This is a genomic window from Cupriavidus necator (genome assembly GCF_016127575.1).
Taxonomy (GTDB): domain Bacteria; phylum Pseudomonadota; class Gammaproteobacteria; order Burkholderiales; family Burkholderiaceae; genus Cupriavidus; species Cupriavidus necator_D.
In genome coordinates this window covers 1,411,131-1,526,473 of record NZ_CP066019.1, presented here as the reverse complement: position 1 = coordinate 1,526,473, position 115,343 = coordinate 1,411,131, and the positions used below count along the sequence as shown (strand labels likewise).

The 115,343-nt window shown below is 64.6% G+C and carries 87 protein-coding genes, 1 tRNA gene and 1 pseudogene (2 of these 89 cut by a window edge); 63 read left to right on the top strand and 26 right to left on the bottom strand.

Annotated features, from left to right (window positions below; all coding sequences use genetic code 11):
• Positions 1–1,278 carry the 5' portion of a catalase gene (locus tag I6H87_RS25980; RefSeq protein ID WP_011617236.1) on the bottom strand. It extends 153 nt beyond the left edge of the window, so 1,278 of the gene's 1,431 nt are visible here — the first part of the coding sequence; the start codon lies at positions 1,276–1,278; its stop codon lies beyond the left edge, outside the window.
• Positions 1,279–1,413: 135 nt separating this feature from the next.
• Positions 1,414–2,244, bottom strand: coding sequence for an alpha/beta fold hydrolase (locus tag I6H87_RS25975; RefSeq protein WP_011617235.1), 831 nt, complete (start codon positions 2,242–2,244; stop codon positions 1,414–1,416).
• A 530-nt stretch (positions 2,245–2,774) separates the two neighbouring features.
• On the opposite strand from I6H87_RS25975, the gene I6H87_RS25970 reads away from it, so the two are divergent.
• Positions 2,775–3,638, top strand: a complete 864-nt coding sequence (locus tag I6H87_RS25970) for a cysteine hydrolase family protein (protein WP_011617234.1) — start codon at positions 2,775–2,777, stop codon at positions 3,636–3,638.
• Positions 3,639–3,762: 124 nt separating this feature from the next.
• On the opposite strand, the gene I6H87_RS34830 is transcribed toward I6H87_RS25970, so the two are convergent.
• Positions 3,763–5,577 carry a LysR substrate-binding domain-containing protein gene (locus tag I6H87_RS34830; protein ID WP_011617233.1) on the bottom strand — a complete coding sequence of 605 codons (1,815 nt, stop codon included), beginning with the start codon at positions 5,575–5,577 and terminating at the stop codon, positions 3,763–3,765.
• Between the two features lie 235 nt (positions 5,578–5,812).
• Here I6H87_RS34830 and I6H87_RS25955 point away from each other — a divergent pair, with 235 nt between their 5' ends.
• From I6H87_RS25955 to wrbA, 6 genes are all read left to right on the top strand, one after another.
• Complete coding sequence (locus tag I6H87_RS25955; protein WP_011617232.1) at positions 5,813–7,360, top strand: winged helix-turn-helix domain-containing tetratricopeptide repeat protein; 1,548 nt, start codon at positions 5,813–5,815, stop codon at positions 7,358–7,360.
• A gap of 866 nt (positions 7,361–8,226) precedes the next feature.
• Positions 8,227–8,388, top strand: a complete 162-nt coding sequence (locus tag I6H87_RS34525) for a hypothetical protein (protein WP_231881439.1) — start codon at positions 8,227–8,229, stop codon at positions 8,386–8,388.
• A gap of 172 nt (positions 8,389–8,560) precedes the next feature.
• Entirely contained in the window at positions 8,561–10,258 is a 1,698-nt protein-coding gene (locus I6H87_RS25945; protein ID WP_011617230.1) for an FAD-dependent oxidoreductase, read from the top strand.
• 470 nt (positions 10,259–10,728) lie between these two features.
• The gene (locus tag I6H87_RS25940) at positions 10,729–10,980 is read left to right on the top strand and encodes a hypothetical protein (protein ID WP_011617229.1); all 252 of its coding nucleotides are present in this window, start codon (positions 10,729–10,731) and stop codon (positions 10,978–10,980) included.
• Positions 10,981–11,554: 574 nt separating this feature from the next.
• Complete coding sequence (locus I6H87_RS25935; RefSeq protein WP_011617228.1) at positions 11,555–12,505, top strand: ring-cleaving dioxygenase; 951 nt, start codon at positions 11,555–11,557, stop codon at positions 12,503–12,505.
• Positions 12,506–12,522: 17 nt separating this feature from the next.
• Entirely contained in the window at positions 12,523–13,149 is a 627-nt protein-coding gene (gene wrbA / locus I6H87_RS25930) for an NAD(P)H:quinone oxidoreductase (protein ID WP_041688100.1), read from the top strand.
• Between the two features lie 188 nt (positions 13,150–13,337).
• Here the strand turns inward: wrbA and I6H87_RS25925 are convergent, their stop codons facing one another.
• Both I6H87_RS25925 and I6H87_RS25920 read right to left on the bottom strand, forming a co-directional pair.
• The gene (locus I6H87_RS25925) at positions 13,338–14,234 is read right to left on the bottom strand and encodes a tryptophan 2,3-dioxygenase (RefSeq protein ID WP_011617226.1); all 897 of its coding nucleotides are present in this window, start codon (positions 14,232–14,234) and stop codon (positions 13,338–13,340) included.
• A gap of 80 nt (positions 14,235–14,314) precedes the next feature.
• Positions 14,315–15,433 carry an iron-containing alcohol dehydrogenase gene (locus I6H87_RS25920; protein WP_011617225.1) on the bottom strand — a complete coding sequence of 373 codons (1,119 nt, stop codon included), beginning with the start codon at positions 15,431–15,433 and terminating at the stop codon, positions 14,315–14,317.
• Between the two features lie 259 nt (positions 15,434–15,692).
• Between I6H87_RS25920 and I6H87_RS25915 the strand changes: the two genes are divergently transcribed.
• The 15 genes from I6H87_RS25915 (at position 15,693) to I6H87_RS25845 (ending at position 29,105) form a co-directional block, all read left to right on the top strand.
• A complete protein-coding gene (locus tag I6H87_RS25915) occupies positions 15,693–16,376 on the top strand; it encodes a nitroreductase (RefSeq protein ID WP_011617224.1) in 684 nt (227 codons plus the stop codon).
• Positions 16,377–16,555: 179 nt separating this feature from the next.
• Entirely contained in the window at positions 16,556–17,464 is a 909-nt protein-coding gene (locus tag I6H87_RS25910; protein WP_011617223.1) for a SphA family protein, read from the top strand.
• 182 nt (positions 17,465–17,646) lie between these two features.
• The gene (locus I6H87_RS25905) at positions 17,647–18,558 is read left to right on the top strand and encodes a LysR substrate-binding domain-containing protein (RefSeq protein WP_011617222.1); all 912 of its coding nucleotides are present in this window, start codon (positions 17,647–17,649) and stop codon (positions 18,556–18,558) included.
• A 302-nt stretch (positions 18,559–18,860) separates the two neighbouring features.
• Positions 18,861–20,237, top strand: a complete 1,377-nt coding sequence (locus tag I6H87_RS25900) for an amidase (protein WP_011617221.1) — start codon at positions 18,861–18,863, stop codon at positions 20,235–20,237.
• 36 nt (positions 20,238–20,273) lie between these two features.
• Positions 20,274–21,317: a glutathione S-transferase family protein gene (locus I6H87_RS25895; RefSeq protein ID WP_011617220.1), complete on the top strand. Its 1,044-nt coding sequence runs from the start codon at positions 20,274–20,276 to the stop codon at positions 21,315–21,317.
• Positions 21,318–21,560: 243 nt separating this feature from the next.
• The gene (gene pdxR, locus I6H87_RS25890) at positions 21,561–22,994 is read left to right on the top strand and encodes a MocR-like pyridoxine biosynthesis transcription factor PdxR (protein WP_011617219.1); all 1,434 of its coding nucleotides are present in this window, start codon (positions 21,561–21,563) and stop codon (positions 22,992–22,994) included.
• Positions 22,995–23,308: 314 nt separating this feature from the next.
• The gene (locus I6H87_RS25885; protein WP_011617218.1) at positions 23,309–24,298 is read left to right on the top strand and encodes an alpha/beta fold hydrolase; all 990 of its coding nucleotides are present in this window, start codon (positions 23,309–23,311) and stop codon (positions 24,296–24,298) included.
• A 69-nt stretch (positions 24,299–24,367) separates the two neighbouring features.
• Positions 24,368–25,093, top strand: coding sequence for a cysteine hydrolase family protein (locus I6H87_RS25880; RefSeq protein ID WP_011617217.1), 726 nt, complete (start codon positions 24,368–24,370; stop codon positions 25,091–25,093).
• Positions 25,094–25,184: 91 nt separating this feature from the next.
• Positions 25,185–25,415: a DUF2798 domain-containing protein gene (locus I6H87_RS25875; RefSeq protein WP_011617216.1), complete on the top strand. Its 231-nt coding sequence runs from the start codon at positions 25,185–25,187 to the stop codon at positions 25,413–25,415.
• Positions 25,416–25,524: 109 nt separating this feature from the next.
• Complete coding sequence (locus I6H87_RS25870; protein ID WP_011617215.1) at positions 25,525–25,962, top strand: GNAT family N-acetyltransferase; 438 nt, start codon at positions 25,525–25,527, stop codon at positions 25,960–25,962.
• Positions 25,959–26,108, top strand: coding sequence for a hypothetical protein (locus I6H87_RS25865; protein WP_155737069.1), 150 nt, complete (start codon positions 25,959–25,961; stop codon positions 26,106–26,108). Before I6H87_RS25870 ends, I6H87_RS25865 begins: the two co-directional genes overlap by 4 nt.
• Positions 26,105–26,857, top strand: coding sequence for an SDR family oxidoreductase (locus I6H87_RS25860; RefSeq protein ID WP_011617214.1), 753 nt, complete (start codon positions 26,105–26,107; stop codon positions 26,855–26,857). The genes I6H87_RS25865 and I6H87_RS25860 overlap by 4 nt, the downstream gene beginning before the upstream one ends.
• A gap of 74 nt (positions 26,858–26,931) precedes the next feature.
• Positions 26,932–27,411 carry a carboxymuconolactone decarboxylase family protein gene (locus I6H87_RS25855; RefSeq protein WP_011617213.1) on the top strand — a complete coding sequence of 160 codons (480 nt, stop codon included), beginning with the start codon at positions 26,932–26,934 and terminating at the stop codon, positions 27,409–27,411.
• Between the two features lie 4 nt (positions 27,412–27,415).
• Positions 27,416–27,820, top strand: coding sequence for a cupin domain-containing protein (locus I6H87_RS25850; protein ID WP_011617212.1), 405 nt, complete (start codon positions 27,416–27,418; stop codon positions 27,818–27,820).
• Positions 27,821–28,097: 277 nt separating this feature from the next.
• Positions 28,098–29,105 (top strand): bestrophin family protein, encoded by a 1,008-nt coding sequence (locus tag I6H87_RS25845; RefSeq protein ID WP_011617211.1) that lies wholly within the window; start codon positions 28,098–28,100, stop codon positions 29,103–29,105.
• A 57-nt stretch (positions 29,106–29,162) separates the two neighbouring features.
• Here I6H87_RS25845 and I6H87_RS25840 read toward each other — a convergent pair.
• Positions 29,163–29,710: pseudogene (locus I6H87_RS25840) on the bottom strand (MFS transporter); the annotation flags it as partial.
• A 185-nt stretch (positions 29,711–29,895) separates the two neighbouring features.
• Between I6H87_RS25840 and I6H87_RS25835 the strand changes: the two are divergent.
• Entirely contained in the window at positions 29,896–31,287 is a 1,392-nt protein-coding gene (locus I6H87_RS25835) for an MFS transporter (protein ID WP_011617209.1), read from the top strand.
• Here the strand turns inward: I6H87_RS25835 and I6H87_RS25830 are convergent.
• Complete coding sequence (locus I6H87_RS25830) at positions 31,268–31,954, bottom strand: Crp/Fnr family transcriptional regulator (protein WP_011617208.1); 687 nt, start codon at positions 31,952–31,954, stop codon at positions 31,268–31,270. The two genes, I6H87_RS25835 and I6H87_RS25830, sit on opposite strands and share 20 nt — an antisense overlap.
• 187 nt (positions 31,955–32,141) lie before the next feature.
• Here I6H87_RS25830 and I6H87_RS25825 point away from each other — a divergent pair, with 187 nt between their 5' ends.
• The 3 genes from I6H87_RS25825 to I6H87_RS25815 are packed head-to-tail and all read left to right on the top strand — an operon-like array spanning position 32,142 to position 36,554.
• The gene (locus tag I6H87_RS25825; protein WP_011617207.1) at positions 32,142–33,893 is read left to right on the top strand and encodes an alpha-keto acid decarboxylase family protein; all 1,752 of its coding nucleotides are present in this window, start codon (positions 32,142–32,144) and stop codon (positions 33,891–33,893) included.
• Between the two features lie 28 nt (positions 33,894–33,921).
• Entirely contained in the window at positions 33,922–35,880 is a 1,959-nt protein-coding gene (locus I6H87_RS25820) for an acyl-CoA synthetase (protein ID WP_011617206.1), read from the top strand.
• The gene (locus I6H87_RS25815; protein ID WP_011617205.1) at positions 35,880–36,554 is read left to right on the top strand and encodes a ferric reductase-like transmembrane domain-containing protein; all 675 of its coding nucleotides are present in this window, start codon (positions 35,880–35,882) and stop codon (positions 36,552–36,554) included. The genes I6H87_RS25820 and I6H87_RS25815 overlap by 1 nt, the downstream gene beginning before the upstream one ends.
• 439 nt (positions 36,555–36,993) lie before the next feature.
• On the opposite strand, the gene I6H87_RS25810 is transcribed toward I6H87_RS25815, so the two are convergent.
• On the bottom strand, positions 36,994–37,947 hold the full coding sequence (locus tag I6H87_RS25810) for a LysR family transcriptional regulator (protein WP_010809288.1): 954 nt from the start codon (positions 37,945–37,947) through the stop codon (positions 36,994–36,996).
• Positions 37,948–38,114: 167 nt separating this feature from the next.
• Here I6H87_RS25810 and I6H87_RS25805 point away from each other — a divergent pair, with 167 nt between their 5' ends.
• The 15 genes from I6H87_RS25805 (at position 38,115) to I6H87_RS25735 (ending at position 56,413) form a co-directional block, all read left to right on the top strand.
• Positions 38,115–39,575 (top strand): form I ribulose bisphosphate carboxylase large subunit, encoded by a 1,461-nt coding sequence (locus I6H87_RS25805; protein WP_010809289.1) that lies wholly within the window; start codon positions 38,115–38,117, stop codon positions 39,573–39,575.
• A gap of 57 nt (positions 39,576–39,632) precedes the next feature.
• Positions 39,633–40,052: a ribulose bisphosphate carboxylase small subunit gene (locus I6H87_RS25800; RefSeq protein WP_010809290.1), complete on the top strand. Its 420-nt coding sequence runs from the start codon at positions 39,633–39,635 to the stop codon at positions 40,050–40,052.
• Between the two features lie 162 nt (positions 40,053–40,214).
• Positions 40,215–41,168, top strand: a complete 954-nt coding sequence (cbbX, locus tag I6H87_RS25795) for a CbbX protein (RefSeq protein WP_011617204.1) — start codon at positions 40,215–40,217, stop codon at positions 41,166–41,168.
• Between the two features lie 3 nt (positions 41,169–41,171).
• On the top strand, positions 41,172–41,936 hold the full coding sequence (locus tag I6H87_RS25790; protein ID WP_010809292.1) for an HAD family hydrolase: 765 nt from the start codon (positions 41,172–41,174) through the stop codon (positions 41,934–41,936).
• A 1-nt stretch (position 41,937) separates the two neighbouring features.
• The gene (rpe, locus tag I6H87_RS25785) at positions 41,938–42,663 is read left to right on the top strand and encodes a ribulose-phosphate 3-epimerase (RefSeq protein ID WP_011617203.1); all 726 of its coding nucleotides are present in this window, start codon (positions 41,938–41,940) and stop codon (positions 42,661–42,663) included.
• 56 nt (positions 42,664–42,719) lie between these two features.
• On the top strand, positions 42,720–43,814 hold the full coding sequence (locus I6H87_RS25780; RefSeq protein WP_011617202.1) for a class 1 fructose-bisphosphatase: 1,095 nt from the start codon (positions 42,720–42,722) through the stop codon (positions 43,812–43,814).
• 11 nt (positions 43,815–43,825) lie between these two features.
• Positions 43,826–44,704 (top strand): phosphoribulokinase, encoded by an 879-nt coding sequence (locus tag I6H87_RS25775; RefSeq protein ID WP_010809295.1) that lies wholly within the window; start codon positions 43,826–43,828, stop codon positions 44,702–44,704.
• Positions 44,705–44,744: 40 nt separating this feature from the next.
• Positions 44,745–46,757 (top strand): transketolase, encoded by a 2,013-nt coding sequence (gene tkt, locus I6H87_RS25770; protein ID WP_010809296.1) that lies wholly within the window; start codon positions 44,745–44,747, stop codon positions 46,755–46,757.
• Positions 46,757–47,452, top strand: coding sequence for a phosphoglycolate phosphatase (gph, locus tag I6H87_RS25765; RefSeq protein ID WP_010809297.1), 696 nt, complete (start codon positions 46,757–46,759; stop codon positions 47,450–47,452). The genes tkt and gph overlap by 1 nt, the downstream gene beginning before the upstream one ends.
• A gap of 59 nt (positions 47,453–47,511) precedes the next feature.
• Entirely contained in the window at positions 47,512–48,522 is a 1,011-nt protein-coding gene (gene gap / locus I6H87_RS25760; protein ID WP_010809298.1) for a type I glyceraldehyde-3-phosphate dehydrogenase, read from the top strand.
• A gap of 9 nt (positions 48,523–48,531) precedes the next feature.
• Entirely contained in the window at positions 48,532–49,773 is a 1,242-nt protein-coding gene (locus I6H87_RS25755) for a phosphoglycerate kinase (protein WP_011617201.1), read from the top strand.
• A gap of 42 nt (positions 49,774–49,815) precedes the next feature.
• The gene (gene fba / locus I6H87_RS25750; protein ID WP_010809300.1) at positions 49,816–50,853 is read left to right on the top strand and encodes a class II fructose-bisphosphate aldolase; all 1,038 of its coding nucleotides are present in this window, start codon (positions 49,816–49,818) and stop codon (positions 50,851–50,853) included.
• A gap of 140 nt (positions 50,854–50,993) precedes the next feature.
• The gene (locus I6H87_RS25745; protein ID WP_010809301.1) at positions 50,994–53,267 is read left to right on the top strand and encodes an FdhF/YdeP family oxidoreductase; all 2,274 of its coding nucleotides are present in this window, start codon (positions 50,994–50,996) and stop codon (positions 53,265–53,267) included.
• Between the two features lie 129 nt (positions 53,268–53,396).
• On the top strand, positions 53,397–56,171 hold the full coding sequence (locus tag I6H87_RS25740) for an ATP-dependent Clp protease ATP-binding subunit (protein ID WP_011617200.1): 2,775 nt from the start codon (positions 53,397–53,399) through the stop codon (positions 56,169–56,171).
• A gap of 44 nt (positions 56,172–56,215) precedes the next feature.
• Positions 56,216–56,413: a hypothetical protein gene (locus I6H87_RS25735; protein ID WP_011617199.1), complete on the top strand. Its 198-nt coding sequence runs from the start codon at positions 56,216–56,218 to the stop codon at positions 56,411–56,413.
• A gap of 66 nt (positions 56,414–56,479) precedes the next feature.
• Here I6H87_RS25735 and I6H87_RS25730 read toward each other — a convergent pair whose 3' ends face one another.
• Positions 56,480–57,385, bottom strand: coding sequence for an adenylate/guanylate cyclase domain-containing protein (locus I6H87_RS25730; protein WP_011617198.1), 906 nt, complete (start codon positions 57,383–57,385; stop codon positions 56,480–56,482).
• A 237-nt stretch (positions 57,386–57,622) separates the two neighbouring features.
• Between I6H87_RS25730 and I6H87_RS25725 the strand changes: the two genes are divergently transcribed.
• The 5 genes from I6H87_RS25725 (at position 57,623) to I6H87_RS25705 (ending at position 63,317) form a co-directional block, all read left to right on the top strand.
• Positions 57,623–58,393: a hypothetical protein gene (locus I6H87_RS25725; RefSeq protein ID WP_011617197.1), complete on the top strand. Its 771-nt coding sequence runs from the start codon at positions 57,623–57,625 to the stop codon at positions 58,391–58,393.
• A complete protein-coding gene (locus I6H87_RS25720) occupies positions 58,390–58,848 on the top strand; it encodes a (2Fe-2S)-binding protein (RefSeq protein WP_011617196.1) in 459 nt (152 codons plus the stop codon). Before I6H87_RS25725 ends, I6H87_RS25720 begins: the two co-directional genes overlap by 4 nt.
• 9 nt (positions 58,849–58,857) lie before the next feature.
• The gene (locus I6H87_RS25715) at positions 58,858–61,032 is read left to right on the top strand and encodes a xanthine dehydrogenase family protein molybdopterin-binding subunit (protein WP_011617195.1); all 2,175 of its coding nucleotides are present in this window, start codon (positions 58,858–58,860) and stop codon (positions 61,030–61,032) included.
• Positions 61,033–61,668: 636 nt separating this feature from the next.
• Positions 61,669–62,265, top strand: a complete 597-nt coding sequence (locus I6H87_RS25710; RefSeq protein WP_011617193.1) for a helix-turn-helix transcriptional regulator — start codon at positions 61,669–61,671, stop codon at positions 62,263–62,265.
• 149 nt (positions 62,266–62,414) lie between these two features.
• Complete coding sequence (locus tag I6H87_RS25705) at positions 62,415–63,317, top strand: LysR family transcriptional regulator (RefSeq protein WP_011617192.1); 903 nt, start codon at positions 62,415–62,417, stop codon at positions 63,315–63,317.
• Positions 63,318–63,331: 14 nt separating this feature from the next.
• On the opposite strand, the gene I6H87_RS25700 is transcribed toward I6H87_RS25705, so the two are convergent.
• From I6H87_RS25700 to I6H87_RS25675, 6 genes are all read right to left on the bottom strand, one after another.
• Positions 63,332–64,864 (bottom strand): class I adenylate-forming enzyme family protein, encoded by a 1,533-nt coding sequence (locus tag I6H87_RS25700; RefSeq protein WP_011617191.1) that lies wholly within the window; start codon positions 64,862–64,864, stop codon positions 63,332–63,334.
• A gap of 142 nt (positions 64,865–65,006) precedes the next feature.
• Positions 65,007–66,305: a CaiB/BaiF CoA transferase family protein gene (locus I6H87_RS25695; RefSeq protein WP_011617190.1), complete on the bottom strand. Its 1,299-nt coding sequence runs from the start codon at positions 66,303–66,305 to the stop codon at positions 65,007–65,009.
• Between the two features lie 96 nt (positions 66,306–66,401).
• Positions 66,402–67,559, bottom strand: a complete 1,158-nt coding sequence (locus tag I6H87_RS25690) for an acyl-CoA dehydrogenase family protein (protein ID WP_011617189.1) — start codon at positions 67,557–67,559, stop codon at positions 66,402–66,404.
• A 51-nt stretch (positions 67,560–67,610) separates the two neighbouring features.
• On the bottom strand, positions 67,611–68,597 hold the full coding sequence (locus tag I6H87_RS25685) for a Bug family tripartite tricarboxylate transporter substrate binding protein (RefSeq protein ID WP_011617188.1): 987 nt from the start codon (positions 68,595–68,597) through the stop codon (positions 67,611–67,613).
• Positions 68,598–68,716: 119 nt separating this feature from the next.
• On the bottom strand, positions 68,717–69,925 hold the full coding sequence (locus I6H87_RS25680; RefSeq protein ID WP_011617187.1) for an acetyl-CoA C-acetyltransferase: 1,209 nt from the start codon (positions 69,923–69,925) through the stop codon (positions 68,717–68,719).
• Between the two features lie 41 nt (positions 69,926–69,966).
• Positions 69,967–71,271, bottom strand: a complete 1,305-nt coding sequence (locus I6H87_RS25675) for an acetyl-CoA hydrolase/transferase family protein (protein ID WP_041688095.1) — start codon at positions 71,269–71,271, stop codon at positions 69,967–69,969.
• A 255-nt stretch (positions 71,272–71,526) separates the two neighbouring features.
• On the opposite strand from I6H87_RS25675, the gene I6H87_RS25670 reads away from it, so the two are divergent.
• A complete protein-coding gene (locus I6H87_RS25670) occupies positions 71,527–72,693 on the top strand; it encodes an acyl-CoA dehydrogenase family protein (RefSeq protein WP_011617185.1) in 1,167 nt (388 codons plus the stop codon).
• A gap of 149 nt (positions 72,694–72,842) precedes the next feature.
• Here I6H87_RS25670 and I6H87_RS25665 read toward each other — a convergent pair whose 3' ends face one another.
• A complete protein-coding gene (locus tag I6H87_RS25665; RefSeq protein ID WP_081050152.1) occupies positions 72,843–73,358 on the bottom strand; it encodes an Lrp/AsnC family transcriptional regulator in 516 nt (171 codons plus the stop codon).
• Positions 73,359–73,550: 192 nt separating this feature from the next.
• Here I6H87_RS25665 and I6H87_RS25660 point away from each other — a divergent pair, with 192 nt between their 5' ends.
• Positions 73,551–74,567: a 1-aminocyclopropane-1-carboxylate deaminase gene (locus I6H87_RS25660; RefSeq protein ID WP_010809318.1), complete on the top strand. Its 1,017-nt coding sequence runs from the start codon at positions 73,551–73,553 to the stop codon at positions 74,565–74,567.
• Between the two features lie 42 nt (positions 74,568–74,609).
• On the opposite strand, the gene paaX is transcribed toward I6H87_RS25660, so the two are convergent.
• A complete protein-coding gene (gene paaX / locus I6H87_RS25655; protein WP_011617184.1) occupies positions 74,610–75,548 on the bottom strand; it encodes a phenylacetic acid degradation operon negative regulatory protein PaaX in 939 nt (312 codons plus the stop codon).
• A gap of 132 nt (positions 75,549–75,680) precedes the next feature.
• On the opposite strand from paaX, the gene paaA reads away from it, so the two are divergent.
• The 9 genes from paaA (at position 75,681) to I6H87_RS25610 (ending at position 84,670) form a co-directional block, all read left to right on the top strand.
• Positions 75,681–76,667, top strand: coding sequence for a 1,2-phenylacetyl-CoA epoxidase subunit PaaA (gene paaA, locus I6H87_RS25650; protein ID WP_010809320.1), 987 nt, complete (start codon positions 75,681–75,683; stop codon positions 76,665–76,667).
• Between the two features lie 54 nt (positions 76,668–76,721).
• Positions 76,722–77,003, top strand: a complete 282-nt coding sequence (gene paaB / locus I6H87_RS25645; protein WP_010809321.1) for a 1,2-phenylacetyl-CoA epoxidase subunit PaaB — start codon at positions 76,722–76,724, stop codon at positions 77,001–77,003.
• Positions 77,004–77,013: 10 nt separating this feature from the next.
• Entirely contained in the window at positions 77,014–77,769 is a 756-nt protein-coding gene (paaC, locus tag I6H87_RS25640; protein WP_011617183.1) for a 1,2-phenylacetyl-CoA epoxidase subunit PaaC, read from the top strand.
• A gap of 5 nt (positions 77,770–77,774) precedes the next feature.
• Positions 77,775–78,290 carry a 1,2-phenylacetyl-CoA epoxidase subunit PaaD gene (gene paaD, locus I6H87_RS25635; RefSeq protein ID WP_010809323.1) on the top strand — a complete coding sequence of 172 codons (516 nt, stop codon included), beginning with the start codon at positions 77,775–77,777 and terminating at the stop codon, positions 78,288–78,290.
• 19 nt (positions 78,291–78,309) lie between these two features.
• A complete protein-coding gene (paaE, locus tag I6H87_RS25630) occupies positions 78,310–79,386 on the top strand; it encodes a 1,2-phenylacetyl-CoA epoxidase subunit PaaE (protein ID WP_010809324.1) in 1,077 nt (358 codons plus the stop codon).
• A 71-nt stretch (positions 79,387–79,457) separates the two neighbouring features.
• Positions 79,458–81,122, top strand: coding sequence for a phenylacetic acid degradation protein PaaN (gene paaN, locus I6H87_RS25625; RefSeq protein WP_011617182.1), 1,665 nt, complete (start codon positions 79,458–79,460; stop codon positions 81,120–81,122).
• A gap of 70 nt (positions 81,123–81,192) precedes the next feature.
• Positions 81,193–82,542, top strand: coding sequence for a phenylacetate--CoA ligase PaaK (gene paaK, locus I6H87_RS25620; protein WP_010809326.1), 1,350 nt, complete (start codon positions 81,193–81,195; stop codon positions 82,540–82,542).
• Positions 82,543–82,700: 158 nt separating this feature from the next.
• Positions 82,701–83,009, top strand: a complete 309-nt coding sequence (locus I6H87_RS25615) for a DUF485 domain-containing protein (RefSeq protein WP_010809327.1) — start codon at positions 82,701–82,703, stop codon at positions 83,007–83,009.
• Positions 83,006–84,670 carry a cation acetate symporter gene (locus I6H87_RS25610; protein WP_011617181.1) on the top strand — a complete coding sequence of 555 codons (1,665 nt, stop codon included), beginning with the start codon at positions 83,006–83,008 and terminating at the stop codon, positions 84,668–84,670. The genes I6H87_RS25615 and I6H87_RS25610 overlap by 4 nt, the downstream gene beginning before the upstream one ends.
• A 30-nt stretch (positions 84,671–84,700) precedes the next feature.
• Here the strand turns inward: I6H87_RS25610 and I6H87_RS25605 are convergent, their stop codons facing one another.
• The 4 genes from I6H87_RS25605 to I6H87_RS25590 are packed head-to-tail and all read right to left on the bottom strand — an operon-like array spanning position 84,701 to position 103,677.
• Entirely contained in the window at positions 84,701–85,018 is a 318-nt protein-coding gene (locus I6H87_RS25605; protein WP_011617180.1) for a hypothetical protein, read from the bottom strand.
• A 38-nt stretch (positions 85,019–85,056) separates the two neighbouring features.
• Positions 85,057–95,277 (bottom strand): Tc toxin subunit A-related protein, encoded by a 10,221-nt coding sequence (locus tag I6H87_RS25600; protein ID WP_011617179.1) that lies wholly within the window; start codon positions 95,275–95,277, stop codon positions 85,057–85,059.
• A gap of 49 nt (positions 95,278–95,326) precedes the next feature.
• Positions 95,327–95,686 carry a hypothetical protein gene (locus I6H87_RS25595; RefSeq protein ID WP_136227862.1) on the bottom strand — a complete coding sequence of 120 codons (360 nt, stop codon included), beginning with the start codon at positions 95,684–95,686 and terminating at the stop codon, positions 95,327–95,329.
• 56 nt (positions 95,687–95,742) lie between these two features.
• A complete protein-coding gene (locus I6H87_RS25590) occupies positions 95,743–103,677 on the bottom strand; it encodes a SpvB/TcaC N-terminal domain-containing protein (RefSeq protein WP_011617178.1) in 7,935 nt (2,644 codons plus the stop codon).
• Between the two features lie 149 nt (positions 103,678–103,826).
• On the opposite strand from I6H87_RS25590, the gene I6H87_RS25585 reads away from it, so the two are divergent.
• The 3 genes from I6H87_RS25585 to I6H87_RS25575 all read left to right on the top strand — a co-directional run bounded on the left by I6H87_RS25585 (position 103,827) and on the right by I6H87_RS25575 (position 104,917).
• On the top strand, positions 103,827–104,051 hold the full coding sequence (locus I6H87_RS25585; RefSeq protein ID WP_081050151.1) for a helix-turn-helix domain-containing protein: 225 nt from the start codon (positions 103,827–103,829) through the stop codon (positions 104,049–104,051).
• The gene (locus I6H87_RS25580; protein WP_011617177.1) at positions 104,000–104,536 is read left to right on the top strand and encodes a DUF3016 domain-containing protein; all 537 of its coding nucleotides are present in this window, start codon (positions 104,000–104,002) and stop codon (positions 104,534–104,536) included. The genes I6H87_RS25585 and I6H87_RS25580 overlap by 52 nt, the downstream gene beginning before the upstream one ends.
• Before the next feature lie 305 nt (positions 104,537–104,841).
• Positions 104,842–104,917, top strand: a tRNA-Met gene (locus tag I6H87_RS25575).
• Positions 104,918–105,036: 119 nt separating this feature from the next.
• On the opposite strand, the gene I6H87_RS25570 is transcribed toward I6H87_RS25575, so the two are convergent.
• The 4 genes from I6H87_RS25570 to I6H87_RS25555 form a co-directional block, all read right to left on the bottom strand.
• Positions 105,037–105,183, bottom strand: a complete 147-nt coding sequence (locus tag I6H87_RS25570; RefSeq protein WP_010809333.1) for a DUF3096 domain-containing protein — start codon at positions 105,181–105,183, stop codon at positions 105,037–105,039.
• A gap of 175 nt (positions 105,184–105,358) precedes the next feature.
• Positions 105,359–105,610, bottom strand: coding sequence for a hypothetical protein (locus tag I6H87_RS25565; protein ID WP_011617176.1), 252 nt, complete (start codon positions 105,608–105,610; stop codon positions 105,359–105,361).
• Between the two features lie 1,148 nt (positions 105,611–106,758).
• Positions 106,759–107,640 carry a glyoxalase III HchA gene (gene hchA, locus I6H87_RS25560; protein ID WP_010809335.1) on the bottom strand — a complete coding sequence of 294 codons (882 nt, stop codon included), beginning with the start codon at positions 107,638–107,640 and terminating at the stop codon, positions 106,759–106,761.
• Positions 107,641–107,834: 194 nt separating this feature from the next.
• Positions 107,835–108,800, bottom strand: a complete 966-nt coding sequence (locus I6H87_RS25555) for an enoyl-CoA hydratase/isomerase family protein (RefSeq protein ID WP_011617175.1) — start codon at positions 108,798–108,800, stop codon at positions 107,835–107,837.
• Between the two features lie 907 nt (positions 108,801–109,707).
• Between I6H87_RS25555 and I6H87_RS25550 the strand changes: the two genes are divergently transcribed.
• Both I6H87_RS25550 and I6H87_RS25545 read left to right on the top strand, forming a co-directional pair.
• Positions 109,708–110,481: an SDR family oxidoreductase gene (locus tag I6H87_RS25550; protein WP_011617172.1), complete on the top strand. Its 774-nt coding sequence runs from the start codon at positions 109,708–109,710 to the stop codon at positions 110,479–110,481.
• Positions 110,482–110,646: 165 nt separating this feature from the next.
• A complete protein-coding gene (locus I6H87_RS25545) occupies positions 110,647–113,286 on the top strand; it encodes a winged helix-turn-helix domain-containing protein (RefSeq protein WP_231881437.1) in 2,640 nt (879 codons plus the stop codon).
• A 790-nt stretch (positions 113,287–114,076) separates the two neighbouring features.
• On the opposite strand, the gene I6H87_RS25540 is transcribed toward I6H87_RS25545, so the two are convergent.
• Positions 114,077–115,096, bottom strand: coding sequence for an NAD(P)H-quinone oxidoreductase (locus I6H87_RS25540; RefSeq protein ID WP_011617169.1), 1,020 nt, complete (start codon positions 115,094–115,096; stop codon positions 114,077–114,079).
• Between the two features lie 162 nt (positions 115,097–115,258).
• On the opposite strand from I6H87_RS25540, the gene I6H87_RS25535 reads away from it, so the two are divergent.
• Positions 115,259–115,343: the start of a LysR family transcriptional regulator gene (locus I6H87_RS25535; protein WP_011617168.1), read on the top strand. 788 nt of this gene lie beyond the right edge of the window; only the first 85 of its 873 coding nucleotides appear in the window; it begins with the start codon at positions 115,259–115,261; its stop codon lies off the right edge, out of view.

Here is a 115,343-nt window from a genome sequence, read left to right as displayed (position 1 = left end):
TAGTCGGAACAGCGCCCCCGGCTGCGAGTAGTAGTCCTCGTCCGCGCGATGGTCCCAGTGCGCGGCTGCGCCCGAGAGCGCCAGTGGCGGCTCCGCCAGCCGCGGGCTGTCGGCCCACTCGCCGCGGCTGTTGGGCACGATGCCGGGCAGCCCGCCCTGGTTGCCGTCCACGCGCATCGCGCCGTCGCGATGATAGCTGTGCACCGGGCAGCGCGGGGCGTTCACCGGGATCTGGTGCGCGTTCACGCCCAGCCGGTAGCGGACCGCATCGCCGTAGCTGAAGAGCCGCCCCTGCAGCATCTTGTCCGGCGAGAAGCCAATGCCCGGCACGATGTTGGCGGGCGAGAACGCTGCCTGCTCCACATCGGCGAAGTAGTTGTCGGGGTTGCGGTTGAGCTCCAGCACACCCACCTCGATTAGCGGATAGTCGCCGTGCGGCCAGACCTTGGTGAGGTCGAAGGGATTGAACGGGCAGACCTGCGCCTGCTGCTCGCTCATCACCTGGATGCACAACGTCCAGCGCGGGAAGTCGCCGCCGTCGATCGCCTCGAGCAGGTCGCGCTGCGCGCTCTCGCGGTCGTTGGCGACGATCGCGGCGTCCTGTGCGTCGGTGAGGTTACGGATGCCTTGCCGGCTGCGCAGGTGAAACTTCACCCAGCGCCGCTCGTTGTCCGCGTTGATAAGGCTGAACGTGTGGCTGCCGAAACCGTGCATGTGGCGATAGCCATCGGGCAGGCCGCGATCGCTCATCACGATGGTCACCTGGTGCAGCGCCTCGGGTAGCAGCGTCCAGAAGTCCCAGTTGTTCTGGGCGTTGCGCAGGTTGCTGCGCGGGTCGCGCTTGACTGCGTGGTTCAGGTCGGGAAATCGCAGCGGGTCACGCAGGAAGAACACGGGCGTGTTGTTGCCCACCAGGTCCCAATTTCCTTCCTCGGTATAGAACTTCACCGCGAAGCCGCGGATGTCTCGCTCGGCATCCGCCGCGCCTCGCTCGCCGGCCACCGTGGAGAAGCGCACGAAGACGTCCGTCTTCTTGCCGACGCCGGAAAAGAGCCTGGCCTTCGAGTACGCCGTGATGTCGTGCGTCACCGTGAAGTGGCCGAAAGCGCCGGAGCCCTTGGCGTGCATGCGCCGCTCGGGGATCACCTCGCGGTCGAAGTGGGCGAGCTTCTCGAGCAGCCAGATGTCCTGCAGCAGCGCGGGGCCGCGCGCACCGGCGGTCTCGATGTTGAAGTTGTCGACAACGGGGGCGCCGTTGGCATGAGTCAGTTTGGTCATGGCAATGTGGGCAAAAAGAGGGATTCAGCGGAGCCTCTTCAGGAGGGAGGACTGGACGTGCAGAGTGGGAGTCGCGTCGATGGCCCCCACTTAACGGTGGACCGGCCATCGACGGTGCGGACTGATTCGACGCAATCAGGCCTTGATAAAAGCCAGCAGGTCCGCGTTGATGAGGTTCGCGTGCGTTGTTGGCATGCCGTGCGGGAAGCCCTTGTAGGTCTTCAACGTGCCGTTCTTCAGCAGCTTGACCGACAGCGGCGCGGAATCGGCGTAGGGGACGATCTGGTCGTCGTCGCCGTGCATCACCAGCACCGGCAGTCCGATCTTCTTCAGGTCGTCGGTGAAGTCGGTCTGGGAGAACGCGACGACGCCGTCGTAGTGCGCCTTGGCGCTGCCCATCATCCCTTGGCGCCACCAGTTCTGGATGATGCCTTCCTGCGGCTTCACGCCCGGCCGGTTGAACCCGTAGAACGGCCCGGCGGGAATATCGCGGTAGAACTGCGCCCGGTTCGTGGCCGTCTGCAGTTGCAGGCCGTCGAACACGTCCTTCGGCAGGCCGCCGGGATTCGACGCGGTCTTGACCATCAGCGGGGGCACGGCGTTAATGAGGCAGGCCTTCGCGGCCCGCTTCTCGCCGTGGCGAGCCAGATAGCGCACGACCTCGCCGCCGCCGGTGGAGTGGCCGATGTGGATCGCGCCCTTGAGGTCGAGATGGTTCACGACCGCGGCGAGGTCGTCGGCGTAGTGATCCATGTCGTGGCCGTTCCAGACTTGCGCCGAGCGGCCATGCCCGCGCCGATCGTGCGCGACGACGCGATAGCCCTTGGAGAGGAAGAACATCATCTGCGCGTCCCAATCGTCGGAGCTCAGAGGCCATCCGTGCGAGAAGACGATCGGGGTGCCATTGGAGGGACCCAAATCCTTGTAGAAGATCTGGACCCCGTCTTTGGTGGTGACATAGCTCATGGGTGGATTTCCTTCCGGAGTTTTAGCGCCATTCGGCGCAGTAGGAGCAGCGGACGCTGCGAATGGCAAAGCCGCTGCTGCTGCAGTGCCTGCCCCGATGACCAACAACTGACGGCGCGTGACTCGAGCGAAGCCAGGCCGTGTTGGCGCGGGATCAATTTTCATGGGTATGGATCTGAGTGGAGACGCGATCAGTCTAGCCATGGTCTCCTCGCCATGCGATATGCATCACGGGCAATTCGATGTTGCCGGATCTTCACCAATGTCGCGGCAGCGCATCCGGCGCGTGCCGCTGGGTCGTTCACCGGGCTCAGCCATCCGCGCGACAGGATCTTCAAATGCTCCGGCTCATTCATGACGGACTCTCGCTGAGCGCGATTGGTACTTCGCGATCAACAGATTTGTCCACACCCAGCCCCTAGTGCAGGCGGGCATTTGCTTCTAGATTTCAACGCATCACGTCAGCATCGATGCATCGGATCGAGACCCTCGCGGCGTGTTCGTTGTCCACCCCAGTCCGAGGAACCAACATGACCCAACGCAGTAACTACCAACAGCAGTCGACGGAGCCTTTCAAGAATCGTGACCACCGATGCGTTGCTCGCGCCACGCTTCGGTTGACGGCCGCGCTTGCAATGGCCGTTGCAAGCATCGCAACCGCCACGGCACATCCACATCCGGTACAACCGGCGCAGTACACCGATCCGACCGAACGCGCCATGCCCGTTCCCACGATGACACTCGATCTGGAACGCACCGCCCTGGTCGTGATCGATCCCCAGATCGACTTCATGAGCCCGAAGGGAGCCGCTTGGTCCGCTGTTGGTGAAGCCGTCACCGAGCAACGGCTCGTGCCGAACCTGCTGCGCCTGTTCGAGTCCTCGAAGAAGGCGGGCATCGTCGTCGCGATCTCGCCTCACTACTACTACCCGCACGACCACCGATGGAAGTTCCAGGCCCCCGCCGAGCTCTTCCAGCACAAGATCAAGATCTTCGACAGACCCGGCGCACTGAGCCTGGATGGGTTCCGCGGCTCGGGCGCGGACTTCATGCCCGAGTTCAAGCGCTACATCGAGGACGGCAAGACGATCGTCGCTTCGCCCCACAAGCTCTACAGCCCGCAGACCAACGATCTCGCGTTCCAGCTTCGCAAGCAGGGGGTCACCAAGATCGTCCTCGCCGGGATGCTGGCCAACCTGTGCGTGGAGTCCCACTTGCGCGAGTTTGCGGAGCAAGGCTTCGAGGTGGCCATCGTGCGTGATGCGGTCGCGGCCCCCAAGCTGCCTGAGGGCGACGGCAATCTCAGCGCGCTGATCAACTTCCGCTACATTGCCAACGCGCTGTGGACGACCGACGAGGTCGTCGCCCAGCTCGCGAAGCCCACTGCGCGGTGACCTGTGATTGCCTCGCCCTCCTGGGATCACCGATGTGCCATGCAGGCCGCATCGGCAGGCGAATTCGGTGGGGGTGGCCCAGTCCAGCGAAGAGTGGGGTCGACTCTCGTTCGTCTTGCCAAGTCTATTGACCCCGCAGGGGCACCATTGGCGCCAAGGCGACCTGTCGATCATCAGGCGTTGGTGAGAAAGCACCCGCGCATTGAAGGTCCAGCGCCCGGATCGCTGCCGTCATGTGGTCGACGAACACGCGGATACGCGACGGCAGGTGCTGACGGCTCAGGTAGCAGATGTAGTGGCCCTGGTCATCGGGTGCGTACTGTGGCATGGAGTGAACCAGTTTCCCCTCGCGCAGCAGATCGCAGATCAGGTACCCGCCCAACTGAGCGATGCCTTTGCCTTGGAGGACGGCCTCCAGCACGAGCCCGTCATCGTTGAACATGATGCGCGATGGCGGCGTCAGCTTTCGCAATCCCCCCTCCACCTTGAACTCCCATTCGTAGACGCGGCCCGACGGCAGACGGACGTTGATGCAGTCGTGCAGCATCAACGCGTCCGGCGACTCGGGCATACCGCGCCTTACCGCATACGCGGGCGAGGCGCACACCAAAGTCTGCATCGGGACGATCCGTTTCGCGACGATCCGGGAGTCGGCCAGGCGTCCGTTGAGAAACGAGACGTCGATGCGGTCCGACGTGAAGTCGCTCGCGACGCAGCCCAGGTGCAGCTCGATCTCGATGTCGGGGTACTTTTCCTGGAAGGCCCACAGCAGCGGTGCAACCACCTTGCGGCCGAAACCCACGGAAGCGGAGACCCGCAGGCGTCCTCGCGGCGGACCGTCGCGCAGATCGCGCAGGTCCTCCATCGCCTCCGTGATGAGAGCGACGCTGGGCTGGCAGCGGGCATGAAGGATCTCGCCTTCGCGCGTGAGCGAAATGCTGCGCGTCGTCCGACTCAGCAGACGCAAGCCGACCTGCGCCTCCAGCTTCTGGATGCAGCGGCTGACCGCGGAACGAGTGATCCCGAGCCGGTCAGCGGCCTTGGAAAAGCCGCCTTCGGCCACGACGGTGATGAAGGCGACGACTCCGGGATAGCTTGTCGCGAAGCTCGATGCAAGCGCCTCCGAGTTGTCCGCGCCGGCAGTCGCCAAAAGAGGGGACTGCATGGCGAAGCAGGACTTAGCCTGGTAGCGACCGAGCCAGTCCTCGAACCGGATCGCGCCGATGCGGGGGTTCTCCCCGGGTGTGAGCGTCCGATCGGAGAGGAGGCCACCAAAGTAGCGCGCGTGGACGTCCGGCACGACCTTGCGCGTATCCTGCGTCGCCCGCAGGAAGCGCCTGACCAGTTCGTCCAGCGGCATCGCCTCCGGACCGGCGACTTCGACCGTGCCGTTGACTGGCGGCGCGACTGCAACCTCGGCGAGCGCCGCTGCCACGTCCGCTGACGCGATCGGCTGGATCAGCGCCGGCGACAAGCGAATCTCCTTGCCTAAGGTGTCCAACGGGGCAGCCGACTGGGCAATGTCGCCGACAAACTCGTAGAACTGCGTCGCACGCACGATGGTGTAGGGAATGCCGGACGCCTTGATGAGGCTCTCCTGCGCGACCTTCGCCCGGAAATAGCCGCAGTCGGGAAGCCGTTCGCTACCAACGATCGACAGGGCCACATGGTGGCGTACGCCGGCGGCAGCGCCCGCAGCCAGGAGGTTGCGGCCCGATCGCTCGAGAAACTCGAGGGCCGTCTCGTCTCCCCATACTGGCGCATTCGCCACATCGACGACGACCTCGGCGCCGTCGAGCGCTTTGGCCAAACCCTCGCGGGTGATGGTGCTGACGCCGGTGTCGGGGGCGGGTGCGAGCACGTCATGGCCGCGCTTGCGAAGGTCCTGCACAAGCTTTGTTCCGATGAGGCCGGTGCACCCGATGACGACAATCTTCATGTTTTCTCTCCGTTTCTCGACCGCAACCCGTTGCAGTCGATGTGCGTGGAGATTGCCCGCGCGCTCCGGAGAGGTCCTTGCCTTCACCTTGAATTTCTCTGCAGGAGAGCTTGGTTCTTCGTCCAAGCGTTGCCCGATCGGAATGAGATGCTCTCACCACGGGTTGCAGTATCATCCATGGACGGAATTCGCCAGTTGCCCCCACCGGGGAGCCGAATCGGCCAGGGGATGTCAAGTGCAGTTCGTGTTTGGAGACTACGTGATCGACCCGGAACGCCGGGAGCTTTCGCATCGCGCGAAAGCCGTACCTGTCGGGCCGCAGGTCTTTGATCTGCTGCTGCATCTCGTCAGGAACCGCGACCGTGTCGTCAGCAAGGACGACCTGCTGAAGGCGGTATGGTGCGGCCGAATCGTATCGGAATCGACGATCACCAGTCACATCAATGCGGTTCGCAAGGCCATTGGCGACACCGGCGGAGAACAGCGCCTGGTCAGGACTGTCGCCCGCAAGGGTTTCCGCTTCGTCGGCGAGATCGGCGAACACATCTCCGGAGAATCGAGGGAGCCGCCGTCGGCTCTCTTCCTCCCGGGTAAGCCCTCCATTACCGTATTGCCCTTCCAGAACTTGAGCGGCGATCCCGAGCAGGAGTATTTCGCCGACGGCGTGGTGGAGGACATCATCTCTGCGTTGTCGCGCATACGCTGGCTGTTCGTCATCGCGAGCGACTCAAGCTTCACATACAAGGGCCGCGCAGTCGAGGTGAAGGACGTTGGTCGCGAGCTTGGCGTGCGCTACGTGCTGGAAGGCAGCATGCGCAAGACCGGCAACAAGGTGCGCATCACCGGGCAGCTCATCGATGCCAGGACCGGGACACATCTCTGGTCTGAACGCTTCGAAGGCACGCTGGACGACATCTTCGAACTGCAGGACCAGGTTGCGGAAAGCGTGGTCGGCGCCATCGCGCCGCAGCTTGAACGGGCGGAAATCGAGCGTGCCAAGCGCAAGCCGACGGAGAACCTGTGCGCCTATGACTATTACCTTCGCGGCACCGCGCAGGTGCACAGCGGGACGCGCGAATCAATCGAGGCGGCGCTGCCCTTGTTCTACAAGGCCACCGAGCTCGATCCGGATTTCGCGTCGGCCTATGGCATGGCGTCCTGGTGTTATATCTGGCGCAAGATGAATGGCTGGATGACCGATCAGCCCGGGGAGATTGCCGAGGGCACTCGCCTGGCGCGACTGGCGGTGGAGCTCGGCCGGGACGATGCTGTGGCGCTCACGAGAGGAGCTCATGCACTCGGGCATCTGACGGGCGACCTCGACGGCGGTATCGCGCTGTTCGATAGAGCTTTGCTGCTTAATCCGAACCACGCACCTGCATGGTCCCTGTGTGGGTGCCTGCACGCTTGTCGCGGCGAAACAGACGCTGCGATTAAGTATTTGGCGCGTGCCGTTCGCTTGAGTCCATTGGATCCGGAAATGTTCAGGATGCAGGCTGGGATGGCGCTGGCACATTTCTTCGCGGGACGCTTCGACGCCGCTTCGGATTGGGCCGAAAGGGCCAAATGCAATCTACCGAGTTTCCTTGCCCCGGTCGGCATTCTGGCGGCGAGTCATGCGCTCGCTGGCCGCATGGACAAGGCGAAGGAGGCGATGCAGCGCCTGCGCAGGCTCGATCCGTCACTCCGCGTCTCCAATCTCAAGGACTGGCTTCCGATCCGTCGCCCAGAAGACCTGACCCAGTTTTCGGAGGGGCTGCGGCTGGCCGGATTGCCCGAATGACTATGGCACGATTGCTCCATCGCCGATGGCGCATACCGGGCCGAGCAGAGCCTGCCCTCGAACGGCCGCACAGATAGCATGGATGAGACCGCGAAGGCCTTCCCTGGCCAGCGGCGTGCCGCCTGGTGCGGCCGGTGCTGCGATCATGCAGACCCATGGATGAGTCGCTTCTCAATCTCACGTCAGTCATTGAGCCGAGCGAAGGCGTCGCAATTAGGCAAGGTCGAGTCCGTCCATCGACGCCACGCAAGAGCGCGGATGCGCGCTGATGCTCGTCACCCATGATCCCGGCTGGATTACCTTGTTGCCACGGCGCGGGCCGAATTGGGGATGCTGCGGCGTGATAGCCATGTACGAAGTGCATGGGACCAACAAGTCCTATCGTGACGAGGGGTCGGCATATTCCCTTGGCCGATTACCATTTACTGAATAGTGCACGCTAATTGGTATCCAGGCATATTTTTCCCTTCTGATCGGGCTGAGGCGGACGTTTCCCTGCAAGCCATGGCGGAAGCCGGAAAAAGGCCGGGTACAAACTTGAACCGGGCGACTTGCGGCCAGCGTGCAATGGAGACTATTCCGGATCCCCCTAACCATTCGACTCTGCAGGCCTCGCCCAACGACTACGAATCCTTCTGTTGCGGAGATGCGTTGTTGGCGCACTCGCGCGGCACAAGGACCGTTGCGCGAATGTTGCACCATAAAAAACGCTGCGATTGGTGCCGATGCGACAACAGAGTGGGTACCGTGAAAGCACTACCGCGTGGTCTGTCGAAGCGTATTATTTCGTCCAAGCCGACCCCGAGGCAAATAACGCCGCGCAGCCTCGGTGAGCTCAACTTTTGGTCAACTGCCAGCAGAGAATCATGATGCAACGCCTTAACTACTTCCAGCAGTCCTCCGAACTGACCAAGAAGCTCATGGAGTTCGGCGCGCTGTTCCAGAAGACCACGATTGAAGAGCCCATTCGCATGGTGCCTGGTTCGTCGGACAAGGCGTTCGGGCTCGACAAGGCCAATCTCGAGTGACGTCTAGAAGGCGATCGCCGCGTTTGCCGCATGCGGCTAGCGATGCTTCGCCCCTCCGTTCCGACGCGCCTCCTATACGCAAGTCTTGTCATGGCACGCCCGGTGCATGACTGCGTTTCGAGGACTGCACTGCTACGCTTGCACGCAAGGCAGACCACCACTTCCATCCGCCATGGACATCTCCGCCCAACACGAGTCGTCCGCCGATGCATCCGGCGCCGTGCCGGAAGCGGCCCCGGCCGTCGTAGTCTTGCACGAGCGGCAGATGTATCCGCACTTATCTGCCGCCGATATCGCGCGCATCGCGCCCTATGGCCGGGAACAGACCTGGCAGGCCGGCGAGTACGTGGTGCGTACCGGGGATCCGGCCAATGGCATGATCCTCGTCATCGAAGGGCGCGTGCGCATTGTGCAGCGCGATGGCATCGGTGACAGCGCTCTGGCCTCCGAGCACGGGCCCGGCAATTTTCTGGCCGAGATCGGCCAGCTTTCTGGCACGCCCGAACTCGTCGACGGCATCGCCATCGACGATGTGCGCGCCATCGTCGTGCGCCCGGCGTGCTTGCGCGCGCTGATGGTGGCCGAGGCCGCGCTCGGCGAGCTGGTCATGCAGGCGATGATGCTGCGCCGCACGGCGCTGATCCAGCGTGGACGCGGGCCGACGCTGATCGGCCGTGGGAGCGATCCGGCCATGTTCGACCTGCAGGCGCTCCTGCGGCGTAACAACTATCCGTACTCGGTGGTTGATATCGACGCCGATGCTGAAGCGGCGGAAATGCCCGGCAAGTTCGATGCCACCGATGACGATCTCCCGCTCGTCATCGACCCCAATGGCACGGTGCTGCGCCGTCCCGATACCACGCAGGTGCTGTCGTGCCTGGGGTTGCTGCCGCATATCGATGGCAGCCGGATCTATGATGTGGCGATCATCGGCGCGGGTCCGGCCGGGCTGGCGGCGGCGGTCTATGCGGCGTCGGAAGGGTTGCGCGTGATCGTGCTCGATGCGTTGTCGCCCGGCGGTCAGGCTGGTGCCAGCGCGCGCATCGAGAACTACCTGGGATTTCCCGCCGGAATTTCGGGCCATGCCCTTACCACCAATGCATATGCGCAGGCGCAGAAGTTCGGCGCGCACATCGCCTTTCCCACGGAAATCGAACGGCTCGATTGCGGCGCCGTACACGAGTTGCGTACGCGGGCCGGCGATACGATCCAGGCACGTACCGTCATCATCGCCAGCGGCGCCGCGTACCGTCGGCCGCCGATTCCGCGCCGGGCCGAGTTTGAAGGGAGTGGCGTCTACTACTGGGCGTCGCCGGTGGAAGCCAAGCTCTGCGCCAAGCGGGAAGTCATGCTGGTGGGTGGCGGCAATTCCGCCGGCCAGGCCGCCGTGTTCCTGGGCGCCCATGTGGCGCACGTCCACGTTGTGATTCGCGGCGATAGCCTCGACACCAGCATGTCGCGCTACCTGATCGACCGCATCGCCGCGCAGCGCAACATCACGGTGCATGCCCGCACCGAAGTGGTGGACCTCGAAGGCAATACGCGGCTGACAGGCGTAACCCTGCGTGATTGCAATATGGGCACGCAGATGACGATGCGGGTGCAGCACGTGTTCCTGTTTACCGGCGCGCAGCCGAACACGTCGTGGCTGGACGGCTGCGATGTGGGGGTAGATGCCAAGGGGTTCGTACTGACCGGCATAGACGCCGGGCTGCAGTCCAATACGCTGGAAACCTGCGTGTCGGGCGTCTTCGCCATCGGCGATGTCCGCTCCGGCTCGACCAAGCGCGTGGCCACTGCGGTGGGCGAGGGCGCAGCGGTTGTGTCGCAGATCCACGGCTATCTCGCTGTCGCTCGGGAAGCGGCCTGAGCCCCTCGGGGCAGGCTCTGGGCGCCCGTATTGTCTCTCGCTACCGGTGATTGGTACACGTCCCTGGATATGCGCGAGGTGAGCATGGCGTCGAAGGCTGTTCACTGCAGGGCACACGCCGCTGTGCGGTACAGGCGATCAAACGAAGCGATCCGGACTCCTGCGTCGGACGTTTGTGAAGGCTTAATGAATGTCTTCCGAATGCTCGCACCTTCAAAAGTATCCGTCGACAGGCCGCGCCACTGGACTAATTCGGAACCAACGCGTACCACATATATACGCTCGTCCCATCGTTGAACAGGAAAATCTGTCGGCGACGATAACCGCGCATAGCCGCGCCGACGCTTACTGAGCGGTTCGGAGGTTTTGAGCCCGGGACTGCACCGCATCAACCCACAACTGGAGGAGGTGTAGCATGAGCAACCAACAAAAGGTCATTGTTATCACCGGCGCTTCGCAAGGCATGGGGCATGCCGCATTCCCGGCAGCAGGAGATCGCTGCACGCCGCCCAGGATGGCGGTGCAACGAAGTCGAATTCTTCGTCACGCGGATCTCGTTTGAAGCCCTCGACAAGGAGCGTGCTGCAAGTCTGAGCGATGTGCCGACCAGACTTAGTCTGCCCGAGAGGGACGTCGATCGCCTGATCGAGGCGGGGAGGGATGCCATCCTTGGCAACCCGGTGATCCGCGAGTTCGAGCGCGAATCGACCGAGGCGCGATAGTCCCGCGGCACGCGGCGTGGGTGAGGCGGGCGGTGGCGAGAATCTCAAAATGGCCGGAATCAGGCGTAGGCCCACCCGCGCGTGGGTGCGCGGGCGCCAGAGGCAACTACCTACAGTTCTCCGCCATTGGACCTTGATAAGGCAACGGCCGCGCTACGCTACAGAACGGCCGTCCGAAGATTGCACAGTCTTAACCCCGAACCAACCGCATGTACGCCGGCCGCGCGGAGGACGGGAAACCTGCGGGGGGGAAAGTCCACGGGCGGCGTAATTCAATTTTCGGGCTGACGTTCGCTCTCGGCGTCATTGTGGGCAAAAGCCTTCTGCGCTGTCTCCCCGATCTTCCTCGATCTCCGCTCGACATCTGCTTTGGCGGCATTGAGTGCGTCCGCCCTTCACTGCAGCCCGCTCCTGCGCCATCGCGCACCGCCCCTCACAGGGCGGCATTGTCCAAGTTTGCCGAACCCTGCGTACAACCCGTGACGGCTGCCCAATCGGTATCTGCCGTCATAAGCTGTTGCACAGGAGCGGCTATGCGCTGTTTCTACATGTCTATTTCAAACTGGAGAGGACAATGTTAATGCTCAAGGGATTCCATCATTTGACCCTCGGCGTGAGGCACGCACAGGAGGATGTGGACTTCTACGTCAAGCTGCTCGGGCAGAGCCTCGTGAAGAAGACCGTGCTCCTTGACGGCGAGGACCCCATCTACCACCTTTATTATGGCAACGCGAATGGCGATCCAGGGACCCTGGTGACGTCGTTCCCGTTCCGTCAGCGGGGCGTCATGGCGCGTCCGGGATCGGGCCAGGTGCGGGTCATCAACTACTCGGTTCCCAAGGGCTCGCTCGAATTCTGGCGCAGCCGCTTCGATGCCATGGACGTGCCGTATGACAGCGAGATCGTCGAGCGCTTCGGAGAGCGCCGCCAGCGACTCCAGCATCCGTGCGGCATCGAGTTCGATCTCGTCGAAACGGATCTCGACTCGCGCCCGGCTTGCGTGGCCAGCGATATCCCCGAAGCCCATGCCATCCGCGGCGTCCACAGCATCACGCTGTCGCTGCGGGAAGTCGCCGAATCGATCCGCTTCATGAGCGAAGCGATCGGGTTCCGGAACGCAGGCCAGGCGGGATCCTACTACCGCTTCGAGACGTACACCGGCGGCCCGGGGACGATCGTCGAGTTCCTGCATGAGCCGGACCGGCACCAGGGTTCGTCGATCTACGGCGAAGGCACGGTCCACCATGTGGCCTTCGCGGTGGATAACGTGGAGCAGCAGGCGATCCTGAAGGAGAGAATGTTTGCCCTGGGCTACATCGATACGTCCGAATCGGTGCACCGCAACTACTTCCGCTCGATGTACTTCAAGATGCCCGGCGGCGTGATGTTCGAGGCGACCACCACCGACATCGGCTTCGCGATCGATGAAGAGCCCGGCCATTTTGGCGAGGAGTTCCAGCTCCCGCCGTGGCTGGCGGATCGCAAGGACGAGCTGCTGGGCCGGCTCGAGCCCATCTCTGTATGACGTTGCCGGAGATCACCATGCAAAAACCGAAAGTACTGATTGTTTTCTACTCACGAAACAGCTCCACCGAGATGCTGGCCAAGGCTGTCGCCGAGGGGGCCCTCGAAGCTGGCGCAGAAGTCCGCATGCGGCGTGTGCGGGAGGTTGTCGGCCCCGACGTCATGCGGCAGGCGCCGGGCTGGCTCGAGAACGCCACGGAGATGAACGCGAAATATGAGGCGCCGACCGAAGCCGATGCCGAGTGGGCTGACGCCATCGTGTTCGGCACGCCGACGCGGTTCGGGTCGATTTCGGCCGAACTCAAGGCGTATATCGACGGGCTCGGCGGCCTCTGGTTCGCGGGAAAACTGAATGACAAGGTGGGCTCGGTCTTCGGCTCGACGTCCTCGCGCCACGGCGGCAATGAAGCCACGCTGCTGGCGACCTACGCGCCCATGGCGCACCTGGGCCTGATCATCGTGCCGCTGGGCTATGCCGACGCGGCGATGTTCAAGGCCGGCACCCCGTACGGCGCGACTCACGTCTCGCAGCGTGACGCCGTGAAGCCCGACGACGATCACCTGGCGGTTGCCCGGTTCCAGGGCCGCAGGGTGACGACCGTCGCTCGCGCCTTGCACGCCCAGCCGCAGCCCGTGGCAGCCTGAAAGTAATAGCCCGATAGTAAAAAAGAGCGGGGACTCGCTGTCTCCGCCCTTTTTGCATCGGCACAGGCCGCTGACACGATAGCATCCGCTCAGGCTGGCGCAGTCTCCACGCAGCTTGCTTGACGATCATGGACTCGAGCGCCGCGATCTTGTGACCGCAGACCGCTTCCATGACCGTCTTGAGCGCGTCACTCCGCAGCCTGGGCGTTTCTCTGTCCGCGGGCGTGCGGACACACCGCGGGCGGATCGCCGATGAAGCCGCGCGCAGACCAGAGTTCCGGGAACGGGATCTCGTTCATGGTCGGCAGGAGCCACGCAATGCCCTCGGTGCCGAAGTAGGCCGGCCGGGCGCCGAACGTCCGGCGCGTTGCCATCAGGTGCAGGTGCTTCCAAGCGGAGAACCCCTCCGCGATATCGGCCAGCGTCTCGCCGAGCTGCTGCAGTTCACGGTGCTCGTCCGGGTCGGCGTAGACCTCGCGCCAGACATTCTCTACCGCCTGGTCCGGCGTGTAGGGCACACTGAAATCGCGTTCGAGTACCACCGCCGGCACGGCGAAGCCCTTGCGGCCCAGGTGGGCGAGCACCTCGTCATACAGGCTCGGCTCCGCCAGCGCCTTGCTGAGTTGTTCCCAGCGCCGGGGTTGCGGCAGGAAGTGCTGCAGGTGCTCCCCTTGCTTGATGCCGAGCAGGTAGACCATCTGCCGGTACGTCCAGCCCTGGAGGGCGGTGTCCTTGCCGAACTTTGGGCCAACGCAGGACAGGATGGCCAGCAGGTCGACCGGCGTCATCCACGCGATAGAGCGCCATGTGGCATTGAGCGGCTCGTGGTGGGCGACGACGCGCCGCAGCGTCCGGCAGGCCCCGGTCAGGTCATCGGCACGCAATTGCGCCTGCGCGGCCTGTATTTCCTTGATGATCAGCATCCAGTAGAGCTCGGACACCTGCGCCGATACGATCCAGGCGTGCTCGCCGGGATGATCGCTGACCGGGTGCTGCAGCGAGTGGAGCACGTCTGTTTGTAACCAGTCACTGTATGGCGTATGCCCGGCCGGCGACGGGGATGCGGGCTTGACGGTATCGTTCACTTTGGTCTCCTCGTGGTGGTGGGGTCAGGCAAGTTTTGTGGAACGGCGACGATGCGCAGCATCGGATGGCTGGGCGGTCATTACCACAGGCTCTCCAACAGCGCATCCAGCTTCGTGCCGGCATCCTCGCCAAGGTCGCCGACCTCGGAGGGATAGTTCTGCTTGAGCAGGACCGCCATCTCGGGGAGCTTCGCCCTATCGAAATCGACATCGCCGAGCCGGCTCGGCAAGTCCAGTGCGTCCACGGCTGCCTCAATGCGGCCAGCGAGGAATGCGGCGGGCGTGCGGCTGCCACGGTCCGTGGAGAAAATCTCAAGCTTTCGGCCATAGGCGTCGGCGCAGGCGCGGATGACGGGAGCCAGCGCAATGCACGACGTCACGCTGTGCGGTACTCCGAACGTCCCGCCGAGGATGTGCCCGATCCGATGGCTCAGGCCGTAGATGACCGAAGCAGGATAGAAATAACACTGCCACGCAGCGAGCTGAAGCTGCAGCAGGTCGTCGGTCGACACGTGGCCGCCCGCGATGGCCTCGCGCGTTTCGAGTTTGCGCGGCCACTTCTCCAGCACGGCAAGGAAGCGCTCCACGCCCCTGGCGGCGAGGATGGCGTGCGGGTGATCCACGTCGACCCGGCGCATGCCTTCCACCGCATGGTCGATCCCCTTGATGGCCGAACTCAGTAGCAGCATACGTGGCGTGTCGACAATCATCCGGGGATCGATCACCACCAGCCTGGGGGTCGTTTCGCGCACGGCATAACTGCGCTTGAACTTCTGGGGACCGACCGTTTCCGTCACGCCGAAGTAGTGGGAAAACTCCGAACCCGACAGGGTCGTCGGAATCGCGGCAATGGGCAGGTAGCGGCCGGTCTGCTGGAAATGCTGGTAGGAGACTGCCTTTGCGGCATCGAGTACAGAGCCGCCGCCGAGGGCGATGATCGATCCCGCATTGGCCTCGATGCATGCACGCAGTCCGTCGCGTACGGCGAAATCGGGCACATGCGGCGGCAGGCCGGTAAAGGTGCCCACGCCGTCGGCGATGGCAGGCCGCAGGTGCTCGCGGTTCAAGGCCTCAAGGAATTCCACGGTGAACGTCATCGGACGGCGGATGCCGTAGTTCCCCATGGAGGGGGCAACGGTTCTCAGCACGTCGTGTCCCCAGACAATCTCTTCCTGCGGCAAGCACTTCAACTGGTTCATTCCACTTCTCCACCATGTTTTCGTATGCGATCGGGGGCTCCGATCCCGAGTAGGAAGATAGGCGAATCGGGTTCGCGCGTGCGCGCGGGATTTGAGAACGGAGCGTTCAGGATTTTGGACGCCGCACATGCGCGAATGGGGCCTGTCGTTCGTTGTTTCCGGACGAAGCTTTCAAGTTTTGCCGTCTTCACAAGGCAGGGGACGTGTCTATGATCCTTTCCACCGTGGCGACCCCCACCACGAGAACGGAGACATGAAGATGGAGGCAATCCAGATGACCGAAGCGCTGATTCGCGGACGCCGCAGCAAGCGCGGCTTCCTTGACCAGCCGGTGCCGATCGAGACTGTCAGGGACATCCTGTCGGTCGCGAAATACGCGCCGAGTTCGAGCAACACGCAGCCCTGGCGCTGCTATGTGCTGACCGGAAAGGCGCGCGAGAAGATTGCGGGAGCCGCGGTCGAGGCGTATCGCGCCGATCCTGAGGGACTGGCGCCCGACTACCCGTTTTTTCCAAAGGAATTGCCGGCGCCATTCTCGTCGCGCTTCAATACGTTTCGTGGGATGCTGGGCGATGCGCAGGGCGTGCACAGGAGCGATATCGTCGGGCGCCGGCGCGACGTCGAACGGCAGTTCCGGTTCTTCGATGCGCCAGTGGGACTGATCTTCACCATGGACCGGCGCCTGGAATGGGCCAGCTTCATCTGCTACGGCTGCTTCCTTCAGAACATCATGCTGGCCGCGCGCGCACGGGGCCTGGACACCTGCCCGCAGCAGATCTGGTCGCTGCAATCGGCGGTGCTTCGTGAAGGCCTCGCCATTCCCGACGGGGAGATGATCGTGGCCGGAATGTCACTCGGCTATGCAGACAACAGTTTTCCGGAAAACAACATGGAGCTGCGCAAGCTGGAACTGGACGAGTTCGTCTCGTTCGTCGACCGGTGACACGCGGAACCGTCCAAGCCGCTCCCTGACCTGGAAAAGCGCGAAGAAGCCGATAGCCAGCGTTAGCGAGTCTCGGCAAATTGCGGAGAAGTCGAATCGTTAAGGCAGGCGCGCTTCACCGGCTGATGCGGATGCCCCGAGCCCTCAGCCGAAAAATAGAATACAGAGACGGAGGAGACATGATTAAAGTGCCCGCGAAGGTTTCTGCGGTGGTTGCGCTCGCTTGCTTGCTGGCCTCCAACGTCGAGGCAACCGAGAATGGTCAGACCAGTTACCCTGTTGGCGTCAATACCGTATTGAATGGAATTTTGCCACCGCCTGGTGAAACCCAGTTTTACAATTACACGCTCTACTACCATGCCGGAAAGTTCGCTGGCCCGCATGGAGAAAGTCTCCTGCCCGGGTTCCAGTTGAACGCGTTTATTGACGCCCCGCGTATCGTTCACACATGGGGCACTACATTCGGCCCCTTTACTCTGTCTAGTGGTGTAATCATCCCGCTCGTTCATATTCGGGCGGACACGCCAGGCGGCAGCGGCAAGCGCAATGGAATTGGAGACATCATCGTTGAGCCGCTGTACATCGGTTATTCAAATCCATCGCGATCATTCTTCGCCTACCTCACCACCGAAATTGCAGTGCCGAGCGGGTCCTACTCAGCGAACCGAGTGGCGAACACCGGCCGGAATGTATATGCGCTAACGCCGCAACTCAGCACGACATGGTTTCCCACGCCCGCAGTTGAAGTCTCTACCACCACGCTCGTAGAGATCAGTTCACGGAATTCAGCAACTCGATATCACTCTGGCGCGGTTGCCGCACTTGAGTATCTGCTTGGCTATTCGCTGAACAGCAAGTTCCAGCTCGGACTTCAGGGATATCTGCTGAAGCAGTTCACCGATGACAAAGTCAACGGCACGCCCGTCCCAGGGAATGGGTTTCGCGGGAAAGCGGTCGCAGTCGGGCCGCAACTACGATACATGTGGTCGCCGGCGGCCGGCATTGTGTTCAAGTATCAGCGCGAGTTCGAAGTGCAGAATCGGCCGCGAGGCAACAAGTTCTGGGTTGAACTGTGCTTCCCTCTTTGATCGACTGCCCGAACCGGCCGAGGTGGCGCACCGCGCATTGACGGTTGTGGCGCGAGCGGGCGCCGGCCACGGCAACGGCGGTCATTGGGGCGCCCGACCGTGGCACTGCGCACCCCCCTTGCAGTACCATGCGATGGCAGGCACACACCATTGGCCAACCCAACCGCTACCAAGGCAGCCAAATGCTGGATCTGAAAGACGTTTTTCACTTCGTGCAAGTGGTCGACCGCGGTGGCTTTACGTCTGCCGGCAACAGCCTGGGGCTGCCCAAGTCCACGTTAAGTCACAGGGTCAAGGAACTGGAGGCTTCGCTGGGGGTTCGCCTGATTAACCGGACCTCGCGCCAGTTTGCCTTGACCGACGTAGGCTCAGAGTTCTACCAGTACGCTGTCGCCTTGCTGCAGAGCGCCGACGTCGCGGAACAGGCGATGCGCCAGAGGCTCGCGGAACCCAGCGGGATTATCCGCGTGACGGTAGCGGTCGAGCTTGCGCAGTTTGCGCTGCGCCAGGTCCTGCCGACCTTCCTGAGCAGCCATCCCAAGGTCAGCATCGTGGAAATCGCCACGGACAGGCTCGTCGACGTTGTCGGCGAGGGCTTCGACCTGGCGCTGCGCGGACATACCTCGGCGCTGCAGGATTCCAACCTGGTCCAACGGCCCATTGTCAGGGCGCCATGGTACCTGTTTGCGGGTGCCGACTACCTCGAACGGATGCCACTCCTGGATGCACCGGAGCAACTTGCATCCCATGCCATCGTCTCGATGGTGCGCAAAGGGCCGCTGCAATGGCAACTGCGCGGGCCCGACGACAGGCTCGTCACCATCCCGGTCGAGCCACGCTTCCAGAGCAACAGCATGATGTCCCTGAAGGAGGCAGCCTGCGCCAACGTTGGCGTGGCAGCCCTGCCCGGGTATATCTGCCGGCCCGAGCTGCAGGCTGGCGTGCTGCGGCAAGTCCTGCCGGGCTGGATCGCCGCGGATGCGCGCATCTCCGCCCTCATGCCCTATCGGACCGGACTGCTTCCGGCGGTGCGGTCGCTGGTCGATTTCCTCGCCGCAGAGCTGCCCAAGGTCACCGCATTCGACGGCCGCTGACCCGGCACTACCTCCTCTGCCTCCAATGCCACGCGGGCCACGTCCCGTGTGTCCCGCCGGGCGTTCCATATTCATGGACGCTGCGTTCGGCGCCAGCCAGCTGCCAAGGCCGAGCCGATCCACTATCGTTTCCAACCAGGGATAAGCCAACCGCAACGTCACCCTGGAATGGATACATGAATCAGCTGAACTGCCTGCCACAAGACGCGATCTTCTCTGGCCACGACATACTTCCGACGGCTGTCGCGTCGCTCGACCAGCACGGCATCCGACGCCCATCCCGAACGACGGCCCCGCATTCCATGGGCTTGCGCAGCGCGCTGGATGCCCTTGCCACGCGGCAGATCACCGCGACGGCATTGACGGAGCAGGCGCTCGAACGCGCGGAAGCCAGCAAGCGGCTGCTCAATGCATTCTCGGCGATCGATTGGGACCGTGCCCTGAAGGCGGCCGCGGAAAGCGATCGCCGCTATGGCGAACGCCGGCCGCGGCCACTGGAAGGGCTGCCCATTGCGGTCAAGGATCTGATCGACACCAAGGGCATGGAGACCCGCTACGGTTCCGCAGCCTATCTCGGTCATGTGCCAGCCGCCGATGCGGAGATCGTGAAAACTCTGGTGGAGCGCGGCGCGATCATCATAGGCAAGACCACGACCCACGAATTCGCGTGGGGCGTGACAACCGCCAGCGCCAGGTTTGGCGATACCCTGAATCCGCTGGACCATACACGCATACCCGGGGGTTCCAGTGGTGGTGCCGCGGCGGCGATTGCGCACGGTGCCATCATGGCGGGCGTGGGCACGGATACCGGCGGCTCGGTCCGGATTCCCGCCGCACTGTGCGGCGTCGTCGGATACAAGCCCACGCTCGGCACGTTATCCACGCGCGGCGTGTTCCCCCTGGCGCCCACTTGCGACCACGTTGGCCTGCTCGGCGAGCAGGTCGACGACGTGCTGTTGCTCGCCGATGCCGTCGACATCAAGGTTCCCGAGAGCGATGCGTGGCTGTCCGCAAGGCTGGGCGTCATTCGTGACATTGCACCGGTTCCACTCAGTCCTGAGATTGCGGTGCCATTTGATGGCGCGATGAAGCGGCTGGCGCAAGTCTTTTCCTGCGTGAACGTCAGCACTTCCGGCCTGTTCGATGCGGTATTCGGTGCCTTCGCGAGCATCGTCCTGATCGAAGGCGGCATCGAGCATTTCCGCCGCAATGACTGGGACCGTATCTCGACGCACTACAACCCGGAAACCGTCGACCGGCTGAAACGCGCCGAAACCATGGACCTGCGCGCCTATGCAGCGGCCCAGCAGGCCAGGCGAGATTTCACGGCGAGGCTGCACAAGGTGATGTCGACGGTTGACTATCTCGTGCTGCCGACATGCCCGTGCACCGCACCGCATCTCGATGCCGGCACCGTCAGCATTGGCGCCTGGACCGGCACCGTCCGCGAGGCGCTGATGACCTATACGGCGCCGTTCAATGTCGCGGGATTTCCTGCCATCTCGATTCCCCTGGCGACCGGCGAACGCAGCCTTCCCGCGGCCTTGCAGATCGTCGCGAAGCCCGGCGACGACGGTGCGCTGCTGCAGATTGCACAGCAGATGGAGCTGATGCTGCGAACGGGCACCGCCCAAAATGAGTTGCTAGACGTCAACCCAACAACCAGGAGACAACGATGAACGATAGCGCCAAACCTGAGTCCCAGGAAGCCAGCAATGAGCCATGACAAACTGACGAATATGGCGGCTGGTGCCCGTGCCGCCATCGCGGACCCGGCGCGAATCTCTCTCGTGGGAAGTGACGCCAACCCGCGCTTCGAACTGTTCCACGCCGCCAGTTCGCTCTGCTCGCAGAAAGTGCGCACGGTACTGTTCGAGAAGCAGTTGCCGTACCGTTCGAACGATATGATGATCCTCGGTTCGATGGGGCCGGATGGCCTTGTTCCGGCCGAGCACTACCATCCGCCCTACGTCCGACTGCGGTTGCTTGCAGGCCGGGAAGTGGGGCGGGAATTTGTCAGCGGCTATAGCGGGCGCACTTCGGTGGAGACCGAAGGCTTTGATCCCTGCACGGTCCCGTTGCTTGTGGACTACGAGGCTGGCCGCGTCATTGCCGATTCCAAACGGATCTGCTGCTATCTCGATGCGGTATCGCGCGATCCCATTGATCTCGTGCCGGGGGATGCCGATGCGCGTGCCCGGGTGATGCACCAGGTGAACATCGTCGATCAGCTCCCGAACGGCACCTTGCTCTACGGCTTTCATCCCGATGCCGACCGGCGGCCTGAAGCGCTCAAGACAGCCATGGAAACGGTCTACGACTACAAGATCCAGGCACTCGAAGCCATGATTGACGCCAATGCCGACGATGCGGAGCTGGTTGCAGCCTATCGCGCGAAGATCGCGAAGGAGCGGGGTGGCAAGTCGGTCCGCCACGATGCGGCATTTCAGCGCGCCGCACGTCGGCACGTCGCGGGCCTCTTGGCGGACCTCGACCATGCGCTTGGTTCGTCGTCACCGTACCTCAGGGGGGAATCATTCTCGCTCGGCGATGTGCTGTGGGGTGTCAACCTGGTCCGGATGGCTTATCTGGGGCTTGCGTCGATGTGGGAAGGCCTGCCCAACGTCGTGCGATATGTGGATGCGCTGGCCAAGCGTCCGTCCCTGTGCAAGGAAGCGGTCCAGGCTACGGTCGATTCCATGCCGCCTTCGCACTATATGCATGGCATGGCCCGCTGCGGGGAGGCGGTGCCGGTGTAGTCCGCCAGCCCGATGGCACCGGCCAATGCCGGCGCCTGTGGCGGAAGGGGAATGCGCGGAGACTCTGAATCTCCGCCCATTTGCTTTCTCAGGCCGTCACGGGCCGGGTCCCGGCGGATGCGCGCCCTGGGGTATGATCGGAGGTCAAGATCACATCCAGATCCGATCCGTTGCCACCGCCGGCAATGATTCGCTTTCCCATGCATCGGCGTTGCGGCACTGCCCGGATACGTCTGCCAGGCTATGACGAAGTCACCGGCTCAGGACCCATCCAATGCTGCGCCGCTGCATGAGCAGATCTATGCACGGATTCGTGCCTCGATCCGGCAAGGGCAACTGAAACCCGGGCAGCGGGTGCCATCCTTGCGTGCGTTTGCGGGCGAGCTAGGCGTAGCGCGCGGGACCGTTCAGGTCGCCTATGAGCGGCTCCTGGGCGAAGGCTACCTGATCGCCAGAGGCCCCGCGGGGACGTTTGTTTCCGAGCAAATTGCGCCATCGCGCCCCCACCGCGTGGCCGCAGCGGCTGGATCCAGCCGCACGCCACCGAACCAGGAACTTACCGAGTTTTCTATCGAAACAGAGGGTGGAATCCCCGCGCCGTTGCAACTGGGGCTTCCCGCGCTGGATGAGTTCCCGCGGAAACTATGGACGAGGTTGATGGCGCGGCAAGTACGCAGCGCCGGCTCGCTGACCAGGCCGGCGTCAGCCGGATTTGGCCCGCTGCGAGAAGCGTTGGCCGCTTACCTGCAGCGCTCACGGGGCATCGACGCCCAGCCGCACCAGGTGTTCGTCGTGCCGGCCTATACGGCCAGCCTTGCGCTGATTGTGGATGCGCTCAGGCTGGCGGGCGAAAGCGCCTGGGTTGAGGATCCCAGCTACCCGCCGACAGCCCAGTCACTCAGGCGCCTGAACCTGCAGGTCCGGAATGTGCCAGTGGATGATCATGGCCTCGACGTCGATTTTGGGTGTCAGCATTTTCCAGAGGCGCGCCTGGCCGTAGTGACGCCATCGCACCAGAGCCCGACTGGCGTGGCACTGACACTGCAACGTCGCGTCGAACTGCTCGACTGGGCCGGTGAGCGGGGCGCATGGATCATCGAGGACGACTACGACGGCGAGTTTCGTTACCGCGGCCACCCGTTACCGGCCTTGAAGAGCCTGGATACATGCGACCGGGTGATCTATTGCGGCACGCTTAGCAAGGTGCTGTACCCGGGGCTACGGCTCGCTTACGTGGTCGTGCCACAGAGTCTGGTGCCGACAATGGATCTGGCCTGCAGGCGCACGGTGCATGGCGGCTGCCCTGAACTCTTGCAAGCCGTGGCGGCGGAGTTTATTGCGCAGGGGCACTTCGCCCGGCACATCAAACGCATGCGCACGCTTTACGCGCGACGACGTGCAATGCTGGCCGAGGCGCTGGCTCCATACAAAACGGACGGCTTCACTGTTTGCCTGCAGGATGGCGGCATGCACCTTCTGGTCGACGTCAGGGACGATCTTGACGATCTGGCGATGGCCCGTCGTGCGCGCGAGGCAGGATTCGCCGTCCATTCGCTGACCGCCTGGCGGCAGGGTGCGCCCGGGCGGCGTGGCTTGATGATGGGTTTTACCAATCTGCGCAGTCAGACTGAAGCCGATCGCCTGGTTGCCGAGCTGATGCGCGCGCTGAAAGCATAGACGATCGTCAGGGGACGCTTGACCGTTGATTCCGCGCGGCTCGCGTCCATCATTATCGAAGCCTGGGAAGGGGCGGTCCTGCGCAGCAAGGTCGAGCGCAATGGCGACGCCTGCCGACGCGCTACCAACCATCGGTCATACCGCCCCATGTCGATGGCCCAGTCGAAAACAATAAACATGTGCCTGTTGACTGAGTCATCGTCCATTTACATTGGGGCCTGCACAAGCCAGCACGCACCGGCACCATGACCAGGGACCTGATGCCCAGACATATTCAAGGAAACGCGCGCACGCGCCAATAGAGGAGTCTCACCATGTCTTCAGATCGCAGCCTCGATCAAGGCCTATCGCGACGTAACCTGTTGTTGGGCGGGGCGGCCACAGCCAGCGCGCTGGTGGCTTCCGGCTTGCCCGGACCTGCGGCGGCGGCACCGTCGGCAGAAAAGTCGACCACCGCAAAGGCAAGCGGCAAGGCTTCAGGCGGCTACATCACGGCAAAGGACGGCACCCAGCTCTATTTCAAGGACTGGGGCGCCGGTCGCCCCGTTGTATTCAGTCATGGCTGGCCACTGAGCTCGGACAGTTGGGAATCCCAGATGATGCTCGTTGCGTCGGAAGGGTATCGCGCCGTTGCACATGACCGTCGTGGCCACGGTCGTTCAAGCCAGCCATGGAATGGCAACGAGATGAACACTTATGCTGACGACCTGGCCATTGTGTTCGAAACCCTTGACCTGCGGGACGCCATCCTGGTGGGCTTCTCCACGGGTGGTGGCGAGGTGGCCCGGTACATCGGCCGGCACGGTGCGCGACGCGTTTCAAAGGTGGTGCTGGTTTCAGCCGTGCCGCCTTTGATGGTGAAGACCGCCGCCAATCCGCGCGGACTGCCAATCGAAGTATTCGACGGCCTGCGTGCCGCACAACTTGCCAATCGGTCGCAGTTCTACAAGGACGTGCCGGCGGGGCCGTTCTATGGCTTCAACCGTCCCGGTGCAAAGCCGTCGCAGGGGTTGATCGACGCATGGTGGGCGCAGGGCATGCAGGGTGGACACAAGAGTACGTACGACTCGATCAAGGCATTTTCTGAGACCGACTTCACCGAGGATCTCAGGAAGATCGATGTGCCGACCCTGATCATCCACGGCGACGACGATCAGATCGTGCCGATCGACGCCGCTGGACGCGCATCGGCAAAGCTCGTCAGGAATGCGAAGCTGATCGTCTACCCCGGTGCGCCGCATGGGCTCACAGACACCCACAAAGACAGATTCAACGCCGACCTGTTGGCATTCATCCGTAGTTGAAACGACGCCGCATCTGCCGGGCCCCACGAAGGCGCCGGCAGACTGGGCCCACCATAAGAGGTACTTCCCATGTGCAACCACAATAGCCCCTATGCAGATCCCGTTGATCCGGCTCTGCCGAAGTCCTGCATTACGCTGGACCTGTCCCGCACCGCGCTCGTCGTGATCGACCCGCAGATCGACTTCATGAGCCCCGAAGGCCGCAGCTGGGGCGTGGTGGGAGAAAGCGTGACGGAGCAGAACCTCGTGGCCAACCTGGTCCGTCTGTTCGAGGCAGCAAAACAGGCGGGCATCACGGTCGCCATCTCTCCCCACTATTACTTTCCCCATGATCACACATGGAAAGTGCAGGGCCCCGCCGAAATGTTCCAGCATGCCATCGGCATGTTCGACCGTCCGGGCGCGCTGAACCTGGACGGATTCCGTGACTCGGGCGCGGACTTCGTGCCGGAGCTCAAGCCGTATATCGAGGATGGCAAGACCATCATCTGCTCCACGCACAAGCTGTACGGCCCGCAGGCCAACGACCTTGTCCTTCAATTGCGCAAGCAGCGCGTCGACCAGGTGATCCTTGCGGGCATGGCCGCCAATCTGTGCGTCGAATCTCATCTGCGGGATCTGCTGGAGCAAGGTTTCGAAGTTGCTGTCGTGCGCGACGCCGTAGCAGGGCCGAAGCTACCTGAAGGGGACGGATATCACGCGGCACTGGTCAACTTCCGCTTCATCGCAAACGCGCTGTGGGATACCAACGAAACCGTGCAGCGGTTGGCAGTAAAGGTTGAAGCAGCCGCGTAGCGCCCTTCTTGCGCCAGGGGCGACAGCCCCTGGCGCGGCAATGGCAGGGTGCATCAATGTCTGGTTCAAAGAATGCATAGAGGCGACTCACATGCCCAAGATTCCTTCGCGCTACAGCTATTTCGCCTATGGTGTTATCCAGGCCGGCTTGACCTGCTCCATCGCTGCTGCCATCGCAAGCCTTCCATTTGCAGAAGAGGGCCGGTTCTTTCAGCACTGGCTAAGGTCCTGGAGCGTCTCCTGGCTGACCATGCTGCCGGTCGTCGTGTCGGCCACGCCCTTCATTCGCCGCCTGGTCGATCGCATGACAAACCACTCTTAGGTCATACCGTCCTTGTCGATGGCCTAGTTGAAAACGATAAACATGTGCCTGTTGACTGTGTCATCGCTCAACTACATTGAAGCCTGCACAACCAGCACGCATCGGCACCATGACCAAGAACCTGACGCTCAGACATGCGGAAACGGAGGCCGAGATCCGTGCCTGCTTCCCTGTCATGCGGCAACTGCGCCCCAGGCTGCAAATGCCGGAAGACTTCCTCGACGCCGTCATGCTGCAACGCGGACAAGGGTACCGGCTGCTCGCGCTCTGGGACGATGGCAAAGCTGTTGCGCTGGCCGGATATCGGCGTCTTGACAACCTCATCCACGGGCGCTTTCTGTACGTCGACGACCTGATCACCGATGCCGAAGGCCGGGGGCGGGGTCACGGCGAGCGTCTGCTGCAAGCGCTTTGCGAGCTTGGACGCACAGAAGGCTGCCAGCGACTTGTCCTGGATACCGCACTCGCGAAAGCGCTGGCCCAGCGCTTCTATTTCCGTTCCGGCCTGCTCGCCAAGGGCCTCCACTTCTGCATGGAGCTGCAATGAAGCTCCTCAACCTGCTGCTGCTGCTCGATTGCAGCCCGCGCCGTGACTATTCCACGAGCCGGCGCTCCGAGTCGAGCTGGCGCGGGGATGCCGCGTTCCCTAACATGGAATCGTTCCACCTTCCTCAGCACGGAGAAGCATCATGAAGATTGTCGTCATTGGCGGGACCGGCCTGATCGGCTCGAAGACCGTCGCCATTTTGCGCCAGGGCGGCCACGAGGTCGTGGCCGCCTCGCCCAGGAGCGGTGTCAACAGCATCACTGGCGAGGGGCTCCAGGAGGCCCTCGCCGGCACTCAGGTGGTGATCGACCTTGCCAATTCCCCGTCGTTTGAAGACAAGGCGGTGCTGGAGTTCTTCGAGACCTCCGGCCGCAACCTTCATGCGGCGGAGACCAAGGCGGGCGTTCAGCACCATGTCGCGCTGTCCATCGTCGGCACCGACCGGACGCCCGAGAACGGCTATTTCCGTGCCAAGGTCGCGCAAGAAAAACTGATAGAGGCCTCCAGCATCCCCTACACCATCATCCGCTCGACCCAGTTCATGGAATTCATCGGCGGCATCGCCGATTCCAGTGCGCAAGGAAATATCGTCAGCCTATCGCCTGGGCTGTTCCAGCCGATTGCGGCGGACGACGTTGCCGCAATCGTTGCCGATGTGGCGCTCGCGCCACCGCGAAACGGCATCGTCGAGATCGCCGGCCCGGAACGAGCCCCGTTCAACGAGATCGTCGCCCGCTATCTCAAGGCGGTTGGCGACCCGCGTGAAGTCGTGCGCGACCCCGAGGCCCGCTACTTCGGCGGCCGGGTCGAGGAACATTCGCTCGTGCCGTTGGGCGAGGCGCGCCTCGGGCGCATCGGCTTAGAGGAATGGCTGCGTCAATCGCAGCAACGATAGGCCGCAGGGCGCATGCCCACGCAAGCAGCACCGCGTTCGTCAGTATCACATTGAGCAGATCACCAGGAGCAAACATGACCCAACGTACGAATTACTTCCAGCAATCCCCGGAACTGTCCAAGAAGCTCATGGAGTTCGGCGCGCTGTTCCAGAAGACCACGATTGAAGTGCCCATTCGCGAGCTCGTCGAGATTCGCGCGTCGCAGCTCAATGGCTGCGCGTTCTGCGTCGACATGCATATCAAGATGGCGAAGATCCACGGCGAGCGCGAATTGCGCCTGCATCATGTGGCGATCTGGCGCGAGTCGACGCTGTTCTCGCCGCGCGAACGCGCCGCGCTGGCCTGGACCGAGGTGCTGACGAGGCTTCCCGCCGACGGCGTGCCCGACGATATCTATGAGGGCGTGCGCACCCAGTACAGCGAGAAGGAACTGTCGGACCTCACCTTCCTGGTGGGGGCGATCAATACCTGGAATCGCCTGAACGTGGCGTTCCGCATGGTGCCTGGTTCGTCGGACAAGGCGTTCGGGCTCGACAAGGCCAACCTGGAGTGATGCCATGAAGACGGTCACTTCCGTTGCGGCAGCCCTTGTGTTGTCGTGCCTGACGGTTGCAAAGCCGGCCGCCGCCGCGCCGGAGGCGAGTGTCACGCCCCTGGTCAAGGAAGCGTTGCCCGAATATCCGGGGAAGGAAGCCGAGATGATCATCGTGGAGTATCCGCCGGGCAGCGCCGATCCCGTGCATCGCCATGACGCCCACGCCTTCGTCTACGTGCTCGAGGGCAGCATCGTCATGGGCCTCAAGGGCGGAAAAGAGGTAACGCTCAAACCGGGCGATACCTTCCACGAAGGTCCCAACGATATCCACACCGTCGGACGCAATGCCAGCAAGACGCAGCCAGCAAAGTTTGTCGTGTTCCTGCTCAAGAAAAAGGGCGCGCCGATCCTGACGCCGGTGAAGTAGTCGTCGTCCCTTCAGGCACCGGCAATGCCGGTGCGCACTGTCCGGCACGGCAAGAGCGGCGCTGCCGCATGCTCTTGCCGTGCCGCTGTTTTCCGGGGTGGCGTGAAGGGTTGTGGGACGGAAATTGATACTACGTCGGTTTCTTGGCAATATCACCATGACAAAACCAGGTCCCGGGTAGCGATCTGGTCGGTGGTGAGGCGGTTGGCCGTGCTGCCCCTGCCGGCAGTTCGGACCTTGGATCCGCGAACTGCCGCACTGCCGCGAGACGCGCACCATGCACCTGGGAAAATCGTACACAATATCCGAGTTCACGTTCTGGTCGAGACGGCAACTTTATGCCTCGCTGGCATGCGGTTCGCTGCCCGTAGTCCTTTATCAGTTCTTCGGGCTGAAATGGCTGTCGATTCCGGTCGCGGTTGTGGTGCTGCTGGGCACCGCCACGTCATTCATCGTGGGTTTCCGGAATGTGCAGACCTACAGCAGGGCCCTGGAGGCACAGCAGATCTGGACTGAGATCCTGACCGGCAGCCGGTGTCTGGGTATGATGAGCCAGGACTTTCTGGCAGGGCAGGCGGCCGGGCGGGATCTGGTTCTCCGCCATTGCGCGTGGCTGACGGCGCTCCGCTACCAGCTGAGAACCCCAAGGATCTGGGAAAGCGCGGGCAAGGCATCCAACGTGGAATACCGGAAGTACTACCGGGTTCCAGAGTGGGAGACGCCATTGCACGAGGCGCTTGCGCGGTATCTGCCACAGGCCGAACTCGACTCGCTTGCGCACGCCGAGAGCAAGACAAGCCGGTTGCTGGGAACGCAGTCGGCGACGATCAGGCGGCTCCTTGACGCTGGCGAGATCGGCAATGCCTTCTATCTGGAGTTGGTGGGATCGATCAGAGGCTTCTTCGCGCAGCAAGGACGGGCGGAGCGTATCAAGGACTATCCGTATCCCAGGCAATATGCGGTCGTCAACAAGCTCTTTGTCCGTACGTTTTGTCTGCTACTGCCTTTTGGCATTATTACGGAATTCGAAAAGCTCAATGCCAGCGTTTCAGGCGTCATGCATGGCAACATGATCTGGCTGGTCATTCCATTCAGCACGATGATCTCCTGGATGTACCTCGCGCTGGAGCAAGTGGGCGAAAGCACGGAGAACCCGTTCGAAGGAAACGCCAATGATGTGCCCATGGCACAGATCTGCCGGAAGATCGAACACGAACTCATGGACATGCTGGGCGAGAAGTGCGATATCCCCGCGCCGACGGCCGAGCACGGTATTGTCCTCTGACCACTCAAGTTTATCGCTTTAGTCGGGCGTTCTGTCATGACTGCGGGACGTGCGTCGCGTGTAGGTATCCACGCCCGTGGTGTAGTGCGAGCGCATGAAGTACACCGCCGCGAATCCCAGGAAGGAGAGGGTGGCGAGCACGCGCAACTCCGACTTCGGCAGGATCTTGCCAACCACCGGGGCCATCAGCACGGTGAAGACGGGCGAGCTGAACCAGTCCAGGTTCTTGCCCTTGTCGAGCATGATCTGCAGCGACGCAACCCAGGTGACCAGCGATGCCAGGCCTACCATGTCGATCGACAGCTTGCGCGTCGGCGTTTTTCGGTCGCGGTAGATCGCCCAGGTCACGGCAGCGGCGAACAGGCCGCGGCGAGCAGCGTGGTCAGGTTGGGCGCCACGCCGCATCGCCAGGACGACAGCACGAACAGCAGGATGGCGCCGACGAACAGGCGGACCTGTCCGATCCGCTGCGTGAGCCAGCCGGTCAGCGGGATCGCGACAGCATTGGCCGCGGCGAACAGCGTGATCACCCAGGTGCCTTCGTCGATCGAGACACCGAGGTTGCCGGCGATCGTCGCAAGAATTCTTGCAATGACGGGCTTATCCCAGTGTTGTCACCGGTAGTGGCGCGAGTTAATGCCCTGGCGGTTCCAGACAGCCGTCATGCCTTAGGGCGATATGTCCGCAATACCTCGTTATCCCGAGGATTGTCAATTTTCTGGCATTCCCCACGCCTCCGCTTGCCTACCATCATCGCATCGAGCGGGATCAATGGCGGATGGAGATAAGGATGAAGGTTCTTTCAGGAATGCAGGCGGACGCAGTGCACGAATTGAATGGCGACGCGTTGGCGTCCGGCGAGCAGGTAGTCGCGGACGGCGACATCGAGTTGACCTACCGGGGGATTACGCTTCGATTGATGCCATTGCTGTTCATCTGCTGCGTACTAAACCATATCGACCGTATCAACATCGGATATGCGCAACTGCAGATGAGGTCCGAACTGGGCTTTTCTGCCGCAGTGTATGGCATCGGGGCCAGCATGTTCTATGTGGGCTACCTGCTGTTCGAGATACCGAGCAATCTTGTCATGCAGAGGATTGGTGCCCGCAAGACCCTCTTGCGAATCATGTTGCTCTGGGGCTTGGCGTCGACCGCAACGCTGCTTGTCAGAACCCCGATGGAGTTCTATATCGTCCGCTTCCTGCTCGGCGTCTTCGAAGCAGGATTCTTTCCCGGCGTCGTGCTCTACCTTACGTTCTGGTACCCACCAGAGCGACGCGCCAGGATCATCGCCATGCTCATGGCAGCCGGAGTTGCCGCGGGCATGATCGCAGGTCCGCTGTCAGGATGGATCATCCAGAACCTCAACAGCCTGTGGGGCCTGAAGGGATGGCAATGGATGTTTGTGCTGCAGGGCCTCCCGGCTTCCTTGCTAGGCATTATTGCCTACTTCTACCTGACAGATCAGCCGGAGCAGGCCACGTGGCTGAGTGAAAGGCAACGCCAATTGGTTGCTTCGCATACGGCCCTTGTGCCACATCAAACGCCGGCATCTGGAGGCGGCGGGATCCGCGGCATATGGCGACTGCCGTCGTTCTTCGCGCTTGGATACCTGTACTTCGCGATTAGCTGTGGCGCCTACACGCTCAGCTTCTGGCTACCAGAGATGATTCATGGCTGGGGATTCTCGAACGTACAGGAAGTCGGTTTCTACTCGCTCATTCCGTACTCCATCGGCATGCTGGCCATGTTTTGGGTCGCGCGTCGGTCGGATGCGCGCCGCAGTCACAGGCAGAGCTTTGTCATCGCCACTTGCGTTGCAGCGCTCGGACTTGCTGCGACAGCTTGTACAACAGGCAGCCTGTGGATGTCGATGACCCTTGTTTCGGCAGCGACCGCTGGTGTTGTATCGGCGTTCCCGGTCTTCTGGGCAATTGCGACCAGCGTCTTGCCGAAGAACGTGGCCGCTGTAGGGATAGCCGCAATAACGACCCTTTCGGGCCTGGCCGGAGTGCTTTGCCCAGCTTCGATGGGCTTGCTGAAGACAGCAACAGGAAGCACTTCAATTGGATTGTATGTCCTTGCGGCGCTGCTGGTCTCAGCCGGCGTAGTCATGTCGCGGCTTCATGGCGTGGATCGCGCTTTGCCTTCGACCGCCCCTAGTCGTCGAACGACATGAGAACGTCCATGGAAACGATCTCGACGTGCCCGTAGCGCAAGGCAACGGCACCTTGCGCAGCCATCGCCTTGAGTTCAAGAGCAAGTGTCTGGCGCGAAATGCCAAGCATCATGGCGAGCGTATCCTGGGAAACAGGGATTTTCGCCCGATGCTCGGCAGCCAGAGTTGCGTCACCACGAGCAAGACGCATCAAACGACGGGCGATCCTTGTACGAGTGGAATGGAGCGTCGCGTCTTCGAGCATCTGATAGAGCAGGCTCGTGTGCTGGCACAGCAGTACGGCGATGGCTCTCGCAAACACGGCGTTCTGCATAAATGCATTGAACGCTTCAGGGCTGAGCTTCAGGACAAGAGCGGCCTCGACCGCGGTAACGTCAAAAGCGCTTGGCCACCCGGTAATGGTGGACATTTGTCCGAACCAGTTGCCTTGCTCGAGGATGACGAGGATGCCTTCCTTGCCGTCACTGCGGACGCTTGACGCCTTCAAGCGTCCGTCAACGATACCGAAGAAGCCGGCCGGCGGATCGCCGCGCCGGAACAATGACTCGCCAACGGCGAGTCGTACCTGGGTACTGTTTCCCACCAGGTTTTGTCGCTCGGCCATGGGCAGCGATTGAAACCACGGGTTTCCGGACATTTTCTCAATGAGGGGCGCGTTGAGATCCATGGTGGGGCAGTCGAAAGCGCTTAATGAATCCTGCAATTGCAAGACATCTTACAGACTGGCGAGACGGTCCGCTCGTAGCATGCGAGCACGCTGCACCGCAGTAGCGGTTTGATTGAAGCCAGGACGGTCTGCGGTTCGAGTTCACGGCCAGCCCTGCAATGACCCTTCACCGTGGAGTGACATCATCATGCGTATGCAAATCGGGACATTCCTTGCCCGCAGACTCAAGGAGGCGGGTGTACGTCACGTTTTTGGCGTGCCTGGCGACTTTAACCTGTCGTTCCTCGAGCAGATCCATGATGCCCGTGGTATCGAGTTCGTCGGAAACTGCAATGAGTTGAATGCCGCCTACGCTGCGGACGGGTATGCCCGTACTTCGGGCCTTGCGGCGTTTGTCACCACCTTTGGGGTCGGAGATCTCGCCGCCATCGGAGGCATCGCGGGAGCGTACGCCGAGAACGTGCCGGTCGTACATATCACGGGCGCGCCGCCGCTCCACGCAGTCAACAGTGGTGCGCTCGTCCACCATACGCTGGTGGACGGCGATTACGAGAACATCGGCCGCTGCATGTCCGAGTTCACCGTTGCCCAAGCGCGTATCACGCCTGCCAACGCCGCATACGAGATCGATCGGGTATTGCGATCCTGCTGGCTGGAGCGCCGGCCCGTACACCTGCAGTTACCGTCGGATGTCACCCACATCGTCGTTGAAGTGCCGGACGCGCCACTCTTGCTTGCCGACCCTGCGAGCGATCCGCGGCAACTCCGCGTCGCGGTTCAGCGCATTGTCGAAGCGCTCGACGCCGCCCGCGCTCCCGTGTTGCTTGTCGACGCAGACGCGGATCGTTTTGGCGTGACGGACCTTATCGTCAAGATCGCGGAAAAGTGTGCCATCCCATGCGCATCGCTCATGCCGGCGAAGGGCGCAATCGATGAAACTTGCAGCCACTATATCGGCAGCTACGCCGGTGCCGCGAGCGCCGCATCAGTGCGCCACGTCGTCGAGAACACGGACTGCCTGATCGGCGTGGGCCTGCGCTTCACCGACTCGAGCACGGCGCTATTCTCACAGCGAATCAATATGGAGTCCTTTATCGATCTGCGCCGGCACGATCTGAGTATCGGTACGACCCAGATGCCGGGCGTCACGCTACGGGACGTACTCGCCGGAGTTCACGAGAGTGCGAAGTCCAATTCCCGACCGCTCGCGGGTGAGTTGTCTGCCCCTGCGAACCTCACCGATCCGGCGCCGGTATCCGACGATGCCCCCCTGACGCACGCCACACTCTGGCCTCGCGTCCGCCGGTTCCTGCAGCCCGGTGATGTGATCGTGGGCGAAGCCGGCACTGCGCATGCGGGGCTTGTTTCGATGAGCTTGCCGGCGGGCGCAAGTTACATTGCGGCGCCAACGTGGGGCGCTGTCGGCTTTTCGTTGCCGGCGCTGTTCGGCTCGCATGTGGGTGCGTCGTCGCGGCGGCACCTGCTTTTCATCGGCGACGGCTCGTTCCAGTTCACTGCCCAGGAACTGTCTTCGATACTGCGCCGAGGCTTGAAGCCGGTAATCTTCCTGCTGAACAACGGCGGATACACGATAGAGCGGATGATCCTGGGAGAGAACTCCGCATATAACGATGTCGACAACTGGCGGTATACGGACCTGGCCCGTGCCTTCGACCGGCACGACAGGTCGCTATCGATCGAGGTGCGCACGGTAGGCGAGCTGGACGTGGCGCTCGGCCGCGCCGAATCCGCGGACTGTCTTGTTTTTGTCGAACTGAACCTGCCGAAGATGGACGCGCCCGCGCTATTGAAGCAGTTTGCCTGCCACCTGGCCAACTTCGACTATGGCGAGTGCGGTCCGAGGAATTCTGCGCCTGACCTTACACAAGGAGCAAAGGCACCCGCTCACCGCGCGCATGGCGAAAGGGTTGGAGCGTGACACTCGCCATCAGCCAACGGGAGACACCATGAAGGGCATTGCCAACCAGAACGAAGTCCTTGCCATCGAAACGCAAGGCATGCCGGCGGACCTGCCTCACAGTACATACGAGATGATCTGCCGTGGCGCGGCCATCAATCCGTCGGCGCCAGCGCTCTCATACTTTCCTTGCGCCGACGCATTTCGCGATATCGAGTGCTGGAGTTATGGGGAACTGATCCGGGACATCACGCGGACGGCAAACATGTTCGGCAGGATCGGTGCAGGGCCGCGTTCAGTGATCGGGTATGTTCTCCCCAACTTGCCCGAAACGCATTTGGTGATCTGGGGTGGCCAAGCAGCGGGTATCGTTTGCGCTATCAGTCCGCTTCTCGAAGGCGAGGCGATCGCCGAGTTGCTCGGCGCAGCCGGTGCCAGCGTCCTTGTGACGCTGGCACCTTTCCCCGGGGCCGACCTTTGGCAAAAAGTGCAGCCCGTTCTGCACAAGATCCCGTCCTTGCGGCATCTTGTGCTCGTGAATATGGCTGATCGCGTGCCAGGCCCACGGCGTTTCGCCGACCGAATGGCGGCGGAGGATGGCGCGCTGGGTCGCGCGGTCCCGGCGCACCTCCAGTTGCACGACTTCGGTACCACCATCGCGCGTGAATCGGGAACCAGGCTTGACAGCGCTCGCCGTTTCAACGCCGGCGACTCGTCGTCTTACTTCTGTACGGGCGGTACCACTGGTATGCCGAAGATTGCCATGCGATGTCATGGTAATGAAGTCGCCAACGCCTGGAGCGCGGGCCAGTTTTTCGGGGAAAGCATCGGTCCTGGCAAGACGATCTTTTGTGGCCTTCCGCTTTTCCATGTCAATGCCGTCATGGCGACTGGCTTACTGCCTTTCTCCAGAGGTGCTCACGTCATACTCGGAACGCCTCATGGTTTTCGCGGTGAAGGTGTGGTCCAGCGATTCTGGGAGATCGTAGCGCACCATCGCGTCAACTTCTTCGGCGCGGTGCCAACGCTCTATGCTTCGCTTCTGGACGTCCCCGTCAACGCGCACGATATCAGTTCACTTGAATATGGCCTGTGTGGCGCTGCGCCGATGCCAGCCGAAGTTTTCCGCACTTTTCAGGAACGAACGGGAATCCGGATCCTTGAGGGCTATGGTCTGACAGAGGGGACGTGCGTAAGCGCAGTCAATCCTCCGAACGGCGACCGCAGGCTCGGCTCGATCGGCCTGCGCGTCCCGGGTCAGGAAATGAAAGCGGTTGTTGTCGATGATGCCGGCCGGTACGTGCGTGACTGTTCCATCGGTGAAGTGGGGCTGCTGGTCATCTCGGGAGCGAACGTGTTCGGCGGCTACTTGCGTGACGAACAGAGCGAGAAGCTCTGGCTCGAACTGGGCGACGGCAGGCGCTGGCTCAACACCGGAGACCTGGGTCGTTGCGATACCGACGGCTATTTCTGGCTTGTCGGACGCATGAAGGACCTGATCATTCGAGGTGGCCACAATATTGATCCCACTGCAATCGAGGAGCCACTTCATCGCCATCCGTCGGTCCAGATCGCCGCCGCCGTGGGTCGCCCCGACGTGTACGCGGGCGAGTTGCCAGTGGCATATGTGCAGCTCACACCTGGCTCCACGGCGACTGAGTCCGAGCTCGCCGAGTTCATCCGCGCCGAAATCGGTGAGCGTGCCGCGTTGCCCAAGCGAATCAGGATCGTCGACAGGATTCCGCTCACGGGTGTCGGCAAGATCTTCAAGCCGGAACTGAGGCGGCGCGAGGCCGCTGACGTGGCGCGCTTGGCGCTTGCCGAAGCCGGGATCGATTGTGAGGAAGTCATGGCGACCACAGCCGCGCCGGGCGGAATCCGGATTTCTGTCGAACTCCACGCTTCCAATCTCAAGCAAGCTGCTGCAGTGCTTGGGCGTTACCCGTTCGAAATCGGCATCTCGGTTGCACCGGACGGTACAACATCTACAACTGGCGAGGAGCGATAATGACCCGTTGGAGACTTTTCTTTTTGTTGTCGGCCTTGGTGGCGCTGGTAGCGGCGTTGTCATACACATTGGCACCCGACCCGCTGCAAGCGTTACAGGATACGGTACGCGCAACTGCACGAGTATCGTTTGTTCTGTTTCTGGTCGTGTTCACGGCGTCTTCGCTGGCGAAACTTGTGTCATCGGCTCTGACGCGAGCGTTGGTGCGTGAGCGACGCTATCTCGGGCTGTCATTCGCCTTCGCTCATTTTCTGCATGCGTTAGCAATCCTCGTCTACAGCAGCACGGCGCCCGAAGCCTTCTGGTTGGGGCGCTCGCCTGCGAGCAACGTCCCTGGCACGATCGGCTATGTAGCTATTCTATTGTTGACGATCACGTCGTTCGAAACTCCGATGCGCCTTGTCGGCCCGGACAACTGGAAGAGATTGCATCTCACTGGTGTCTGGGTCATCGCGATCATATTCGCAGGCTCCTTCCTGACTCGCTTCCCGCAACATGCCGGCTATGCGGTGCCCGGTATGATAATGCTGGCTGCAATGCTTCTGCGTGTCGCAGTACAGTTCGGGAACGCTCGCGGGAAGGGCGCGGCAGTATTCACGTCCGACCATCGCGGACGTTCTAGGGATTCTGGCCGTATGTCGGAGCCTGACGTCCGAACGGTAAGGGACCGGTAGCCATACGTGTTCCTGCGCTAAGGCATCGAGCGTGGCGCGGCCTGTGTTGTCCCAATGAAGCTTAACCAGACGGCAACGCTGACCGAAACGTCCTGTGGCCATCGCGCCGGTTGGCCGCCAGCCGCGAGACGGCGTCCCCTCACAAGCGCTTCAGGGGCCGGAACGGTAAATAACCGCAGCCGAAGCTGCGGTTATCCTTCATTCCCCAGTATGACCAACCGCCATCAGGACTGCCCTCGTAGCGGCCGCGCCAGACATTCGCCTCAGTCCGAGGGGAAATGCTCCGCAGCAGTCCGATCAAGCTGCAGCTTGATCAAGAGGATTCGCAATTCTCTCTAGCCTTTGTCATCCGAAGGCCTTCACCAGCCGCCGCTGCCCAGTGGGTTCCGACCGGGACGGGACGGATGGCTCTCTAATCCCAGCCAACCCTCCTGGAACCTCAGGCCACCCGCCGCCCGGGCATCAGCCCCCCGTACTCCCTCCCCAGAAACTCCGCAGTGTGCTCCAGCAAATAGGCGCGGCAGCTCTCGCTGGCCGGCGACAAACGCTTGCTGGACATATGCGCAACATGCCAGATGCGCTCGATCGGCGTGCCGGCCACGTCCAGCAGCCCGATCTCGCCGGTGCGCAGCTCCAGTCCCAGCGTGTGCAGCGACAACAGGCTGATGCCCATGCCGGCCATCACGGCCTGCTTGATGGTCTCGTTGCTGCCCAGGGTGATCACCTTGGCCGGCGTGAACAGGTGGTCCCGGAACATGTACTCCGCCACGGTGCGGGTGCCTGAACCCGGTTCGCGCAGCAGGAAGGTCTCGTGACGCAGTTCCTGCAGGTCGAACCCCTTTGCATCGTGTAACGGGTGCCGCGGCGAGGCCACCAGCACGTGCGGATGCGCGGCGATGGGTTCCGACACCGCATCCAGTTCGCGCGGCGGGCGGCCCATCAGCGCGAGGTCGATGGCGTTGTCCTGCAGCAGCCGCAGCAGCGTTTCCCGGTTGCCTTCGGCGATGCGCAGATCCACGCCCGGGTGCAGCGCGGTAAAGCCGGCCAGCAGCTTGGGGGCGAAGTACTTCGACGTGCTGATCAGCCCGATCGTGATCGAGCCCTGCTCGACGTCCTTGACCGCCTGCAAGCCTTCCTCGGCGTCCTTGACCTCGCCGAGGATCCGGGACGCATGGTGCAGCAGGCGGTCGCCGGGCTCGGTCAGCGTGAGCTGTCCCTTGACCCGCTCGAACAGCGCCATGCCGACCACGGATTCAAGCTGCTTGACCTGCATCGAGACCGCAGGCTGGGTCAGGTGCAGTTCTTCGGCCGCGCGCACGAAGCTGGCGTGCCTGGCCACGGTGACGAAGATCTGCAACTGGCGAAGGGTAAGGGCGCGCAGGAAGGACGACATGGGCGGTTGGGGGCGGCTTTGGATGGTCCCGTGATGTGCAGCTTGGTCCGCACTTAAGGGATTGCTTATACAGGGGCTAAGAATATCTGAATTTACCTTATGTGGGTGGGCTTATATCTTTGCATCAACGCAGCAGCCAAGACGCTCAACCACGCAAGGAGACAAGCATGAACGCACCTGAATCGGTCCAAGCCAAGCCGCGCAAGCGCTACGACGCCGGCGTCATGAAGTACAAGGAAATGGGGTACTGGGACGGCGACTACGAGCCCAAGGATACCGACCTGCTGGCGCTGTTCCGCATCACGCCGCAGGACGGCGTGGATCCGGTCGAGGCCGCCGCCGCGGTTGCCGGCGAGTCCTCCACCGCCACCTGGACGGTGGTGTGGACCGACCGCCTGACCGCCTGCGACATGTACCGTGCCAAGGCCTACCGGGTCGACCCGGTGCCCAACAACCCCGAGCAGTTCTTCTGCTACGTGGCCTATGACCTGTCGCTGTTCGAGGAAGGCTCGATCGCCAACCTGACCGCGTCGATCATCGGCAACGTCTTCAGCTTCAAGCCGATCAAGGCGGCGCGCCTGGAAGACATGCGCTTCCCGGTCGCCTACGTGAAGACCTTCGCCGGCCCGTCCACCGGCATCATCGTCGAGCGCGAGCGCCTGGACAAGTTCGGCCGTCCGCTGCTGGGCGCCACCACCAAGCCCAAGCTGGGCCTGTCGGGCCGCAACTACGGCCGCGTGGTGTATGAGGGCCTGAAGGGCGGGCTGGACTTCATGAAGGATGACGAGAACATCAACTCGCAGCCCTTCATGCACTGGCGCGACCGCTTCCTGTTCGTGATGGACGCGGTCAACAAGGCCTCGGCGGCAACCGGCGAGGTCAAGGGCAGCTACCTCAACGTGACCGCCGGCACCATGGAAGAGATGTACCGGCGTGCCGAGTTCGCCAAGTCGCTGGGCTCGGTCATCATCATGATCGACCTGATCGTCGGCTGGACCTGTATCCAGTCCATGAGCAACTGGTGCCGCCAGAACGACATGATCCTGCACCTGCACCGCGCGGGCCATGGCACCTACACCCGGCAGAAGAACCACGGCGTGTCGTTCCGCGTGATTGCCAAATGGCTGCGCCTGGCCGGTGTCGACCACATGCACACCGGCACCGCGGTGGGCAAGCTGGAAGGCGATCCGCTGACCGTGCAGGGCTACTACAACGTCTGCCGCGATGCCTACACCCATGCCGACCTGTCGCGCGGGCTGTTCTTCGACCAGGACTGGGCTTCGCTGCGCAAGGTGATGCCGGTGGCCTCGGGCGGCATCCACGCCGGCCAGATGCACCAGCTGATCAGCCTCTTCGGCGACGACGTGGTGCTGCAGTTCGGTGGCGGCACCATCGGCCACCCGCAGGGCATCCAGGCCGGCGCCACCGCCAACCGCGTTGCGCTGGAAGCGATGGTGCTGGCGCGCAACGAAGGCCGCGACATCCTCAACGAAGGGCCGGAGATCCTGCGCGATGCCGCGCGCTGGTGCGGACCGCTGCGGGCTGCGCTCGATACCTGGGGCGACATCAGCTTCAACTACACGCCGACCGACACCTCGGACTTCGCGCCCACCGCGTCGGTGGCCTGAGCCCTGGCGCGACGCCACCAAAGCACGACGAGCGAACCCAAAGAACGAGAGGACATCATGCGTATTACTCAAGGCACTTTCTCCTTCCTGCCCGACCTCACCGACGCGCAGATCACCAGCCAGCTTGAATACTGCCTGAACCAGGGCTGGGCGGTCGGCATCGAGTACACCGACGACCCGCATCCGCGCAATACCTACTGGGAGATGTTCGGCCTGCCGATGTTCGACCTGCGCGATGCCGCCGGCATCCTGCTGGAGATCAACAACGCGCGCAGCACCTTCCCCAACCACTACATCCGCGTCACGGCCTTCGATTCGACGCATACGGTGGAGTCGGTGGTGATGTCGTTCATCGTCAACCGTCCTGCGGACGAGCCCGGCTTCCGCCTGGTGCGACAGGAAGAGCCCGGCCGCACCATGCGCTACTCGATCGAGAGCTACGCTGTGCAGGCACGCCCCGAGGGCAGCCGCTACTGAGCGGCGCCGGCTGAACCGGCGCAGCGCCGTCATGGCGCTGCCGCCGGCGATTTCCTGACTGTGCAATCCCACGGTTGCGCCGCCGCAAGGCCGCGCACCGGGGGGGAGTTGCGCCTCGAATCTTTCGAGTCGGATGCTCGATTGATCCTCACGGAGCCTGCCATGTCCGCACCTGAAACGACCGCACCGCTGCAGCCGCCAGCCGCTCCGGCCGCATCGTTGCCCGGGTCCCTGGCCGAGTCGCTGGCCAGCTCGGGCATCACCGAGCTGCTGGCCCAGCTTGACCGCGAGCTGATCGGGCTGAAGCCGGTGAAAGCGCGCATCCGCGATATCGCCGCCTTGCTGCTGGTGGACAAGCTGCGCGCCGCGCGCGGCTTCAGCGCCGGTGCGCCCAGCCTGCATATGTGCTTCACCGGCAATCCCGGCACCGGCAAGACCACCGTGGCCATGCGCATGGCGCAGATCCTGCACCAGCTGGGCTACGTGCGCCGCGGCCACCTGGTGGCGGTGACCCGCGACGACCTGGTCGGCCAGTACATCGGCCATACCGCGCCCAAGACCAAGGAGATCCTGAAGAAGGCCATGGGCGGGGTGCTCTTCATCGACGAGGCCTACTACCTCTACCGCCCGGAGAACGAACGCGACTACGGCCAGGAGGCCATCGAGATCCTGCTGCAGGTGATGGAGAACAACCGCGACGACCTGGTGGTGATCCTGGCCGGCTACAAGGACCGCATGGACCGTTTCTTCGAGTCCAACCCGGGCATGTCCTCGCGCGTTGCCCACCATGTCGACTTCCCCGACTACCAGCTCGACGAGCTGCGCCAGATCGCCGACCTGATGCTGTCCGAGATGCAATACCGCTTCGACGACGAAAGCCGGGCCGTGTTTGCCGACTACCTGGCCCGGCGCATGACACAGCCGCACTTTGCCAATGCCCGCAGCGTGCGCAATGCGCTGGACCGCGCGCGGCTGCGCCATGCCTCGCGCCTGCTGGACGATGCCGGCACGGTCGTCGACGACCATACCCTGACCACCATCACGGCGTCTGACCTGCTTGCCAGCCGCGTGTTTTCGAAGGCCGCGCCGGACGCACGGACGCCGGCCAAGGAGTAAGCCATGCAAGCCCTGATTTTCGATGTCGACGGCACCCTGGCCGATACCGAAAGCGCGCACCTGCAAGCCTTCAACGCCGCCTTCGCCGAGGTCGGCCTGGACTGGTACTGGGACGCGCCGCTCTACACGCGCCTGCTCAAGGTGGCCGGCGGCAAGGAGCGCCTGATGCATTACTGGCGCATGGTCGACCCGGAAGAGGCCCGCGGCTGCAAGGTGAAGGAAACCATCGACGCCGTGCACGCCATCAAGACCCGCCACTATGCCGAGCGCGTCGGGGCGGGCGGCCTGCCGCTGCGCCCGGGCATTGCCCGCCTGATCGACGAGGCCGGCGAGGCCGGGCTCCCGCTGGCGATTGCCACCACCACCACGCCGGCCAACCTCGACGCGCTGCTGCAGGCGCCGCTTGGCGCCGACTGGCGCCGTCGCTTTGCCGCCATCGGCGACGCCGGCACCACGGCCATCAAGAAGCCGGCGCCCGATGTCTACCTGGCGGTGCTGGAGCGGCTGGGCCTGGAAGGCGGTGACTGCCTGGCGATCGAGGACTCGGCGAACGGCCTGCGCGCCGCCCGGGCGGCCGGCATTCCCACCGTGGTCACGCCCACCGCGTTCAGCGCGCAGGACTCCTTCGAGGGCGCGCTGCTGGTGCTGCCGCATCTTGGCGATCCCGGCGAGCCCATGCCCCAGCACGTGCCCGGCGCGGCAAACCGCTGGGCCGACCTTGCCGCGTTGCGCGCCTGGCACCACGGCACCCTGATCGAGGCAACCTGACATGCATGCCACTGAACTCAACACCGGCCATGGCAGCCAGCGTGCCATCCGCCTGGCGCCATCCATCCTGTCGGCCGATTTCGCGCGCCTGGGCGAAGAGGTGTGCGCGATCGAGGCCGGCGGTGCAGACCTGGTGCACTTCGATGTGATGGACAACCACTATGTGCCCAACCTGACCATTGGCCCGCTGGTGTGCGAGGCGATCCGGCCGCTGGTCTCCATCCCCATCGACGTGCATCTGATGGTGGAACCGGTCGATGCGCTGATCCCGCTGTTCGCCAAGGCCGGCGCCAACATCATCAGCTTCCATCCGGAGGCGAGCCGCCATGTCGACCGCACCATCGGCCTGATCCGCGACCACGGCTGCAAGGCAGGCCTGGTGCTCAACCCGGCCACGCCGCTGGGCTGGCTGGACCATACGCTGGACCAGCTCGACCTGGTGCTGCTGATGAGCGTGAACCCGGGCTTTGGCGGCCAGGCCTTCATTCCGGGCGTGCTGGACAAGGTGCGCCAGGCACGCGCGCGCATCGACCGGCAGGTGGACGCCGGCGGGCGGCCGGTCTGGCTGGAGATCGACGGCGGCGTCAAGGCCGACAACATTGCCGCGATCGCGCGAGCGGGCGCCGACACCTTCGTTGCCGGCAGCGCCGTGTTCGGCGCGCCCGATGCCGACGGCGGCTACTCGAGCATCCTTTACCGCTTGCGCGAGGCCGCCACGGTCACGTAGCCCGCCCCGCACCGGCACCACACAAGAATGCATAGCCAATCTATAGGAGACCTGTCATGCCTGAAGTCCAAAGGATGACCCTGACGCAGTTCCTGATCGAGGAACGCCGCCGCTATCCGGATGCCAGCGGCGGCTTCAACGGCCTGATTCTCAACGTCGCCATGGCCTGCAAGGAAATCGCGCGCGCGGTTGCCTTCGGCGCGCTGGGGGGCTTGCACGGCAAGGCCAGCAATCAAGCCGGAGAAGCAGGGGCCGTCAACGTGCAGGGCGAAATCCAGCAGAAGCTGGACGTGCTGAGCAATACCACCTTCCTGCGCGTCAACGAGTGGGGCGGGTACCTGGCCGGCATGGCGTCGGAGGAGATGGAGGCGCCTTACCAGATCCCGGATCACTACCCGCGCGGCAAGTACCTGCTGGTGTTCGATCCGCTCGACGGCTCATCCAACATCGACGTCAATGTCTCGGTGGGCAGCATCTTCTCGGTGCTGCGCGCGCCTGAGGGCGCAAGCGCCGTCACCGAGCAGGATTTCCTGCAGCCCGGCAGCGCCCAGGTGGCGGCCGGCTACGCGCTCTACGGTCCCACCACCATGCTGGTGCTGACCGTGGGCAATGGCGTCAACGGCTTCACGCTCGATCCCAACCTGGGCGAGTTCTTCCTCACGCACCCCAACCTGCAGGTGCCGGCCGATACCCAGGAATTTGCCATCAATGCGTCGAACAGCCGCTTCTGGGAAGCGCCGGTGCAGCGCTACATCGCCGAGTGCATGGCCGGCAAGAGCGGGCCGCGCGGCAAGGATTTCAATATGCGCTGGATCGCGTCGATGGTGGCCGAGGCGCACCGCATCCTGATGCGTGGCGGCGTCTTCATGTACCCGCGCGACTCCAAGGATCCCGCCAAGCCGGGCCGCCTGCGCCTGCTGTACGAGGCCAATCCGATCGCCTTCCTGATGGAGCAGGCTGGCGGGCGCGCCAGCACGGGCCGGCAGACGCTGATGTCGGTGGCGCCGGGTGCGCTGCACCAGCGCATTGGCGTGATCTTCGGCTCGCGCAATGAAGTGGAACGGATCGAGGGCTACCACACCGACCAGACCGATCCCGACCTTCCGAGTCCCCTGTTCAACGAGCGCAGCCTGTTCCGCGCGTCTGCCTGAGGTGCCTGGCCATGTCAGAACGTTATCCCATTATCGCCATCACCGGCTCCTCGGGCGCCGGTACCACGTCGGTGACCCGTACCTTCGAGAACATCTTCCGCCGCGAGGGCGTGAAGTCAGTGGTGATCGAAGGCGACAGCTTCCACCGCTATGACCGCGCCGAGATGAAGGTCAAGATGGCCGAGGCCGAGCGCACCGGCAATATGAACTTCAGCCACTTCGGCGAGGAGAACAACCTGTTCGGCGAGCTGGAGAACCTGTTCCGCTCCTATGCCGAAACCGGCACGGGCATGCACCGGCACTACCTGCATAGCCCGGAGGAAGCCGCGCCGTTCGGGCAGGAACCCGGCACCTTCACGCAGTGGGAGCCGCTGCCGGCCGATACCGATCTGCTGTTCTACGAGGGCCTGCACGGCGGCGTGGTCACCGATTCGGTCAATGTCGCCCAGTATCCCAACCTGCTGATCGGCGTGGTCCCTGTCATCAACCTGGAATGGATCCAGAAGCTCTGGCGCGACAAGAAGCAGCGCGGCTATTCGACCGAGGCCGTGACCGACACCATCCTGCGCCGCATGCCGGACTACGTGAATTACATCTGTCCGCAGTTCTCGCGCACGCATGTGAACTTCCAGCGCGTGCCGTGCGTGGATACGTCCAACCCCTTTATCTCGCGCGAAATCCCCGCGCCCGATGAAAGCATGGTGGTGATCCGCTTTGCCAACCCGAAGGGGATCGACTTCCAGTACCTGCTGAGCATGATCCACGACTCCTTCATGTCGCGCGCCAACACCATCGTGGTGCCCGGCGGCAAGATGGAGCTGGCCATGCAGCTGATCTTCACGCCCTTCGTGCTGCGCATGATGGAGCGCCGCAAGCGCGCCGCGCAGTAAGGACTCGACCGTGAAACGCCGACTCGCGAGGATCTCCTGAATGAACGCACCAGAACGCATCGATTCCGCAGCGCGCTGTGCCAACGCGCTGCGCTTCCTGGCCGCCGACGCGGTGGAGCAGGCCAAATCGGGCCACCCCGGCGCACCCATGGGCATGGCCGAAATGGCCGAAGTGCTGTGGCGGCGCCACCTGCGACACAACCCGGCCAACCCGGCCTGGCCCGACCGTGACCGCTTCGTGCTGTCCAACGGCCATGCGTCCATGCTGCAGTATGCGCTGCTGCACCTGACCGGCTACGACCTGCCGATGTCGCAGCTGCGCCAGTTCCGCCAGCTGCACGCGGCCACGCCCGGCCATCCGGAGCTTGGCGTGACGCCGGGCGTGGAAACCACCACCGGGCCGCTGGGACAGGGCCTGGCCAATGCCGTCGGCATGGCGCTGGCGGAGAAGCTCCTGGCCGCCACCTTCAACCGGCCCGGCTTCGACATCGTCGACCACCACACCTACGTCTTCCTTGGCGATGGCTGCCTGATGGAAGGACTCAGCCACGAGGCCTGCTCGCTGGCGGGCACGCTCAGGCTGGGCAAGCTGATCTGCCTGTACGACGACAACGGCATCTCCATCGACGGCGAGGTCGCCGGCTGGTTTGCCGACGACACCCCGAAGCGCTTTGCCGCCTATGGCTGGCATGTGATTGCGGACGTCGACGGACACGATGCGCACGCCCTCGATGCCGCGCTGCACGAGGCCAAGGCCGAGCGCGACCGGCCCACGCTGATCTGCTGCCGCACCGTGATCGGCAAGGGCGCGCCCGCCAAGGCCGGCGGGCACGACGTGCACGGCGCCCCGCTGGGCGCGCCGGAGATCGCCGCCATGCGCACCGCGCTGGGCTGGGAAGCCGAGCCCTTCACGGTGCCGGCGGATGTCGCCGACGCCTGGGATGCACGCGCGCAAGGCGCCGCGCGCGAGGCCGAATGGGAGGCGCGCTTCGTCAGCTATTGCGCCGCGCACCCCGAACTGGCCGAAGAATTCGTGCGCCGTGCCAATGGCCGCCTGCCCGAGGGCTTCGATGCCGAATTGATGGCGTTGCTGGACGCGCCGTCGCCGCTGCAAGGCAAGATCGCCACGCGCAAGGCATCGCAGCTGTGCCTGGAGGCGCTCACGCCCGCCTTGCCCGAGCTGCTGGGCGGCTCGGCCGACCTGACCGGGTCCAACCTGACCAATGTCAAGGCGTCGGTCTGGGTCAACCATGCCGGGCATGGCAACTACGTGAGCTACGGCGTGCGCGAGTTCGGCATGGCCGCCGCGATGAACGGCATTGCGCTGCATGGCGGGCTGATCCCCTACGGCGGCACCTTCATGACCTTCTCGGACTACTCGCGCAATGCCATCCGCATGGCGGCGCTGATGCGCCTGCGCGTGGTCCACGTGCTGACCCATGACTCGATCGGGCTCGGCGAGGACGGTCCCACCCACCAGCCGGTGGAACACGCCGCCAGCCTGCGCCTGATCCCCAACAACCAGGTCTGGCGTCCCTGCGACGGCGCCGAGACCGCGTACGCGTGGCTGGCCGCGCTGCGGCGCGAGGATGGCCCGAGCTGCCTGGTGCTGTCGCGGCAGGCGCTGATGCCGTTCGAGCGCAATCCGGCCCAGCGCGCGGAGATTGCGCGCGGCGGCTATGTGCTGCGCGATGTGCCGGCGCCGCGCGTGGTGCTGATTGCCACTGGCTCCGAGGTGGAAATCGCCATGCGCGCGGCGCTGGACCTGGCCGATGCCGGCATCGCCGCGCGCGTGGTGTCCATGCCCTGCGTGGAGCTGTTCTACGCGCAGGACGTGGCGTACCGCGACACCGTGCTGCCACCTGGCCTGCCGCGCGTCAGCGTGGAGGCGGGCGGCACCTGGTTCTGGCGCGGCGTGGTGGGCGAGCAGGGCCTGGCGCTGGGCATCGACACCTTCGGCGAATCCGCGCCGGCCGAGGCGCTGTACCAGCACTTCGGCCTGACCCCGGCGCATGTCGCCGCGGCCGCGCGCGTGCTGCTGGAGGAGGCGTGATGGCTACCGTATCCATGCCCTGCACCGCGGTGCTGATCGACCTGGACGGCACGCTGGTCGACAGCGCGCCCGATATTGTCGAGGCCGCCAACCGCATGCTGGCCGACTTCGGCAGCCCGGCATTGCCGTTCGACACCGTGGCCGGCTTCATCGGCCGCGGCGTGCCCAACCTGGTGCGGCGCGTGCTCGAGACCGCCGGGCTTACGCCGCGGGTTGAGGCCGCCGAAGCCGTGGCGATGTTCCACCGCCACTATGCCGAGACCAACGGCCGCCTCGGGTCGGTGTTCCCGGGCGTGGAGGCAGGCCTGGAGGCGCTCAGGCGCCAGGGCTACCGGCTTGCCTGCGTCACCAACAAGCCGCGCGCGCTGGCGGTGCCGCTGCTGGCGCTGACCGGGTTGTCGCAGTACCTCGAAGTGCTGGTGGCGGGCGACTCGATCGCGCAGATGAAACCGGATCCCGAACCGCTGCGCCACGCCTGCAACCTGCTCGACGTCGATACGGCGCAGGGCGTGCTGGTGGGGGATTCGGCGGTGGACGTGGCGGCGGCGCGCGCGGCCGGCATCCCGGTCTGCCTGGTTCGCTATGGCTACGCCGGCCCCGGCGGGCCCGCGGCGCTGGGCGCGGATGCGCTGCTCGATTCGCTGGAGGCGTTGCCGGCGCTGCTGACGCCGGCGCGGCTGGCGCCAGCCGCCTGATGTTGCGCCGGCGCGCCAGCGCGACCGGCAAGGATACCAAGACAAGTAAAGGAGACAGCATGACTATCAAGGTTGCCATCAACGGCTACGGACGCATCGGCCGCAATGTGCTGCGCGCCCACTATGAAGGCGGCAAGCGGCACGATATCGAGATCGTCGCCATCAACGACCTCGGCAACGCGGCCACCAATGCGCACCTGACCCAGTACGACACCGTCCACGGCCGCTTCCCGGGCGAGGTCTCGGTCGACGGCGATGCCTTCCGCGTCAACGGCGACCGGATCCGCGTGCTGGCGCAGCGCAACCCGGCCGAGCTGCCGTGGGGCGAGCTGGGCGTGGACGTGGTGATGGAATGCACCGGGCTCTTCACCAGCAAGGAAAAGGCCTCGGCCCACCTGAGGGGCGGCGCGAAGAAGGTGATCATCTCCGCCCCCGGCGGCAAGGACGTGGACGCCACCATCGTCTACGGCGTCAACCACGGCGTGCTGAAGGCCACCGACACGGTGATCTCCAACGCCTCCTGCACCACCAACTGCCTGGCGCCGCTGGTCAAGCCGCTGCACGAGAAGCTGGGGCTGGTGAACGGCCTGATGACCACCGTGCACTCCTATACCAACGACCAGGTGCTGACCGACGTCTACCACGAAGACCTGCGCCGGGCGCGCTCGGCCACCATGTCGATGATCCCGACCAAGACCGGCGCAGCCGCCGCGGTCGGGCTGGTAATGCCTGAGCTGGACGGCCGGCTGGACGGTTTTGCCGTGCGCGTGCCGACCATCAATGTGTCGCTGGTCGACCTGTCCTTCGTGGCGGCGCGGCCGACCACGGTGGAGGAGGTGAACGGCATCCTGAAGGCCGCCGCAGAAGGCGAGCTCAAGGGCATCCTGGACTACAACACCGCGCCGCTGGTCTCGGTGGACTTCAACCACAACCCGGCGTCGTCCACCTTCGACGCCACCCTGACCAAGGTCAACGGCACCCTGGTCAAGGTGTCGGCCTGGTATGACAACGAATGGGGCTTCTCCAACCGCATGCTGGATACCGCGGTGGCGTTGGCCCACGCACGCTAGCAGATCGCCATGATGAGCCTATCCCATGCTACGAACCCGCAACCGAAACCCGCGGCGGCGCCGCACACGCTGGCCGCACTGCTTGCAGCCGGTGGACTGGCTGGCAAGCGGGTCTTCATCCGCGCCGACCTCAACGTCCCGCAGGATGCAGCGGGCGCTATCACCGACGATACCCGCATCCGGGCTTCCGTGCCCGCCATCGCGGCCTGCCTGCAGGCGGGCGCCGCGGTGATGGTCACCTCGCACCTGGGCCGGCCGCAGGAGGGGGCGCCCGACCCGCGCCACAGCCTGGCGCCGGTGGGCCGCCGCCTGTCCGAACTGCTGGGCCGCCAGGTGCCGCTCTTGTCCGGCTGGACCGAGGGCGGCTTCCAGGTGCCGCCCGGGCAGGTGGTGCTGCTGGAAAACTGCCGCATGAACACGGGCGAGAAGAAGAACAGCGACGAACTGGCGCAGAAAATGGCGGCGCTGTGCGATGTCTACGTCAACGACGCGTTCGGCACCGCCCACCGCGCCGAGGCGACCACGCATGGCATCGCCAGGTACGCCCCCATTGCCTGCGCCGGCCCGCTGCTGGCCGCCGAGATCGACGCGCTGGGCAAGGCGCTGGGCCAGCCGGCGCGTCCGCTGGTGGCGATCGTGGCCGGCTCCAAGGTCTCGACCAAGCTGACCATCCTGAAGTCGCTGGCCGACAAGGTCGACAACCTGATCGTCGGCGGCGGCATTGCCAATACCTTCATGCTGGCCGCCGGCCTGAAGATCGGCAAGTCGCTGGCCGAGCCTGACCTGCTGGCCGATGCCAGGGCCATCATCGACATCATGGCCAGGCGTGGCGCCTCGGTGCCGATTCCGGTCGACGTGGTGTGCGCCAAGGAATTCAGCGCCACTGCCGCGGCCACCGTCAAGGACGTCAAGGACGTGGCCGACGACGACATGATCCTGGACATCGGCCCCAAGACCGCCGCGATGCTGGCCGAGCAGCTCAAGGCCGCCGGCACCATCGTCTGGAACGGCCCGGTGGGCGTGTTCGAGTTCGACCAGTTCGGCAACGGCACCAGGGTGCTGGCCCAGGCCATCGCTGAATCGAAGGCGTTCTCGATCGCCGGCGGCGGCGACACGCTGGCCGCGATCGCCAAGCACGGCATTGCCGACCGCGTGGGCTATATCTCGACCGGCGGCGGCGCGTTCCTGGAATTCCTGGAGGGCAAGACGCTGCCCGCGCTGGCCGTGCTGGCACAGCGCGCCGCTGCCTGAACCCGACCTCACCGATTCTGCAATCAGTAAAGGAGCTTCATCATGGCACTCATTTCCTTGCGCCAGCTGCTGGACCACGCGGGAGAGTTCGGCTACGGCGTGCCGGCCTTCAACGTCAACAACCTGGAACAGATCCACGCCATCATGGAGGCGGCCCAGGAAACCGACAGCCCGGTCATCCTGCAGGCCTCGGCCGGCGCCCGCAAGTATGCTGGCGAGGCTTACCTGCGCCATATGGTGCTGGCCGCGGCCGAGACCCATCCGGATATCCCCATCGTGCTGCACCAGGACCACGGCTCCAGCCCGGCGATCTGCCAGGCCTCGATCCGCTCCGGCTTCACCAGCGTGATGATGGACGGCTCGCTGCGCGAAGACATGAAGACCCCCTCCGACTACGACTACAACGTCGAGGTCACGCGGCGCGTGTGCGAGATGGCGCATGCGATCGGCGTGTCGGTGGAAGGCGAACTGGGCTGCCTGGGCTCGCTCGAAACCGGCCAGGCCGGCGAAGAGGACGGCGTGGGCGCGGCGGGCACGCTGTCGCACGACATGATGCTGACCGACCCGGCCCAGGCGCGCGACTTCGTTGCCCGCACCGGCGTGGATGCACTGGCGATCGCCATCGGCACCAGCCACGGCGCCTACAAGTTCTCACGCAAGCCCACCGGCGACATCCTGGCGATGGACCGCATCCGCGAGATCCACGAGCAGATCCCTGACACCCACCTGGTGATGCACGGCTCCAGCTCGGTGCCGCAGGAATGGCTGGAGATCATCCGCCAGTACGGCGGCGACATCAAGGAGACCTACGGCGTGCCGGTCGAGGAGATCCTGCGCGGCATCAAGATGGGGGTGCGCAAGGTGAATATCGATACGGATATCCGCCTGGCCATGACCGGGGCCATCCGCAAGTCCTTGTCCGACGACCGCAGCGAATTCGATCCGCGCAAGGCGCTGCTGGCGGCCAAGAAGGGGGCGAGAAGCGTGGTCAAGCTGCGCTTCGAGGCCTTCGGCTGCGCCGGGCAGGCCTCGCGGATCAAGCCGGTGCCGCTGGAGCGGGTGGCGAAGCTCTATTCCTGAAGGAGCATCCGCACCACGAGCCCAGGCACACGCACCCCTCTCCCGCGAGCGGGCGAGGGGTGCAAACCGGCAGCAGGAGTTGTTCGCGTGACTAACCCCAACGCCGTCACCAGCAACCTGGCGCGGCACAAGGAGCAAACATGGCCAATCGACGCGAAGTGCCCGGTATCAGGAAGTACGACGGTCCCGCCGGCGGCTGGGGGGCGCTGAAGGCAACTGCCACGGCGATCCGCACGCAGATGGATACCGTCAAGGCGCCGATCACGCTGATGCGGACCAACCAGCCCGACGGCTTCGATTGCCCCGGCTGCGCATGGCCCGACAAGGAGCACCGGTCGACCTTCCAGTTCTGCGAGAACGGCGCCAAGGCCGTGACGTGGGAGGCAACCACCAAACGGGTGCCTCCCGAGTTCTTTGCAACCAATACGGTGTCGTCGCTGTTGAACCGGACCGACTATGAGCTCGAAGACTTTGGCAGGCTGACGCATCCCCTGGTCTATGACCGCGCCACCGACACCTTCCGCGCGGTGGAATGGGAGGCCGCGTTCGCCCGCATCGGCGAAATCCTGCGCGGGCTATCGCCCGACCAGGTCGAGTTCTATACCTCGGGCCGGGCTTCCAACGAAGCCGCCTACCTGTACCAGCTGTTCGCGCGCGAATATGGCACGAACAACTTCCCCGACTGCTCGAACATGTGCCACGAGCCCACCAGCGTGGGCTTGCCGCGCTCGATCGGCATCGGCAAGGGCACGGTGTCGCTGGAGGACTTTGACACCTGCGAGCTGATCATTTCGATCGGCCACAACCCGGGCACCAACCACCCGCGCATGATGGGGACGCTGCATGAGGCGTCGCGCCGCAAGGTGCCGATCCTGGTGTTCAACCCGCTGCGCGAACGGGCGCTCGAGCGCTTTGCCGACCCGCAGAACATGGTGGAGATGGCCACCTATGGTTCCACCCGGATTGCGTCGTCCTACTTCCTGGTCCGCGCCGGTGGCGACGCCGCCGCCATCAAGGGGGTGATGAAGGCGCTGCTGGACCTGGAAGCCAGCCAGGGCAATGTGCTGGATCACGACTTCATCGCGGTCCACACCGAGGGCTTCGAGGCGCTGGCCGACGATCTGCGGTCGACCGAATGGGCGGATATTGAAAAGACCAGTGGGCTGACCCGTGCGGACCTGGAACTGGTCGCGGCGGCCTATGCCAAGTCGAATGCCACCATCGTTACCTATGGCATGGGCGTGACCCAGCACAACGAAGGCACGGCCAATGTGCGCCTGCTGTGCGACCTGCTGATGCTGCGCGGCAACTTCGGCAAGCCCGGCGCCGGCATCTGCCCCTTGCGCGGCCACTCCAATGTCCAGGGGAACCGGACTGTCGGCATTACCGAGAAGCCGTCGGCCGGCTTCCTGCAGCGGATCGAGGACACCTTCGGCTTCAGCCCGCCCGCCGGACACGGGCACGATGCCGTCAACGCGATGCAGGCGATGATCGATGGCAAGTCCAGGGCGCTGTTCTGCCTGGGCGGGAATTTCGCGGTCGCCTTGCCCGATCCCGAGCAGTGCTTCCCGGCCATGGGCAAGCTCGACCTGAGCGTGCATGTCGGGACCAAGCTCAACCGCACGCACCTGCTGGTGGCCAGGGAGACCTATGTGCTGCCTTGCCTGGGCCGCACCGAACTGGATGTGCAGGAGACCGGGCCGCAATCGGTGACGGTGGAGGATTCGATGTCGATGGTGCATGCCTCGGCCGGCAAGCTCGCGCCGGCGTCGGAATTCCTGCGCTCCGAGCCGGCCATCGTGGCGGGCATTGCCACCGCGACCCTGCCTGACAGCAAGGTGCCATGGCTGGAGCTCGTCGCCGACTACGACAGGATCCGCGACCTGATCGAGAAGACGGTGCCCGGCTTTGAGGATTTCAACGCGCGCGTGCGGGTCCCTGGCGGATTCCGCATGCCCTTGCCACCAACCGAGCGCAAATGGGAAACGTCGTCGGGCAAGGCCGAGTTCTACGTGTTCAAGGGGCTGCATGAAGACAAACAAGTCCATGCCGACGATGTGCTGCGGCTGGTGACCATCCGCAGCCATGACCAGTACAACACCACCATCTATGCCATGGACGACCGCTACCGGGGCGTGTTCGGGCGGCGCGACGTGCTGTTCATGAACCCGGCCGACCTGGCCGCGCGCGGCCTGGAGCATGGCGACCTGGTCGACATCGAGACCATCGCCGCGGGCCGGCAGCTGCGTTTCGAGAAGATCACTGCGATCGAATATGAAATTGCGCCTGGCTCCGTCGCTGCCTACTATCCGGAAGCAAACAGGCTGGTGCCGCTCGACTACATCGACGAGGACAGCGGCACCCCGTCCTACAAGTCAGTGCCCGTGCGCGTGGTGCGTTCGGAGGTGACGTAATGGCAGGCGAGCCCACCATCACGTAAGCACGGCTCATGCCCGCTTTCCAGCGCCGTTGTGCGCGGCCCCGAGCGCGCGCAACGGCCCTCTGTTGAAGCAATGCGACCTACCTGTGGAGGAAAGTCCATCATGCCGACCCTATGCGAAATCTGCAACGCACGTCCCGCCGTGGCGCGGGTGACGGTGGTTCAGGACGGCGAGCGCAAGACGATGTCGATCTGCGACTACGACTACCGGCAGCTGCTGCGCCACCAGGACATGCTCAACCCGTTCGACTCCCTGCTGGGTGGCGGCGGGCTGTCCCGCTTCTTCCGAGGAATGGGAGGCGGGATGGATGACGACGAGCATCCCGGATTCTCCACCGAAGTCCCGCGCGAATCCGTCGACCCCACCGATGCCTTCAGCGAGCAGACCATGGAACTGCTGCAGCGCGCCGCGGAGAAGGCGCACGAGCTGCGGCGCAATGAGCTGGACACCGAGCACCTGCTCTACGTGCTCGCCGATACCGATGTCTGCTCGGCGCTGCTCAAGGAGCTAAAGCTCTCGCCGCAGGATATCAGGGGCTATATCGACGAGCACGCGCAGACCGGAACCGCAGGGCCTGACGCGGCCATCGACCGGATGACGATCTCGCCGCGGCTGAAGAAGGCCTTCCAGTATGCCTTCCAGGCCTCGCGCGACCTCGGGCATTCCTACGTTGGCCCCGAGCACCTGCTGATCGGCCTGGCCTCGGTCCCGGAAAGCATCGCCGGGACGCTGCTCAAGAAGTATGGCGTCACCCCCGAGGCACTGCGCCAGAAGGTGGTGAAGGTGGTCGGCAAGGGCGCCGAGGATGGCCGCGTCGATACGCCCACCGGCACGCCCACGCTGGACAAGTTCGGGCGCGACCTGACCGCGATCGCGCGGCAGGGCAAGCTCGATCCGGTGCTGGGCCGTGCGCAGGAGATCGAGAGCGCGATCGAAGTGCTGGCGCGGCGCAAGAAGAACAACCCGGTGCTGATTGGCGAGCCTGGCGTGGGCAAGACCGCGATCGTGGAAGGGCTGGCGCAGCGCATCGTCAATGGCGATGTGCCGGAGGTGCTGCGCGGCAAGCGCCTGGTTGAGGTGAACATCAATTCGATGGTGGCGGGCGCCAAGTACCGCGGCGAGTTCGAGGAGCGTGCCAAGCAGCTGATTGACGAGGTCACCGCCAAGAACGACGAACTGATCCTGTTTATCGACGAACTGCACACCATCGTCGGCGCGGGGCAGGGCGGCGGCGAGGGCGGGCTCGATATCGCCAACGTGCTCAAGCCGGCGCTGGCGCGCGGCGAACTGAGCCTGATCGGCGCCACCACGCTGAACGAATACCAGAAGTACATCGAGAAAGACGCGGCGCTGGAACGGCGCTTCCAGCCGGTGCTGGTGCCGGAGCCGACCGTCGAGCAGACCATCGTCATCCTGCGCGGCCTGCGCGACAAGCTTGAGGCGCACCACCAGGTCACCTTCGCCGACGACGCCTTTGTGGCCGCGGCGGAACTGTCGGACCGCTACATCACCGCGCGCTTCCTGCCGGACAAGGCCATCGACCTGATCGACCAGGCCGCGGCGCGCGTGCGCATCGGCGCCACCTCACGCCCCGCGGATATCCAGGAACTGGAGGCCGAGATCGCCCAGCTCAAGCGCGAGCAGGACTATGCGTCGTCGCGCAAGCGCTTTGACGAGGCCAAGGGCTTCGAGGACCGCATCAACGACAAGCAGAAGCGGCTTGACGAGTTGACCGAGGCGTGGCAGCGCAAGACGGGGTCGGAGACCCTGGAGGTGACGGTTGCGGCCATTGCCGAAGTGGTGTCGCGCCTGACCGGCATCCCGGTGACCGACCTTACCCAGGAAGAGCGCCAGAAGCTGCTGAAAATGGAAGCGCGGCTGCGCGAGCGGGTGGTGGGGCAGGACGACGCGGTGGTCGCGGTCAGCGATGCGGTGCGCCTGTCGCGCGCAGGCCTGGGGCAGGCTAACCGCCCGATCGCGACCTTCCTCTTCCTCGGGCCGACCGGCGTTGGCAAGACCGAGCTGGCCAAGGCCCTGGCGGAAACCGTGTTCGGCGACGAGCAGGCCATCATCCGCATCGACATGTCCGAGTACATGGAGCGCCATGCGGTGGCCCGGCTGATCGGTGCGCCGCCGGGCTATGTCGGCTATGACGAAGGCGGGCAGCTGACCGAGCGCGTGCGGCGCAAGCCCTATAGCGTGATCCTGCTGGATGAGATCGAGAAGGCCCACCCGGACGTGAACAACGTACTGCTGCAGGTCTTCGACGACGGCCGCTTGACCGACGGCAAGGGCCGCGTGGTGGACTTCAGCAATACCGTCATCATCGCCACCAGCAACCTGGGCGCGCCGATCATCATGGACAACCTGGAGCAGCCCGAGGACAAGCGCATGCCTGAGAAGGACTTGCGCGAGGCGCTGATGAAGGTGCTGAAGGGACACTTCCGGCCCGAGTTCCTGAACCGAATCGACGACATCATCGTGTTCCATGCGCTGTCGCGCGAGAACATCCGCGCGATCGTGCAGATCCAGCTGGAGCGTGTGGTGCGCACCGCCGCCGCGCAGGACATCACGGTCAAGCTCGATGATGAGCTGGTCGATCACCTGGTCGAGGTGGGCTACCAGCCTGAGTTTGGTGCGCGGGAACTGCGGCGCCAGATCCGCCAATCGGTCGAGACCGGCCTGGCCAAGGAGATCCTCGGCGACAAGCTGAAATCAGGCGACAGCGTCGAGCTTGGCTACGACAAGGCAAGCGAAGCCGTGGTCTTCAGGAAGATGGAAGCCGTCAAGAAGCCGAAGGCAGGCAAAGCTGCCGCCAAGGGCGCTGCACCCAGGAAGGCGGACAGCACCGTCGCAGCAGGAGACTCCGGCGCTTGAGCGCAAGAGCCAGGGCAATCACGACTTTCGTGGGAGGTTCGCAAATGCAGGAGTACGACTTTTACATCAATCTGCTGAAGCCGACGCTGGGTCTCTATGTGCGCAAGGGGGAACGACTTCAGGACCTCGCCGACGCAAAGGAGTGGCAACTTGAAGGGACGGTTCCGGAGAGCGCACTGCCACCTGGCATGTTGAAGGGTCTGGAAGCCAACGGGCACGCCTTCCAGGAACTGGGAGGGTAAGCAGCCACGCGCGGGCCGCGGCCTGCTCCTATGGGTTGCGGCCGCGCGGCTTCCTTCCTGCCAGCATTACTTCTCGTCGACAAAGAACTCGATACCTTCGTCGATGCATTCTTTCGGCTGGGCAAAGGTAATCCAGCCATGACCCCTGAGCGTGATTTCGTCACGGCGCAGGATGAGCGCGCTTTCGCCATCGATCTTCACATGGGTGCCGTTCGAGCTTCTGTCGATCAGGACAAAGCGGCCGCCGCGCGGCTCCACCGTCGCCTGGAATCTCGAAACCTGCCGGTCCGTGACGACAATGCTCATGGTCGTGTCCCGGCCGATGGTGACAGGCGGCGAGGCGGTGTTCATTTCGAAGACGGTTTCCCGATACCGCAGCGAAAGCAGTGCCGAGCGGGCCAATGCAAGATCCACCGGGGCCACCAGGGTCAGGTCGATGCTCTGCTGCCAGATCGCTTCGTACAGCTCGATCACCTGGTGCTTGCCGCGCACCTGTATCGGATACAGGTAGCGTGTCATCTGGCGCAGCCCTGCTGAGAGCTGCTCCACCGCGTTCTTGCTGGTGATGATCTGGCCCCGCGACGCCAGGCTGGCCAGTCGGGCGGCGAGGTTGACGGTGTCGCCGAACAGGTCGCCGGATTCATCCGACAGGATCGGGCCATGGTGAAAGCCGATATGGATCGCCAGCGGAGCGCCGATGATCGGCGGCAGCCCGGCGACGGCCTCCTGCATGTCCAGTGCCGCCCGCATCGCATTCTCCGCGGTGGGAAACAGCACCATGATTTCGTCACCGATGGTCTTGACCACCCGGCCTTGCGCGGCCGCGGAGTGGGACTTCATCAGCGCCAGGCACTGGCGGATTGCGCCAAGCGCCGCCGCATCGCCGGCCTGCTCGTAGAGCCTGGTGCTGTCGCAGACGTCCGCGAACATCACCGATCCATCAGAGGCGTCTTGTCGCGAATCTTGGTCCATATGCATCACAGGCCGTTTGATCGGAGCGCGCCATGCCTTCGATCGGCAGTGCGCTTCGTCTGCATGATTCTGCATCATAGAACTTCATCGCGACATTGCAGCGCTGGTGACCATCCCGCAAAAGTGCTGCTTGCCGATCCGGGCGCCTGGGGCCTCTGCTGCCGTTTCGTCTTGCCAGGGATCGCATCAGGCACTACAACGATCTAGCACGCCGACGACGGTGAAGGAGGAGGCTCCATGAAGCATGACGCCCGCAACCCCCTCGTCGCCGCCATTCGCCAGCTCTTGGCGGGGTCGGTCCTGACGCTTCCGGTGCTTGCCTTCGCTGCCGGGCCCGGCGGATCCTTCCAGCCCACGCAGGTGTCGGCCACGCCGGACCGCAATGCGGGGCTGCAGGCCTTCGCGCAGATCGAGCGTGTGCTGCTGCATGCCCGCTGCCTGAATTGCCACGTGCCGGACGGCCCGCTGCAGGGCGATGCGAAACGGGTGCATTTTCCACCGGTGCAGCGAGGCACCGACGGCAAGGGCGTGCCGCCGCTGCAATGCGCCACGTGCCATGGCACCCAGAACAGCCCGCTCGCGCATGCGCCGCCCGGGCTGGATACCAATGGCCAGCCGGGCTGGCACATGCCGCCGGCGAAGATGAAGATGTCATGGCTGGGCCTGTCCGGGCCGGCGCTATGCAAGGTCTTCCGGGACACCAGGACCAATGGCGGCCGTTCGCTGGCGATGCTCGAAGAACACATGGTGACCGACCACCTGGTGGCTTGGGGCTGGCAACCGGGGCCGGGGCGTGAATTGCCGCCGCTGGACAAGCCCGCGTTCGACGAGCAGGTGCGCCAGTGGATACGCAACGGCGCGCCGTGCGATACGCGCGAGCCGTTGCGCACCTCTGCCGGCCCTACACGCGCCGCCGCCGACGAAGCCTTGCTGAAGAACCTGCGCGCTATCGCCGGATCAGGCGCCTTGACCCAGACGAAAGGCACCAGCAACGGGAGCCAGCCATGATTTCCTTTCAACTGAACGGCAAGACCCAGCAGGTTGACGTGCCCGGCGACACGCCGGTGCTGTGGGTGCTGCGCGACACGCTGGGCCTGACCGGCACCAAGTTCGGCTGCGGCATCGCCGTGTGCGGCGCGTGCACGGTACATGTCGATGGCCAGCAGCGCCGCGCGTGCGTGACACCGGTGTCTTCCATCGCCGGCCGGCAGCTCACCACGATCGAGGGCATCGGCGAGGACCCGGTGGGGCGCGCGGTCGAAGAGGCCTGGGTGCGCAACGACGTCACGCAGTGCGGCTATTGTCAGAGCGGCCAGGTCATGTCGGCGGTGGCGCTGCTCAGGGTCAACCGGCGCCCGACCGATGCCGACATCGAACAGGCCATGAGCGCCAACCTGTGCCGCTGTGGCACCTACGCGCGCATCCATGCCGCGGTCAAGGATGCAGCCAAGGCTATCGGCTGAGGAGATGCCATGAGACTCATGCAGCAGGCAAGCGGCGGCATCGACCGGCGGACCTTCCTGAAACTGAGCTTCGGCTCGGGCTTCGCGCTCTGTGCCGTTCCGCTTGGCGCGCAGACGGAGGCGGCCGCGCAGCCCAAGGCGCCAGTGCAGCCATCGGCCTTCATCAGTATCGATGCCGACGGCACCGTGATGGTCACGATCGGCAAGCTTGAGTTCGGGCAGGGCGTGCAGACGGCACTGCCGATGCTGGTGGCCGAGGAACTGGACGCGGACTGGAGCACGGTGCGCTGCCAGCTGGCCCCGGCCGGCGAGGCCTATAAGGATCCGGTGTTCCATATCCAGATGGTCGGCGGCTCGACCAGCATGAAGAACTCGTGGACCCAGTATCGCGAGGTCGGCGCGCGCATGCGCGCCATGCTGCTCGGGGCGGCCGCCAGGCGCTTCGGGGTCCCGGCCGGGCAGCTGAAGGCCGAGGCCGGCGTGGTGACCGCGCCCGACGGCCGCCGGGCCACGTACGGCGAGCTGGCCGCCGCGGCCTTGGCCGAGCCGGTGCCAGCAAGCGTGCAGCTGAAGTCGCCGCAGCAGTTCAGGCTGATCGGCAAGCCCACCGGCCGGCTCGATGCGCGCGACAAGTCCACCGGCAGGCAGCAGTTCGGCATCGACACGGCGCTGCCCGGCACGCGTACCGTGGTCATGGTGCATCCGCCGGTGTTCGGCGCCAGGGTCGCGCGCTTCGACCCGGCGCGTGCCAGGGCCATCGCCGGCGTGGAAGAGGTCTACCAGGTGCCGCTGGCCGGCGGCGCGACCGGGTTGGCGATCGTGGCCAATGGCTTCTGGCCCGCGCGCACGGCGCGCGAGGTGCTGCAGGTGGAATGGGACAGCAGCGGCGTCGAGAAGCCGGATAGCGATGCGCTGCTGGCGCGCTATCGCGAGCTGGCGGCCAGGCCCGGCGTGCAGGCCAAGGCGGCGGACACTTCGGCGCTTGCCACCGCGCCACACAAGCTCACCGCCGAGTATGTCTTCCCCTACCTGGCGCACACGCCGATGGAGCCGCTCAACTGCACCATCGACTTCCGCGGCAACCAATGCACGGTGTGGGCCGGCTCGCAGTTCCAGACCGTCGACCAGGCCAACGTCGCAGCCGTGCTCGGCCTGAAGCCGGAACAGGTGACATTCAACACCATGATGGCCGGCGGCGGCTTCGGCCGGCGTGCCGTGCCCACGTCCGACTACCTGTTCGAGGCCGCGCAGGTGGCCAAGGCGCGCTACGCGGCCGGCCGGCGCGAGCCGATCAAGATGATCTGGACGCGCGAAGACGACGTGCGCGGCGGCTACTACCGCCCGATGCACCTGCACCGCGTTGACATCGGCCACGATGGCAAGGGCAAGGTGCTGGCCTGGAAGCACGTGATCGTCGGCCAGTCCATCACCAGCGGCACGCCGTTCGAGTCCTTCACCGTGAAGAACGGGGTCGACTCGACCATGGTCGAGGGCGTGAGCGACAGTCCTTATCCGTTCCCGATCGCGCTCGAGATCCATCACCCCAAGGTCAATGTGCCGGTGCTGTGGTGGCGCTCGGTGGGGCACACGCACACGGCCTACGTGATGGAGACTCTGGTCGATGAACTGGCGCGCGCCGGCGGGATCGATCCGGTGGCCTACCGCCGCACGCTGCTGCGTGAGCACAAGCGTCACCTGGCGGCGCTGGACCTGGCGGTCGAGCGCTCGGGCTACGGCAAGCGGCGTCTCTCGGCCGGGCGTGCCTGGGGCGTGGCGGTGCATGAATCGTTCGACACCGTGGTGGCCTACATCGTCGAGGCCTCGATGCGCGGCAACCAGCCGGTGGTGCACCGGGTCACCGCGGCCGTCCACTGCAATATGCCGATCAATCCGCGCACGGTCGAGGCGCAGGTCCAGGGCGGCATGATGATGGGGCTGGGCACCACGCTGCCCGGAGCCCAGATCACGCTGAAGGATGGCGTGGTCCAGCAAGGCAACTGGAACGACTACCGAGTGGCGACGCATGCGGACACGCCGCCGCAGATCGCGGTGCACATCGTGCCATCGGCCGACCCGCCGACCGGCATTGGCGAGACCGCGGTGCCGCCGATCGCACCGGCACTGGCCAACGCCGTCGCGGCGCTCACCGGCAAGCGGCATCGCAGCCTGCCGTTCACCGCGTGATCTTCGAGCAAGTCGGCATGGCCTGCGTGCGGTGATCTCTCCCCAAGCGGGAGAGCGAGCACCCAGACAAAATGCCAACAGTCTTGGGTGCGCCAAAGCCACCGGAACCAGCCTAAGCAAGATGTTCTCCCTTTCCCCTCATGGGGAGAGGGCCGGGGTGAGGGGTGGTCTAGCCAGGATCCGCATCAAGCGGCGCCTTCGGTTTTATCCATCACAATGGCCGTTGAAGTGCGAGGATCCGGAATTCGTGAGGCTGCGTTTTCCGGAAAATCAACCACTTATCAGTGAATTCGGCCAGCGCTTTCCCGTATTAGAAGCGGAAATAGCGAGACTGCACTGACTTGAGCGCGAATTCGTTGGACTGCTTCGCGCAGGTGCTCACTGTCCCTTGCCCGAGACGACGAGAACCCGTACACGTTGACGGGGGTATGCCGGATCCGGCGTTTCCTCTGGCATGCACGAGAAGTCAGCACTGGCGCGGGTTGACGCAACGGGCTTCTGATTCGGCAGTGCGGGAGTCCATCGTACACGAACGGCCATGGGGCGGCGGTGAACGGTGCATTCGGAAATGGCAGAGGCGGGCAATCCGATTAGCGGCGATCATGCAGTCTGATCCTGTCCGCATCCCGAGCCACCATGCACGTCCATCTGCAGTCCCACATGCACGTCAGCCTGCAGCGGCTGTTGCTGGCTTTCCCGCTGGCGGTCTCTGCGGCCCACGGCAGGCTGGTGCTCAGGCGCCGCGGCTATGAGCGTGTGCTGCTGCCGGGCCAGCAGCTCACCATCGAACCGTTTGAAACCTTTGCGCTGCACCTGGATGGCAGCAGCACTCAGCCGGCCGCGTGCACCCTCGAAATCCAGCGCATGATCCCCGCGGCGCAGCAGGAATGCCTGCACCACCGCATCTGCAAGCGGGTCTTCCTGCAACCCCATTACGCCTGGAATGCCGCGTTTATCGCGGAACGGCTGGGCATGTCCACGGCACAGCTGCGCCGCATGCTGTTTTCGCAGGGCACGGCGCTGACCGAGCTGTGCCGCACGCAACGGCTGATGCGGTTGCTGTTCGAGGTCATGGCCGGTGATGCCGGCATTGGCGATGCCCGGCGGCGCGTCGGCTGGCCAGCCAGCAGTGATCTGGACTGCGCTTTCTACGACCGCTTCGGCTTATCGATGGAAGCTGCCAGCCGGTTGGCGGTCGCGCGCGCAGCGCAGCGGCGGCGCTCCGTCGCCTGACTCGTTCCCAAAAATCTACCGGACGTTCGCAAGGATCCGGGATCAGGTCCCGGATGCGAGGGTGCCGGCCACTGCGAATTGCGCCCGCCAGAGTGTACTGAACGCCGCGCTTTGCGAGATAATCCGCCCTTACGCTGCGGAATGATGTCATGCGCTTTGATCTGGTCGACCTGAAACTGTTCACGCATATTGCGGAGGCCCAGAGCCTGACCGGCGGTGCGCAACGCTCGCACCTGTCGCTGGCCGCGGCCAGCACGCGCATCAAGAACCTCGAGGAACACGTCGGCGTCAAGCTGCTGAGCCGCAGCAGCCAGGGCGTGAAGGTGACCGGGGCGGGGGAGACCCTGCTCGCCCACGCGCGCCGCGTGCTGCGCCAGCTGGAGCAACTGAGCGGCGATCTGCAGGAATATGCGGCGGGCGTGAAAGGCCATGTGCGCGTGTTCGCCAACACCACCGCGATGAGCGAATTCCTGCCGGCGGTGCTGCGCAGTTATCTCGTCAGCCATCCGGACGTGACCATCGACATGCACGAGCGCCTGAGCCCGGATATCGTGCGCGCGGTGCAGGAGGGCATGGTGGATATCGGCATCATTGCCGGCAACGTGCGCACGGAAGGGCTGGAGGTGATGCCGTACCGGCGCGACCGCCTGGTGCTGGCCACCGCGCTGAGCCATCCGCTGGCCGAGCGCGGCAGCGTGGATTTTATCGATACGCTGGACTACGACTTCATCGGCCTGCCCGAGGCCAGCGCGATCCACAATTTCCTGTTGCGGGCCGCGACCGACCTGCAGCGCACGCTGCGCTGGCGCGTGCAGGTCAGCAACTTCGAGACCGCGTGCCGGATGATCGAGGCCAATGTCGGCGTCGGCGTGTTGCCGGAGACTACCGCCAGCCGCCATGCGAAGACGATGGCGCTGCGCATCGTCCAGCTCAACGATGAATGGGCCGAGCGCAAGCTGCAGATATGCGTGGCCGACCTCGGCGCCTTGCCGCTGTTTGCGCGCAAGCTGGTGGACCTGCTGGTCGAGGACGGACTCGGGCGCCAGGACTGAGGGCGCCCGGCGGACTAGGCCTTGTCCGCCAGCATCTGCCGTAGCTGGTGCTTCAGCAGCTTGCCGCTGGCCGTGGTGGGGATCGAGGCAACGCGCAGGATCCGCTCCGGGCGCTTGTACGGCGACAGGCGGTCGACCAGGTAGTCGTGCAGCGCCTGCGCGTCAAATTTCTCGCCATCCCTGATCTCGACGAAGGCGATCACTTCCTCGTTGCCGTCCGCGGTGGGCTGCCCGATGACGGCTGATACGCGCACGGACGGATGCGTGTTGATGACCGATTCGACTTCGATCGGGTAGACATTGAAGCCCGAGCGGATGATCAGGTCCTTGGTGCGGCCGACGATGAACAGCGCGCCGCCGGGGTCCAGCCGGCCGATGTCGCCGGTATTGAGCCAGCCGTCGGGCCGCAGGGCCTCGGCGCTCAGGTCCGGTGCGCGGTAGTAGCCGCGCATCACGCCGGGCCCCCTGATCCATAGCTCGCCGGGTTGCCCCTGCGGCACCGGCTTGCCCTCCGGCCCGACTACCCGCAGCTCTGCACCTTCGACGATCTCGCCCGCCGAGCAATCGGTGCGCGGCCGGTCCATGCGGGTCACGAACAGCGACCCCGCATATTCGGTCATGCCGTAGCCATGGTGCAGCGGCTGGCCGAACATCGCCTCGACGTCGTGCTTGAGCGTCGGATCAAGCGGCCCGCCGCCGGTGTAGAGATAGCGCAGCCGCGGCGAAGCCTGCAGGGGCGTGCCCGTTGCCCGCACATGGGCGACGATGCGGTTGAACATTGTCGGCACGCCCTGCAGCAGCGTGATCGCACCCTGCCGGATCGCGGCGGTGACATCAGCGGCATTGAAACGCGCGCTCAGGTACAGGCTGGCGCCGGCCTGCAGGGTCGAGACCAGCAGCGTCCCCAGCCCGAACACATGCGACATCGGCATGACCGCATAGGCGCAGTCGTCTGCCTGCATGCGGCGCGACTCGACCGTGACGCGCGCAAAGTGCAGCAGGCCCCGGTGGGTGACCATCACGCCCTTGGGCTGTCCGGTGGTGCCGGAGGTATAGATCAACGCGGCGACATCACGCGCGAGCGCTTCAGGCTCGCGCTCGCCGGCCTCGTCGACAGCGCCCGCCATCAGCGGGCCGAGGCCGGCCGGGGCAATCTCCCTGGCCCGGTAGCGCACGCCGTGCCGCAGGGCATCGGGCGACACCGCGTGGGTGAACAGCATCAGGCGCGGCTGGCAGTGGGCGCGGATCACCTCGATTTCCCGCTCCGACAGGCGGGCGTTGACGACGACCGGCCACGCGCCCAGTTCCGACAAGGCGAACACCAGCGTGATCACCGCCAGGCAGTTCTCGGCCGTGATCAGCACCCGATCGCCGGTGCCCACGCCCTGCGCTTGCAGGTAGCGCTGCGCATCCTCGATGCCCGCCCACAGCTGCGCATAGGTGGTGGTCCGGCCTTCCTCGAAGACGGCCACATGGCCGGGGGTCTCGGCGGCCCAGCGGCGAGGGATGTCGCTGATCCGTGGTGGGGTGTCTCGGTCCGGTGGCATCTCGCGGGAATCCTTGTGCTGGAAAAACCGTTCGGCGAGGCGGGGGCCAGCCGAACGGCGCCAGTGTATGTGCGCCCGTTGCACGGTGCAATCGGTAATCGGCAAAGGCGGATTTCTTGTCTGCCGAAAGCCGCCTGGCCGCTTACACCACGCGCCTGGCGCGCAGTGCTTCCAGTTGCTGCGGGCTCAGCTTCAGGTAGTCGCGCAGCACCTCGTCGGTGTGCTGGCCCAGCGCGGGCGGGGCGTAGCGCAGCGTCGGGGGCGTCTCTGACAGGCGCAGCGGGCTGGCCGTGGTGACCACGTGGTTCACTGGCTCGCCGGCGGGCGGCTGGGCTCCCGGATAGCGCTCTTGCTCGACGCGCAGGCCACGGTGTTGCACATGGGGGTCGGCGTGGGCCTGGGCGATATTGTTGATGGGGCCGCAAGGCACGGAATTGGCTTCCAGCAGCGCGACCCATTGCGCCGTGGACCGGGTGCGCGTGAGCTCCATCATCATCGCGATCAGCGTCTTGCGGTTGTTGACGCGGCCGGTATTGGTGGCATAGCGCTCGTCGCGCGCCCAGTCCACGCCCGCGGCGTCGCAGAAGCGTGCGAACTGCCCGTCGTTGCCGATGGCCAGCAGCATATTGCCGTCGGCGGTCGGGAAGTCCTGGTAGGGCACCACGCTAGGGTGGATATTGCCTTGGCGCCGCGGCACGTCGCCGGCGTTCAGGAAGCCCGCGCCCTGGTTGGCCAGCACCGCCATCGCCACATCCAGCAGGGCGATGTCGATATGCTGGCCGCGGCCGGTGAAGTGGCGCGCTTCCAGCGCGCTCAGGATCGCGGTGGTGGCGTACATGCCGGTGAACAGGTCGATCACGGCCACGCCTACCTTCATCGGGCCGCCGCCGGGCTCGCCGTCGGCGTGGCCGGTGATGCTCATCAGGCCGCTCATGGCCTGGATCAGCAGGTCGTAGCCGGGCCGCGCCGCGTAGGGTCCGGTGTGGCCAAACCCCGTGACCGAGCAATAGATCAGGCGCGGGTTGAGCGCGCTCAGGCTGTCATAGTCCAGCCCGTAGCGCTTGAGGCCGCCGGTCTTGAAATTCTCCACCACCACATCGCTCTGCCGGGCCAGCTCGCGGATCAGCTCCTGTCCCTCGGGCGTGGCCATGTCCACGGTGACCGAGCGCTTGTTGCGGTTGGCGGCGGTGAAATAGCAAGCCTGCCGGGTCGGCGCGCCGGCCTCGTCGGCGAGGAAAGGGGGCCCCCAGTGGCGCGTATCGTCGCCTTCGCCGGGTTTTTCGATCTTGATCACGTCGGCGCCCATGTCCGCCAGGTTCTGGGTTGACCACGGTCCGGCCAGCACGCGCGAGAGATCGAGCACGCGCAGGTGACTCAGGGCGCCGGTGCGGGCGGAGGGGGGAGGAAGGCCAGCGGCCGGCGTAGCGGTGGAATCTGTCATGTCAGGTCAGGCGGTCTCAAGGCAGGCTGCCCGTCCTGGGGACGGGCAGCGTTGCGCGCGGGCATGGTTCAGGTGTATTGGCGCGGGGCGCGGTGCTTACGCGCCGCGGGCCTCACGGATCATGTTGCGCGCGATGATGACCTGCTGGATCTGCGTGGTGCCCTCATACAGGCGGAACAGGCGCACATCGCGGTAGAAGCGCTCGATGCCGAACTCGGAAATATAGCCGGAACCGCCGAGAATCTGTACCGCGCGGTCCGCCACGCGGCCCACCATCTCGGTGGCGAACATCTTGCAGCACGAGGCTTCGGTGGAGACGTTCCTGCCTTCGTCGCGGCGGCGCGCGGCGTCGATCACCATGCATTCGGCGGCATAAAGCTCGGCCTGGCTGTCGGCCAGCATGGCCTGGATCAGCTGGAACTCGCAGATCGGCTGGCCGAACTGCTGGCGCTCCAGTGCGTAGTTCAGCGCGTCGCGCAGCACGCGCCTGGCCACCCCGACGCTGACCGCCGCAATGTGCAGCCGGCCCTTGTCGAGCACCTTCATCGCCGTCTTGAAGCCCTGGCCTTCCTTCAGGCCGATCAGGTTCTCGGCCGGTACGCGCACGTTGTCGAAGATCACGTCGCAGGTATGCGCGCCTTTCTGCCCCATCTTCACGTCGCGCTTGCCGAAGCTGATGCCGGGCGTCCTGGCATCGACGATAAATGCCGAGACGCCGGCCGAGCCCTTGATTTCAGGGTTGGTACGCGCCATCAGCGTGAACATGCCGGCCTGCGGCGCGTTGGTGATAAAGCGCTTGGTGCCGTTGACCACGTAGTGGTCGCCATTCCTGACCGCGGTGGTGCGCAGCGAACCGGCGTCCGAGCCGGCATCCGGTTCGGTCAGGGCAAAGGAGGCCAGGATCTCGCCGGTGGCCAGGCGGGGCAGCCACGCGGCCTGCTGCTCCGGCGTGCCATCCATCAGGATGCCCTGCGAGCCGATGCCCACGGTGGTGCCCAGCAGCGAGCGGAAGGCCGGCGAGGTCTGGCACAGCTCCATGACCACGCGCACTTCCTCCTCCATGGTCAGCTCCAGGCCGCCAAAGCCCTCGGGGATGGTCATGCCGAACAGGCCCATCTCGCGCATGTCCTGCACGATATCCTGCGGGATTTCGTCGGTCTCGGCGACCAGCGCCTCGGCGGGCACCAGGCGCTCGCGCACAAAGCGGCGCACGCTGTCGAGCAGGGCTTCGAGGATGTCGTTATCGCGGATCATGTCGGTTCTTCCTGGGTGTCGGGTCGGTGTCGGTTCGAGGGGGCGGGACCATCAGTCCAGCGTCACGCCCTTGAGCACGCTGGCCCACTGCGTGCGCTCGCGCGCGGCGGTGTTCACGACATCCTGCGTGGTGCCGCTCCACTGTTCGTAGCCCAGTTCGGCATAGCGCTTCCTGAGCTCAACGTCTTCCACGGCCTGCCGCACTGCTGCGGCCAGCTTCTGGGTCTGCTCGGGGGTTACGCCCTTGGGGGCGTAGATGGCGTACCAGCCGCCGGCTTCGTAGTCCTTGAGGCCGGCAATCCCGGATTCGCGGAAGGTGGGCACGCCGGGCAGCGATGCGCTGCGCTTGGGCGAGCCCACGGCGATGGGCTTGACCTTGCCGCTCTGCACATAGCCGCTGGCGGTGCTGATGATATCGAACATCACGTCGATCTGGCCGCCGATGGTGTCGGTCATGGCCGGGGCATTGCCCTTGTAGGGAATATGGTTCAGCTGGACCTGCGCCTGCCGGGCGAACAGGGCCATGGCGACGTGGTTGGAGCTGCCGACGCCCGAGGAGCCGTAGCTGAGCTTGCCGGGATGCGCCCTGGCGTAGGCAACCAGGTCCTGGGTGCCCTTGAACGGCTCCTTGACGTTGGCCACCAGCATGTTGTAGTAGCGCGCCACCGGTGCCACCGGGGCGAGGTCCTTGGCCGGGTCGTACGGCAGGCTCTTCATGATGTTGGGCGCGACCGTCAGCGCCGCGCTGGCGGCGAACCACAGCGTGGCGCCGTCGGGCCTGGCGCGGACCACTTCATAGCCGGCCAGCGTGGCATTGGCGCCGGGCTTGTTGTCGACGATGACGTTGGCGTTGAGCGCCTTGCCCAACGCCACCGCAAACAGGCGCGCGGCCTGGTCGGCGGGGCCGCCGGCCGCGTAGCCGACCACGAGGCGCACCGGCTGGCCGTTGGGCTGTGCCGAGGCAGGGGGAGTAGCCAGGGTTGCGCCGCACAGAGCCAGGGCGGCCAGCATGGCGTGGCGGCGTGAGGTGGAAATCAAGATACTTCTCCTACGTAAAGCAAAGAGCCGATGGCAAAAGCCGAAAAGCAAAAGGCAAAAGGCAGGCTCAGCCCCCGCCGTCGCGCACGGGGGCTGTACGGTGAATGGAGTGGGTTTTCTCAGTAGCGTTCGAAGACCGCGGCAATACCCTGGCCGCCGCCGATGCACATGGTTTCCAGGCCATAGCGGCCGCCACGGCGCTGCAGTTCATGCAGCAGCGTGGCCAGGATGCGCACGCCGGTGGCGCCGATCGGATGGCCCAGCGAGATGCCCGAGCCGTTCACGTTCAGCTTCTGCTCGATCGCATCCTGGTCATGCCATTCCCAGCCCTTGAGCACGGCCAGCACCTGGCAGGCGAAGGCTTCGTTCAGCTCGACCAGGTCCATCTGGTCCAGCGTCAGGTTCAGGCGCGCCAGCAGCTTCTTCACCGCGGGCACCGGGCCGATGCCCATGTGCGAGGGCTCGCAGCCGGCCGCCGCCCAGCCCACCAGCGAGGCCATGGGGGTCAGGCACAGTTCGGCCAGCTTGTCTTCGGCCACGATCAGGCAGGCGGCCGACGCGTCATTCTGCTGGCTGGCGTTGCCAGCGGTGACGGTACCGTTCGGCATCAGCGTGCGCAGCTTGCCAAGGCTTTCACGCGTGGTTTCCGGGCGGAAGCCTTCGTCGCGCGCGAACCGCACCGGATCGCCCTTGCGCTGGGGCACCTGCACGGGCACGACCTCGGCATCGAAGCGGCCGGCCTCCCAGGCTGCCGCGGCGCGTGCGTGGCTGCGGGCGGCGAAGACATCGGCCGCCTCGCGGCTGATGCCGTAGTCGCGCGCCAGGTTCTCGGCGGTCTCGATCATCCCGGAGATCTTGCCGAAGCGCTCGACCGGCTGGGAGCGTTCACGGCCACGGTCGAGGCGGTCGAAGAAGCGCACATTGCCCGAGCGCGCGCCCCAGCGCATGTCGGTGGTGTAGTACTCGATATTGCTCATGCTCTCGACGCCGCCCGCGATCACCACGTCGGCGGCGCCGCTTTGCACCATCATCGAGGCCGTGACGATGGCCTGCAGGCCGCCGCCGCAGCGGCGGTCCAGCTGCATGCCCGGCACCTCGACCGGCAGGCCGGCCTGCAGCGCGGCCCAGCGGCCGACGCAGGGCACTTCGCTGTTGGCGTAGGACTGGGCAAAGACCACGTCGTCGATACGCGCGGGATCGATGCCGCTGCGTTCCACCACGGCGCGCACGGCGGTGGCGGCCAGTTCCTCCACAGGCACCGGGCGCAAGCTGCCGCCGAAGGTGCCGACGGGCGTGCGGAGGGGAGTGACGATTGCAGCTCTGCGCATGGAAGTCTCCTTGGAACTCTGTGTTGGGATGAGCAAGTAAGTCAGTTGGCCAGCGTGTGCCCGGGAAGGGCCACGAAGGCCGCGCCGCACTGACGCAGCAGGGCGTGGGCCTGGCGTTCCAGGTCCGCGCGGTGTTCGGGTGCGGCAATGTCCAGCATGCGGCGCACGCGCTGCGACAGCGTCTGGCCGCGCAGGTCGGCCACGCCGTGTTCGGTGACGATCAGGCCCGCGTCCGAGCGGGGCGTGCTGACCGGGCCGGACAACTGGGCCACGATGCGGCTCGCGCCCTTGGCGGTTGCTGGCAGCGCGACTATGGGCAGGCCGCCGCGGCTGCGCGCGGCGCCGCGCAGGAAGTCCACGGCACCGCCGACGGCGCCGACATAGACGCCGGCGGCAACTTCGGCGTTCACCTGGCCGGTGAGGTCGACCTCGATGGCGGAGTTGATGGCGGTCAGCTTGTCGACGCTGGCCAGCACCTCGGGGTGATGGGTATAGGCGGTCTCGCGCAGCTGCAGCTGCGGATTGCGGTGGGCCCAGCGCCGCAGCCGTTCGCTGCCCATCAGGATGCCGGCGATGCCCACGCCCGTATCGATGCTCTTGCGTGCGTTGGTCAGCACCCCGGCTTCGGCCAGCGCCGCAATGCCGTCGCCGATCGCGCCGCTGTGCAGCCCCAGGTCGCGGTGGCCATTCAGCGCAGCGACCACGGCCTCTGGCAGGTTGCCGATGCCCATCTGCAGGGTGGCGCCATCCTCCACCCAGCCGGCGATGTGACGGGCGATGGCCTGTTCGGCCGCGCCGGGCGCGCTGCGGTCAAGGCTGATCGGCGGGTGCAGCGCTTCGATCTGCAGGTCGATATCGTCCGCGCTCAGGTAGCGGCTGCCGTGGGTCCAAGGCACCTCAGGGTTCACCTCGGCGATGATGACGCGGGCGCGGTCGAGCGCCGCGGGGAGGTATTCATGCACCAGCCCCAGGCTGTGGCGCCCCTGCTCGTCGGCGGGCGAGACCTGCACCAGCGCCACGTCCGCCCGCAGCGTGCCCTGGCGGATCAGCCCGGGCAGGTGCGAATAGTGGCTGGGCACGATGTCCAGCACGCCGGCCCTGGCCAGTTGCCGGTGCGGGCCGCTGGCGGCGTAGCCGAAGAAGTCGAGCACATCCGCCTGGGCCGGCTGCAGCGTGTCTGACTGCCCGATGCCGACAAAGACACTGAGCCGTCCGCCCTGGGCGATGGCGTGGCGGTGCTCCACCAGTGCGCGCGTCAGCGTCAGCGGCTCGGCGGTGGCTTGCCCCCACCAGATATGGTCTCCGGGGCGGATCAGGGCTTGCAGGCGGGAGGCGAGGGTGTGCATGTCCACGGGGCAGCGGTCAGTCGGCGCATGCGCCGGATAGCCCGGAGCATGTTCCCAAAGCGTGGTTTGCGCTATTTGACAATGCCAATGGCGGACTTTGGCGAAAGCGAAAGGCCTTAACCGTCGCCAGGCCTTAACCCCGGTGGAAGGCGCGCTTTCGGAAAGGCTGATTGTCCAACCGGCCGAACGCCGCGACTATTGCGGTTATCACAAGGAGGCGGCCGTCCGCCAGAGACCGAACGCAAGCCAAGCGCCATGATCGAACAGACCCAATCGAACAACTTCCAAGAAATCCGCGACGCCATCCGCGCGCTTTGCGCGGAGTTTCCCGATGAGTACTTCCGCAAGGTGGACGAGCAGCGCGCCTATCCCGAGGCCTTTGTCAATGCGCTGACCGCGGCGGGCTGGCTGGCGGCGCTGATTCCGCAGGAGTACGGTGGTTCCGGCCTGGGTCTGACCGAAGCCTCGGTCATCATGGAAGAGATCAACCGCTGCGGCGGCAACTCCGGCGCCTGCCACGGCCAGATGTACAACATGGGCACGTTGCTGCGGCACGGCTCCAGGGCACAGAAGGACAAGTACCTGCCGAAGATTGCCTCGGGGGAATGGCGCCTGCAGTCCATGGGCGTGACCGAGCCCACCACCGGCACTGACACCACCAAGATCAAGACCTCGGCGGTCAAGAAGGACGGACGCTACGTCGTCAACGGCCAGAAGGTCTGGATCAGCCGCGTCCAGCACAGCGACTTCATGATCCTGCTGGCGCGCACCACGCCGCTGGCCGACGTGAAGAAGAAGAGCGAGGGGATGTCCATCTTCATGGTGGACCTGCACGAGGCGCAGAAGAAGGGCCTGACCGTGCGCCCCATCCCCAACATGGTCAACCACGAGACCAATGAACTGTTTTTCGAGGGCCTGGAAATCCCCGAGGAAAACCTGATCGGTGAAGAGGGCAAGGGCTTCAAGTACATCCTCGATGGCCTGAACGCCGAGCGCACGCTGATCGCGGCCGAGTGCATCGGCGACGGCTATTGGTTCATCGACCGCGTGACCAAGTACGTCAGGGAACGCGAGGTCTTCGGCCGCCCCATCGGCCAGAACCAGGGCGTGCAGTTCCCGATCGCCGAGTCCTTTATCGAACTGGAAGCGGCGAACCTGATGCGCTGGAAAGCCTGTGAGCTGTTTGACAAGCACGAGCCCATGGGGGCCCAGGCCAACATGGCCAAGTACCTGGCCGCCAAGGCGAGCTGGGAAGCCGGCAACGCCTGCCTGCAGTTCCACGGTGGTTTCGGCTTTGCCTGCGAATACGACGTGGAGCGCAAGTTCCGGGAAACGCGGCTGTACCAGGTGGCACCGATCTCCACCAACCTGATCTACTCTTTCGTCGCCGAACACGTCCTGGGCCTGCCGCGCTCATTCTGAGCGATGGACGGCGCGCCAGCCCCAACAATCAAGGGGCTGGCCAGATGGAACCCCGGCAGCAACGGCGCCGGGGTTCCTGCTTCGCCCAGGCCCCGAATTCCCCTCCCTGTCTCCTCTCTTCGCCCGCGCAGCCGGATCCAGCCCGATCCTCAAATCGGAAACTGCGTCGTCGACAGCACCTGCTTGAGCACCATGAACGAGCGAATCTGCCGCACGCCCGGCAGGTAGAGCAACTGCTCCGCGTGGAGGCGGTTGAAGCTCTCGCTGTCCTTGGTCCTGAGCATCATGATGTAGTCGAACTCGCCGGTGACTTCATGGCATTCCATACAGCCTGATACCTTCTGCGCCGCTTTCTCAAAGGCGGCGAAGGACTCGGGCGTGGACCGGTCCAGCACGACCCCGATGATGACCAGCATCCCCGCGTCCAGGGGAGCCGGGTTCAGCAGCGCCACGACGCCGCGGATCAGGCCATCCGCTTTCAGGCGTTCCACGCGGCGCAGGCATGCGGGCGGGCTGAGGCTGACCTTGCCCGCCAGGGCCAGGTTGGAGATGGACGCATCGCGCTGCAAGGCGCGCAGGATGGCCTTGTCCGTGCGATCCAGCACCGGCGCGGGCTGTGCGGAGGTCTCGGATTTCGAACGAAATTTTATTCTGCTTGTTGCCATTTCTACGAAATAAAGAGAATTTCTGGGTGCTTGCTGTCTATTTATCGTGCAAGAAGTCGCAGATCTTTGCAAGCACCTTTCGCCCCAGCCTTCTTATGATGATTCCAGATGCGGCGTCGCGCAGCGTCCGTGCGAATGCCGGGCTTTGCGGCTGCAAGGCGCCCGCATGCCAACCGCAACCTGGAGCCAGTCATGAACCTGAAGCAATTTCCGCGTCATTCCCTGACCTTCGGCCCGACGCCGATCCATCCGCTATCGCGGCTGAGCGAAAGCCTGGGTGGCAAGGTCGAGCTCTATGCCAAGCGCGACGACTGCAACAGCGGGCTCGCCTTTGGCGGCAACAAGACGCGCAAGCTCGAATACGTCATTCCAGACGTGCTGGCGCAGGGCGCCGATACGCTGGTCTCGATCGGCGGGATCCAGTCGAACCACACGCGCCAGGTTGCCGCCATCGCGGCCCACCTGGGGCTGAAGTGCGTGCTGGTGCAGGAGAACTGGGTCAACTACTCCGACGCGGTTTATGACCGCGTGGGCAACATCCAGATGTCACGCATCATGGGGGCCGACGTGCGCCTGGTCAGCGAAGGCTTCGACATCGGTATTCGCCCCAGCTGGGAAGAAGCCATGGAGAGCGTGCGCAAGGCGGGCGGCAAGCCCTACCCGATTCCGGCAGGCTGCTCGGAGCATCCGCTCGGCGGTCTCGGCTACGTAGGCTTCGCCGAGGAAGTGCGGGAGCAGGAAGCCGGACTCGGCTTCAGGTTCGACTACATCGTGGTCTGCTCGGTCACCGGCAGCACGCAGGCGGGCATGGTGGTCGGATTCGCTGCCGACGGCCGCGCGGACCGGGTCATCGGCATCGATGCATCGGCCAAGCCGGAACCGACGCGCGCGCAGATCCTGCGCATCGCCCGCCATACCGCGGAGCTGGTCGGCCTCGGCCGCGACATCACTGAAGCGGACGTGGTGCTGGACACCCGCTATGGCGGACCCGAATACGGCCTGCCTTCGGCCGGCACCCTGGAAGCCATCCGCCTCAGCGCCAGGCTGGAGGGCATGATGACGGACCCGGTCTATGAGGGCAAGTCCATGCAGGGCATGATCGACATGGTCCGTCGCGGCGAGTTTCCGCAAGGATCGAAAGTCCTCTTTGCACACCTGGGCGGGGTACCGGCATTGAACGCCTACAGCTTCCTGTTCAAGGACGGGTGATTCCATGCGCAGGTGCGCAGCCGGGATTCCCCGGATGCCCGGTTAATCGTTGCCCGCCTGCGCGCCCGCCCCAAAGCGCAGGCGCAGGCTCCGGTTGGCATCGTGCAGCGAACCGTCCGCCGCTTCCACCACGCGGTGCAGGTAGTCTTCGCTGGCGTCTAGCAGCGCCCCGTACAGGGTGTGGCACAAGCCGCGCGCGGTGCGGCCGGGCCAGTCTTGCGGCAGCATCGCTTCGGGCAGGTTGGGGTCGCGCAGCAGCACACGCCGGTATTCGTGCACCAGGAGCGTCCGCACGAAGAAAGCATCGGCCGGAGCAAGCCCGGCGGCCTCTTCGGCCAGCGGCGCAAAGCGGCGCAGCAGTGCCTGCCAGGCAGCGGCCACGTCGCCGAGCTTGAAGGTCTGGTGCATCAGCGCCTGCAGCGGCCGGATGGAAAACGCCTCGAGGCTGCTCGCTTCCATCACCGCCACATCGTCCTGCGCGCGTGCGGCCTGGAGGATTTCGCGCAGCGAGGCGAGGTCCGCTTGGGGGTGGGCCATCACCCCCGGCGCGATGGCGCCGAAGCCCTCCCACAGCAATTCCCGCTTCAGCTTCTGCCGGACCGTGGCGCGTACGTCACCGCGCACCATCACCAGGGTCCAGCGGCCGTCCCATTCGGATGCCTCACCCGCATAGATGCGCTTGCCAGCGTGCAGTACACGCTGCAAACCGGCGTCTGACAGCCCGTAGTAGCTGCGCCGCCCCATCCTGGTCGCGGCCAGCCAGTCGTCGGCGGTAAGGCGGAAGGTGGCGGTGCGCACCAGCCGGTCATTGATGCCGAACGGCGCCGCCAGCCGGATCAGGCTGCCCAGCCAGATGGCCTGCGGCCGCGGCGCCACCACATCGCCGAACAAGGTCACCAGCATGGAATTGGCGCCCAGCTTCAGCCCGCGTGCCAGCCGCGCCACGCGGGGAGAAACCGGATCTGTGCCTGGCGTCGCCATCGGCCCCGCTCCCTGAAGTGATACACAAATGCAGATTGATTGAATCAAATTGTATCACTACCATCCGTTGCAACTGACGATGTTGATGCAGGTCAAGACCCCGATTCAGAGCAACCAAGAGCGGAGCAAAGGATGTACGCACAGCTGGTGGAGACAGGAGCGACGAGGCTTCGCGCCATGGAAGAAATGGAGCCGCAGGAGCGCGAGTTCCAGGCGCGCGTCGATGCCGGGATCAAGATCGAGGCCAAGGACTGGATGCCGGAGGCCTATCGCAAGACCCTGGTCCGCCAGATCTCGCAGCATGCCCATTCCGAGATCGTGGGCCAGCTGCCGGAAGGCAACTGGGTCACCCGCGCGCCGACGCTGGAGCGCAAGGCAGTCTTGCTGGCCAAGATCCAGGATGAGGCCGGCCATGGCCTGTATCTCTACAGCGCGGCCGAGACCCTGGGCGTGTCGCGCGACCAGATGCTGGGCGACCTGCACACCGGCAAGGCCAAGTATTCCAGCATCTTCAACTACCCGACGCTGAGTTGGGCCGACATCGGCATGATCGGCTGGCTGGTCGACGGCTCGGCCATCATCAACCAGGTGCCGCTGTGCCGCTGCTCGTTCGGGCCCTATGCGCGCGCCATGGTGCGCGTGTGCAAGGAAGAGTCGTTCCACCAGCGCCAGGGCTACGACATCCTGCTGTCGCTGTGCAACGGCACCCCCGAGCAGAAGCAGATGGCGCAGGACGCGCTCAATCGCTGGTGGTGGCCGGCGCTGATGATGTTTGGCCCGTCCGACGGCGATTCGCCCAACAGCGCGCAATCCATGCAATGGCGCATCAAGCTGTTCTCCAATGACGAGCTGCGCCAGAAGATGGTCGACCAGACCGTGCCGCAGGCAGAGTACCTGGGCCTGGCCATTCCGGATCCCGAACTGAAGTGGAACGAGGAGCGCGGCCACTATGACTTCGGCGAGATCGACTGGTCCGAGTTCTACAACGTCATCCAGGGCAACGGCCCCTGCAACCGCGAGCGCCTGCGCACCCGCGTCAAGGCCTGGGAAGAGGGCGCGTGGTTCCGCGATGCCCTGGTGACCCACGCCGACAAGCAGGCCCAGCGCGCCGCCGCGTGACCCCGCGGCGCCCGGCGCCGCCATCCATCCAACGCAATGACACAGGAGGTTGCCATGAAAGAGTGGCCGCTTTGGGAGATCTTTATCCGCAGCCAGCACGGCCTGGCCCACAAGCACGTGGGCAGCCTGCACGCGCCCGACGGCGAAATGGCGATCAACAACGCGCGTGACGTCTATACGCGCCGCAACGAGGGCGTCAGCGTCTGGGTGGTGAAGGCCGGCGACGTGGTCGCCAGCAGCCCCGGCGACAAGGGCCCGCTGTTCGAGCCGGCCAACAGCAAGGTCTACCGCCACCCGACGTTCTTCCCGATGCCGGAAGCCGTCAAGCACATCTGATACGGCCCGCATGATGGACAACCACAAGCTCGAATACCTGCTGCGCCTCGGCGACGCCACGCTGGTCCTTGGCCAGCGCCTGTCGGAATGGTGCGGCCGCGGCCCGGCGCTGGAAGAGGACATCGCGCTGACCAATGTCGCGCTCGACCTGATCGGCCAGACCCGGCTGTGGCTGGGCTACGCCGCGGAAGTGGAGGGCGCCGGCCGCAACGCCGACCAGATGGCCTACCTGCGCGACGCGCACCAGTTCCGCAACCCGCTGCTGGTGGAGCAGCCCAACGGCAGCTATGCCGATACGCTGGCGCGGCAGTTCCTGTTCGACACCTGGCACTACTTCCTGCTCGACGGGCTGCAGCGCTCGACCGATGCCCGCATCGCCGAGATCGCCGCCAAGTCGCTCAAGGAAGTGACCTACCACGTGCGCCGTAGCGCCGACCTGGTGGTGCGCCTGGGCGACGGCAGCGAAGAGAGCCACCGCCGCATGCAGGATGCCTTCAACGACCTGTGGATGTTCAGCGATGAGCTGTTCGAGTCCGACGCGGGCGACGCCGCGCTGGTGCAGGCCGGCCTGGTGCCGGATCCCGCATCACTGGCCGAACCGTGGCAGCGCCACGTGGCCGCGGTGCTGGAAGAAGCCACGCTGCAGCTGCCTGCGGGCACGTGGTCGCAGAGCGGCGGCCGCCACGGCCGCCATACCGAACACCTCGGCTACCTGCTGGCCGAAATGCAGTTCCTGCAGCGCGCCTATCCGGGCGCCAGCTGGTGAACGCCATGACTGCGCAAGCGATCGCACGCCCGGCGCTCGGGCAGGTCTGGACCTGGCTCGATACGGTGCCCGATCCCGAGATCCCGGTGATCTCGGTGGTGGATCTAGGCATTGTGCGCGACGTGGCATGGGAGGACGACGCCTGCGTCGTCACCATCACCCCGACGTACTCCGGCTGCCCGGCCATGACCGTGATCCGGGAGGAGATCGAGCGCACGCTGGCTGCGCAGGGCATTGCCAGCGTGCGCGTGCGCACGCAGCTGGCGCCGGCCTGGACCACCGACTGGATGACGCCGCGCGGCAAGGCCAGCCTGGGCGGCTACGGCATTGCGCCGCCGGCCCAGCAGGTGATCGACATCAGCGGCATCAGCCGCAAGGCGGCGCCGGCGCTGGTGGTGGCGTGCCCGCACTGCGGCTCGCGGCACACGCGGCTGGTGAGCCAGTTCGGCTCGACCGCCTGCAAGGCCCTGTACCGCTGCAGCGACTGCAAGGAACCGTTCGATTACTTCAAGGCGCACTGAGCCTGACCGGGGTAGTGAGATGAGCAAATTCCATGAACTGACCGTGGCCTCGGTCACCCGCGAAACCCGCGATGCCGTGGCCGTGACCTTTGCCGTGCCGGATGAACTGGCCGACACCTACCGCTACATCCAGGGCCAGCACCTGACGCTGCGCACCGGCATCGGCGGCGAGGACGTGCGCCGCTCGTACTCGATCTGCTCGGCGGTGCAGGACGCGCAGCTGCGCGTCGCGATCAAGCGCGTCGACGGCGGCCTGTTCTCCAACTGGGCCAACGAACAACTGCAGCCCGGCATGAAGCTGGAAGTGATGCCGCCATCCGGCCACTTCCACGTGCCGCTGTCTGCCACGCAGGCGAGGCACTACGTGGCCTTCGCCGCCGGCAGCGGCATCACGCCGATGCTGTCGATCATCAAGACTACGCTGGAGGCCGAGCCCCAGAGCCGCTTCACGCTGTTCTACGGCAACCGCGCCTCGTCTTCGGTGCTGTTCAAGGAAGAGCTGGAAGACCTGAAGGACACCTACCTGCAGCGCTTCAACCTGGTGTTCGTGCTCAGCCGCGAGCAGCTGGATATCGACCTGTTCAACGGCCGCATCGACGGCGAGAAGGTCAATGCCTTGCTCAAGCACTGGGTCAAGCCGCAGGACATCGACATCGCCTTTATCTGCGGCCCGCACTCGATGATGGAAGAGGTGTCGCAGGCGCTGCTCGACAACGGCGTGGACAAGGCCCGCATCAAGCGCGAGCTGTTTGCCACCAGCATTCCCGCGGCCCGCCCGGCGGCGCATGCGCACAAGCAGGTGGGGCAGCAGCAGTGCGAGGTCACGGTGATCCAGGACGGCCGCACGCGCTCCTTCACGCTGGAGAAGAACAAGGAGACGGTGCTGGATGCCGCGCTGGCGCAAGGCATCGAGCTGCCTTACTCATGCAAGGGCGGGGTCTGCTCGACCTGCCGCTGCAAGCGCATCGAAGGCGAGGTCGACATGGACGTCAACTTTGCGCTGGAGGACTACGAAGTCGCGCGCGGCTTCATCCTCAGCTGCCAGAGCTACGCCGTCAGCGACAGGCTGGTGATCGACTTCGACCAGGAAACCTGAAGCGCTTCCCGCGGCAATCCCTTGCCGCCATCCCGAACCATACGCAAACCATTTTGCCCCCGGAGCAAGCCGTGTCCCATCCGTTTTTTGAACGCCACCAGGCGCTGCTGGAACAAGCCACCCAAGCCATTGCCGAGCGCGGCTACTGGAGCCCGTTCAGCGAAATGCCGAGCCCCAGGGTCTACGGCGAAACCGCCAACGCCGACGGCAAGGCTGCCTTCGAGGCCCGCCTGAACCGCCCGTTCGCGCTGTCGCAGCCGGGCACCGTCGGCCAGGCCGGCAAGGAAGTCTCGCCCTACGGCGCAGAACTGGGCATCACCTATCCGAAGCCCGACCTCGACCAGCTCTTTGCCGGCATGGCCGAAGGCATGCCGGCCTGGCGCAAGGCCGGGCCGGAAGCCTGGGTCGGCGTGTCGCTGGAAATCCTGCAGCGCCTGAACCGCCGCAGCTTCGAGATTGCCTACGCGGTAATGCACACCACCGGCCAGGCCTTCATGATGGCCTTCCAGGCCGGCGGCCCGCACGCGCAGGACCGCGGGCTGGAAGCGGTGGCCTACGCCTGGGACGAGATGCGCCGCATTCCGAAGCAGGCCATCTGGGAGAAGCCGCAGGGCAAGCACGAGCCGCTGCGCATGGAGAAGCGCTACAGCGTGGTGCCGCGCGGCGTGGGCCTGGTGATCGGCTGCTGCACCTTCCCGACCTGGAACGGCTATCCCGGCCTGTTCGCCAGCCTGGCGACCGGCAACGCGGTGGTGGTCAAGCCGCACCCGGGCGCGATCCTGCCGCTGGCGATCACCGTCGAGGTGGCGCGCGAGGTGCTGCAGGAAGCCGGCTTCGACCCCAACCTGGTCACGCTGGTGGCCAACGACCCGACCGAGCGCATGGCGTCCACGCTGGCGCTGCGCCCGGAAGTGCGCCTGATCGACTTCACCGGCAGCAGCGCCAATGGCAACTGGCTGGAGCGCAACGCGCACCAGGCCCAGGTCTATACCGAGAAGGCCGGCGTCAACCAGATCGTGATCCACTCCACCAGCGACTTCAAGGGCATGGTGCGCAATATCGCGTTCTCGCTGGCGCTGTACTCGGGCCAGATGTGCACGGCACCGCAGAACATCTATGTGCCGAAGGGCGGCATCGACACGCCGGAAGGGCACCTCAGCTTCGACCAGGTGGCCGCGGCGATCGGGGAGGGCGTGGTCAGGCTCACCAGCGATGCGGCCAAGGCGGTGGAGCTGCTCGGCGCGATCCAGAACGACGGGGTGGTTCAGCGCATCGAATCGTCGCGCGCACTGGGCGAGATCGTCGCCGACAGCCGCGTGCTGGAGCACCCGGAGTTCCCCGGCGCGCGCATCCGCACGCCGCTGGTGCTCAAGGTGGACGCCAGCGACGAGGACAAGATCATGCAGGAATTGTTCGGCCCGATCTCGTTCATCGTCGCCACCGACAACACCGCGCACAGCATCGCGCTGGCGCACCGCGGCGCGAAGGAACATGGCGCACTGACGTTGTCGGCCTACACCACCGATGCCGGCATGGCCGAGGGCATCCGCGAAGCCGCCGAGGACGCGGGCGTGGCCCTGTCGCTGAACCTGACCGGGGGCGTGTTCGTCAACCAGTCGGCCGCGTTCAGCGACTTCCACGCCACCGGCGCCAACCCGGCAGCCAATGCCTCGCTGTCGGATGCGGCTTTCGTCGCCAACCGCTTCCGCGTGGTACAGAGCCGTTCCCATATCTGATGCAGTCGCAGTACCCGGCGCCGGCCCCCAATAGAAATGCGGCGCAATCATAACGATGATGGAGTAGACAATGGTTCAACGCATCCCCAACCCCAACGAGCTGGAGCCGATCGAGCGCGCCAGCCGCGACGAACTGCAGGCGCTGCAGCTGGAACGGCTGAAATGGAGCGTGCGCCATGCCTACGACAACGTGCCGCATTACCGCAAGGCCTTCCATGCGGCCGGGGTGCATCCGGACGACCTGCAGTCGCTGTCGGACCTGTCGAAGTTCCCGTTCCTGACCAAGCAGGACCTGCGCGACAACTATCCCTTCGGCATGTTCGCGGTGCCGCGCGAGAAGGTGGCGCGCGTGCATGCGTCGAGCGGCACCACGGGCAAGCCGACCGTGGTCGGCTATACCGCGAAGGATATCGATACCTGGGCCAGCGTGGTGGCGCGCTCGATCCGCGCCGCCGGCGGCCGCGCCGGCGACCTGGTCCATGTCAGCTATGGCTACGGCCTGTTCACGGGCGGCCTGGGTGCCCACTATGGCGCCGAGAAGGCCGGCTGCACGGTGATCCCCATGTCCGGCGGGCAGACCGAGAAACAGGTGCAGCTGATCCGCGAGTTCGAGCCCAACATCATCATGGTGACGCCGTCATACATGCTGAACCTGATCGAGGAGATGGAGCGCCAGGGCATGGATCCGTCGGAAAGCTCGCTCAAGGTGGGCATCTTCGGCGCCGAGCCGTGGACGGATGCGATGCGCGCCGAAATCGAGGCACGTGCCGGTATCGACGCGGTGGACATCTACGGCCTGTCTGAAGTCATGGGGCCGGGTGTCGCTTGCGAATGCATCGAGAGCAAGGACGGTCCGGTGATCTGGGAAGACCACTTCTACGCCGAGATCATCGATCCGGTCACCGGCGAGGTGCTGCCGGATGGAGAAGAGGGCGAACTGGTGTTCACGTCGCTCACCAAGGAAGCGCTGCCGGTGATCCGATACCGCACGCGCGACCTGACGCGCCTGCTGCCGCCCACCTCGCGTTCGATGCGCCGCATCGGCAAGATCACCGGCCGCTCGGACGACATGCTGATCATCCGCGGCGTCAATGTGTTCCCGTCGCAGATCGAGGAGCTGATCCTGAAGACGCCGGCGCTGGCGCCGCAGTACCAGCTGGTGGTGACCCGCGACGGCCACCTGGACAAGCTGGAAGTGCGCGTCGAAGCGCGGCCCGGAGGTTCGGCACCCCTCTGCGCGGACGACCGCGCGATGCTGGAGCGCGAGCTGAAGGACCAGATCAAGACCTACGTGGGCGTGACCACGCGCGTGCAGGTGGTGGATGCGGACGGCATCGAGCGCACCACGGTCGGCAAGGCACGGCGGGTGCTCGATATGCGGCCGAAGTTCACGCACGAGCAGCCGGTCGGGGCGATCTGAACGTATCGCATGAACTGACAAGCCATTGCATGTGTGCTCCCTCTCCCCATGCGGGGAGAGGGAGCACACCGCCGCAAGAGTTCAAGTCTCAACGAATCACCCAACGATGGCACCCACCCAGAGGCGCCACGCCCACCCTTGCGCCAAAGGAGACCACCATGGACGCGCGACAACTGGAAACCATCCAGAACCACCCCGATTTCATCCGGCTGACCAACGGGCGGACCCGCCTGGGCTGGTCGCTGACGCTGGTCATGCTGGCGATCTACTTCGGCTTTATCCTGCTGCTGGCGTTCTCGCCGGCCACGCTCGGCACACCGCTCGGCGCGGGTGTGATGACGGTGGGCATTCCCGTCGGCGTGGCGGTGATCGTCTCGGCCGTGCTGCTGACCGGGATCTACGTGTACCGGGCCAACCGCGACCTGGATCCGCTCAACGAACGCGTGCGCAAGGAGTGCCGGGCATGAAACCCGCCAACCGTTACCTGTGCGCGGCCCTGCTCGGGCTTGCCAGCATGGCCGCCGCGGCGGCCCCCGCCATCCAGGGCGATGCCGCGCCGCGGCCGCTGAACTGGAGCGCCATCGTGATGTTCCTGCTGTTCGTGCTGTTCACGCTCGGCATTACCCGCTGGGCCGCGCGCCGCACGCGCTCGGCATCCGACTTCTATGCCGCCGGAGGCGGGCTGAGCGGCTTCCAGAACGGCCTGGCCATCGCCGGCGACATGGTCTCGGCTGCCTCCTTCCTCGGCATCTCCGCGATGATGTTCGACAAGGGCTATGACGGGCTGATCTACGCGCTGGGCGTGGTGGCGGGCTGGCCGATCATCCTGTTCATCGTCGCCGAACGGCTGCGCAACCTTGGCCGCTATACCTTTGCCGACGTGGTGTCATACCGGCTGGCGCAGAAGCCGGTGCGGATCACCGCCGCCTGCGGCACGCTGACGGTGGTGATCATGTACCTGGTGGCGCAGATGGTCGGCGCCGGCAAGCTGATCGAGCTGCTGTTCGGCACCAGCTATGAGTCCGCCGTGGTGATCGTCGGCCTGTTGATGGTGCTGTATGTGATGTTCGGCGGCATGCTGGCCACCACCTGGGTGCAGATCATCAAGGCCGCGCTGCTGCTGGGCGGCGTGACCTTCATGGCGGTGATGGTGCTGGCGTACTTCGGCTTCAGCCCGGAAGCCATGTTCGCCGGCGCGGCGAAGGTGCATGACAAGGGGCTGGCGATCCTGTCTCCGGGCGGGCTGGTGTCCAATCCCATCGATGCGATCTCGCTGGGGGTGGGCATGATGTTCGGCACCGCGGGCCTGCCGCACATCCTGATGCGCTTCTTCACGGTGGCAGACGCCCGCGAGGCGCGCAAGTCCGTGCTCTACGCCACCGGCTTCATCGGCTACTTCTACGTGCTGATCCTGGTGGTGGGCTTCGGTGCGATCGTGATGGTGGGCGCGGATCCGGCCTACCGCGACGCGGCCGGCAAGATCATCGGCGGCAGCAATATGGTGGCGGTGCACCTGTCGCACGCGATCGGCGGCGATTTCTTCCTGGGCTTTATCTCGGCGGTGGCGTTCGCGACCATCCTCGCGGTGGTGGCGGGCCTGGCCCTGTCGGGCGCTTCCGCGGTCTCGCATGACCTGTACGCCAACGTGTTCCGCCGCGGGCAGGCCAACGAGAAGGACGAGATCCGGGTGTCCAAGGCGGCCACCCTGGTGATCGGCGTGCTGGCCATGGTGCTGGGCGTGATGTTCGAGAAGCAGAACATCGCCTTCCTGTCCGGCCTGGTGCTGGCGATCGCGGCCTCGGTCAACTTCCCGGTGCTGTTCCTGTCGATGTTCTGGAAAGGCCTGACCACGCGCGGCGCCGTGGCCGGCAGCCTGGCCGGGCTGGTGTCAGCGGTGGCGCTGCTGGTGCTGGGCCCGACGGTCTGGGTGGGCTTCCTGCATCATGACAAGGCGATCTTCCCGTACGCCAACCCGGCGCTGTTCTCGATGACGCTGGCCTTCGCCAGCGCCTGGCTGGCGTCGGTGCTGGACCGCTCCACCCAGGCCAGCACCGAGCGCCAGCGCTATGGTGCGCAGTTCGTGCGTGCGATGACCGGGATCGGGGCTGCCGGGGCGAGCCAGCATTGATCCGGGGGGCAGGGCCGCGTAGCAGCAACGCTATTCGGTCAGTGGTTTCTGCGGCAGCCGCGCCGGCGGGCGCGGCTCTTCCCCGGTAATGGCGGTGAACTCGCCGCGGGTAAGGTTCTGCTTGTCGCCATTCGACAGGTGCAGGACTGCATAGACGTCGCCTTCCTCCTCCGGCAACACCCGCACGCTGATAATGTGGTCGGGGTTGAGAAAGAAGCCCGGCCTCAGCTCGATAAGATGCCCGGGCATGCTCTGTTGAGGCGGCGGAGTCTTCGCCGCTCGCGCAGCGGAGCCGTGCCCTCGGCGTGGGAGGTCCGTGTTTTCATCAGGTGGGGGCTTCTTCTCCATTTGCCAACTCCTGCTATGGCCCGGGCACGGGCATTACTTCAACAGACCGTCATGCAGTCGCCGTCGCAAGCCGGCAGCTTCGGCAAGCAGCGTTCCGGCGGACCGGCCTCGTACGAGCACACCAGATAGGCACGGTGTACCACACCGGCGTCTTCCGGGAACAGGAAGTCGCCGATCACGACCGGTCTCTCGTCGCTCAGGTACGGGAACGGGTACTCGATCACACCATGGAAGAGGCACGGCCAATCCTCGCTGGCCACGCAGGTCAGGAAGAAGCGGTCGCAGCACGCTTCGCCGTCGTCCTCGCATGTGCAGTCGCGATCTGGCACGAACTCGATCTCATGGTTGCGCGCGCCGCTGCAGCCTTGGGCCTCGAACCACAGTTCGACGCGGCGCATGCGCACCGGCCGCTGGCCCGGCAGGTACGGGAACATGCCGCGGCTCATGCGCAGCGTGAGCGCACGCGTGCAGCCGGGCATTTCTGCCGCCGGCACGGCTGCCTTGAACCGCTGCCACGCATCGGCGAAGTCCTGCTTCCAGTCAAAGAAGCGCAGCCCCGCGCCGGGCAGCAGGCAGGACGCGGCGGCCCAGCTTGCCTTGCGCAGCAGCGCTCCGCCTTCGCGAGCGGTGTAGCTCAACTGGACGATCAGGTCGCTTACCGTGTCAATGTCGAACGCGTTGGTCTCGATGGGCAGCTCGATGCGCCAGCGGCTGACCGCCCCGGCGTATTCGAACGGCAGGTAGCGCTCGTCGCGGAAATTGAGCTCGAACAGCCCCGAGTCGTTCTGCCCGGTGGAAGTTGCGATCGCTTCGGTTGCGCCATAGCGCTTCACGATGCGCGGATCATCCCTGGTCGCCTCGTAGCGCCGGCGCTCGCAGCAGCCGCAGGTGCATTCGCCAGGGCAGCAGTCTTCGACGTCGAGCAGCGTGGGCTCGATGCGGGTCGCGCTGCTCAGCAGCGTCAGCTTGCAGTGCACGCCCGTGTAAGGGCCCACGACAGAGGGGATGGTCAGGCTGACGCTCTTGACGCGGCGCAGGTAGTGTCCGGGGTATTCGCGGTCGAGGCGCCATTCGGGAATCTCGATCTCGCACATGCCTGTCGCCTTCAGCTGCAGGAACGCGAGCGGAAAATCAATCCGCAGCGACAGCCGCGTCACCAGCTCCTGCTCGCGCCGGTTCTGGTCGTAGTACGCCTTTTCCATTGCGCGCAGCGACGTCGACAGCCGCTCGCCGGCCAGCAGGCCTTCGTGCAGACCGTCCCAGATATCCGGTGGCAGTTGCGTCTGCGTGGTCAGCTCGCGTTCCAGCTGGAACGCGCGTTGTGCCTGGCGTGCCCAGCACCAGGCGATCTCGAACATCTGGTGGTGCAGCGCCGCTGTCTCCTGCTGCAGGAACAGGTAGAGCGCGTGATTGGTGAACTTGTCGCGCAGGAAGTCCTGCAGCTCCGCCGCCTGCTGCTTCTGCTGCACCAGGTTGTTCAACTGGCGCAGCGCCACGCCGCGGCGCCGCTCGGCGCCAAGGATCTGCCGCTCGATCTGCTGGATCTCGATATCGAGCACCGTGACCTGGAGGATCCAGTCCGCCTCGCGACGGTCCCATCCACCCTCGGTCAGTGCCAGGCCGGCCTGCGTGCCGTTGATATCGGCAACCGTGTAGAGAATCCTGGCGGCCGCGGCGAACGCGTGGGCCAGCTTGGTGCCGATCGGCATCTGGAACACCGACACCGGGGTGGACGCGATCCCGGCAACGCCGGTCGTATTGTCCGGAATCAGGTTCATGACCTGGCCGACACCTTCCACGATGTTGCCGGCGGCGCGCGTGGTCATGGAAACGCCGGTCAGGTTCTGGTAGGCCTGCTCCTTCGGGATCAACCCATTCGCGATCAGGTCGCTGTAATATTGCCGCCGCGCCTGCGCCCCCTGCTTGGTCTTCTGCAGTGCCTGCACCTGCCAGTCCGCTTCGCGGAATTCCATGCGGCGGATCTCCTCGGTCAGGTTGAGGAGCTGGCGTTCGTGCGCGGCACGCATGGCCGCGAGGAACTCGGCATCCCCTTTCTCGAATGCGGCCTGCAGCTCGGCGCCAAACGTGCGGACCTCGTTCGCCGTCTCCACCGCGCGCTGGATGAGGAAGGGGAAGCGGTACGGGCTGGGCGGACAGCAGCAGCCGTCGTCGTCAAGGCAGTTCGCGGCCGCGGTCTTCCATCCGCGCCGCACCGGATTGTCGCCCCAATATGAGGTATCCAGATTGGGGACGCCGCCCGCCAGCCGCGCCTTCGTCAGGCAGCGGTGCAGGGCGTCCAGCTGGTCGGCGACGCGGTCGTAGATCTCCATCAGGCGCGGGTTGAGCGGGGCGAACCGCGGGATAAACGCGGTTACCGTCTGCGCTTTGGCGCCATCATCCTGGCCGAAGATCGTGCGCGGCCGCTCGCCGAGGAATCTCGAGAGCGTGTCGAGGCGCAGCCGCGCCATGGCGTAGCCCTCGGGGGAATGCCGGCACATTGCCGCCTGCGCATGCTGAAGCAGCGTCTCGAGATACGCCAGGACGACGCTTCGCTGCCGGGACGCAAGCTCCGTCCTCACCAGTGTGTCGCAGCACGGATCCTGGCCGGTGCGCATGCGACCGCGCGTCGACGCCGCCGCGCGCGGGGTCGATGCTGCGGCAATGCCGCGGCCAGCGGGCTGTGGGGGATTGGCCGGGGTATTCGGATTTGGCTCGTTCGAGCCACCGGGAACGTTGGTCCCGGGGATCGTCCCGGTCGACGGCGGCTGCGGCGTGCGGCAGGTCGCCCAGCGCAGGTCCTTGTCGCCAGGCGCGAAGTAGAGCTCGTACCATTTCAGGGCTGCCTCGAAGCGGCAGTGGGCGCGCAGCGTTCCGGCGACCGTCATCGCGGTCGAGTAGAGCGAAGGCTCAAGCGGGGCGCCGGAGGTGAAATAGACGAAGAACGGATATGCCTGCAGCAATGGAGCGAGCGGTGCCGGCGCCAGGGGCGTCGCGATCACCTCGGGCGTTACGACGGCGGTATCCGGCGTAATGTCGTAGCGGAAGCCCCACGGCGACGGGTCCGTATGGCCCGGCGGGAGCGCCGCCGCGTTCGTGATCCGGAACCGAAGGGAGTCAACCTCGCGGCCCAGGAATTCGAGCTGTGGCTCGCCGCCGGCAGGATCGACATGCGCGCCGTCGTCGATGATGCGCGGGGTCTGGAATTCTCCGTTATGCACGCGGCACCATGCGAGCTTCACCATCGGCCGCAGCGGCCAGGCCAGCAGCTGCGGCAGGCGGTCACGGCGATGCCAGTCCGAGGTCATGTCGGGCGGCACGACACCCCAGTCCGGGTCCTGGAACAAGGATGGATCGGCGGGATTCAGAACACCCGGATCGTAGTACTCGGAGTTCACCAGCCAGAAGTAGTACTCGTCCATGACCGGCGCATGCACGCGTCCGCACTCGGCACAGCACACCGAGCCCGACGTCTCCGGCAGCATGAACGCCGACGTGGCGGGCGGCTCCCCGGCAGCGGCAATGCGCAGGAACCGCGTGCCGAGGCGGACCGCCGCCTGCAGCCAGAGCGGAAGCTGCGGAGACTCAGCGCCGGGCGGTGTTCCTGTGGACGCGTTGGCAGGCACCGTAGCGGCGAGCATGCCGCGAGCGGCCCCCGGGACATTGTTCGTCGTGCCCGGGGTCGGGCCGGCAGACAGCTGGAGCTGCGACGGCGCCAGCCAGCTGGGTCTCGCGTGGCGCTCGGGCCGCCCCATCAGCCCGAGGTTCTCGGGCTGCGGCACCTGCTTCAGATGCGACGGGTCGCGATGCTGCAGCGCGGTCAGTGACGGATGGGCCGGCCAGTAGGGTCCGGGCCAGTACTCCATGCCGCCGGGTTGCGGCGCGGTCAAGGTGGCGCGCCGCAATTCGGATTCGAGGAAGCGGAACGCTTCGGCCTGGAGCGCGCGTTCGTGCTCGGTCCACTCGACGTAGTTCTCCTGGTACAGCGTGCGGCGGCGGCAGGCCTGCCAGATGTGGAAGGTCACAAAAAGCCTGTCCCATGCCGACGCAAACGCCGGGGTCACCACGAAGGTCGGCTCCTGCGCCAGGCGTGCGCGTTCCACGAACGACTGCACCGCCGTAACCGCCTCTTCAATGCGGCTGATCTTCTGGCAAATGCCAGCATCGACGTCGACCAGCAACAACGCGCTGAGATCCTTCGCCGACGTCGCGAACGCGCCTGGCACAAACGGAAGCGGGACCCGGTTCATTCCGGTGAGATACGCGACCAGCGCGGTGCGTCCCCGCTCGCGCAGCAGGTTGTTGAGGTGCTCGATGTCGGCGTAACGCAGCGGGTTGCCGCGCTCGATCATGCCGTCGCGGTAGAACCTTGTCAGGTTCGCGTTGCCGCTGGCCATTGCCGCCGGCGCGCTCGCTGCCCAGGCATCGGGCTGTGCCTGGGCGAGGTCGCGCGGAACGAACGCCTTCAGCAGCCGCCTCACCCACGACGCGGCATGCCAGACGCGGATTGCCCAGCGATCGTCCGACAGCCTGGCCCAATCGACGGATACGCCGTCGTGGAATTCGAGGACAAGCGCGGCATGATCCATGTCGACGCCAAGGTCCATCAGCAGCGGCACGGGATCGGCGGGCTGCTGGTTCGACGCCTCGACGAAGCAGAGCCACGCGAGGCGCTCAGCCCGTTGCTGGACCGCCCGCCGCATCACCGTGTAGTCATGGACGCGCTCGAACCAGTCGAAGAGCGCCTGCCGGCGCTTGACCGACGGCGTCGCGCGCTGGTCGAGCGGCGCCGGTGGCTTGCGCTCCGGATCGCCATTGTAGGTGTCGCCAACCGGCAGGAAATTGAAGTCCAGATACGCGCGGTGCGATGTATACGGGGTGCCGGGAACGTAGGTGAAGCCGGCAAACAGGCCTGGCGACGAGAGCATGTACTCGGCCTCGGAAACGTTTGCCCGCGCCACCAGGCGTGCCGACAGTCGCAGCCGGTGGCAGAACAGCAGCGCCTTGAATGCGCGCTGGTAGGTGCGGCGGATGTCGCGCAGGCTGCTGGTGTACTGCAGGGCCAGATACGCCTTTGCCGACGGCACCGCCGCCTGCGCGCTGGTCAGCTCACCCGGTGAGACATCGCGATACAGGCGCTCGGCCGGCAGCTCCGCAATGCAGTCATCGGTGTCCGGGCCCTGGTACTTCACCGTGAAGCCGGTGCGGGCGCGCGCCAGCTCCTGCTTCTCGTCGAACTCGGGTGGCGATTCCTCGAAGTCGATATCGATGAAGTAGGCGCCGCGCTTCAGATGCAGCGGGCCGGACGCACGGTCCGCCGCCGGCTCGTCCGCCCAACCGTAGTTCAGCAGTCGGAACGTCTTCTGGCCGCGCCGCAGATTGACGCGCCATTTGTTGTGGCTGCACGCCTCGAAATCGGGCGCATCGCAGTCCGGTGCCGGTGCGCCGGCGAAGAATGTGTACGTGCCCGATGTCTCGACGATGAGCACGCCGGTCCAGCGTGCGGTGTAGCCTTCGGCGCCCGCCAGCGGCTGCCCGTCTGACTCGCGGATCGCCAGGCCGTTGCGCAATACGGCGAACTTCAGTGCCGCCGGCGGCAGCGTGAAATCCAGGTCCGGCACGACCCCGGGAAGCGGCGCATTCCAGGCGTTGCCCGCCTGCGAGAACGCCGTCATCGGTCCGCGCAGTTCGGGCCATGAACTCCCGCTCGCGCCTTTCACCTCGCCGAGCAGTCCGGTGCCGGTAAGGCCGGTCAGGGCGGCAAAGGCACCGCCCGCTGGCAACGGCCATGAGAAGCTGGCGGGCGGCTTGCCGTTATCCTGCTCCCACGCCGACGCTGCCTTGTTCTCGTCGCCGAGCAGGCGGCGGAGGATCAGCCACGCCAGATCGGCTTCCGCGTCGGTGCCGTCGGAGGCGTAGCCCACATGTGCGGCAAGGTGCTCCGCGACGATGTGCGCGCGGCGTGAGAACTCCACGAACGCGCAGCGGAAGTATTCCCAGCGCCGGGTCTCATCCGCTTCCTGGACCAGCGCTTGTTCAGCGGCGGCGAGGCTGGGGAACAGGAACGAGAACCGCGCGAGCTCGGCACGCGGGGCGAAGTACAATTGCTGCACCGCCTTGCGCTCGGCGTCCGTCAACTGTTCGATCGCATTGAGCTTGAACAGCACGTCCTGGTCGAGGAGCGGCAGGGACGTCGCCAATTCCTTGGCGACGGCATCGTACTGGAACGGTCCGGGATGCGGGTGGTTCCACATGCTCGCGACGGTGGCCCCGAGGGCTGAGCGATACTGGCGCGCCTGCGGACTGACCGGAAATCCCGCGTCAGCAAGCATTCCTGGGAAGAAATGCTCCCCAAGCTCGCGCAGCGGATCGGTGCCCGGCGCAGGCTCGTACCCGAAGTCGGTCCGCATCGCGGTGACGAGAGCGGTCCAGGTCAGCGCGGCGATTTCCTCTTCCGTTGCGTGGACGTCCAGCAGCTTGCGCCGCAGGCACCACAGGTCGTGCGGATGCCCTTCCTCCGGGAAGTCGAACGGCTGATCGAGCGCTTCGTTCTTGTCCTGCTGGCAGAAGGGATCGTCGCCGTCGAGATGCTGGTCGACCGAGAACAGGTACAGCAGCTCGCCGGTGGTGAACCACGAGCCATAGACCTTGGCCAGGATTTCCGTGAAGCGCAGGGTGCCCGACGGTTGTGCATTCCACGGCCTCGCGACCGGATCGAAGCCGCTCAGCAGCGACAGCGTGTCGAGGTTGTCGCGCAGGATCTTGATGAACTCGGGCGGACGATGGCGGCGGTGGCTGCCCGGACGCCGGCCGGGCGCGTGCTCGCGCTCGGCGCGGTCCTCGATACGCCCGAGCAGATGGTCCACGGCCCAGTCGAACGACGCGGCGGGCGCGGCGGCCCACAGGCCAAGCAGGCGTGTGCGAGCCGATCCGGTTGCGTCCGGTGCCGCGTCCGGGTCGGTGCCCAGCGCGAGCCGCCAGTCGTCTCGCAGGATCTGGAAGGCGGCCAGCTGGCGGATGAACACCGGGTTGACGTTCGCACCCTGGAACAGGCCGAGCACCAGACTGATGTCGCGCAGATCCGCAAAGCTGTAGCCCGCGCCGGGCAGGCACCTGAGCGATCGCCACAGGCGGATGAAGACGATCAGCCGCCGCAGCGCATCTTCAGGCGCCTGCGGATTGACGAACTGGATGACGAGATCTTCCGGGCAGCACGGTTCGCAATCCGGGAATCCGGCATTCGGCGTCGTCCCCGTGGCGCCCGTGGTCCGCCCGGCAGCGGTCCCTGACGCGGCCGGTTGCCGTTCAAACTCGACAAACCTGGCTTTCCAAAGCTCGAGGAACTCGCAGTAATCCAGCCCTGTGCGCCTGAGGAACTCCGGCACATGCACGACGATCGACTTCCAGTCGACCCCGTTGATCGTGGCCGACGGGAAGCCGTACATCTTGAGCAGGTCGGCCGGGCCGATTGGATCGACGTACAGCGTCTGGTACTCGTCCGGGGACAGGCGCAGGTACTCGATTGCCAGCTCGATCCGCACCGGATACCGCCACAGATGCTTCTGGAAGTCCGCCGCCTCCTGCTTCGCGTCGATCGCGAACTCGGTGATCTCTTCGCGGAACGCGCGCATGGTCGCGAACCGCGACGTTCCCATGCCGCACAGGTACGTGCGCGAAATGTCGAGCGGCTGCGAGTAGGGCAGCAGCGGCGAGGAAAAATCGCCGGCGAGCTTCACATAGGCGCCGGGCTTCTTCACTGGCGTTGCCGGCGTCGAATGCTCCGGCAGCGCGGCGAACAGGGTATTCGGCGCGTGCCCGGTGCCGTCGTCCGCGTCGGCGGGTCTTAGCGCGTGCCCGCCCAGCGTCGTGGCGCTGGTGTCATAGACGACGCCAGGAGCGCCGTTGTCGGCGAGGTCCTCGAGGTTCTCATTGACGATATCGATCAGCGGCAGCGTGGTGTGGACGTTTGCGGCGGTGGCGTGAAGGCTGCCGAGCGCACCACGGCGCGGCGCGACCAGGTCGGCGAGCGTGGCGCCGGTTGCCGCCGGATGCTCGCATGTGGCGCCGATGCCGGTCGCGAGCAGATCCTGCAGATACGTCACCGGCCCGAGCGGCGACAGGTGCCATGGCGGGATGCAGTTGATGAGCGATCCGTCCGGATTGACTGGCGTGAACGGACCGGGAAGCGCCGGCGGTGCAGCGCCCGTCGCGCCGCCGGCCGCGGCCTGGATTGCCGCGGCAAATGGATAGGCCACCGTTCCCGTCAGCGCGTACTCGAACTCGGCGGCCGACAGCGCCTGGATTTGCGCCCGCGAGGTGAATCCGCGCGCGTAGAGCGCTTCGAGCAAGGAGAACTGCAGCGCCGCCGGCCCGACACCGGTGGTCGCGCGCAGCAGCTCGTCGATGGTCTTGAGCGCGTCAAGCAGCCACGCCTGCGCGGCCGCATCGCTGGGGAACACGGCCTGCAGCGCGTTCACGATGGCGGGCGCGCCCCAGTTCGCCACCGGAAATGCAAAGCCGGGGGCGGCCGCGAGGAACGCAGCGAAGGGATCGCCGGCGGCGAGCGGAATCGACTGCGCGTTTGCGATCGCGCCCACAGACGGCGCCGGCGCGATCGACAGCACTTCAAAATACTTCCGCAACTGGCGGATGAACGCCTCGACCCGCTCCGCGGGCGTGCCAGGGTTGGTGAAGTCCGGAAGCAGGCCAACGTTGGCGGGGAGGAAGAAGGCGTGCCACTGCTGGACCGTGCGTGCCTTGAGCTGGGCCACGTTGGCGACCGGGATGCCCTTGATCGCGGCGATCAGCGCGGCCGATGCCGGCGTGACCGCAGTCTGCTGCGTGATGACGGCGAGTACCAGGTCGAGGTGCCCGGGTACCAGCGCGGCCGGGAACGGGCTCTGTTGCCAGAACGGGTCGATCGACGGCACCATCTGGGCCAGCCATGCCGTGACCAGCGCGTTCACGTTGGCGTTGAGCGGACAGAGCGGGGCGCGCTGCACGCGGCCCCGGCCGATTGCGGCGAGCCGGCGCGCCGCGTTTTCGGGCGTCGTGGCCGGGGCGGCGATGATATTGGCGTCCAGCGCGGCCTTGATGGACGCAACGATGCGCGATTCGTCATCGTCGGTGGCCATCCGGTAGCGCTCCTGGGCGGTGACGTTCGTCGCCAGGACCGCCGAGAGCGCATAGAAGTATTCGGCAGGAACCTGGAAATCCAGGACCAGCCCGCCATCGTTCACGATCACGACGTCTGCCCGACGGAACGTTGCGCCCGGGGCCGGCGGAGGGCCGGGTTCCACCGGGAAGCGCAGGCCAACGCGTCCGGGGTTCGCGCTCTGCTGTCCGGACCACACCGCGGCTGACGCGGCGAAGACGTACTGCGCCAGGCGATCCGCGTTGGCGTTCTGTAGTGCGTAATACCCGAGCAGGCTGGCTTCATACTGCTTCCGGTCCATGTCCGCCTTGTCGCGCTCGTCGGCGCTCCACGACGTGTCGGTCGGCGGGCGCGTATACATGTCCTCGAGCCGGCGGTTGTTCGGCCGCTCAGGCGGAGGCGCGATCTGGCGGTTCCAGATGATCTCGCGCGAGACCTGGCGCGACTGCGCCGCGGTCAGCGGGCTCCGGTTGGCGAGCGTGGCGCCGCCGCCCGGGTCCTGCGCCAGCACCTTGTTGATCGCATTGCGCAGCGGCACGAACTTGGGCGGCGTGCCGTCGGGCGGCAGCTCAACGAAGGCGGCATTCGGATCGAGCGCGACCGCGGGGTCCGGCAGCGTCAGCACGACCGCGGGGGGATCGACGCCGATGTAGGTCAGCGGATTGTTCGAGAGCGGTGCGTTCGGCTCGACCTTCACGTTGAAGTCGAGCCGCTCGTAGGCAACGAGTTGCGTGCCCTGCCTGATCTCGAGGCGCAGATCGGTCGTGTTGAACTCCGCCGCGGGCGGGGTCAGCTCGATGATCGCCGTCGCCACCGCTTCAAGGCGTACGTCCGGGAATGGCGGCGCGGGCAATGGGTTCACCTGCACCGGATATACGGAGAAGTGCTGCACGATCCGCTGGTTGGCGGGATTGAATGCCGGGCCAACCGCATTGATGCCCGCATTCGGGATCCAGGCGCCCTGTGCCTGCCCGACCAGCGTGCCATCGGTGGAGTTGCCGAACGACAGGTCGAACGCACGGATCGTCAGGTTGTTGAGATAGCTCGTGAAACTGGCGCCGCTGGTCGGCTTCATTGGCACGAGGCGGACGAGGATGACTTGTGGCATGACGCATTCCCCCTATAACACTTCACCGATCCGCGTGTTCCGCAGAACGTCACGGCGAAGCCGTATTCGTTTGGGGCCCGGAGCCCCACAGCATTTGCCAAGCGCGGTCGACCAGAGGCACAGCAAGGCGCTCAGCAAGGGCCCTGAGTTGATGTAGTGGGCTTGGAGGGGGAGGCCAGACCGCTATCGCCGGACCCAGACTAAAGTCCGGCAGTTCGTTTGATGGTCCAGCAAACGGATCAACGAGGCCTGCCTTGGGGATGTTGCCCGGTTCAGAACCAATGAAAGTCTTGCCCGGTCCTATGCCGATGCCTGCCCCCTCGGGCAGCCAGGTGAGCAGCGCGCCCGGCAGCAGGATGGAGAAAAAGTCCATCGGGCCGATAAAGAACTCGCGAGGAACTGGTTTCATACATTTCCGTTCACAAATCTGTATAGATTAGGATGCGAGCAATAGTCGGAATTTCATTACGGCTTCTCGCTCGTTTTGCGAGTCACGACATTCAAATATTTTCCTTTCAAGCTCTCCGTTTTTATGGTGTTGTTCTGTTGCGTGAATCGATGCCAGCCAATGTCGCTACGGCGCAATGGCGTCGATGTTCGCTTGTCGTCGCCGTATGATGAAACACCTTCGCTGCCGAAAACTTCAAGGCCAGTAATTTTTGCTAGCCGATAAGCGAAGGTATCCTCAATCGGTCCGGTCCATGTGGACGAACCGACATGCGTACCTTCTTTGCCGCCAGCGGTTCTGCACATTCCCAAGACAATGGTCGCGTCCTTTTCGAACGCGATCTTCTTGTCATTGATCATTTTCTCCAAGTCTGAAAGTTTGGCCGCACGCTTGGCGTCGAACGTGGCACCGCCCGGCGGCTTGTCGGTGTATAGGCCGGCGCCAGGTCCTTCACCGCCCAGTCCAAAGGGTGTGCCATGCGATAGGACCACGAGTTCCTTGATCGACCCGGCGTTCTTGAGTGCATCGAGTAACGCTTTGCCGGAATCGACTTGCACGACATCATAGCCTTCGGCTTTCAACGCGGCCTCAGACGCCTTATACTCGTTTTGAGACTGACGATAAGCACTCCACAACTTTTTATTTGCTTCGTATTTTTTCAAATCAGAAGAATATTTCTTTTTTGCTTCTTCATACTTTTTCATGCTTTCCACAAATGCTTTCTCAGCTTTGTTCTTATCTTTTTCGTATTTCGCCTTCTCTTTATCTGAAGCATTTTTTCCGGGGGCTTTGATCGTCGGCTTCTGGGGCTTTATGGGCTCCTTAGGTCGGGGGAGTTCCTTTCCCGCCGGCTTGGATTCATTGTGCATGACAATGGCGAGCTTTTTGCCGCTCTGGCCGTCAGGATCGACGAAGCCCGTCGGATTGCCGAAGCAGTATTGGTAGAGGTTGGGACCCTCCTCCTCGCCTGCCGGATCGCAGGCCGTCCATCGCCCGAGCCACGGCGCGTAATACCTCGCCCCGTGGTAGTACAACCCGCTCTCCTCATCCTGCTCCTTGCCGGTATACCGATACCGTTTCGCTGTCTCGGTCTGGCTGCGTACGGCCTGATAGGTCGAACTACCGTAGGGTGCGTATTCCTCGTAGGAAATGATCTGCGCCTGTTCATCCAGTTCCAGGCTGGCTGAGCCGAGGTGGTTGCCGAACTGGTAGCGGATCAGTTGCCGGGGTGCGTGGTCGCCGCCCGCCGAGTCAAACGTCCGCGTCTCCACCACCGCAATGCGCTGCTTGTCGTCCATCACGTGCAGCGTCTCGCGCTCCAGGGTGGCGGTGTTGGCGTCAATGGGGCCGACGTGCTTGCGGAAGATCTCGAAGCCGCCGAGGTAGATGCGCTCTTCGGTAAGGCCCGGCGCTTTCTCCCACACCTTGCGCACGCGCTGGCCTGAGGCGTCGTAGACGTACCAAGCCGCGCCGCCACCGCCCAGGTCGGTCTGGCGCAACTGATCCTTGTAGTCCCAGTGCATGTTGGGCCCGAGCAGGCCGCCGCCCAGGTGCGGCATGCGCAGCATGTTGCCGTGAACGTCGTGCAGGTAGGTTTCCGGCTGCGGCGTGTTACCCGCCGGGTTCAACGTGGTACGGGTCAGGCGGTTCCTGGTCTTGAGCAGCGCACCGCCGTTGCCGTCTTCGATCAGACTGGCTTCGAGATAGTCGTAGGCGCGTGTCCAGCCCGGATGCGCCGGGTCGTTGCCGCGATGCTGCATTTGCAGGAAGTTGCCGACGGCGTCGTACACATAGCGCTCGATGTACGTGCCCATGGCGTTGCCGTTGCCGGGGTGGTCGAGTCCTGTGTGGAAGGCGTTGGATCCATCGGGTGCCGTTGGCGGCTTTCGCTCGCCGCTTGCCAATTGACCGAGGTGTTCGCGGCCGGTGGCCTGGATCAGGCGGTAGAGGGCGTCGTAGACGTAGTCGTTGCTCGGTTCGACGCGCTTGTTCCGGAAGTAGATGGTCTGCTGCGCGTCGTCCTGGATGTGGGTGATGTTGCCGGCCGGGTCGTAGGTGTAGTGCAGGTTCTGCACCTGCTTGCCCGGCCAGCCGGCACCGGGCTGCTGCGGATCGTCGCCAGGGAAGTCCGCCGCCTTGCGCTTGGTCAGCAGTTGGGTGAGGCGGAAGGTGAGCGGGTCGTAGCGGTAGAAGGTGCTGGCGCCGTTCTTGTAGTCGATGAGCAGGCGCTGGCCCTTTGCGTCGTAGTCGATGTCGGCGACGCCGACCAGCGATGGGGCCTCGTTGGCCGGGTCGAGTAGTGCAGCAGGTTCGGCAGCGCGTTCCAGCCACACGTCCACCCGCTCCAGCAGGTTGGCCTCGTTGAACACCGGCTGGATGACGTTGAACTTGCCGCGCCCCAAGCTGCTGCGCGGCGCGATGGACTGGGTGGGACGGTTGAGTGCGTCGTAACAGGTGCCGGCCTCGAAGGTTTCGACGTCGAGCTTCGGGTCGCGCAGCCAGTCGGGGATGGCGGTGTAGTCGCTGACCAGTTGCCGCGTGCTGTACAGCAAATTGCCCTTGAAGTCGTACGCATCGGTCGGATTGCTGTTGGCATCCACTCGCGCATTGGTCGCGACGTGGGCCGAATCGAAGTGGCGATAAATGCGGGTGCGCAAGTTGAGCACTTCGGCGTTGCCCAGTGTCTCCCCGTACTCGATCTTGTCGACCAGGATCTCGCGATTCAGGGTGCGCGGATCGGACTCGTTGGTCGTGCCGCGCACGGTCTGCTCGACGGGGCGGCGCAGCAAGTCGTAGGCAGTGGTGAAGTTGTGGCCGCGGCTGTCCCAGGCTCGGATGGGTTTGCCGCCCACCTCGTTGAGCATCCAGAGCGCGCCGGCTTCCATGCTGAGCTGGTGGATGCGGTTGCCAAGCATGTCGTAGGCGTAGCGCATGACGATGCGACCGAGCGGGTCGCCCGCCTGCCGGATGGCGTCGCGCATGGCGCGCTGGTTGCCTTCGATATCCAGCTCGACGCGGGTGGCGAAGCTGTCCTCGCCGCCGTCGAGGTCGTGACCGAGGCACACGACGCGGTTGCGCGCCACGGTGAGAAAGGGGCGGCCGAGCACATCGAAATGCGCGGTGGTGGGCGTGTCGGCATGTGCTGCAGCCCGTTGGGCAGCGTTACGCTCGTCCGCTCCCAGGGCGCCGCCAATGCGTTGTACATACCAGGTTTGCCAAGGCTGCGCGGGATTGGCTGGCGGGGCCTTGAAGAACTCGGCGACGTAGCCGCGGATATCAGCGTCGGTGCGAGGGTCACCGGTCTGGGCGTTGCGCGCGGCACAGGTGTCGTTGACGTCGTAGGTGGTCTGCTGCCAGGGGTCGAATACCACCTTCTCGTAGGTGTGGTTCGGGTGCAGCGTCGCGATGACACGCTCGGCCGGGTCGTAGAACAGCACCGGGCTGACGCCGACCATGATGCCGAATTCGTAGTCATGCGTGGCGCTGAAGAAGGGCTCGTACTGGCGGACCGGCTTGCCTTTGTTGTTGAAGATGGCCCAGCCGCTGCCAACCCAGCGTGGATTGACGATGGGCGCGGCTAGGTTGCTGACATCCAGCGGTCCCGGCTCGGCCTGGATCTTCTTCTGGATCTCACGGCCGAAGCCGTCGGAGTAGGAGAAGCTGAGCTGGATCTTCAGGCCCTGGGGCGGCAGCGGGCTGCTCGCGTGGGTTTCGCGCGCGAGCGTCGCGGCGCAGGCGGGCTGCCACTTCGTCGGGTCGTTGGGGTGGGCCAGCCGCGTGCGGCGGAAGCGGTCGAGGTCGTAGACGATGCGCGTGGTAGCGTCTTTCAGCAGCGCGGCTGCGACGGCGTGCGGATCGGCAGCACCAAAGCCGTCGAGCTGGGCTTGCGTGAGGTCGGTGACAAAACCAGCCAGTGTGTCACCTTCCATCTGTGCGGGCAGCGGCTTGCCCATCACGGCAGTGCCGACCACCATGCCGAGCGTGTCAAAAGCGACTTCGGTCTGGTTGCGGTTGGGATCGCTGACCAGGCGCGGCTGCAGGACGCGGCAATCGTTGCTGTCCACCGTGACGCGGTTGCCGAGCGCGTCGCGGGTTTCGACCATCAGCAGGTCGTGGGCGTCGAAGTCGACGAAGGCGTTCTGGCCGAAGGGGTCGCGGTAGCGACGCGGCCGAAAGAAGTGCTGCCGCGCCTGCGCCAGTTCGGTGGCGGCGTTGTCGGCAGGATCCGTGCTGAAGAAGGCCTGCCCCGAGGGCATCCACCAGTGATCGTCCGCGTCGCTCGCGGGGAAGCGGCTGTCCGTCTTGAGGGTCTGGCTTCGAAGGTAACCGCCCCGGTTGCCGGCCTGTCCGCCAAGGACGGCCGCCGGATCGGGCAGCAGGGGTTCGGCCGCCTGCCCTTGGCGCGGACGCTGAAAGGCCTGTTCGATCAGGCCCGGGGTGAAGGCGAGCTTGTAGCTTTCGCCGGGCAGGCCAAACGACTGCGATTCTCCGAGCGGCAAGAGGCCGTTTAGATTGTCGCGCCGGTAGAGGGTGCGCAGCCATTCGATCGGGCGGCGGCGCTGGCTGCCGGCGGCTGTGGCCTCGTAAGCGACATCTGGTGCGGTGACCTTGTGGCGTAGCCGGCCGGCAGCGGCAGGATCGGGCTCGACGAAGTCCGTGGCTTGGTAGCGACCGTCCGCACCAGTGGCGGCGTAGCCCGTCAGCTCGAACGTGATCGCCTCGCAAGGCAGTGGGTTACGGCGCGTGTCGGATGACTCAATGGCATTGGTGACACGGCTTTCGGTGTAGGTGAGCAGCGATGTTGTCTGCCGTTCGCGATCCCACTGCGTCGACAGCGGTGAAGCGCGGCGTCCGTAGCCGATAGCCGCTTGCTTGAGCACGTTGCCGTAGTCATCGACCTCCAGCGTCAGCGCGTGCTGGATGCGCGGGTCGGCTGGGTTGCGCTCGTAGTGGTAGCTGAGGGACTCGCAGGGGTGGGTGAAGAAGACGGCGTGGCGATTGGCGCCACGGGGCTGCAAGGCGCGGATGCTGAAGTTCTGCTCGGTGACGGTGTAGGGCGTACGGGCACGCTGGACCTGATCCGGCGTGGCGCCGGGGTGATCGGCGTCATCGGCATAGACCTCCTGGCGCAGCATCGAGCCCTTGAGGGTGCGGCAGGCTTCGCGCTCTTCTTCCAGGGTCAGGCCAGGCGGGACGATGGTGTCATCGAGCAGAAGCGGCCGCGCGGTTTCGACGGTCAGTCCGGGCTCACGGAAATACTCATTCTCGAAGTGGCGCGAGACGCGTTCCCGACCGAGGTAGACGCCGGTATGGAACCAGCTCTTGGTGTGCACGGGCGGCACGTGCGATGCGGCGGCGATGTTGTCTGCCGGGACAGTGCCACCGGCGAGGGCGGCGAACTGCTCCGTGTCCCATTGCTCGACCATCCCGAAGCCGCGGAACTCTCGTTCCTCGCCGTCGAAATAGCCGTGGTGGTAGGCGTAGCGGGTGACGAAGCGGTTGCGGCTGATATGGTCGCAGGTTTCCACGCGCTCGACCACGTGGACCGGAAACGGCAGCCGGGTGATCCACGGCTTTCCGTCGCGCTTGTCCTGCAGGTAGAACCTGGTGGAGGGGGCGTAGTCGACGCGGGTCTCTGCCCCGAGGTTGTTGACGGTCCTGACCAGCAGATGCGGCTTGTGCCCGCCCATGAGGTTGACGTAGCGCATCGAACGCCGCGCGTCGCCCGGCAGCGCCGATGACCAGACCAGGCAGGCCGTGCCGTTGCCGAGCAGGTCGGTGGCCAGTATGCTTGCCAGGTCATCGATGCGCGGGAACACCTTCAGCACGTGTGGCTGGCTCCAGCCGTTGCCGGACTGGTTGAAGTACAGCCGCACGCCATCGCGGTGCAGGTAGATGATGTCGGTGGTGCCGCTGCCGTCAATGTCGGCCAGGCGGAGATAGCGATGGTCGAACTGGCCCGGATGGTCGAACCAGGGCGCGTTGTCCATCGTGATCTTGGCGCCGAAGCGGCCATAGCCCAGGTTCGGCCAGTAGCAGACTTCCCCGTTGCGGATGCGGACGATGTCGGTCAGGCCATCGCCCGAGAGATCGGCCAGGTAGAGCAACTGGGTGCCATCGGCAAAGATGACGCGCGGGCCTTGCTCTTCATCGAGCGCCTGCGCGACGTGCCGGGCCGGGCCGAAGCCATCTTCCCCGAGCAAGGCATGCCAGACAAAGGCATTGTCTTCGGTGATCAACACGTCGGCACGGCCGTCGCCGTCCAGGTCCACGAACCTGAGGTTCGGATCGCGCAGATTGCGGTTCAGGCCCGAGGCGAAAGGACGGAAGGGTTGCCAGCCTTCGGCCTCGTCATGCTCGTACAGGCCGGAGGCGGCGCCTTCCATGACAACCACGTCGGGCTGGCCGTCGCCGGCGAGGTCCATGAACTCCGCGCCGCCGGACAAGCTGGCACCGGGCTTCATGGCGACGGCTTCGAGCGGCGCGAATTTCGCCCTCACTTCCTGCTGGCCGCCCGGCAGCCTTTCCGGTATCGGGCTGAGATTGCGCTTGTAGTACCAGGCCCCAGCCTGCTCGGTGAGGATGCCGGCAAGCCCCTCGCCGTGCAGGTCGGTCCAGCGGTAGCTGCTGCCGTCCAGGCCGATGGGCGCGCTCTCCAGGCTCTCCGGGTCCACTTCCTCCACCACATCCTGCACCTCCGGCGCGGTGTACTCGAACTCCAACGGCGGAAAGCTGCGCCGGTCGTAGCCGCCGTTGTGCCGACGATAGCCGGTCTGGGTGACCGCGCGCAGGAACGCGTAGATGGGGTTGTGAACGTCAGTGGGGGCGCCGTCCGAATAACTGAAGTCGGTGGAGCGCACCAGGCAATCGCGCTCTACACCCGCTTCGCCCGGGAAGTGGTGGAACATCAGGACACGCCGGCAGATCCGGTAGGTGCGCAACTCGAAGCCGGCGCGGTATGCGGAAAATGGATCCTGGCGCGCGGGCCACGTGCCCGTTTCGGCCGGCGTCGGCGCGCTGGCGTCGTGCTCGCCGTAGTCGAAGACGACCTCGAAGAGCCAGGCGTTGCTTGCGTCGCGCGCGCACGAATCAGAGGGCTCGGGCCAGGGGGCATCGTCCGTCAGTATCGGGAAGTAGGGCGAACGATGGCCATAACGAATGCGCTTGAGGTAGCGCTGCGCGGAACGGGACGCATCCGTGCGGTTGCGCTCATGTGCCCTGGCAAGTCCGTTGCCGGCCGTGTCCTCAAAAATCCGCGCCGAGTCCTCGGGCTTGTAGCCATAGACAATGACGTTGCCCTTGTCATCGTGGCTCTGGCAGATCAACCAGCTGAAGACGCGGCTTGGGTCCGCTGGATCGGCAATGCGGCTTTCGGCTGTCCTGCCGTACCAGGTAGTGACGTTGCTCTTTGAAATGGAGCGCCAGAACACGTCGCTCGCATCGGCGAGGTTGGTCCAGCGCTCAATGCGGGCGAACAAGCCCTCGATGCGCGGCCGGAAACGGTCTACCCGGTACGTCATTCCATTGACGGTGCGCGCGGGCAACTGCTCCCGCTCCCATTTCCCTTGCGCATTCGTGAGCACCGGGACCAGGTCCTCGGTGCCAGAGATCATGTAGACGTCGGGTGCGTCCACATGGTCGAGGTAGGTCGGAAGCCCCCGATCGGTCTTGCGAGTGATCGCAGGAAGCGACAGGTTCCAGCCGAAGCCGAACGGACCGTTGCCCGCGCCTGAATCGTAGCTCAGAGAAAGCTGGGGGCCAAAGCCCGAACGGCCCGGGCTTGTTGCGATCGGCACCGAAATCGAGGCGGTGCCGGTGACCGGGTTGGCCCCGAACTTCTCGCCGAGACCGCGGATCGCGCCGCCGCCCCTGGGCAGCGAGATCGACGGCGCAGCCTGACCCTGAGTCCCCTGGTTGCCTGAACCCTCGCTCGCTGCCGTGCCTGAAATCATGACAGGCGCTCCCGGTGTAATGCTTTTGTTCTTGGCTCCTGCGCGGAGACGCACGTGAAGGCGGCCCTTGCAATGGATGCAGCGTAGAAGACCGCGGCCAAAGTGCAACTGCGAGCCGTTTAACTCTGATCTGCACATTCCCGGGTTCGATGGCACCCGGATACCCGGATGAGCTTGCTGCCTTCGCAAGCATCGCGAGGGAGCAAAGCTTCAGGGGCGCAGCAGCAAAATTGGGGGTGGTTCAGCCTGCACTCAGCCAGATGGTCCGAAGCGATCGGGGCGGTCTAGAATCAAGGAGCGTACTACCGTTCTGGAGCTTGCCATGGCCAGATCCCTCCGTCTGCTGGCTGCCTGCGCGGCAGCCCTCGCTTTGAGCGCTCTTGCTGCGCCGCCGGCCGGAACCCTGATCCTTAGCTTCAATCATCCCGAGACATACACGGATGCCGCCTATCGCAGCGCGTACGGCAGCGACAAGGAGAGGGCGCAGGTGATGAACGATATCCGCGCCCACTTCCACGAACTGGCCGCCCGCCACCTGCCGCCTGGCTATACGCTGAACATCGAAGTGCTCGATGTCGACCTGGCCGGACATTTCGAACCGTGGCGTTTTCCCGGCTATGACTTGCGCGTGGTGCGCGATGTCACCTGGCCGCACATGAAGCTGCTCTATGAACTACGCGGCAGCGATGGAGCCGTGATCGGCAGGGGCGAGCAGCGTATCGCCGACCAGACCTTCAATATGGGTGTCAACGTCTACAGTCCCACCGACAGGCTGCGCTACGAGAAAGCGATGATGGACCGTTGGTTCGACGAAGCCGTGACACGCAAGATCCCGGCGCGCCAGAGCGATCACGCCTGATTGGCTGCCTTCCGTTGCGCCAGCGCCGACAAGACGGCCTGGCTCATTGCGCCGACCCCGGCCTTGATCGCGGGCTCAGGCGCCGGCGCAAAGAATGGCGAATGGTTCGATGGCAGCGCCGCGCCGCCGGTCTTGCCCGGATCGGGTGGACGCTCCGGTAGCGCGGGCAGGGCGGCTGACGCGTTCGTGGCGGCCCGTTCATGACAGTGTCAAAAGCGGTCGCCCCGAGAAGACCTGCTCGGCAATCTGCACAGTTTTTTGGAATAGGGGTATCCAAGTGCTGCCAACCCGCGTATATTTCGCCCCGCGGGGTGGAGCAGTTGGCAGCTCGTCGGGCTCATAACCCGAAGGTCGCAGGTTCAAGTCCTGCCCCCGCAACCATATTCGCCCAGGCCCCGCCGGAGCTATCCGCGCGGGGCTTTTGCTTTCATGCCGGAAGATGGTGAGGGAGGCGTCCGCACACCCGGCAAGCTCCCGACCAGACGCAGGCCCCGGACCGCTCAGCGCAGGTGCCCGCCAAACAGTCCGAGCAGGCCGATGACAATGAGGTAAATGGCGACGATATAGTTAAGCAGCCGCGGAATGACAAGAATAAGGATGCCGGCGATCAACGAGATTAGCGGGCCGGCGCTGGTAATGAAGTCCATGATGGGCCTGTGTGATTGGGGTTGATCTGTCGGGCGCTCCTGGGGGCGGCTGTTGGTGGTTACATGGCAGCCAGCTTCGTGACCTTAGTGGCTTCGAGGCTGATGCCTGCCATCAGTCCGCCATGATTTGCTCCGGTGCTCGAGGTATGAAAACGGTGGCGCAGAGAGGCAAAGCTCAGCCGAACACACGCGATCGCAGGTCGTCCTCGAAATCGACAGTCCATTGCGCACCCAGGTTTCCGTTGTATTGGCGGATTTCCCTCCCGAAGCCTACCGAGACGGTGCGCCTGCGTGGCGGCCCAGCGCCTGCAGCGTCTTCAACCGCTGTTACGGTAAATCCGTCGGGTGCGACCCCGTTACGCAGACAGGTCTCGCGGAAAGCTTCCTGCTCCAGCGGAGGGAACTGATTCAGCATCGTCTCCAGCATGGGTGTCTCCTGATGCCGACATGTAACGAGGAAAGGCCGAAGCGGCCAAAGGCGGCCCGTCGGCTGGCCGCCTTTGCCATTTCGCCCGCGGTGCGATGGCTCGGGTGCTGACCCTCTTCAGGGCGGAGGACTGCCGCTCGGGCGGAACGCGTTGTCGATGGCCTGCCATGGAATCCTGAACACCGATTCGAGGGATTCGCTGTAGTACTCGTTGCTGCTCCTTCGTATCGACAGGAACATCCATACCTATGCCCAGAGGATAGTTTATTTACGCACCGGAAGGGCGCGTTTCGGCATCGGTCACTAGTGGCGGGGCGTAGACATAGGGTCAGGGGTCGCGAGTGCTCCAACTTAAATGCATACACACCAGGTCAGTCTTGCAACGGACGCCTGTTCTGGGTCTCGTACAACGCCACGATAACCGTGTACATCATTCCGACTAGACATGGGGTGCCCAAAAGGGTCTGCGCTTGTCCCATTAGCGCAGTAGTCGGCACTGGGTGACGACGGCCGATTATAAACACAATGAAATGCACGATTGGACAGTGTGGCTAGAGTGTATCGCTCGTTAGAACAAAATGGCTTTCCGATCTTTGGCCGTGCATTGGTAGATGCGATTTGTGTGTGGAGTCTCATTCAGTCGAAAATTATTCTCACGACGGAACTTCGAGAACGACCAGCCGCCTGCACTAGTTGATATATCGGGAGTGATTCGCCGATAGGGGCTGAAAAGCTAGCTTTCATCCAGCGAGCCAGGTTGGGCCTCCACGGGAGGATGCGGCACATCGTCTTGCACCTATAGGGACCGATAGGGGACGCTGATGCACCTTGAGTCGGCAAATGATTCCTGTTTCTTCGGTGGCTGAGAGGCCAGGCCACCTTTCTATCCGCAACCCATCTCAGTCATCCAGACTACCTTGCAATTAAGACCGGTAAGCGATCTGGAACGGCCATCCAGAATGCTCTTGTTTGCAGCGGTGCCTCAAATTAACGGACGGGATCAAGCGTTGTCCTCACGAAGAAAGAGCGAGGAACGCCTCGCGACGAGGGACCGGAGAATGGTCTCTCGCCGCCAGAGGCGTTATCACGGTTTGCGCAGGCAATTTAATCATGCGCCCGAGCAGACGAAGTCCATGATGGTGTGAGGACTAGCGCGCACCCGTACTCTGCACTTCTTCCAGTAACGCGCGCGCAGCCAGTTTGCCAAGATTGTTGCCAGCGAATGGACTATCGCCTGTGAGGAGCTTCCGGTCACGGAAAGTACTCCCATCAATTTTAGTATTGACGATCTCTACTCCCATCGCTGCGAGTTTCTCTCCAAAGAACCAACGCAATGGGCCGGGCATATAGCCAATATCTGGCGTCTGCTTGTCCATGGAATCCGGGAATGCGCAGATGCGGTAGCCGCGGAACAGGTCTCCCCCGTTAGGTTCGTCGACGCCGGCGGAAAGCAGGGCCGCAGGCCCATGACACAGCGTGATGATGAACCTGTCGTTTTGCATGGCCCACTGAAGGGTTGCCTTCATATCTGCGCTGAAGGGCAGCCCCATCAGGGCGCCATGTCCCCCAGGGATAAAAACGGCAATGTAGTTTGCGTCCTTGTCCAACGAATTGACTACGTCAGCAAGCTTAAGGGGCTGTTGAAATTTTTGCTCGTACTTCGCGTAGAGGGACTTTATCTCGGCGTCCTCAGAAGGGAACGCCCACCATTCGAACTTGGTCGGATTGCCCGATAAAGTGGCAATGTCGAACTCGAAGCCCGCGCGGTCCAGGTGATACATCGGCAGCAGGGTCTCGACGGGATGGTTGCCAGTAGAAAAGAAGGTACCGTTTCCGGTCAGGAGATAGCGCTCGTCCGCAGCGACGAGTAGTACTTTCCAGCGACCTCCCCGATAAGCGTCCGGATAGTCGGCGTCGGAGAGGTTCGACTTTGGCGATGTGAATTGTGAGAGCGAGTATGGGGAGGGAAAGAACGCCTTGTGCTCGGCTGGGTCAGGCGTCGGCTGCTTGCTGTCGGTCTGGGACGTCATGATAGGCTTCCTTCTAAAAATCAGTTCTAGAGCTTAGTTTTCACCGGCTTTTTTTACATCAAATGGGGAATTCCCCCGATCACCAGCAAGGACCATGCATTCCGGCGCCTTGCTATGTGCACTTCACCTTCCCGCTCGTATCAATGTTTTTTTCGCACTTGCGGGCAACCACGGTTCGGACGCAGGTCGATCGCTTAATCGGCGGGCGGCAGCTTCGCGGACAGTTCAGGAAAATGGAGTTCGCCTTCGTAGGTCTCAGCGCCAGCTTTGAGTATCGCCTTGACCCGCGCCTGTATCGCTTCGTTGGCTACGCAAAGGTCGGCCTCATGCGCTTCCATCAACAACCCTTCGGAGAACGATACGTCCGACCCCATGTCCACGGCCTTTTTCAGATGGGCAATCGTGGTGGTGGGGAAGGTTGCAATGCGGCGGGCGAGCTTGTCCACGAATTGCCCCAGTTCTCCTGCCGGCAGCGCTCGATTGATATAACCGTAGTGGTCGGCCAGTTCTGCCGAGAAGTCTCCGCCGACGAGCAGCACCTCAAGGGCACGTGCGCGCCCCATGCGCCGCGGCAGGCGCTGTGTGTTGCCCCCGCCGGGGACGAGTCCGCAGACGACTTCCGGCTGGCCGAACACAGCCTTGCCGATCGCGGCGAAACACATGTCCGCGGCCAGCGCGATCTCGCAGCCACCACCACGAGCGATGCCTTCGACCTTTGCGATCACGGCTTTTGGCATGTTGCGCAGGCGCTCTCCGAGCATCTGGGTCAGACGGAATGTGCGTGTATTCGAAGTCGTCTTCGGCGCCGAGCCGACACGGTGCAGGCCCGAGTGTGCGATAAAGAATTTCGGCACAGCGCTCTGCAGGATGATGACGCGTACGCTCGCATCCTGTTCCAGTTGTCGGGTCACCCGATCGAACTCATCCGACAGTACCTCATCGAGCAGGTTGAGCGGCGCATAGTTCAATGTTACGGTGGCGACGCCGTGGTCTTTGGTGACCTGGATATGTTTGTAATCGGCGTAGTTTGCGCTGGCCCCTTGGGGCGAAGCGGAGCTTTCGGACGCGGCCCCAGTTTCGGCCGAGACGAGCAACATTCCCGGCGCGAGTGTTGCAGCGCCGACGGACTGGACAAATGAACGCCTGGAGATAGTCGACATGGCAGGTCCTTGGATTCATCTACCGCTTGCCGAGCCAGGCTTGGCCCGTAGTTCGCGGCGGGTCGAGTGATGCGGTTGCCCTCCACCGGGGCGTCGCGGTTTCCCCCAGGCGCCGCGGAGGAAGGTGGCTATGTCAGCAATTTCGGAATTGACGCGGCGGCGATCGAAGGTCAGCATCCCGAATGGCGTGAGTACGCCTTCGGTTGACTCCGCTCCACCACCATTACAGTTCAAGTCGAGGAACATGATTTTGCTTGGTGCGCCGACGACGAATCGCATGACATTCTTTCGAAGTGCTTTAGGATGCACACTCCAATCCAATGGCCTTGCGATTCCCATTAGCGAGTAATTGTTCGTGGAAACGCGAGACACGCTGTTCGCATCGTTAACGCAATCATTCCCGTATCGCTGCGGTGTTTGCAAGGAGCCTCCCTAAGTGGGGGGGTACCCAGGTCAGGTCTTGGCAATGCTGAAGTCGGCGCTCGGATTAGTCCAGGAGGCTTCGGTTCAGCACAAAGCAACGCCCGGAAACAGTGAAGAGTTGGCAGCGCCGGTCATGCCCCCCACCTCCCCCCCCTATGACGGTATCCTATGCCCTTGTGGCTTGATTTCCGTTTCCGCGATCATCCGTTACAGTCGTATCCAGCCCTGCTCGGGTGATCCTAGTGAAGAAAAGTTAGACGCGAGGGGCAAGAAGCGCGAGGGGTAGCTAGTTGGCATTCCGGCGACTGCGGATAGCAATGCTTGTAGTAGCGCCGGGTACACCAAGGTACCGACCATGGCGGAGGTGGGCGGTGAAAGGCGTCGGCGTACTCGGCGTCCGGTGTTGCGGTGGGCGAACCTGCTGCTGGCAAAGCTGGAGCAGTAAGGGCACACCCCCGCCTAGTCTGCGACTCAGGAGCGTAGTATGGGGAAGACTGTATTGGTGACTGGCGCCGGCAGCGGCTTTGGCAAAGGGGTGGCGCTGGGACTCGCGCGCAGCGGGCATAACGTTATTGCAGGAGCGCAAATCTGGCCGCAGGTGACGGAATTGCGCAATGCGGCGGAGCTCGAGGGCGTCCGGCTGACGGTAATCAAACTCGACATGTTGGACGCGATCGACCGGCAGCGCGCGTTCCAGCACGAGATCGACGTGCTGTTTAACAATGCTGGCATCATGGAGGCGGGGCCGGTGGCGGAGATTCCTATCGCGCTGGTGCGGCGGGTATTCGAGACCAATGTATTCGCGGCACTCGAGATGGCGCAGGGGTTCGCCCGACAGATGATCCGGCGCGGCAGCGGCAAGATCGTCTGGACGTCTTCTGTTGCCGGTCTGGTCAAGGTCCCCTGGGTGGCGGCGTATGCGGCATCCAAGCATGCGGTCGAGGCGCTGTGCGCGTCCATGCGTGAGGAGCTGAAGCCTTACGGGATACAAGTCGCGACCGTGAATCCTGGCGCCTACCGGACGGGTTTCAACGACACCGGCATGGAAAGCATGGACCAATGGTGGGAAGACGGAAAGCAAGCGATGCGGCCACGCATGAAGCGTCCGCTGAATAACCAACATGACCCGCAGGAAATGATTGATGCCATGATCGATGTCATCACCGCCGCGTCGCATCGCTACCGAACCATCAAGCCTGATTCCGCCGCTGAGATGGTGCGCCGGGAGCAGCGTGATGAATGGGATGTGATCGTCTAGTGTGCTGCATGCTGTCAGGAAGAGTCACGAATGACGCAATCATCTCCGGTCGCTGCTGCGCAACTGCCCCAATGGCGGCCAGCCTTGATCCTGACAAAGCTGGCGCCACCGCGAACGCGCCACTATATCCATCGTGAACGCTCCATTGGGCTATTGCGGCCTGGCATGGAGCGCAAGCTGACGGTCCTGGTAGCCCCCGCCGGCTTCGGCAAGACGTCGCTGTTGAGTGAATGGAAGAAGGTCTTGGCGCAGGAAGGCTGCGCCGTTGGCTGGCTCAGCATCGACCGCGATGATGATGACCTCTTCCAGTTCGGCGCTTATCTGCTCGCCGCGGCAAGGGAAGCTTGCACGCAGGCCGGCGAGCCGATCCCTTGCGGCCTGAAGCCCGACCCGCTAGCGCCGGCGGACACGATGTTTGCGGAACTTCTCAATGCGGTCTTGGCCCTGCCGCGCCAAATGGTGTTGGTGCTGGATGATTTTGACCGGCTGGCATCGCCAGCCATTCACGAGGCGGTGTTCAGGCTGCTCCGATATGCGCCGGAGAACCTGCATCTGCTCGTCGCGGGGCGGGGCGAGCCGGGCTTTCCGCTGAGTTACTTCGAGGCCCGGGGCCAATTGCTGAAGCTGGATGCGGAGGCCCTGCGCTTTGACAGCGCCGAGGCGCAGGCGTTTTTTTCTGCCGTTTCCGGCCATGCCCTGAGCGCTGCCCAGATCGAGGTGCTGCTGCGAGCGACAGAAGGCTGGGCGGCTGGCTTGCAATTAGCGACGTTTGCATTAAGCGCAACCGACAAGCCTGACGTCTTTGCTGAGCGCTTGCCATTCGCCCGGCGCAGCGTTGAAGCGTATCTGAACGAGAACGTATTTGTTCACGTCCCCGAGCCGCTACAGACTTTTCTCCTACAGACCTCGGTGCTGGACCGGATGTCGGTGCCCTTGTGCGATGCAGTGACAGGCTCCAGCGAGTCGCATGCCACTTTCGAGTGGCTGATGGCTCGGAATTTGTTCGTCAGACCCTTGGACGCCGAGGGCCAGTGGTATCGCTATCACGCGCTGTTTGCCGAATATCTGAGAAAACGCCTGGTGAGGGAGCGTCCCCACGAAGTTGCCGAATTGCATCGCCGGGCCAGTGAATGGTTTGCGGCGCAATCGCTGTGGCAGGAAGCGGTCCGGCATGCCTTGGCCGCGGGGGATGTCGATCGCGCCGCCGGCTGGGTCGAGCAATGCGCGATGACCCTGGTCGAGGCCAGCGACGTGCGGACGGTGCTGAGCTGGGTTGCCAAGCTGCCCCCCGAGGCGGTGCATGGCCGGCTGCGCCTGCGCCTGGCGCAGGCTTGGGCGCTCGCGTTGACGATGCAGACAGTGGCGGCCAAAGCGGTGTTGCAGGCGGTCGAGGATGACATTGGCCACGGGCGGCTGCCCTTGACCGAGGTAGTGCGCGTCGAGTTGCAGGCGGTCACGGCGCTAATCGCGGGTCTGTCCGATGAAAGCGAACTTTCATTGGAAATGGGCCGCAAGGTGCTTGCGCTCGGCCCCGACACCGGCTCATGGGAGGAGGGCATCGGGCTGACCACACAGATCTTCGGGCTCAGCTATGCAGCGGGATTTGACGAGGTCGAACGCCTGCGGCGCACGCTCACCCTCAATACCGGCGCTGATACGCCGATCTACGCCAAGGTGTACCGGCAAAGCATGGTTGGGCTCAGCTTGTTCGTGGAAGGCAGGCTGGGCGAGGCCGTTCAGACCCTGGAGGATGTGCTGCGCGAATCCAACGCGCGCGCCGGCCGGCAGTCTGCCGCATCGGTGCTCCCGGTCGGATATCTGGCCGCAATCCACTATGAATGGAATGACCTCGACAGGGTCGCGGAACTGCTGGACGAGCGGCTCGAGATGGCGCTGCAATCTTGCTCGCTGGGACCCCTGATCGGCTTCTGCGTGACGCTGGCCCGTCTGCGGCTGCTGGCGGGGAAGCAGGATGAAGCCTATCGGATCGTGGAAGACGCGGAAGCCGTAGCCAGAAGCCGCCAATGGCTGCGCATGCAGGTCGCGTGCAAGGCCGAGGCGATCCGGATCAGTATTGGTGCCGGAGATATCGGCCGTGCCGCGCGCATCGGGCACGACCTGGATGGGCTGGTCGGGCAGAAACCGGCGACCTTGCGTGGCAGCTACCTGGAAACCTGGCAACGCTTCCAGGTGGCGCATTGCCGGCTGCTAGTGGGGCGCGGCCGACCCGCGCTAGCTGTTCCCATCCTGCAGGGGGTGCAGGCTGAGGTCCGTGCGGCGGGCATGCAGTACCTGTCCGCCCAGATTTCAGTGATGCTGGCGGTCGCCCTGCACAGTGCGGGGCAGCGTGCGGAGGCTGTGCAGGCCATGCGCGCCGCGCTCACCTATGGCCAGGCGAACGGTCTGCAGCGGGTGTTTCTCGATGCCGGCCCTGCGGCCCGGGAAATCCTTGACGCGCTGTGTCTGCAGCAAGACCGCCTGGCCGAGGTTGAACCTTGGTATGTGAGGAGGCTATGCGCCGGGTTCGATGCGCCGGCAAGCGAGCCAGACGCCGCGGATGACCAGGCGGAGCCGGTGGCCGCCAGCAGGCTAAGCGCCCGTGAAGTGGAAATTCTCGACTACGTGGCACGAGGACTTTCCAACAAGGAGATTGCCCGGGCCATTCGTGTCGCCCCGGAAACCGTGAAATGGCATCTGAAGAATATTTTTGAGAAGCTGAAAGTGAACTCCCGCATCCAGGCGGTCCGCAGTGGCCTGGGCCGGGACCTGCCACGGGTCGCGGAGCGTCCCGTGGCGCGAAGCTAGGTTCCCGCGGGCGCTATCCGATCGCGAACCCATCAACACGCCCCATGTTGTTCCTGACCACCGGGGCGCTGTCCGACTATGTCGCCGGCGTCCAGTCATTCTCACCGCGATGGCGCTGCGATCCTACCGTTCCTTATCGCTAATGGTGTCGCCACGCTGATGCTCGCACGCATCATCCGGGGCGTTTCCACCGGCGTGGCCTCAAGCGTGCTCGGCGCCGGGCTGCTCGACCTGGACACCGTTCGCTGCGTGATGATCAACGGGCTGGCGCCGGGGCTGTGTCTCGCAATGGGCGCGCTGGTCAGCGGCGTGCTGGTCCAGTATCTGCCTTTCCCTCTACGCTCGGCGCATTTCTGTTGCTGCTCGCGATGCGCTGCTGCAAGGTATCCTGGCACTGCGCTTGCCGCAGACCATTGCACGCCGCGTCGGCGCTCTAGGTTCTCTGCGTCCGACTATCCGTGTCCCTTCGCAGGCGAGGTCCGCGCTGATCCTCTCGTCGCCGATCAAAGTCGCGGTCTACTCGATGAATGGTTTCTGTCTTTCCCTAGGGTCCGACCCTCGCCCGCGATGTCACGGCTGGGCAGGCACCGTTGACGGGTAACCCACTGGTTTGGCGGTGCGCTGATCCTGTTGTCGATGGTAGCGACCGTCGCCACTGTGTTCCGCCGTCCACCTTCATCGCAGCGTTAACGGGCACCTCGGTTTGGAATGCGTGCAAATGGGGCAGGCATACCGAAACGGCCGGGGCGCACGGCATCGCTCGCACCCCTGTACTTGCCGCCCTGTGCCGTTACTGGCCCATCGTGAGCACGATCTTGCCGATATGGGTGCCGGAGTCCATCAGTTCATGGGCTGCCCGCGCCTGTTCCAGTGCGAATGTCTGGTAGATGAGCGGCTTGACCGCGCCAGATGCCATCAGCGGCCAGACCTGCGCCTCGAGCTCGCGGATGATCTCGGCCTTTTCTTCAGGCGTGCGCGAGCGCAGGGTCGAGCCCATGTGGGTGAGGCGCTTGGTCAACATCGGGAACAAGTCGACTTCCTTGGCGACGCCCTTGATGACACCGATCTGCACGATGCGCCCGTTAATGCCCGCGGCAGCGTAGTTGCGCGGGACATAATCGCCGGCGATGATATCGACAATGACATCGGCACCTTTGCCTTCGGTGACGCGCATGACGGCCTCGACAAAATCCTCTTCCAGGTAATTGACCGCGTAATCGGCGCCAAGTGCGAGGCTGGCGTCGCGTTGCGCGTCCGAGGCCACGGTGGTGATGATCTTGGCCGCGCCAAAGGCCTTGCTGAGCATGGTGGCTGTGGTGCCGATCCCAGACGCGCCGCCATGGATCAGGATGGTGTCCCCCTTGGTGAACTTGCCCCGCTGGAACAGATTGAGCCAGACGGTCATAAAGGTTTCTGGCATCGCGGCAGCTTCCACCAACCGCAGACCATCGGGCAGGTGCAAGGTATTGTGCTCGCTGGCGACACTGTACTCGGCGTATCCACCCCCCGGAATCAGGGCGCAGACGAGGTCGCCGACTCTGAATCCGGTGACGCCCTGGCCGAGGGCCGCGACTTCGCCCGCGACCTCGAGTCCGGGGATGTCGGAGGCGCCGGGAGGCGGATCGTACAGCCCCTTGCGCTGGAATACGTCGGGACCATTGACGCCTGCCGCATGGTGGCGGATCAGCAGCTCGCCCGGGCCGGGCGCGGGCACTGGCCGCCGTGTGGGCACCAGCACTTCCGGGCCGCCGGGATGCTTGATTTCGATGGCCGTCATCGTATCGGGGATGTTATGCGAAGGCGAAGGCATGAAATTTCCTGATTAACTCGTGGAGCGCGGCGCAGATCTCCGTCGTGGGAATTGCTGTCGCGGTTGAGGCAGTATAGGTTTCTGCGATTCAATGATGTGATGCAGGGTTTCATGGCTGACATGCAGAATCGCATCGGACTATTTGTGCGGTTGAGAGGGGATATGAACTGGGACGATGCCCGGGTTTTTCTCGCGCTGTATCGGGATGGCACGCTGCGCGCCGCGGCGAGATCGCTTGGCGTGGACC

Bases quoted from the DNA above. Each gene is read 5' to 3' on its own strand.
- I6H87_RS25715 (WP_011617195.1), top strand. From the start codon at position 58,858: ATGAGACTCATGCAGCAGGCAAGCGGCGGCATCGACCGGCGGACCTTC.
- paaA (WP_010809320.1), top strand. From the start codon at position 75,681: ATGTACGCACAGCTGGTGGAGACAGGAGCGACGAGGCTTCGCGCCATG.
- I6H87_RS25705 (WP_011617192.1), top strand. From the start codon at position 62,415: ATGCGCTTTGATCTGGTCGACCTGAAACTGTTCACGCATATTGCGGAG.
- I6H87_RS25605 (WP_011617180.1), bottom strand. From the start codon at position 85,018: ATGGAGAAGAAGCCCCCACCTGATGAAAACACGGACCTCCCACGCCGA.
- I6H87_RS25600 (WP_011617179.1), bottom strand. From the start codon at position 95,277: ATGCCACAAGTCATCCTCGTCCGCCTCGTGCCAATGAAGCCGACCAGC.
- I6H87_RS25545 (WP_231881437.1), top strand. From the start codon at position 110,647: ATGGAGCGCAAGCTGACGGTCCTGGTAGCCCCCGCCGGCTTCGGCAAG.
- gap (WP_010809298.1), top strand. From the start codon at position 47,512: ATGACTATCAAGGTTGCCATCAACGGCTACGGACGCATCGGCCGCAAT.
- I6H87_RS25720 (WP_011617196.1), top strand. From the start codon at position 58,390: ATGATTTCCTTTCAACTGAACGGCAAGACCCAGCAGGTTGACGTGCCC.
- I6H87_RS25775 (WP_010809295.1), top strand. From the start codon at position 43,826: ATGTCAGAACGTTATCCCATTATCGCCATCACCGGCTCCTCGGGCGCC.
- I6H87_RS25855 (WP_011617213.1), top strand. From the start codon at position 26,932: ATGACCCAACGTACGAATTACTTCCAGCAATCCCCGGAACTGTCCAAG.
- I6H87_RS25580 (WP_011617177.1), top strand. From the start codon at position 104,000: ATGGCCAGATCCCTCCGTCTGCTGGCTGCCTGCGCGGCAGCCCTCGCT.
- I6H87_RS25920 (WP_011617225.1), bottom strand. From the start codon at position 15,433: ATGAACCAGTTGAAGTGCTTGCCGCAGGAAGAGATTGTCTGGGGACAC.
- I6H87_RS25910 (WP_011617223.1), top strand. From the start codon at position 16,556: ATGATTAAAGTGCCCGCGAAGGTTTCTGCGGTGGTTGCGCTCGCTTGC.
- I6H87_RS25780 (WP_011617202.1), top strand. From the start codon at position 42,720: ATGCCTGAAGTCCAAAGGATGACCCTGACGCAGTTCCTGATCGAGGAA.
- paaK (WP_010809326.1), top strand. From the start codon at position 81,193: ATGGTTCAACGCATCCCCAACCCCAACGAGCTGGAGCCGATCGAGCGC.
- I6H87_RS25870 (WP_011617215.1), top strand. From the start codon at position 25,525: ATGACCAAGAACCTGACGCTCAGACATGCGGAAACGGAGGCCGAGATC.
- I6H87_RS25540 (WP_011617169.1), bottom strand. From the start codon at position 115,096: ATGCCTTCGCCTTCGCATAACATCCCCGATACGATGACGGCCATCGAA.
- fba (WP_010809300.1), top strand. From the start codon at position 49,816: ATGGCACTCATTTCCTTGCGCCAGCTGCTGGACCACGCGGGAGAGTTC.
- I6H87_RS25805 (WP_010809289.1), top strand. From the start codon at position 38,115: ATGAACGCACCTGAATCGGTCCAAGCCAAGCCGCGCAAGCGCTACGAC.
- I6H87_RS25945 (WP_011617230.1), top strand. From the start codon at position 8,561: ATGGACATCTCCGCCCAACACGAGTCGTCCGCCGATGCATCCGGCGCC.
- I6H87_RS25975 (WP_011617235.1), bottom strand. From the start codon at position 2,244: ATGAGCTATGTCACCACCAAAGACGGGGTCCAGATCTTCTACAAGGAT.
- I6H87_RS25905 (WP_011617222.1), top strand. From the start codon at position 17,647: ATGCTGGATCTGAAAGACGTTTTTCACTTCGTGCAAGTGGTCGACCGC.
- I6H87_RS25725 (WP_011617197.1), top strand. From the start codon at position 57,623: ATGAAGCATGACGCCCGCAACCCCCTCGTCGCCGCCATTCGCCAGCTC.
- I6H87_RS25690 (WP_011617189.1), bottom strand. From the start codon at position 67,559: ATGATCCGCGATAACGACATCCTCGAAGCCCTGCTCGACAGCGTGCGC.
- I6H87_RS25845 (WP_011617211.1), top strand. From the start codon at position 28,098: ATGCACCTGGGAAAATCGTACACAATATCCGAGTTCACGTTCTGGTCG.
- I6H87_RS25665 (WP_081050152.1), bottom strand. From the start codon at position 73,358: ATGGCAACAAGCAGAATAAAATTTCGTTCGAAATCCGAGACCTCCGCA.
- hchA (WP_010809335.1), bottom strand. From the start codon at position 107,640: ATGACGTCCCAGACCGACAGCAAGCAGCCGACGCCTGACCCAGCCGAG.
- pdxR (WP_011617219.1), top strand. From the start codon at position 21,561: ATGACGAAGTCACCGGCTCAGGACCCATCCAATGCTGCGCCGCTGCAT.
- I6H87_RS25880 (WP_011617217.1), top strand. From the start codon at position 24,368: ATGTGCAACCACAATAGCCCCTATGCAGATCCCGTTGATCCGGCTCTG.
- rpe (WP_011617203.1), top strand. From the start codon at position 41,938: ATGCATGCCACTGAACTCAACACCGGCCATGGCAGCCAGCGTGCCATC.
- I6H87_RS34525 (WP_231881439.1), top strand. From the start codon at position 8,227: ATGATGCAACGCCTTAACTACTTCCAGCAGTCCTCCGAACTGACCAAG.
- I6H87_RS25675 (WP_041688095.1), bottom strand. From the start codon at position 71,271: ATGCACACCCTCGCCTCCCGCCTGCAAGCCCTGATCCGCCCCGGAGAC.
- paaB (WP_010809321.1), top strand. From the start codon at position 76,722: ATGAAAGAGTGGCCGCTTTGGGAGATCTTTATCCGCAGCCAGCACGGC.
- I6H87_RS25810 (WP_010809288.1), bottom strand. From the start codon at position 37,947: ATGTCGTCCTTCCTGCGCGCCCTTACCCTTCGCCAGTTGCAGATCTTC.
- I6H87_RS25565 (WP_011617176.1), bottom strand. From the start codon at position 105,610: ATGCTGGAGACGATGCTGAATCAGTTCCCTCCGCTGGAGCAGGAAGCT.
- wrbA (WP_041688100.1), top strand. From the start codon at position 12,523: ATGCAAAAACCGAAAGTACTGATTGTTTTCTACTCACGAAACAGCTCC.
- I6H87_RS25710 (WP_011617193.1), top strand. From the start codon at position 61,669: ATGCACGTCCATCTGCAGTCCCACATGCACGTCAGCCTGCAGCGGCTG.
- I6H87_RS25850 (WP_011617212.1), top strand. From the start codon at position 27,416: ATGAAGACGGTCACTTCCGTTGCGGCAGCCCTTGTGTTGTCGTGCCTG.
- I6H87_RS25740 (WP_011617200.1), top strand. From the start codon at position 53,397: ATGCCGACCCTATGCGAAATCTGCAACGCACGTCCCGCCGTGGCGCGG.
- paaC (WP_011617183.1), top strand. From the start codon at position 77,014: ATGATGGACAACCACAAGCTCGAATACCTGCTGCGCCTCGGCGACGCC.
- I6H87_RS25735 (WP_011617199.1), top strand. From the start codon at position 56,216: ATGCAGGAGTACGACTTTTACATCAATCTGCTGAAGCCGACGCTGGGT.
- paaE (WP_010809324.1), top strand. From the start codon at position 78,310: ATGAGCAAATTCCATGAACTGACCGTGGCCTCGGTCACCCGCGAAACC.
- I6H87_RS25915 (WP_011617224.1), top strand. From the start codon at position 15,693: ATGGAGGCAATCCAGATGACCGAAGCGCTGATTCGCGGACGCCGCAGC.
- paaX (WP_011617184.1), bottom strand. From the start codon at position 75,548: ATGGCGACGCCAGGCACAGATCCGGTTTCTCCCCGCGTGGCGCGGCTG.
- I6H87_RS25550 (WP_011617172.1), top strand. From the start codon at position 109,708: ATGGGGAAGACTGTATTGGTGACTGGCGCCGGCAGCGGCTTTGGCAAA.
- I6H87_RS25745 (WP_010809301.1), top strand. From the start codon at position 50,994: ATGGCCAATCGACGCGAAGTGCCCGGTATCAGGAAGTACGACGGTCCC.
- I6H87_RS25825 (WP_011617207.1), top strand. From the start codon at position 32,142: ATGCGTATGCAAATCGGGACATTCCTTGCCCGCAGACTCAAGGAGGCG.
- I6H87_RS25610 (WP_011617181.1), top strand. From the start codon at position 83,006: ATGAAACCCGCCAACCGTTACCTGTGCGCGGCCCTGCTCGGGCTTGCC.
- I6H87_RS25680 (WP_011617187.1), bottom strand. From the start codon at position 69,925: ATGCGCAGAGCTGCAATCGTCACTCCCCTCCGCACGCCCGTCGGCACC.
- I6H87_RS25570 (WP_010809333.1), bottom strand. From the start codon at position 105,183: ATGGACTTCATTACCAGCGCCGGCCCGCTAATCTCGTTGATCGCCGGC.
- I6H87_RS25590 (WP_011617178.1), bottom strand. From the start codon at position 103,677: ATGATTTCAGGCACGGCAGCGAGCGAGGGTTCAGGCAACCAGGGGACT.
- I6H87_RS25860 (WP_011617214.1), top strand. From the start codon at position 26,105: ATGAAGATTGTCGTCATTGGCGGGACCGGCCTGATCGGCTCGAAGACC.
- cbbX (WP_011617204.1), top strand. From the start codon at position 40,215: ATGTCCGCACCTGAAACGACCGCACCGCTGCAGCCGCCAGCCGCTCCG.
- I6H87_RS25865 (WP_155737069.1), top strand. From the start codon at position 25,959: ATGAAGCTCCTCAACCTGCTGCTGCTGCTCGATTGCAGCCCGCGCCGT.
- tkt (WP_010809296.1), top strand. From the start codon at position 44,745: ATGAACGCACCAGAACGCATCGATTCCGCAGCGCGCTGTGCCAACGCG.
- I6H87_RS25835 (WP_011617209.1), top strand. From the start codon at position 29,896: ATGAAGGTTCTTTCAGGAATGCAGGCGGACGCAGTGCACGAATTGAAT.
- I6H87_RS25885 (WP_011617218.1), top strand. From the start codon at position 23,309: ATGTCTTCAGATCGCAGCCTCGATCAAGGCCTATCGCGACGTAACCTG.
- I6H87_RS25670 (WP_011617185.1), top strand. From the start codon at position 71,527: ATGATCGAACAGACCCAATCGAACAACTTCCAAGAAATCCGCGACGCC.
- I6H87_RS25585 (WP_081050151.1), top strand. From the start codon at position 103,827: ATGGCACCCGGATACCCGGATGAGCTTGCTGCCTTCGCAAGCATCGCG.
- gph (WP_010809297.1), top strand. From the start codon at position 46,757: ATGGCTACCGTATCCATGCCCTGCACCGCGGTGCTGATCGACCTGGAC.
- I6H87_RS25935 (WP_011617228.1), top strand. From the start codon at position 11,555: ATGTTAATGCTCAAGGGATTCCATCATTTGACCCTCGGCGTGAGGCAC.
- I6H87_RS25900 (WP_011617221.1), top strand. From the start codon at position 18,861: ATGGGCTTGCGCAGCGCGCTGGATGCCCTTGCCACGCGGCAGATCACC.
- I6H87_RS25755 (WP_011617201.1), top strand. From the start codon at position 48,532: ATGATGAGCCTATCCCATGCTACGAACCCGCAACCGAAACCCGCGGCG.
- I6H87_RS25830 (WP_011617208.1), bottom strand. From the start codon at position 31,954: ATGGATCTCAACGCGCCCCTCATTGAGAAAATGTCCGGAAACCCGTGG.
- I6H87_RS25820 (WP_011617206.1), top strand. From the start codon at position 33,922: ATGAAGGGCATTGCCAACCAGAACGAAGTCCTTGCCATCGAAACGCAA.
- I6H87_RS25730 (WP_011617198.1), bottom strand. From the start codon at position 57,385: ATGGACCAAGATTCGCGACAAGACGCCTCTGATGGATCGGTGATGTTC.
- I6H87_RS25790 (WP_010809292.1), top strand. From the start codon at position 41,172: ATGCAAGCCCTGATTTTCGATGTCGACGGCACCCTGGCCGATACCGAA.
- I6H87_RS25800 (WP_010809290.1), top strand. From the start codon at position 39,633: ATGCGTATTACTCAAGGCACTTTCTCCTTCCTGCCCGACCTCACCGAC.
- paaD (WP_010809323.1), top strand. From the start codon at position 77,775: ATGACTGCGCAAGCGATCGCACGCCCGGCGCTCGGGCAGGTCTGGACC.
- I6H87_RS25700 (WP_011617191.1), bottom strand. From the start codon at position 64,864: ATGCCACCGGACCGAGACACCCCACCACGGATCAGCGACATCCCTCGC.
- I6H87_RS25940 (WP_011617229.1), top strand. From the start codon at position 10,729: ATGCCGCATTCCCGGCAGCAGGAGATCGCTGCACGCCGCCCAGGATGG.
- I6H87_RS25555 (WP_011617175.1), bottom strand. From the start codon at position 108,800: ATGTCGACTATCTCCAGGCGTTCATTTGTCCAGTCCGTCGGCGCTGCA.
- I6H87_RS25595 (WP_136227862.1), bottom strand. From the start codon at position 95,686: ATGAAACCAGTTCCTCGCGAGTTCTTTATCGGCCCGATGGACTTTTTC.
- I6H87_RS25660 (WP_010809318.1), top strand. From the start codon at position 73,551: ATGAACCTGAAGCAATTTCCGCGTCATTCCCTGACCTTCGGCCCGACG.
- I6H87_RS25615 (WP_010809327.1), top strand. From the start codon at position 82,701: ATGGACGCGCGACAACTGGAAACCATCCAGAACCACCCCGATTTCATC.
- I6H87_RS25970 (WP_011617234.1), top strand. From the start codon at position 2,775: ATGACCCAACGCAGTAACTACCAACAGCAGTCGACGGAGCCTTTCAAG.
- I6H87_RS25695 (WP_011617190.1), bottom strand. From the start codon at position 66,305: ATGACAGATTCCACCGCTACGCCGGCCGCTGGCCTTCCTCCCCCCTCC.
- I6H87_RS34830 (WP_011617233.1), bottom strand. From the start codon at position 5,577: ATGAAGATTGTCGTCATCGGGTGCACCGGCCTCATCGGAACAAAGCTT.
- I6H87_RS25895 (WP_011617220.1), top strand. From the start codon at position 20,274: ATGAGCCATGACAAACTGACGAATATGGCGGCTGGTGCCCGTGCCGCC.
- I6H87_RS25815 (WP_011617205.1), top strand. From the start codon at position 35,880: ATGACCCGTTGGAGACTTTTCTTTTTGTTGTCGGCCTTGGTGGCGCTG.
- I6H87_RS25875 (WP_011617216.1), top strand. From the start codon at position 25,185: ATGCCCAAGATTCCTTCGCGCTACAGCTATTTCGCCTATGGTGTTATC.